Source organism: Streptomyces sp. NPDC058195 (assembly GCF_042883525.1).
In the GTDB taxonomy this organism is placed as follows: domain Bacteria; phylum Actinomycetota; class Actinomycetes; order Streptomycetales; family Streptomycetaceae; genus Streptomyces.
On sequence record NZ_JBHVVM010000002.1, the window covers coordinates 1 to 115,343 of the forward strand.

Genomic DNA, 115,343 nt, shown 5'->3' on the forward strand with positions numbered 1-115,343 from the left:
CCCGCCCTCGCGCGCCCCCCCCCCCGCCCGGGGGGGGGGCCGGCGGGGCCGGACCCCCCCCCCGGGGGGGGGGGGGGGGCGGCCCCCCCCCCCCACCGCCGCCCCTCACCTCCGTACCCGCCGTACTCGCCGAAAGACGCCGCCCTCCCCTCGCCGTACAACCGAAAGGCACGTTCCCATGGCCGCCCCGCAGTCGACCGGCTCCTCCCCCACCCGGACCGCACCCCGATCCCCGCTGGCCCGAGCCTTGCTGTGGCCCGCACTGGCAGCCGGGCTCGGCATGGTCCTGATCTACAACTCCTTCGGCACTCCGGTGAGCAGCAGCCGGTCGGCCCCGCCCGTGGCCCTCTCGTCCCCCTCCCCCGAGATCCTCGGCCACCACGCCGCCCCCGCTCCCGCCATGACGCCGAAGGAGCCCGTGGGCCCGTCGATGGCACGTTCGGAGCCGACGCGGCTGGAGATCGACGCCCTCGGCATCGATGCCCCGTTCACCGATCTGTCGCTCGGCGCCAACGGCCAGCTGGACGCGCCGCCGCCCGACGACAAGAACCTGGTCGGCTGGTACAAGGACGGCACCAGCCCCGGTGAGCGCGGCACCGCGATCGTGGCGGGCCACGTCGACACGAAGACCGGCCCGGCCGTGTTCCTGCCGCTCCAGACCATCCAGCCCGGTGCCGAGGTAGACATCACCCGCGCCGACGGTTCGGTGGCGGTCTTCAAGGTCGACGGTGTCCGGCAGTACAGCAAGGCGGACTTCCCGAACGAACTGGTCTACTCCGACAGCGACTTCTCCGACCTGCGGCTGATCACCTGCGGCGGCACGTACAACAAGACCGTCAAGGACTACGAGGACAACGTGGTCGTCTTCGCCCACCTCGACAGCTACACGAAGGGCTGAGCCGGCAGCCGTCACCGCACAACCATCCACCGGGCCGCGAGGTCGAACGGGGCAGTACGGAACCCGCTTCCGTACTGCCCCGACTCACGTACCGAGTACCGGAGTTGATCGACATGTCCGCTCTGCTCCTCCGCCACGGGCTGGCGACGGCGACCGGCATCGCCCTGCTCGCCGGGGCCCTGGCCGCCCCCGCGGGCCACGCCGCCGACTCCCCCGCGAGGTCCGCGGCACCCGCCGCCGCGAAGGCGCCGGGCACCAAGCGGCTGCCCGACGACTTCAACGGCGACGGCTATCCGGACGTGGCCGTGGGCGCCCCCATGGCCGCCGTCGGCGGCTCGGAGGGCGCGGGCGCGGTCAGTGTCCTGTTCGGCGGCCCCGGCGGCCTCACCGCCACCCGCAAGCAGGTGCTGACCTGGCCGGACCGCCCGGGGATCACCAACCCCGGCGACGCCCGCTACGGCACCGGACTGCGCAGCGCCGATCTGGACGGGGACGGCTACGCGGATCTCGTGGGCCGCCTCTGGGCGTACCTCGCCGATGGCGACCAGGGCACCGTGCTGGCCGTCAACTGGGGCGGAGCGTCGGGCCTTTCGGCGAACGCCACCCTGGTGAAGGCCGTCCCCGGCGATCAGGTCGACGGTACCGGTGACCTGGACGTCGGTGATGTGGACGGCGACGGGCGGCCCGACATCGCGGTGGGTGACGTACGGCGCGGCGGCCACGTGCTGCACGGCCCGTTCAGCCGTACGGGGGCGTGGAGCCGGGTGAGCGCCTTCTCGGCCGACGGCACCGCCGTGATCGACACCTCCACGATCGCGCTCGGCGACATGACCGGCGACGGTCGGGACGATCTGGTGCTCCTCGGCTTCGGCCCGGATGACCCGTGGCAGCAGCACACGTACCTGCTGAGGAGCGGCCGCGATGGGTTCGCCGCCCCGGCCGAGGTCCTGGATGCGGACCGGGCCCCGGTCGGCGGCGACTCCGCGGGCGTCGCCGACCTGGACCGGGACGGCCACGGGGATCTCGTGATCGGGCGTGCCGACGAGTGGGCCGAGCGGGACGCCCCCGGGAAGAAGGGCGGCGCGCTCTTCGTCGCGTACGGCGGCCCGGAGGGGCCCGGCGCGTCCCGGGCGCCCGTCTGGATCAGCCAGGACAGCGAGGGCGTCTCCGGCACCGCCGAGTACCACGACCGGATGGGCTACAGCCTGGCGCTGGGCGACACCGACGGCGACGGCTACCCCGACATCGCCACCGGTCTGCCCGGTGAGCGGATCAACGGCATCGCCGACGCCGGCCGGGTCCTGGTGTTCAAGGGCGGGCCGCAGGGTGTGAGCGGTGCGGGGTCCAAGGAGTTCGGCCAGTACACGGCCGGGGTGCCGGGGGCCGCCGAGGCGGGCGACCAGTTCGGTGAGGCGCTGGCGCTGAGCGACTACGACGGTGCCGGCCGGGCGGAGCTGGTGGCCGGCGACCCGGCGGAGAACGCGGCACGCGGCGCGCTGTGGACCTTCCGTACGGATGCCACCGGGATCGTCGCGCAGGGCTCCGCCTCGTTCGGCGCGGCCACCCTCGGAGCCCCGGCCGGCCCGTCGATGTTCGGCCAGTACCTGACGCACTGACGCACTGACGGACGGGCGGACGGGCGGACAGACGGACGGGCGGACCGGGGAGCCGGGCGGACCGGGGAGCCGGTCTTCTACAGCCAGCCCTTCTCGCGGGCGATGCGGACGGCCTCCGCGCGGTTGCGGGCCGCGAGCTTCTGGATGGCCATGGAGAGGTAGTTGCGGACCGTGCCCTGCGAGAGGTGGAGGGCGGCGGCGATCTCGGCGTTGGTGGAGCCGTCCGCCGCCACGCGCAGGACGTCGCGTTCGCGCTCGGTGAGCGGGCTCGCCCCGTCGGCGAGGGCCGCCGCGGCGAGGGTGGGGTCGATGACCCGTTCCCCGGCGAGGACCTTCCGCACCGCCGCGGCCAGTTGGGCGGCCGGGGCGTCCTTCACCAGGAAGGCGTCGGCGCCCGACTCCATGGCCCGGCGCAGATAGCCGGGACGGCCGAAGGTGGTGACGACGACGAGCTTCACGGCCGGGAGTTCGCGCCGCAGGAGCGCCGCCGCGTCGATGCCCGTCATGCCCGGCATCTCGATGTCCAGGAGCGCCACGTCGATGTCGTGCGCCCGCGCGGCGTCCAGCACCTCGTCGCCCCGGGCGACCTGGGCGACCACCTCGATGTCGGGCTCCAGGCCGAGCAGCGCCGCGAGGGCCTCGCGCACCATGGACTGGTCCTCGGCAAGAAGAAGTCTGATCATGCTCATTCCGTGGATCCTAGGCCGGAACCGAGCGGGACGCTCAGGGTCAGGGTGAAGCCCTTGCCCGCACCGGAGCCCGGCCCCGGGCCGCCCGCCGACGTGGCCAGGGTGCCGTCGACCGCCGCGAGGCGTTCGCCGATGCCGGTGAGGCCGTTGCCCGGTTTCGTGCTTGAGGGGCCCACCCCGTCGTCCGCGACGGTGAGTTCGAGGACCTGTCCGTCCAGGGTCTGGCGCGGGGTGAGGGCGACCGTGCAGCGCCGGGCCCCGCTGTGGCGTACGACGTTGGTGACGGCCTCCCGCAGCGCCCAGGCGAGCACCTCCTCCGGCTTCTGAGGCAGGTCGTCGGGTGCCTCGGCCGGGACGTCGGCCGTGATCCCGGCGGCGGCCAGTGCCGTGCGGGCGCCCGCGAGTTCGCCGGGGAGGGTGGGGCGGCGGTAGCCGGTGACCGCGCTGCGCACATCGATCAGGGCCTGGCGGCTGACCTGTTCGATGTCCGCGACCTGGGCGGCCGCCTGCTCCGGGTGGCCGGGCAGCATCCGCCCCGCCAGCTCGCTCTTGAGCGTGATCAGGGAGAGGGAGTGGCCGAGCAGATCGTGCAGATCGCGGGCGAGCCTGAGCCGCTCCTCGTTGGCGGCGAGCTGGGCGACGGTGGCACGGGCCTCGCGCAGCTCGATCGTCGTCCGGATCAGCTGCCGTACGCCGGTCATCGAGAAGCCGCCCAGCAGGGCCGGGAAGACCAGCGCGGTGATGACCTCGCGCGGGTGGTCGGCCGCCAGGCCCAGTCCGACCAGGACCGCCGTGACGGCGGGGATCAGCCAGGCGGCCGTCCGCAGCGGGAGGGTGGCGCCCGCCGAGACCGCCACGTAGACGAAGAGGACCAGCCAGGAGGTGCCGAGCGTCAGGGTGAGCAGGACGGCGAGGGCGCCGAGGAAGGCGATCGCGAGGTGGACGCCACGGTCGTCCCCGTCCCTGGGCGTGCGGCGCAGCACCAGGAGCAGATAGGCGCCGACGAAGGTGAGCAGGCCGACGGCGCCGAGCACCGTCGCCCAGGGGGTGTGGTGGCCGCCGGTCAGGTCCTTGACGGGCGCGCTCATGAACGCGAGCCAGACACCGACCCAGAGCAGCTTGATCCCCATCTGCTTGCGGTCGGTGGGCGGGCGCCCGGTGCCGGCGGACGTCTCGTCGTCGTTCACGCCTTCAGGGTGTCCTTCCGGTAGAGCCAGGCCGCACCGCCCGCGAAGACCACGAAGTAGGCGCAGAGGATCACGACGTCCTTGGCCTGCGGCGAACCGCCCATCTCGATCGCCTGGCCGAGAGAAGCGTACGCGTGTGTGGGCAGCCACTCGGCGATGTTCTGGAGCCACCGCGGGAAGGTCGCGCTGGGCATCCAGAGGCCGCCGAGGATGGAGAGCCCGAAGTAGATGATCATCGTGAGCGGGCGGACCGCGTCCCCGCTGGCCAGGTAGCCGAGGGCGACCCCGAGCGCGGCGAAGACCAGCGAACCGGCCCAGATGACACCGCCCAGCGCGAACCACTGCCAGACCTCCACCCGTACGTGCTGGACAACGGCGGCCACCAGGAAGACCACCACGATGCAGGGCAGGGTGACCACGGCCGCGCTGGCGATCTTCGCGAGGACGTAGCCCCGGCCGGGCAGCGCGGTGAGCCGCAGCTGACGGACCCAGCCCTTCTCCCGCTCCTTGGCGATGCGTTCGCTGTTGCCCATGAGGACGGCGGTCAGCGCGCCGAAGGAGGCCATCGAGACCATGAAGAAGGCCTGGAAGGTGAGGTCGGTGTGCGGGATGCGGTCGGAGGTGTTCTGGGTGCCGGAGATCAGCAGGTAGATCACCGAGGGGTAGACGACCGAGAAGAACATGAACTTCTTGTTCCGCAGAGTGCGGGTCACTTCGAGCCTGATCAGGGCCCACGAAAGGAAATTCAGCACGCGGTTCTGGCCTCCTCGGCCTCGGTGAGGGCGACGAAGGCCTGTTCCAGGCCCAGTCCGGCGACTTCGAGGGCGCGCGGGTAGAGGCCGAGCCCGTAGACGGCGTGGACGGTGGCGTCGGCGTCGTGCGACTGGATGCGGACCCGGCTGCCGTTGACGTCCAGCGCGGAGAGGTGCGGCAGGGAGCGCAGGGCCGCCTCGTCGACCGGGCCCTCGAGCTCGAAGGAGATCCGGCGGGCCCCGGCCCGCGCCTTGATCTCGGCGGCGGTGCCGTCGGCGATCAGCCGGCCCTTGTGGAGGACGAGCACCCGGTCGGCGACCGCGTCGGCCTCTTCGAGGTAGTGGGTGGCGAACAGGACGGTACGGCCCTGTGCGGCCTGCTCGCGCATGGTGGCCCAGAAGGCCTGCCGGGCGGTCACGTCCATGCCGGTGGTCGGCTCGTCGAGGACGATCAGGTCATGGGCGCCCGCGGTGGCCAGCGCGAAGCGGACGCGCTGCTCCTGGCCGCCGGAGAGCTTGTTGACCATCCGGTCGCCGATCCGCGTGATGCCCGCCCGGGAGAGCACCTCCGCCACCGGGAAGGGCCGGGGGTGCAGGGCGCAGGCGAGGCCGACCAGCTCCGCGACCGTGACGTCCTCCATCAGCCCGCCGGTCTGGAGCATCGCGCCGACCCGGCCCGCGGCGATGGCGGCCTGCGGGGCCGTGCCGAAGACCTCGACGCTGCCGGAGTCCGCGGTGCGCAGGCCGAGCAGCAGATCGAGGGTGGAGGACTTGCCCGCACCGTTGGGGCCGAGGAGCGCCACGGTCTCGCCGGGGTGCAGTTCGAGGCTGAGCCCGGCGACGGCGCGCACCTCTCCGTAGGCCTTGGTGACCTGGGCGAAGCGGACCGCGGCGGTCTTCGCCCCGGTGGCCTCGCTGGCTGTCGTTGTCATGGGTCCAGCGTCACGGAGGGCGGGGCTCCCTCGGCAGAGCCGTCCATCGTGGAATCGGGATGACAGATGTCATGCCGTCCATGAGCGGATGTCACGGCGCGCGGCCACCGCCGTGCCGCACCCGGGCCGGGACCGCACCGGGCGTACGGCGCCGCCCCCGGCCGGAGGTCCGGCCGGGGGCGGCGGGGCGTGCGCTGCGGGGGACTCCGGTCAGCCGGTGGTGCCGCCCGCGGCGTCGAGGCTGATGACGGCGGTGCGCTCGGCGGGGGTCTTGCCGAGCAGCGCGGTCTGCATGGCACGGGCCACGTCGTCCGCGGCGAGCTGGCGCTTCTTGCCGTCGTCGCCGGTGATCATGATGCCGTCGAAGACGCCGTCGCAGAGGCTGTCGATGGCCTTCGTGTCGTACCGCGCGACCAGCTTGCCGTTGACCGGGGCCATGGAGAGGATCTGCGGCAGCGACCTGGACGGGCCGAACTGGATCTGCTTGGCACCCGCCTTGATGGTGACCAGGCCCGACATCGCGGGCTGCGCGAACTCCTTCATCGCCCGGTCCAGTTCGGCCTGGCCGATGGTGGGTTCATGGGTGCCGACGGGCAGTTCGACCACCTTCGACCGGCCGGTCTGCACCTGGGCCCGGTACGCGTCGCGCACCGAGTTCATCGACCGGCTGACGTCCAGCGCCTTGCCGGACTTCCCGGGTACGGCGACGGCCTTGTCCGGCTCGAACTTGATGGTGCCGTCGTTGGAGGAGCCGGAGACGCCCGCCAGGTCCGCCAGCGCGACGCCCAGCTTCTCCTCGTCCACCGGGATCACCGGGTCGACGACGCGCTTGGTGCCGAAGAGGGAGCCGATGACGGAGACCGGGTTGTAGTCGCTGCCCGCGGCGGCGCGCACGGTCTCCTGGCTGTCCAGCGCGAGCCCGGCCTTGTCGGGTGCGAGCCGGGTCTCGCGGCCGTCCACGGAGAGCTGGAGCGGGGCCACCGCGCGCTTGCCGAGGGCGGCGTCCAGCTTCGTGACGGCCTCGTCCTTCGTGCCGCCGCCGATGTCGACGCCGAGGACCGTGGTGCCCTTGGGCACGTCGGAGTGGTTCATCAGCAGCCCGGCGCCGTAGGCGACTCCGGCCAGGACGACCACCGCGACGCCGAGGAGGACCAGCTTGGAGCGGCCCTTCTTCTTCGCGGGCGCGGACGCCGGTTCCGGCCGGGGGGCGGGTGCCGGGGCGGCCGGGCCGCCGGGCCCCGCCGGTCCGGTGCCCATCGGGTCGTCGAGGCCGGCCGGCCCCTGGCCGGGACGGGCTCCCTCGGGCGCTCCCGGGAACGGGGACGCCGTCCGGTGCTCCGGCGGTACGACGGGGATGCCGCTGGTGAGGGTGTCACCGGAGACGTTGCCGCCGGGCCCGGCGGGGGCCGGACCGGCGAACTGCGGGGTCAGCACGGCGGTGTCGTCGGACAGCCGCGGCACCGGGCCGCCCGGAGTGCCGACGGCGCCAGGCCCCTTCGGGCCGGAGGTGCCCGGCCCGCCGAGGTCCGGGGTGAGGGCGGACGTCCCGGTGGCCGGGCCCGTGGTGGGTCCGGCGGGGCCGGGCGTGCGCACCCCGAGGTTCGGCGTGGGGCGCTGGCCGCCGGACGGGCCGGGCCCGAAGTCGTCGGACCGGGGCGCGCCCGGGTCGCCCGTGCGCTGCGGACCGTCCGAGAAGTACGGCAGGCCGGAGCGGGGCGGGGCGGACGCCGCGTCGGCGCCCTCACCGCCGCCGACGACGGGCGTACCGGCGGCCGGAGTGCCACCGGGCGGGGTGCCGACCACCGGGGTGCCGCCGGGCGGGGTGCTCGCGAGGGGCTTGCGCGGGGCGAACCAGTCGCTGCCGCTCTTCTCCCGGGCCGGCTTCTCGGCGGACTCCGCGGCAGGGGCGGCCGTCCGGTCCTCGGCGGCCGGGGCCGCGCCGGAGGCGTCCGGCGTGTCCTTCCCGGCGGCCGGGCCGGGGCGCGGGACGCTGCCCGTGCGCTCGGCGTCGGCGCTGTCGGCCTCTCCCACGGGCGTCCGCATGACGACGGGCGGGATGGGACGCGAGCCGGGGATGTTGATCCGGATGCGCGTCGTCAGCGTCGTCTCGGTTCTCGGCTCGTCGGCCCGGGACGCGTCCGCGGCTTCGGGGCTCCCCTCCGGCGCGTCCTGCGAAGGGTGCGACGACGGATACTGGCGTGATCCGTACGGCGGCGTCCCCGAGGGGTACGCGGCGCCTCCGCGCCCCTGGGGCCCGGAGGACGAACTGTCAGTTTCACGACTCAAAGCAGGTTCTCCCGATTGGCTCCGCCGCCCGTACTTCCCCCATGCCGCAGGCCTGGGGACGGCTCGGCGCGCGAACCACCATACTGGCCGCAGCCGACGCACACCCCGCGACCGGGGGAAACGGCTGTACGACCCGGACGGGCACGGGGCATCAGGCCGTGTTCACCGGACACGGCCCAAGGGATCGGACGAGGCACTTTACTTGCCGGGCCGGACGCTTTCGGCGCCCGGCCGGGGCACCCGCGACATGGTGGCACAGATCACAGCGACGACCATCCCGCCCAGCAGGAAGAGGGCGAGGCCCAGTTCGTCGCCAAATACATAGTCGCCTTCCGGCCGTCCGCCCAGCAGGACAACGATCGAAATCAGCCAGCCTCCGGCGGGCGCCAGTGCCCCGAGCTGGGTGCCGAAGACCAGTCGGCCGCCGAGGAAGAGCCCGGCCGCGGCCAGCAGGGCCAGCAGCAGCCCGCCAGGGAACCAGGCGGCCTGGACGAGTGTCCCGGCGGTGCCGACGAGCGCGCCGAGCACGGCGAGGCCCGCGTAGGCGGCGATCCGGGCGGGGTTGAACGGGGCGGCCAGGCCGGTGGCCGCGGGGGCCGGGGCCGCGGGGCGCGGGGCGCGCTCCTTGCCGCCGCTCATCGCTCTCCTCCCGTCAGGCCCGCGAACAGGTCGTCCTCCCGGGTGCCCCGCGGCGCCCCGTACACGCCGCGCACCAACTCGTAGTACTCGGTGGTGAAGAGGGGCTGGCCGAGGTCGTTGGAGAGGGCGAAGAAGGAGCCGTCGACGGCGATCTGCGTGGCGTGGGCGCGCATCGCGGCGCTCTTGGCGGCGGCGTGCGCCGAGCCGTCGATCTCCGCGGCGATCCGGCAGTCGTCGACCACGCCCGGTACGTCGTCGAGGGCGGCGATGCCGGGGAAGGCGTCCGGTGCCGTGGCCCGGAGGCGGGCGAAGCCCTCCTCGGCGACGGTGCGCGGCATCCGGGTCCAGTAGACCTTGGCGATGGTGTGCGGGGCGCCCTCACCGGGGCGGAACGCGGGGTCGGCGGCGAGCTCCGTCGCGCGCGTCGCGACGCGGTGGGCCTGGATGTGGTCGGGGTGTCCGTAGCCGCCGTCGGAGTCGTAGGTGACCAGAACCTGCGGGCGCACCGAGCGGATGACCTCCACCAGGTGTCCGGCGGCCTCGTCCACGTCGGCGGACCAGAAGGCGCCGGGGCGGCCGTTCTGCTCGGCGCCCATCATGCCGGAGTCGCGGTAGCGGCCGGGACCGCCGAGGAGCCGGTGGTCGGTGACCCCCAGCTCCTTCATCGCCGCGTCGAGTTCACCTTGGCGGTAGGGGCCCAGGGTGTCGTCCCGGTCGGCCGCGAGATGGGCGAGCGAGGGCGGGATGACCTCGCCCTCCTCGCCGAGTGTGCAGGTCACCAGGGTGACCTGGGCACCCTCGGCCGCGTACTTGGCCATGGTGGCGCCGTTGTTGATCGACTCGTCGTCGGGGTGCGCGTGTACCAGGAGGAGGCGCCGGGCGGGATGGTCCGTCATGGCACCAGCCTACGAGCCGGACGCACCGGTCTCCGCCCGCACACCTGTCGCCGACGGACCGGGCCTCAGAACTTGAGACTGCCGATCATCCCAGCCACATTCGAGGTCAGGTTCGAAATGCTCGGCGCGATCGACGAGCTGGCGAGATAGAAGCCGAGCAGTGCGCAGACCACCGCATGTCCGCCCTTCAGTCCGGATTTCCGGATCAGCAGGAAGACGACGATCGCCAGCAGCACCACCACGGAAATCGAGAGTGCCACGGCGGTTCACCTCCATCAGTACGGTCGAGACGGGCAGCACACATGGAGCCAGCAGGTTTCCTACCCACCGAGCGCTACGGATCATAACTATCCGTGGAAAGGCACTGATCGGTGCACGGCAGCACGAGGGGCGCACGCTCGGCCGACCGGGCACTCCCCGACCGGTCGGCCGGGGACTAGGTTCGACGTATGACTTCACAGCCGATCTCGTTCCCCCGTCAGCACGCCAGGACCATGCGGTTCACCCTCGGCGCCCCCCGGTCGTTCACCGTCTCGCCCGACGGGGAGCGGGTGATCTTCCTGCGCTCGGGGTCCGGAACGGACCGTTCCAGCCAGCTGTGGGTGCTGGACCTGCCGAAGGACGGGACGCCGCAGGAGCGCGTGGCCGCCGATCCGGCGGCCCTGCTGGGCGGTTCGGCGGAGCGGCTGTCGGCGCAGGAGCGGGCCCGCCGCGAGCGCAGCCGCGAGGGCGCCTCGGGGATCGTCGGCTACGCGGTCGACGCGGCCGCCGAGTTGGCCGCGTTCGCCCTCTCCGGGAAGGTCTACGTCGCCGGGCTGCGGTCGGGTACGGCACGTGCGCTGCCCGTTCCGGGCCCGGCGATCGACCCCCGGCCCTCACCGGACGGACGACAGATCGCCTATGTGTCCAAGGGCGCGCTGCGCGTGGTGGGCGCGGAGGGCGAGGGTGACCGGGCCCTCGCCGAGCCGGAGGCGGACGAGGTGTCGTACGGCCTCGCGGAGTTCGTCGCGGCCGAGGAGATGCAGCGGTCGCGGGGCTACTGGTGGTCGCCGGAGTCGGACCGGCTGCTGGTGGCCCGGGTCGACAACAGCCCGGTGCAGCGGTGGTGGATCGCGGACCCGGCGCACCCCGAGCGGCGGCCCGCCGAAATCGCGTACCCGGCGGCGGGAACGCCCAACGCCGAGGTGCGGCTCTTCGTGCTGGGGCTGGACGGCTCCCGCACCGAGGTGGTCTGGGACCGGGCGGGCCATCCGTACCTGGCCCAGGTGCACTGGTCGTCCGACGGGGCGCCGCTGCTGCTGGTGCAGTCCCGCGACCAGCGAAGCCACCTGTTCCTCGCGGTGGACCCGGAGACCGGGCGGACCCGGACGGTGCACGCCGACGAGGACCCGGTATGGCTGGAAATCTACCCCGGGGTGCCTGCCTGGACGCCGGACGGCCGGCTCGTGCGGATCGCGGACGAGGGCGGCGCGCGGGTGCTCGCTGTCGGCGACCGGCCGCTGACCGGGGCGCGGCTCCAGCTGCGGTCGGTGCTGGACATCGGCGAGTCGGACATCCTGGTGTCGGCCACGGCCGGCGAGGAGGCCGCCGAGCCGGAGATCGGCGAGACCCATGTCTACCGGGTCAACGAACTCGGCGTGGAGCGGGTCTCGGAAGGGGCCGGGGTGCACACGGCGGTCCGCGCGGGCGGGGTGACGGTGCTGGTCTCGCATTCCCTGGAACGGTCCGGGGCCCAGGTCCAGGTGTTCCGGGACGGCAAGCCGGTCACCACCGTGGCGAGCCACGCGGAGCAGCCGGTCCTCTCCGCCCGGGTGCGGCTCACCGAGGGGGGCGCACGGCGGATTCCGTGCGCCGTACTGCTCCCCGAGGGATACAAGGAATCGGATGGTCCGCTTCCGGTCCTGATGGACCCGTACGGCGGGCCGCACGGCCGGCGGGTGGCCGCCGCGCAGAACACGCACCTCACCTCTCAGTGGTTCGCCGACCAGGGCTTCGCGGTCGTGGTCGCGGACGGCCGCGGCACTCCGGGGCGTTCACCCGCCTGGGAGAAGGAGGTCAAGAACAACATCGCCCTCACGGTGGACGACCAGATCGAAGCGCTGCACGCGCTCGCCGACCGCTTCCCGCTGGACCTCGGCAAGGTCGCGATCCGCGGCTGGTCGTTCGGCGGATACCTGGCGGCCCTGGCCATCACGCGGCGGCCCGACGTCTTCCACGCGGCCGTGGTCGGCGCCCCGGTGACCGACCAGCGGCTGTACGACACCCACTACACCGAGCGCTACCTCGGTGACCCCGCCGAGCAGCCCGAGGTGTACGCGCACAACTCGGTCGTCACCGACGAGGGGCTGTCCGGGGCGGCCGAGCAGGTCAGGCCGATGATGATCGTCCACGGCCTCGCGGACGACAACGTGGTGGTCGCGCACACCCTCCGGCTCACCTCGGCCCTGCTCGCGGCCGGGCGCCCGCACGAGGTGCTGCCGCTGAGCGGGGTGACCCACATGACACCGCAGGAGCAGGTGGCCGAGAACCTGCTGCTGCTCCAGGTCGACTTCCTGAAGCGGTCGCTGGGGCTGAAGGGCTGAGAGCCGGTCCGCCCTCCCCGTCACCAGCCCGGCGGCGGCTGGGACGGGGGCGGCGGCCCGAAGGGGCCGGGCCACGGTCCGTACCCCGGCCCGAACCCCTGCGCGGGGGCGGGGGCCGCCCGGCCCGGCAGCGCCGCCGCCAGCAGCGTCACGGCTCCGGCGAACACCTGGAAGAACCCGGTCAGCACGAGCAGTTCGTTCTCGACCGGCAGGTCGGGGAAGTGCCGCAGCAGGTCGTAGTGGACCGTGCGGATCACGCTCAGGACGCCTTCGAGCAGCACCAGCCCGGCGGCGATCAGACCGAACGGCCGCGCGTGCGCGCCGCGGGCGACCGCGCTCACCGCCGCGAACAGGCAGAGCAGTGCCAGGAGGACGGAGAACCAGCCGGGCGGCGGATCCGTCAGCGGCTGGAAGATCCGGTCCCCGCCCAGATACCAGTCGGGGTACACGTCAGGTCCCCGTACCGCCTGGCGGACCTCCCAGCCGATCGTGACCACGGCGGCGGCCCCGAGGCCCAGGAGGACGATCACTCCGGCGCCCGTCCCCGGCCGGGCCGGGGGCCGTTCGGCGTGATCGCGTACCGGGCGGCGGCCCGCCCCGGCGGTGATGACCAGCGCGATGCCCGCGGCGAGCGCGACGAAGGCGCCGATCAGGGCGCGGGTGCGCAGGTCGTCGGAGAACCGGGCGTCCATCCGGGCCTCGCCGATGTTCCAGAGCCCGGGAAGCCGCACGCCGATCGTGACCACGCCGACGGCGACCAGCGCGCCAGCGGCCACCGAGGACCGCAGGGCGGCGACAGCCGCGGCGGCGTACACCACGAGCAGCACCGGGTCGTAGGCCGATGTGGTCGGCGGCATGGTGAACCGGGCGTCGTAGAACCCCGCCCAGCGCTCGCCCAACTGCCCGATTCCGTCAGCGGCGTTGACGTCCCGTACGATCCAGCCCGCGGCCATCAGCGCGAGCACCGCGCACAGAACGGCGCCGGTGACCCGTGCCCCCCGTGTCAGTATCATCCGAGCGATACTCACACCGCGGTCCGCGGCGGACAAGGGGTTCACCGGCGTGGTGCGCGAACGGGCAACCGGCCGGGAGGGCTTGGCGGCTTCCCGGCCGGTACACGCTGCGCCAGGCGTGCACCGCGAGCCCCGTCCGCCCGGCAGCACCTGGCACGCGCGCTAGCCGGCTCCCGGCCCCTCCGGTCCCTCTGGCTCGTCCGGTCCCTCCGGCTCGTCCGGTCCCTCCGGCTCGTCCGGTCCGTCCTCGGCACCCGGCGGGCCCGGTGCCTCCAGCAGCCCCTCCGGCGGGACCACCCGCTTCTCCTCCGCGAAGTGGCAGGCCGAGTCGTGCCCGGCCGGGGAATCGGCCAGCCGGAAGACCGCGGGCACCGCCAGCAGCGGCACCTCCAGCGCGCACCGCTCCTGCGCCTTCCAGCACCGGGTGCGGAAGCGGCAGCCGGAGGGCGGATGGGCGGGCGAGGGGACGTCGCCGTGCAGGATGATCCGCTCCCGGTGCTCCCGGGCTGCGGGGTCCGGCACCGGGACCGCCGACAGCAGCGCCTGGGTGTACGGATGCGTGGGGTGCTCGTAGATCTGCTCGTCGGAACCGATCTCGACGATCCGGCCGAGGTACATCACACCGACCCGGTCGGAGATGTGCCGGACGATCGACAGGTCGTGCGCGATGAAGACGTAGGCGAGGCCGAACTCCGCCTGGAGCCGGTCCAGCAGATTGACGACCTGGGCCTGCACGGAGACGTCGAGCGCGGAGACCGGTTCGTCGGCGACGATGATCTCCGGGTTCAGGGCCAGACCGCGGGCGATGCCGATGCGCTGGCGCTGGCCGCCGGAGAACTGGTGCGGATAGCGGTTGATGTACTCCGGGTTGAGGCCGACCACGTCCAGCAGGTCCTGGACCTTCCGGCGCCGCTCCCCCTTCGGGGCCACCTCGGGGTGGATCTCGTACGGCTCGCCGATGATGTCGCCGACCGTCATCCGCGGGTTCAGCGAGGTGTACGGGTCCTGGAACACCATCTGGATGTTGCGGCGGACCGCCTTCAGCGCCCGGCCGGACAGCTGGGTGATGTCCTCGCCCTTGTACCGGATCGCCCCGGCCGTCGGCTGTTCCAGGTGCACCAGCATCTTGGCCACGGTCGACTTGCCGCAGCCGGACTCCCCCACGATGCCCAGGGTCTCGCCCGCGGCCAGGTCGAAGGAGACCCCGTCGACCGCCTTGACCGCGCCGATGTGCTTCTTGATCAGGATGCCCTGGGTCAGCGGGTAGTGCTTGGCCAGGTCACGGACCTCCAGGATCGGCTCGCCGGTCCGCACGGCCGCCTCGCGGACCGGGCCGGTCGCCGGATCGTCAGCGCGCATCGAGCGTCTCCTTCCAGAAGTAGCAGGCGCTCTCGCGGTGCTCGGCCACCTCGAACAGCGGCGGCACCTCGCCCCGGCAGATCTCCTGAGCCAGCGGGCACCGGGGGTTGAAGGCACAGCCGGGCGGGATGTGCAGCAGGTTCGGCGGGAGGCCCTTGATCGCGTACAGCTCCCGGCCCTTCTGGTCCAGGCGCGGGATCGACCGGAGCAGGCCCTTGGTGTACGGATGGGCGGGGGCCCGGTAGATCTCGTGGACCGGAGCGGACTCGACGATCCGGCCCGCGTACATCACGGCGATCTTGTCGGCGACGTCCGCGACGACGCCGAGGTCGTGGGTGATCAGGATGAGGCCCATGTTCAGCTCGCGCTGGAGCTCGGCGAGCAGGTCCATCACCTGGGCCTGCACGGTCACGTCGAGGGCGGTGGTGGGTTCGTCGGCGATGATCAGCGAAGGCTCCAGCGCCATCGCCATGGCGATCATGATGCGCTGGCGCATACCGCCGGAGAACTGGTGCGGGTAGTTGCCGACGCGTTCCCTCGCCGCCGGGATGCGGACCCGGTCCATCAGCTCGACGGCCTTCGCCTTGGCGTCCTTGCGGGACATCCCCCGGTGCACGACGAACATCTCACCGAGCTGCTCCCCCACGCTGAGCACGGGGTTGAGGGAGGAGAGCGCGTCCTGGAAGATCATGGCCATCTCCTGGCCGCGGATCCTCCGGCGCTCGTCCTTCTTCATGCTCAGCAGGTCGCGGCCCTTGAAGAGGATCTCGCCGCCGCCGATCCTCCCCGGGGGCATGTCGAGGATGCCCATGATGGCCTGGGCGGTGACGGACTTGCCGGATCCGGATTCGCCGAGCACGGCCAGCGTCTCGCCCTCGGCCACCGAGTAGGTGACCCCGTTGACGGCCTTGGCGACCCCGTCGCGGGTGTGGAACTCCACGTGCAGATCGCGCACTTCGAGCAACATGGCAGCGGGCTCCTCAGCGCAGCTTGGGGTCGAGGGCGTCGCGCACCGCGTCGCCGAGCATGATGAAGGCGAGCACGGTGACCGCCAGGGCCCCGGCGGGCCAGAGCAGCATGTGCGGGGCGTTGCGGATGTACTGGGAGGCCGCGGAGATGTCGATGCCCCAGGAGACGGCGGGCGGCTTCAGCCCGACGCCGAGGAACGAGAGCGTCGCCTCCAGCGAGATGTACGTGCCGAGCGCGATGGTCGCGACGACGATGACCGGCGCGATGGCGTTCGGGGCGATGTGGCGCAGCAGCACGCGGGAGTGGGAGGCGCCGAGGGCCCGCGCCGCCTGCACGTAGTCGTTCTGCTTGGCGGTGATCACCGAGCCGCGGGCGATGCGGGCGATCTGCGGCCAGCCCAGCAGCACGATGAAGCCGATCACCGGCCAGACGGTGGCGCTGGTGACCACGGAGAGGAAGACCAGGCCGCCGAGGACCACCGGGATGCCGAAGAAGATGTCGGTGAGCCGGGAGAGCACGGTGTCCCACCAGCTGCCGAAGAAGCCGGCCAGTCCGCCGAGCAGCCCGCCGAGGAGGGTGACGCCGACGGTGGCGCAGACGCCGACGGACACCGAGTTCCGGGCTCCGTAGACGGTGCGGGTGTAGACGTCGCAGCCCTGGCCGTCGAAGCCGAAGGGATGGCCCGGCTGGGAGCCCTCCTGCGCCTTGCCCAGGTCGCAGTCCAGGGGGTCCTGGTCGGCGATGAGCTGGGGCCAGATCGAGATGATCACCAGGAAGAGGATGATCAGCGCGGAGATGAGGAAGACCGGGTTGCGGCGCAGGTCGTGCCAGGCGTCGGACCAGAGGCTGCGCGGCTTCTGGGCGGGGCCGCTGCCCGGGGGGCCGCCGGGGGCCCTTTCGAGGGTGGTGCCCTCTTCGAGGGCGAGGTCCATCGCGCCTCCCGATCCGGCCGACGAGATCGCCTCGTCCGGTGTCTGCTCAGGCATAGCGGATCCTCGGGTCGAGTACGGCGTAGAGCAGGTCGACGATCAGGTTCGCCGCCAGGAAGACCAGGACGAGGATCGTGACGAAGCCGACGACGGTCTGGGAGTTCTGGCGCAGGATGCCCTGGTAGAGCTGGTAGCCGACGCCGTGGATGTTGAAGATCCGCTCGGTCACGATCGCCCCGCCCATCAGGGCGCCCACGTCGGTGCCGATGAAGGTGACGACCGGGATCAGCGAGTTGCGCAGCAGGTGCCGGACGACGACGCGGCGCTGGGGCAGCCCCTTGGCGACGGCGGTGCGTACGTAGTCGGCGCGGGCGTTCTCGGCGATGGAGGTGCGGGTGAGCCGGGTGACGTAGGCCAGTGAGACCGAGGCGAGCACCAGACCGGGGATCAGCAGCTCGTTGAACGGGGCCTCGGGCGCTACGGAGGGTTTGATGACGCCCCACTCGACGCCGAGCAGCAGCTGGAGCAGGAGGCCGGTGACGAACGTCGGGATGGAGATGACGACCAGGGTCAGGATGAGCACGGTGGTGTCGACGGGGCGGCCACGGCGCAGTCCGGTGACGACGCCGAGGGTGATGCCGATGACGACCTCGAAGACGATCGCCACGATGGTGAGCCGGATCGTGATGGGGAAGGCGGTGGCCATCAGCTCGGTGACCTTCTGCCCGTTGAACGCGGTACCGAAGTCCCCGGTGAAGACGTTGCCCATGTAGGTGACGTATTGCTGCCACACGGGCTTGTCGAGGCCGAATTCCGAGCGGAGCTGGGCGGCGGTCGCCGGGTCGCACTGGCGGTCGCCGCAGAGACCCGCGATGGGGTCGCCCATCACGTTCACCATGAGGAAGATCAACAGAGTGGTGCCGAAGAAGACCGGGATCATCTGCAGCAGCCGCCGGATCACATAACGTCCCATGCGGGGGCTCCGGGGGTCGCGGGGGTCGGATGGCCCGGGGCCGGGAGGTCCCGGCCCCGGTGGGTCACTTGACCTTGATCTGCTCGTACACCGGGACGCTGAACTGGTTCAGCGACACGTCGGAGATCCGGTCCGAGTAACCGGCGCTGCCGTTCTGGTACCAGAGCGGGATGACGGGCATCTGGTCGGCCAGGACCTTCTCCGCGTCCTGGAAGGTCGAGACGGCCTTGGCCCGGTCGGTCTCGGCGTTGGCCTTGTCGATCAGGTCGTCGAACTCCTGGTTGCTCCACTTGCCGTCGTTGGAGGAGGCGTCGGTGTAGTAGAGCGGCTGGAGGAAGTTCTGGATGAGCGGGTAGTCCATCTGCCAGCCGGCCCGCCAGGCGCCGGTCAGCTTCTGCTGGGAGACCTGGCTGCGGAAGTCGGCGAAGGTGCCGACGGGCGCGCCGATGCAGGCCTTGTTGTTGCCCAGCGCCCGGTTGATGCTGTTGCAGATGGCGTCCACCCACTCCTTGTGGGAGCCGGTGTCGGCGTTGTACGTGATCTTGAGCTGGCCGCCGGGGATGCCGCCGCCCTCCTGGACCAGCTTCTTGGCGTTCGCCGCGTCGTACTCGCAGGGCGCGCCGCACAGCCCCTCCTTGAAGCCGCCCTTCTCACCGAGGACCGGGGAGGTCCAGTCGGAGGCGGGGGTGCGGGTCTGCTGGAAGATCTGGTCGGTGATCTGACGGCGGTTGATCGCCATCGACAGTCCCTGGCGGACCTTGACCCCGCCGGGGGTGTCCCACTCCTTGCCGTAGAAGGGGAAGGCGAGGGTCTGGATGATGCCGGCCGGGGTGTTGATGTAGCGGTCGCCGAGGTCGGCCTTGACGTTCTTGAGCTGGGAGGCGGGTACGTCGTCGACGAGGTCGAGGTTGCCCGCCGTGAGGTCCGTGTAGGCGGTGTTGCTGTCGGTGTAGACCTTGAGGTCGATGCCGCCGTTGACGGCCTTGTCGTCACCGGGGTACCCGTCCCACGTGCGCAGGTTCATCGAGGAGCCCTTGGTGTACGTGTCGACCTGGTAGGGCCCGTTGCCGATCGGCTTGGAGATCCAGGCCGCGTGGTCGGTGAAGAACGCCGTGGGGAGCGGGGCGAAGGCCGGGTAGCCGAGGGTGTCGGGCCAGAGGGAGAACTTCTGCGACAGCTTCACCGTGAAGGTCCGGTCGTTGACCACCTTGAGTCCGGAGAGGGTGGTCGCGGTGGCGGTGCCGGAGTCGGGGTGCGCCTTGTCGTAGCCGTCGATGTAGCCGAAGAAGTAGGCGTTCTTCTGATTGTTCTTCAGCAGGGCGCCGTAGTTCCAGGCGTCCACGAAGGACTTGGCGGTGATCTTCTCGCCGTTGCTGAAGGTCCAGCCGTCCTTCACGGTGACCGTGAAGTTCTGGTTGTCCTTGGTGTCGATCTTCTCGGCGAGCATGTTGGTGGCCGCGCCGGTCTTCGGGTCGTACCGTTTCAGGCCCCGGAAGATCATGTCGAGGACCTTGCCGCCCTGCACCTCGTTGGTGTTGGCCGGTTCGAGCGGGTTCTGCGGGTCACCCCAGGACGAGCTCACGACGCCGTCCGCTCCACTGCCGCCACTGCTGCTGCCCCCGCCGCCGCATGCCGTCGCCGCCAGGGCGACGACCGCCGCGCATGCGGCCCACTTGGCCTGTGTGGCTCCGCGCATGGAGTTCCTCCTCGTCGTGCTCCGTCTCACTTACGGTCAAATATCACCGCACAAGGGGCATAGCGCACACCTACCCCACCCATTCGGGCGCGTCGGAGCCGATTCGAGTGGCACATCGCGGGCCGCTGCGCTCCGTGCGCACGGGCGGACCCGCTCCGCGCGCACGGACGGACCCCGGCGGAACCGACAGCGGACCGGTAACGGCCACGCATCGAATGCGCATCGACCGCGAGTCAGTCTGATCCGATGTACGCATTCCGAGACAACAGCGCCCGCATATCGGACTCATTGCCGGAGTTCACCCCATTGCGCCGCGTTCGCACCTCCGAAATCGCCAAGCGGAAGCAAAGCCACACCCTTTAATGGGTCATGTGTAAGTAAAATTTCCAAAGAGCGTGCCAAGGGGGTCGGACATTCATTGACCCTGCATGAATTGCGTTGAAAAAGTCCCGGTAGCCCGTAGGTGTTGCCCTGCGGAGTCCTTCGACCCTCCGGGCCAGGAGCACCATGACGATTCCAACGCCACAAGCCGCCACCCCCGTTGAGGTGGAGGACGCGCAGCAGCAGCCGACAGCGGACCCGTCCGCGTCCAAGGGCGGCGCCGGCCGCTCGCCGGGCAGGATGGCCTGGCTGCGTTTCAAGCGTGACCGCACGGGCGTGATTTCGGCCTATGTAGTCATTTTCTTCTTCGTGATCGGCGTGGGCGCGCCGCTGATCGCCAAGCTCTACGGAAAGGACCCGTACACGACGTACGGGCAGAACCAGGAAGGCCTGCTGGACGACTTCGGCTCGCCCATGCTGCCCAACGGCGGCATCAGCGGCGACTTCTGGTTCGGCGTCGAGCCGGGACTGGGCCGCGACGTCTTCACCTTCCTGCTCTACGGCATCCGCAACTCCCTGCTCATCGCCACGGCGACGACGCTGCTGGTGACGCTGATCGGCATCGTCATCGGTCTCACCGCGGGCTATCTGGGCGGCAAGACGGACTACTTCGTCGGCCGGGTCATCGACATCCTGCTGGCCTTCCCCTCCACGCTCTTCTTCATCGCCTTCTGGCCGGTGCTGCTGTCGATCCTGGTCTCCCCGGAGGAGAACACCCCGGTCTGGCTGACCGTCACCAGCCTCATCTCGGTCATGACCGCCTTCGGCTGGGCCGCCATCGCCCGGCTGCTGCGCGGCGAGGTACTCGCCCTGCGCGAGCGCGAGTTCGTCGAGGCCGCCAAGGTCACGGGAGCGTCTCCGGCACGCATCATCTTCAAGGAGCTGCTGCCGAACCTCTGGACGCCGATCCTGATCCAGGCCACGCTCGCGCTCCCGGCGTACGTCACCGCCGAGGCCGGACTCGCCTTCCTCGGTGTCGGCCTGAGCGACCCGACACCCGACTGGGGCGTGATGATCCAGCGCGGATCGGACGTCTACCAGAGCGACATCACGTTCATGCTCTTCCCCGGCCTCGCGATGGTGATCTTCGTCATCGCCTTCAACCTGCTGGGCGACTCGGTGCGTGACGCACTGGACCCGAAGACCAAGCGCTGAACCGCACGTCTCCGACCGGGCGACGGGGCCCGCCGGAATGATCGTTTCTCTCCATCGACCAGAGCAGGAAGCCATGTCCCTTTCCCGCAGAAACTTCGTCATCGCCACGTCGGTCGCGGCCGGCGGTTCGATGCTCCTTTCCGCGTGCAGCAGCGGCAGCACGGCCAAGAAGGGCGGCGGTGCCGGACACGGCGGTGCCGACAAGTACACCGGCTCGGTCGTCGTCGGCACGAAGGCCGACTCCACGGGCCCGGCCGCCGAGATCCCGGGCGCCAAGAAGGGCGGCACGATCCGCGGCCTCGCCCCGGACGACTTCTCGCACCTGGACCCGCAGCGCGTCTACTTCTCGTGGAACTCCGCGGTCGGTGACCTCTACGTCCGCGGCCTGACCGGTTACAAGATCGCCTCGGACGGCTCGATGAAGCTCGTCGGCGACCTCGCCACCGACGCGGGCACCATGGCCGACGGCGGCAAGACCTGGACCTTCACCCTGAAGGACGGTCTGAAGTGGGAGGACGGCAAGGAGCTCACGGTCGAGGACGTCCGCCACGGCATCGAGCGCGGCTTCGCCAGCTTCACCACCGACGGCGCCGGCTACGTCCAGAGCGCGCTGGTCGGCACGTCCGCCTTCCGCTCGAAGTACAAGGGCCCGTACGGCGGCAAGCACCTCGACTCGGTCATCACCGACGCCAAGGCCAAGACGATCACCCTGAAGCTGGCCGAGGCCCGCCCGGACCTCAACTTCACGCTGGCGATGACCTCCTACGGCGCCGTCCCGGTCAAGGGCGACACCAAGGAGAAGTACGACAAGGACCCGATGAGCTGCGGTCCGTACCGGATCAAGGCGCACTCCGTCGACAAGTCGATGACGCTGGTCCGCAACCCGCACTGGGATCCCAACACGGACTCGATCCGCAACGCGTACCCGGACAGCTTCGTCTACGAGTTCGGCCCCGAGTCCCTCCAGGCCGCCGACCGGCTGATCGCCGACGACGGCGACGACCAGTTCGCGATCATGGCGTACAGCGGTGTCCCGGCCGAGCGCATCCAGAAGGTCCTCACCGACCCCGAGCTGAAGAAGCGGACCTTCAACGGTCTGCTGACCGGCATCTACTACTACGCGATCAACACCAAGCGCATCACCGACGTGAAGGTCCGCCAGGCCCTCATCCACGCCTGGCCGCTGGAGCAGATCCGCAAGATCTACGGTGGCCCGTCGGCCGGTGACTACGCGACCTCCATCCTGAGCCCCGACATCGTCGGCTACGCCAAGGACGACGTCTACGGCAAGCTGAAGAAGCCCCAGGGTGACCCGGAGGCGGCGAAGAAGCTGCTGAAGGAGGCCGGCAAGGAAGGCCAGAAGGTCGTCTACGCCTTCCCGATCGGCAACACGTACAACAAGACCAAGGTCGTCATCGAGAACGCCCTCAAGGCGGCCGGCTTCGACCCGGTCATCAAGCCGCTGGACTCCACCAGCTACTACGACCAGGTCCAGCAGATCGACAACCAGTTCGACGTCATGTGGTTCGGCTGGTCCCCGGACTGGCCGACCGGCTACACGCTGATGCAGCCGCTGTTCGACGGCGAGACGATCGCCGACAAGGCGAACAACGTCTCGCAGCTGAACGTCGGCTGGGTCAACGAGGCCATCAAGAAGAACGTCACCATCGCCGACCCGATCGAGGCCGGCAAGGCCTGGGCCGCGCTGGACAAGCGGATCATGACGGAGGAGGCGCCGATCATCCCCGAGACGTTCCAGCGCCGTTTCTACCTCCACGGCGAGAAGGTCGGCGGCGCGATGTTCCACCCGCTGTGGTCCTCGGCCGTCTTCTACAAGCTGTTCGTGAAGGCCTGACGCCGACACTCCCGGGGCGGGGCGCCCGCATGGCGCCCCCCCCGCTCCCCTCCCCCTCGTCGGCGTCTGCCAGGGAAATCCATCGCCATGTTCCGCTTCCTCATCCGCCGGGCTATCGGCGCACTGGTCATCCTGCTGATCATCAGTGTCATCACCTTCGTCCTCTTCTATGTCGCACCCCGCGATCCGGCCCGGGTGGCCTGCGGCAAGGTGTGCACACCCGAGACACTGGCACTGGTCAGGCAGAACCTCGGCATCGCCGATCCGCTGCCGGTGCAGTACTGGCACTGGCTCCAGGGCGTGTTCGTCGGCCGGGACTACAGCTCCTTCGGACACTGTCCGGCGCCGTGCCTGGGCTACTCCTTCACCAACCGCGAGCCGGTCGTCGGCACCATCCTCGACCGCCTCCCCACGACGCTCTCCCTCTCCGTCGGCAGCGCGTTCGTCTTCGTGATCTTCGGTGTGGGCACCGGCATGCTCGCCGCGGTCAAGCAGGGCAAGTGGCTGGACAAGATCGCGTCCTCGGCGTCGCTGATCGGTTCGTCGATGCAGATCTACTTCGTCGGCGTGATCGCCATGTACTACCTCGCGGACCAGTGGCACATCCTGAGCCGTCCCAAGGAGGTCCCCTTCTCCGAGGACCTGGCCGGATGGTTCACCGGACTGCTGCTGCCCTGGCTGGTGCTGGCGCTGATCTTCACCGCCAACTACACGCGTATGACCCGCTCCCAGCTCGTCGAGACGCTGAGCGAGGACTACGTGCGCACCGCGCGCGCCAAGGGGCTCTCCCGCCGGACGGTGTTCTTCAGATTCGCCTGGCGCGGCGCCATGGGCCCGATCGTCACCATCTTCGGCCTCGACATCGGCCTCCTCCTGGGTGGCGCGATCATCACCGAGAAGACCTTCGGTCTGCACGGGATCGGCGCCCTCTCGATCAAGGCCGTCAACGACAACGACCTCCCGATGATCCTCGGCGTGGTCCTGGTCGCGGCCGCGGCGATCGTCGTCTTCAACATCATCGTCGACGCGGTCTACGCCCTCATCGACCCGCGCGTCCGCCTCGCCTAGGGAGAGATCCAGTGAGCACCCCCTTCCTCTCCGTACGCGATCTGCGCGTGCACTTCTCCACCGAAGACGGCATGGTCAAGGCCGTCGACGGGCTGTCCTTCGACGTCGAGAAGGGCAAGACCCTCGGCATCGTCGGCGAGTCCGGCTCCGGCAAGTCGGTCACCAACCTGACCATCCTCGGGCTGCACCACCCCGACCACACCGAGATCGAGGGCGAGATCCTGCTCGACGGGCAGGATCTGCTGGCCGCCTCCGAGCGGGAGCTGGAGCGGCTGCGCGGCAACAAGATGGCGATGATCTTCCAGGACGCCCTGGCCTCGCTGTCGCCGTACCACACCATCGGCAGGCAGATCGCCGAGACGTACCGCAAGCACACCGGTGCCTCCAAGAAGGAGGCACGGGCGCGGGCCATCGAGATGCTGACCCGGGTGGGCATCCCGCAGCCCGATCTCCGGGTGGACGACTACCCGCACCAGTTCTCCGGCGGCATGCGCCAGCGCGCGATGATCGCCATGGCGCTGGTCTGCGACCCGGCGCTGCTGATCGCGGACGAGCCGACCACCGCGCTGGACGTCACCGTGCAGGCCCAGATCGTGGACCTGCTCAAGGACCTCCAGCAGGAGACCGGCACCTCGATCATCTTCATCACCCACGACCTCGGGGTCATCGCCGACGTCGCCGACGACGTGCTGGTGATGTACGGCGGCCGGTGCGTGGAGCGCGGTACGAAGAAGGAGGTGCTGCGCTCCCCGCAGCACCCGTACACGCTGGGCCTGCTGAGCTCGATGCCGACCCTGGACGGCCCGGTCGACGTGCCGCTCTCGCCGATCCCCGGTGCCCCGCCGAGCCTCCTCAACCCGCCGAGCGGCTGCCGCTTCCACCCCCGGTGCACCTTCACCGAGCAGGTGGGCGGCGGGCGTTGCGCGAGCGAGCAGCCGGCGCTGGAGATCGCCGACGGCCGCGGCTCCGCCTGCCACCTCACCACCGGGCAGCGTGCCGAGTTCTTCGCCGACTTCGCCGCATCCCGGCACAACTGACGTACAAGAGACGGGACTTCCCTACGATGAGCAGCACAGATCCCCTCCTGGACGTCTCCGGACTCACCAAGCACTTCCCGATCAAGGGCGGCTTCCCGATCCGGCGGACGGTCGGGGCGGTCCAGGCGGTCGACGGACTGGACTTCACCGTCGCCGAGGGCGAGAGCCTGGGCCTGGTCGGCGAGTCCGGCTGCGGCAAGTCGACCACGGGCCGGCTGATCACCCGGCTCCTGGAGCCGACGGCCGGCCGGATCTCGTACCGCGGGCAGGACATCACGCACGCCTCGCGCAAGGAGCTGGCCCCGGTCCGCTCCGAGATCCAGATGATCTTCCAGGACCCGTACGCCTCGCTGAACCCGCGGCAGACCGTCGGCAAGATCATCACCGCGCCGATGGAGATCAACGGCATCGAGCCGACGGGCGGCCGCGAGGCGCGCGTACGGGAGCTGCTGGAGACCGTCGGGCTCAACCCGGAGCACTACAACCGCTTCCCGCACGAGTTCTCCGGCGGCCAGCGCCAGCGCATCGGGGTGGCCCGCGCGCTCGCCCTGGAGCCGAAGCTGATCGTGGCGGACGAGCCGGTCTCGGCGCTGGACGTGTCGATCCAGGCCCAGGTGGTGAACCTGCTGCAGAAGCTCCAGAAGGAGCTCGGCATCGCGTTCCTGTTCATCGCCCACGACCTGGCCGTCGTACGGCACTTCTCGCAGCGCGTCGCGGTGATGTACCTGGGGCGGATCGTGGAGATCGCCGACCGCGAGGACCTGTACAGCAACCCGCGCCACCCGTACACCCGGGCGCTGCTCTCGGCCGTTCCGGAGGCGAGCGCCGACGACACGCCGGCCCGTGAGCGCATCCGTCTCGCCGGTGACGTGCCCTCCCCGGTCAACCCGCCCTCGGGCTGCCGCTTCCGCACCCGGTGCTGGAAGGCGACGGACACCTGCGCGAGCGAGGCACCGCCGCTGGTGCGGGTCGAGGGCAGCCGTGAGGGCCATCTGACGGCCTGCCACTACCCCGAGGACACCCGGACCGCCGCGGCCGTCCCGAAGGCCCGTGAGGCCGCCTCGAAGCCCGGCGACGGCAAGAAGGCCTGACACCCGGTGAGCCCCGCGGCCAGGATCCCGACCCGGTCCTGGCCGCGGGGCTCGCCGGACCTGAGGAACCGAGCACGTGAGCCCCTGACCCGAGCCACCTGCGCGCCCGGTTCCGGGGGAAAAGGAAGAAGCGCCCGGAACCATTCGGTTCCGGGCGCTTCCGCGTGGTACGGGCGTGCCTACGAGGCGGCGCCCACGACGTCGCGCTCCTCGGCGAAGTGGCAGGCCGACTCGTGCGCCGCGGGGCTGTCGCTGCCCTTGAAGCGCTCGGGAACCGCCAGCAGCGGCAGTTCCGTGGAGCACTTGTCCTGGGCCTTCCAGCACCGGGTGCGGAAGCGGCAGCCGGACGGCGGGTTCGCCGGCGAGGGGACGTCACCGGTGAGGATGATCCGCTCGCCGCGCTCACGGGCCTGCGGGTCCGGGACCGGGACCGCCGACAGCAGCGCCTGGGTGTAGGGGTGCGTCGGGTGGTCGTAGATCTCGGTGTCCGTGCCGATCTCGGCCATCTTGCCGAGGTACATCACGCCGACCCGGTCGGAGATGTGCCGGACGATCGACAGGTCGTGCGCGATGAAGAGGTAGGACAGGTTGAACTCGTCCTGGAGCTTCTCCATCAGGTTGATGACCTGTGCCTGCACCGATACGTCGAGCGCGGAGACCGGCTCGTCGCAGATGATGATCTCCGGGTTGAGCGCGAGGCCGCGGGCGATGCCGATGCGCTGGCGCTGGCCGCCGGAGAACTGGTGCGGGTAGCGGTTGATGTACTCCGGGTTGAGGCCGACGACGTCCAGGAGCTCCTGGACCTTGGCCCGCCGGTCGCCCTTGGGGGCGACTTCGGGGTGGATGTCGAAGGGCTCGCCGATGATGTCGCCGACCGTCATGCGCGGGTTCAGCGAGGTGTACGGGTCCTGGAACACCATCTGGATGTTGCGGCGGACCGCCTTCAGCGCCCGGCCGGACAGCTTGGTGATGTCCTGGCCCTTGTAGAAGACCTCGCCCGCGGTGGCCGTCTCCAGCGTCATCAGCAGCTTGGCGACGGTGGACTTGCCACAGCCGGACTCGCCGACGATGCCGAGGGTCTCGCCCTGGTAGAGGTCGAAGGAGACCCCGTCCACGGCCTTGACCGCGCCGACCTGGCGCTTGAAGAGGATGCCCTGGCTCAGCGGGAAGTGCTTGACCAGACCGCGCACCTGGAGGATCGGCTCACCGCGCTCGACGGGCGCCTCGATCGCGGCGACCGCCGCCGTGTCGTCGGCGGCGTCGACCGCGATGACCTCGGTGACGTTCGGGGTGGCGTCCATGGACCCGTCCGTCTTGTCGTTCTCAGCCATGGATCGTCTCCTTCCAGAAGTGGCACGCGCTGCCGCGGCCGGACAGCTCGGAGCCGTCCTGCTCGGTCACCGTGACCAGCTTGGGGATCTCCGTGCGGCAGATGTCCTCCGCCTTGGGGCAGCGCGGGTTGAAGGCGCAGCCCGAGGGGATCTTGAGCAGGTTGGGCGGCAGGCCCTTGATCGCGTAGAGCTCCTGGCCCTTCTGGTCGAGCCGCGGGATCGAGTCGAGCAGGCCGCGGGTGTACGGGTGCGCGGGCCGCTTGTACAGCTCGTGCACCGGTGCCGTCTCGACGATCCGGCCCGCGTACATGACCGCGATCTTGTCCGCGACGTCGGCGACGACGCCGAGGTCGTGGGTGATCAGGATCAGGCCCATGTTGAACTCGGTCTGGAGCTCCTTGAGGAGGTCCATGACCTGCGCCTGGACCGTCACGTCGAGCGCGGTGGTCGGCTCGTCCGCGATGATCAGGTCCGGCTCCAGCGCCAGGGCCATGGCGATCATGATGCGCTGGCGCATACCGCCGGAGAACTGGTGCGGGTAGTCGTTGACCCGCTGAGCGGCGGCGGGGATCTTGACCCGGTCCATCAGCTCGATGGCCTTGGCCTTGGCCTCCTTGCGGGAGAGCCCCTGGTGGACCCGGAACATCTCGCCGAGCTGGTAACCGACCGAGAGCACGGGGTTCAGCGAGGAGAGCGCGTCCTGGAAGATCATCGCGATCTTCTGGCCGCGGATCTGCCGCCGCTGCTCGTTGCTCATGGTCAGCATGTCCTGACCGCGGTAGAGGATCTGGCCCTGCGGGATCTTGCCGGGCGGCATGTCGAGGATGCCCATGATCGCCTGGGCGGTCACGGACTTGCCGGAGCCGGACTCACCGAGCACGGCGAGGGTCTCGCCCGAGTCCACGCTGTAGTTCACACCGTTGACGGCCTTGGCGACACCGTCACGGGTGTGGAACTCCACGTGGAGGTCCCGCACCTCAAGGAGCGGGGTGCTGTCCGACGCTCCGGCGCGGGGCGCCGGGCTGTCTGCTGTCTTGTCCATGGTGGTCACGTCGTACGCCCTCCTCAGCGCAGCTTCGGGTCAAGGGCGTCGCGAACCGCGTCGCCGAGCATGATGAACGCGAAGACCGTGAGGCTGAGCATTCCGGCGGGGAACAGCAGCGCGTGCGGGTTGTCGCGGATGGCCTGGCTGCCCTCGGCGATGTCGATGCCCCACGAGATCGTCGGGTCGGCGAGGCCGAGTCCGAGGAACGAGAGCGTCGCTTCGGCCGAGATGTAGCCGCCGAGCGCGATGGTGGCCACGACGATCGTCGGGGCGAGCGCGTTCGGAAGGACGTGGCGGAACAGGATGCGCGGGGTGCCGGCGCCGAGCGCCCGCGCCGCCGTCACGTAGTCCGCCTGCTTGGCCGTGATGACGGAGGACCGCATCACTCGGCAGATCGAGGTCCAGCCCAGGAAGGCCAGGGCCAGGATCACCACGTAGACCTTGCGGTCGGTGAAGGCGTTCAGGACGACCATCGCGCCGAGCAGGAACGGGATGCCGAAGAAGATGTCGGTGACGCGGGAGATGACCGCGTCGAGCCAGCCGCCGAAGTAACCGGCGAGCATCCCGAGCAGACCGCCGACCAGGGTGACCGCGGCGGTGACGCCGACGCCCACCATGATCGAGGCGCGGGTGCCGTAGATGACGCGGGAGTAGATCGAACGGCCCTGGCCGTCGTAGCCGAACCAGTCGGGCTGGAAGAAGTGCCCCAGCTCCGGCTTGGTCAGGAAGTGGTTGGTCAGGTCGCCGTCGCGCGGGTCGGCGCCGGTGAACAGGCCGGGGAACGCGGCGATGACCAGCAGGACGACCAGCAGGATCGAGGAGATCCAGAACATCGGACGGTGACGCAGGTCGAACCAGGCATCACCCCAGAGACTGCGCGGCTTGTCCTGCTTCTTGGCGTCGGCCGCGGGCGCCGCGGCGGCCTCGGCCACCGCTTCGGTCTGGGTCTTGGTCGCGTCAGGCATACCGGATCCTCGGGTCCAGGACCGCGTACAGCAGGTCGACGATCAGGTTGATCACAAGGATGACGAGGACGAAGACCGTGACGACGCCGACGATCGTGGAGCCCTCGCGCTGCTGCAGCGCCTTGAAGAGCAGGTTTCCGACACCCTGGACGTTGAAGATGCCCTCGGTGACGACCGCGCCGCCGATGAAGCCGCCGACGTCCGTACCCAGGAAGGTGACGACGGGGATCAGCGAGTTGCGCAGCAGGTGGACACCGACTATTCGGCGCCGCGGCAGGCCCTTGGCCATGGCGGTGCGCATGTAGTCGGCACGCAGGTTCTCCGCGAAGGTGGTGCGGGTCAGCCGTGCCACGTACGCCATGGAGAGCATGGCGAGGACGAAGCCCGGCAGGAACAACTGCGCGTAGTCCGTCGAGTCCTGGACGTTCGGTGCCACCCAGCCGAGCTGGTCCGCGAGGACGAAGCGGGCGAGGAAGCCGAGCACGAACACCGGGATCGAGATGACGATCAGGGTGAAGATGAGCACGCCGGTGTCGGCGGCCTTGCCGGCCCGCAGGCCCGCCCAGGCGCCCAGCCCGATACCGACGATGATTTCGATGATCATGGCCACGGCGGTCAGCCGCAGGGTCACCGGGAAGGACTCGGACATCTCGTCGATGACCTGGCGACCACCGAAGGTCTTGCCGAAGTCACCCTGGAAGAGATTGCCCATGTAGTCGACGTACTGCTTCCACAGGGGCTGGTCGAGTCCGAACTCATGGCGCAGCGACGCGACCTGTGCGGGGTCTGCCGCCTTGTCTCCCCACATCGCCCGGATTGGGTCACCGGGAAGAATGTGGACCATGAGGAAAATAATCAGAGTGGTCCCGATGAATACCGGGATCATCTGGAGCAGTCGCCTTGCGACGTAACGCCCCATCATGCCTCCATGCCGTGAGGGGTCGGCGATGGCCTACTCAGAGTTGTCTCCGCCGCGGGGTGTGGGGGAGAAGCCCCGGGGCCGACGCCTACGGGCCGGTTCCGCCACCCTCTTCGAAGAGGTGCGGCGAAACCGGCCGTCGGATCCCGATGATTACTTCTTGGCCTTCACCTGGACGTCGGTGAAGATGGGGTCGCCGTCCTGGCCGTAAACGATCTTGCCGAAGACGTTCTCGGACTGGCCGGAGTTGTTCTTGTAGAACCACAGCGGGATGGCCGGCATGTCGTTCTTCAGGAGCTGCTCGGCCTCCTGGTAGAGCTTGACGGTCTCGTCCAGCGTCTTGGCCTTGTCGGCCTGCGAGGCGAGCTTGTCGAACTCCTTGTTGGCGTAGCCCGAGGTGTTACCCGCGGCGGTGGAGCCGTACAGGTCGCGCATGAAGTTCGAGTTGACCGGGTAGTCGAGCACCCAGCCACCGCGGTACATGGACTTGACCTGGTGGTTGTCGCGGGCGTTCAGGTCCGCCTGGAAGTCGGGCTTGGAGTCGCCGACGCACTCGACACCGGTGGCCTTGCGGATGCTGTTGCAGACCGCGTCGACCCACGGCTTGTGGGACTGGTCGGCGTTGAACTGGATCGAGATCTTCTTGCCCGGGACGCCGCCGCCCTCTTCGATGAGCTTCTTGGCCTGGGCCGGGTCGTACTTGGTGACGTCACCGAGTGCGCCGGGCTTGTAGCCGAGCACGCCGCGGGCGACGAAGGAGTCGGCCGGGGTACGGGTGCCGTGCAGCACGGTCTTGGTGATCGTGTCACGGTCGATCGCCATGGACAGACCCTGGATGACCTTGGGGTTGATGTCCTTGAACTGCTTGGTGTAGAACGCCGGCACGATCGACTGGATCGCGGAGTACTCAGCGTCGATGGCGCGGTCGCCGAGGTCCTGCTTGTAGCTGGTCAGCGACGTCGTCGGGATCTGCTCGATCCAGTCGAGGTTGTTCGACCGCAGGTCCGAGTACGCGGCCTCGGCGGTGGTGTAGTTCTTGAAGTCGATACCACCGTTCTTGGCCTTGTTCGGGCCCTGGTAGTCGTCGAACTTGCGAACCTTGATCAGCTTCTTGTGGTCCCACGAGACGAACTTGTAGGGACCGTTGCCGATCGGCTTCTGGCCAGCGGCGGCCGGGTCCTTGAAGAAGGACTCGGGCAGCGGCGCCCAGACGTCGTAACCGAGCTTGTACGCGAAGTACGAGACCGAGCCGGTCAGGGTGATGGTGAAGGAGTTGTCGTCGATGACCTTCAGGCCGGACATCTTGTCCGTCTTCGGCGCACCCTTCTCCGGGTGGACGTCCTCGTAACCCTTGATGTCCTGGAACCAGCTGGAGTTGGTCTGGTTGTTCTTGACGTTGGCCGACCAGTTCCAGGAGTCCACGTAGGACTTGGAGGTCACGGCGGTGCCGTCGTGGAACTTCCAGCCCGGCTTGAGCTTGACGGTCCAGACCGACGAGTCGGCGTTGGGCGTCACGGACTCGGCGTTGACGTACGTGAGCTTGCCGGTGCCGGGCTCGTAGTCGACCAGGCCCGAGAAGATGGTGCGCAGGACACGGCTGCCCTGGCTCTCCTTGGCGTTGGCCGGCTGAAGCGGGTTCTGCGGCTCGCTGAGCTGGGCCGTCAGGATCCCGTTCGGGTCCGACTTGCCCGCGTTCATGCCCTTGTCGGCGTCGTCGTTACCACCGCAGGCAGTCGCGGCCAGGGCGATGATGGCCGCACCCGCGACCCACTTGGCGCTCTTGGCACCACGCATGGGTTTCCTCCTCATGAGTCCACTTTTGACTACAAGAAGGGCACTGGAGTGATTCACCGACACCCCTGACGGTGATCGTTCAGTGCCCCTAGTGTGCTCGTGAGTCGGCACTCCCCACAGTGCGTGACCCATTGACCCGAGCTCAATGGAGCCAACTATTAAGTACGACCGGGCCGTAAACCACACTTAAAGGGTCTCGTTTTAACAACATCGAGAGAGCCCGATTGCCCGAAATCCGGACAAAGTGATCTCAGACAGACACCCTCGAAACGGACCGTTAACGCAGCTTTCGGAGAGCGACGATCGATATGCGGACGGATCGTCAGGGAAAACAACTGGACAGAGCCCTGTTTCGCCTGCTTGACAGCTCGTCGCCAGCACTCATCGATTGCTGCCGCACATCCCGCGCTCCGGACCCCCGCGCACGGCGTACGAAAGGGCCCGGTCCGCCGTCAACCGACGGCGGACCGGGCCCCTGTGTCCGTGCGGACGCCTCCGGCGTCCGCGGCGGGTCAGCGCTTGGCGCGCGACGCGGTGCGGCCGCGCTCCTTCTGGTCGAGGACGACCTTGCGGATACGCACGGCCTCCGGGGTCACCTCGACGCACTCGTCGTCGCGGCAGAACTCCAGGGACTGCTCCAGGGAGAGCTTGCGCGGCGGCACGATCGCCTCGAAGGAGTCGGCGGAGGAGGAGCGCATGTTGGTGAGCTTCTTCTCCTTGGTGATGTTCACGTCCATGTCGTCGGCGCGCGAGTTCTCACCGACGATCATGCCTTCGTAGACCTCGGTGCCCGGGTCGGTGAAGAGCACGCCGCGCTCCTGGAGGTTGGTCATCGCGAAGGCGGTGACCGCACCCGCGCGGTCGGCGACCAGCGAGCCGTTGTTACGGGTCGTCAGCGTGCCGAACCACGGCTCGTGGCCCTCGTGGATGGAGTGGGCGATGCCCGTGCCGCGGGTCTGCGTCAGGAACTCCGTACGGAAGCCGATGAGGCCGCGGGAGGGGACGACGAACTCTATGCGGACCCAGCCGGAGCCGTGGTTCGACATGTTGTCCATCCGGCCCTTGCGGACGCCCATGAGCTGGGTGACGGCGCCCATGTGCTCCTCGGGCACGTCGACGGTCATGCGCTCGACCGGCTCGTACGTCTTGCCCTCGACCTGCTTGGTGACGACCTGCGGCTTGCCGATGGTCAGCTCGAAGCCCTCGCGGCGCATCTGCTCGACCAGGATGGCCAGCGCCAGCTCGCCGCGGCCCTGCACCTCCCAGGCGTCGGGACGCTCGGTCTCCAGGACGCGGAGCGAGACGTTACCGATCAGCTCGCGGTCCAGGCGGTCCTTGACCTGGCGGGCGGTGACCTTGCGGTCCTTGACGGCGGCCTTGGCCTCGGCGCCCTTGCCGGTGCCGCCGCGGCCGACCAGCGGCGAGGTGTTCGTGCCGATGGTCATGGAGATCGCGGGCTCGTCGACCGTGATCAGCGGCAGCGCGACCGGGTTCTCCGGGTCGGCCAGCGTCTCGCCGATCATGATCTCCGGGATACCGGCCACGGCGCAGATGTCACCGGGGCCCGCCACCTCGGCGGGCTTGCGGGTGAGCGCCTCGGTCATCATCAGCTCGGAGATGCGGACGTTGGAGACCGTGCCGTCCCGCTTGATCCACGCGACCGTCTGGCCCTTGCGCAGCTCGCCCTGCTCGACGCGGAGCAGCGCGATGCGGCCGAGGAAGTTGTCGGCGTCGAGGTTGGTGACGTGGGCCTGGAGCGACCCGTTCTCCTCGTACGTCGGGGCCGGGACGTGCTCCAGGATGGTGGAGAAGAACGGCTCCAGGCTGGTGGAGTCGGCCGGGACGGTGCCGTCCTCGGGCTTGGTGAGGGACGCGATGCCGTCACGGCCGCAGGCGTAGACGATCGGGAACTCGATCTGGTCCTCGTCGGCGTCCAGATCGAGGAAGAGGTCGTAGGTCTCGTTGACGACCTCGTCGATCCGGGAGTCCGGGCGGTCCGTCTTGTTGATGCAGAGGATCACCGGCAGCCGCTGCTGAAGCGCCTTGCGCAGCACGAACCGGGTCTGCGGCAGCGGACCCTCGGAAGCGTCCACCAGCAGCACGACCGCGTCGACCATCGACAGACCGCGCTCGACCTCGCCGCCGAAGTCGGCGTGGCCCGGGGTGTCGATGATGTTGATCGTGATGGGCGCCCCGCCGTCCTTGGGGTGGTACTTCACCGCCGTGTTCTTGGCGAGGATCGTGATGCCCTTCTCACGCTCCAGGTCGTTCGAGTCCATGACGCGGTCGTCGACGGACTCCAGCTGGTGGGCGGCGAACGCCCCGGCCTGCTTGAGCATGGCATCGACGATGGTCGTCTTGCCGTGGTCGACGTGGGCAACAATGGCTACGTTACGGATGTCATGGCGCGTGGGCATGGGTGGCTTGCGCTTCTCTCGGATCGTGGGATCAGGCGTCTAAGTCGGTCTCAAGTCCTCGTACGCCCACCGGGCGGACGCGCCACGGCTCGTCCAATGGTACGGGCCCGGCGCCGCAGCGGCTTCCCGGGCAAGGTCCGGGGACTCCCCCGGACCGGGCGCCGACGGCCCTCACCGGCACCGATGTACTGATGAGAATCCGCGTCGGCCACACGTTCGCGCCCCCGTGGCCGGGTCTTCCGGCGGATTTCACCGGGGACGCGGCCACAGGGGCGCGATGGGGGACGCGGGGTCTGTCCTCGGACAGCCCCGGACCTGCACGGCTACGGAGGTGGGGCTCCGGAGCGGATACTCCGGGAGACCGGGGTAGGGGCCCCGGTGCGGGTCTCGGAGGTGGGGGGATCGAGCGGCCGCCCGGGTCAGCGGGCTGGACCCGTGTCCGTACGGAGGGGCCCGCGCCGACCTTGCCCGCGAGGCAAGGCGACGGGCAAGGGATTTGAGCCTTTTCTGAGCTTCCGCACCGGCCCTGACCGACCGGGCGCACCCTGGGGCTGACCTGCTGCTTCTCCCTCCTCGTCCCCCTCCTCCCCTGGTTCCGGCTAGTTCCGGTGCGCGGGAGGACCGGCGGCCTGGGGCTGTTCGAAGCCGATGTCCTGGTAGCGGGGCGCCGCGAAGCCGAAGGCGCCGACGTTCACCAGCCTCCGGTCCACCGCGACCAGCTGCGGGCGCCGGTAGAGCGGGATCGACCCGGCGGCGGCCCAGATCCGGGCGTCCGCCTGCTTCATCAGCTCCTGGGCGGTGGACTCGTCGAGCTCCGCGACCGCCCGGTCGAAGAGCTGGTCGATGTGATCGGTGCCGACACGGGTGTAGTTCTGCTCGACCTGGAGCGAGCCGTCGGTGGAGGGCACCGGCTTGGCGAAGATCGGCCGGTTGTCGGTGGCCGGGTAGGCGGTCGCGGGCCAGGAGTACAGCGCGAGGTCGTAGTCGCCGGAAGCGATGTGGTCCCGGAAATAGCTCTCGTCGGGCACCTTGACGATCTCCGTACGGATGCCGATCTCCTCCAGCATCGCCGAGATCCGGTCACCGACGCCGCGCAGCTGCTCCGCCCCGGGGCCGGACGGCAGGACGAAGCGCAGGTTCAGCGGCTTGCCGTCCTTGCCGAGCGGGCCCGGCCGGGGGCCCGCCACCCGGGCGGGGGCCGCGGTGCCCGGCGGAGCGTACGCGCCGACCGCGCCACCGGGCCGCTGGCGCTGGGCGGCGGGCCGGGCGGGGGTGTCTCCGGCGGGCTCGGTGAGGCGGTCGGCCTGCCGCAGCAGGGCGATGCTGTGGAGCGCGGCGGCGGGGGCCGGGGCCAGGATGTGGACGCCGCCCGCCGGGTCGCCGTCGCCGGGCTTGCCGTCGTCGCCGTCGTCGCCGTTGTCAGCCGTCTCCGTGCCGGGGCCCCGCTCCTCGGCCTCGCTGCCCGCCTTGGTGCCGTTGCGGCGGGCCGCGCCCTCCCGGGTCCAGCCCGCCTCGGCCAGAAGGGCCTGCGCCTGTGCGGTGTCCTGGCCGCCGAGCGCGGCGCTGCTGTCCTTGTAGCCGGGCTGACCGGCGAGGGCCAGGTGGCTGCCGACCGGGCGGGCGGGCAGGCCGAGCGGCCCGAGCACGGTGTCCGCCAGCTCCTGGCGGTCCAGGGCGCGGGCGACCGCCCGGCGCACCCGGTCGTCCGACAGCGGCCCGGATTCGCCGTTCAGCGCGAGCTGGGTGTACGCGGGCTCCAGCGACTTGCGCACCACGTAGCCGCTCAGCTCCTTCTGCTCGGCGGCGTACGCCTCGGCGTCGGCCCGTGCCTTCGCCCTGGCGGCACGGGCGGCGGCGGCCTCCTCGGGGTCCGAGCCGTGGGCCGCGGCCCAGGAGCGCAGGGCGGCTGCCGGGTCCGTCGCGGCGTCGGGCCCCAGCGCGAGGGGCGGTCGGCCTTTCGCCCGGTCGCGGACCGCCCGGGTGATCCGGCCGGCCGCGGCGGCGTCGATGTCGGCCACGTCGACCCGGCCCGAGGCCAGGGCGGCGGCCCGGTCCCGCGGGGCGACGGCCCGGAAGACCAGCGAGTCGAGTTTGGCCGGGGTGCCCCACCAGCGGGGGTTGCGGACGAGGGTGACCTCGCCCGCCTTCTTGTCCAGGCCGCCCAGCCGGAAGGGCCCGGCGGTCGCCTCCAGGGCGGTGCGGGACCTGTCGTTGAAGGCGGCCGGGGAGCCGGTCACCTGTTTCGGGTACAGCGGGGAGAACAGCGAGCGCCAGTCCGCGTACGGCTTGCCGAAGGTGACCCGCACCTCCAGGTCGTCGGCGCCGCGCTCGATCTTCTCGATCCGGTCGTACCCGGCGTTGCGGGCGGTCCAGAACGCTGTGTCCCGGCCGCTCAGCGCCCGCCACTGGGCGAGGAAGTCGGGGGCCCCGATCTCCCGGCCGTCGCTCCACACCGCCTGCTGGTTGAGTCGGTAGAGCACCACCTGCTGGGGTTCGCGCTCGATCACCTTCGCGGACTCCAGGTAATCCGGGTTCCGTCGCGGCCTCCCCCGGTCGTCCAGCGGGAAGAGCGTCGGCAGCAGGGCGCCGGTGATCCGGGTGGTCGTGCCGTCCGCGTCCGCCTGAAAGGCGTTGAGGGTGGTGGGCATCGCGTCGACCGCCCAGTCGACCGTGCCGCCGTCGGCGACCCGGTTCCGCTCGATGGCGGCGACGTCGGGGGCCGTGGTGCCGCCGTCGCCGGAACCGCAGCCCGCCAGCAGGGGGAGGGCCAGCACACCGGTCGTGAGGAGCGCGAGGGAGCGGCGCTTGCGGGCCGTCCCCCGCGGGACGCCGGGGTGGGACATGGCTGGTACCTCCGGGGCCGGCCCGGACCCGGCCCCCTGACAGCGGGTGGGCCGGATGGGGCGCTCTTGGTGGCATTTGCAGTTGATCACACTGATTTCGTCCACCTACTGAAGGCGCCCACGCGCGGGCGGCGGCGCAGACACGGCGCCGCCGCCCCGAAGCTCACCCGTGCGGCCCAGCCGCCGGGCTGCGGAGGGGTCAGGCGAGCAGCCCGATGATCGCCTCCGTGGTGTCCGTCTCCGCCAGGCGCGGGAAGATCTTCTCGACGCTGTTGCGGTGGGTGTCGGCGTCCATGTCGGTGACCGCGTCGGTGGCGATCGTGACGTGGTAGCCGTGCTCGTGCGCCGCACGGGCGGTGGACTCGACGCCGATGCTGGTGGCGATGCCGGTGAGAACGATCTGGGTCACCCCGGCCCGGCGCAGCCGGAGATCGAGGTCAGTGCCGTGGAAGGCGCCCCAGGTGCGCTTGGTGACGACGATGTCTCCCTCGCGCGGGCCCAGCTCGGGCACGATGTCGGCCCAGTCGGCGGGCGGCCGTCCGCCGGAGCCGGCCGGGCTCTCGTTGCGGCCGGGGGCGCCGTCGACGACATGGACGAGGACGACCGGGAGGCCCTTGGCCCGGAAGGCGTCGGCGAGCTCCGCGGAACGGGCGACGACATCGGCGGAGGGGCGGGGGGCGGTCTCCCTGCCGACGATGCCCTTCTGGAGGTCGATGACGACCAGGGCGGTCTTCGGGTCGAGCGTGGTGGCGGTCATGACAGTGCTCCTGTGCGAGGCGGGTGGCGGGGGAAGGCGGTGAGGTGCGGCGGTACGGGGACGGGCCCGGCGTACGGACGGCACGCGGCGGAGAGAGGACGGGGACGGGGCGGGCGACGGACGGCACGCGGCGGAGAGAGGACGGGGACGGGGCGGGCGTACGGGTGACGCGCGGAGAGAGAAGACGGGGACGGGGCGGGCGCACCGGTGACGCGCGGAGAGAGAAGACGGGGACGGGCGCCGCACCGGTGACGCGCGATGTGAGGACAGGGACGGGGACGGAAGGTTCCGTCACGTCCCGGCCAGCCGGTCCAGCAGCTCGACCGCCTCGGCCACGGTGCGGCGCTCGGCGCCGTCGAGTTCGGCCGCGAGGGCCTCGGCGAGCCAGTCGTGCTTCGCGGCCCGGACCCCGGCGAGCGCCGCGGCCCCGGCCGCGGTGAGCGCCATCACCGACTTGCGGCCGTCGGCCGGATCGGGCGAGCGCCCGACGAGCCCCTGGCTCTCCAGCGCCCCGAGGGTCAGCCGCATGGACTGCGGACGCACGTACTCCGCGCGGGCCAGCGCGGCCGTGGTGGCCGGTCCCTCACGGTCCAGCCGGGAGAGCACCGCGCGCTGCGACAGCGTCAGCCTGCCGCCCGAGGAGGTGCCGCGCAGCCGCCGCAGCAGCCGTCCGACCACGGCCGAGAGGTGCACCGCCAGCTCTTCGGCGTCCGCGCCTCCGGCGGGCTCGGCGGAGGCGACAGGGGCGGCGGCCGAGGGGGTACGGGGTTCCTGCATGTCCCGACCGTAGAACGTGCACAGGGCACCTTGCAAGGCTGCCTGTCTTTCCCACCGCCCCTCCGGCCGGTCCTCGGGCCGGTCCTGAACCTGCCCCGGATGGCCTTGCTCGCCGAGCGGCCCGCGCTCTAGGGTGAATGCGCTTTCATAGAAGGGTCGGCTCATGCAGCAACTGGTGCTTCGGTACCGCACGAACAGCGGTCGGTCGGTCGAGTGAGCGCGCCCACGGTGTACGACGTCGCCGAGCGGGCGGGCGTCTCCATCGCCACGGTCTCGCGGGTCTACCGCACCCCGGACTCGGTGCGCGCGCAGACCCGGGAGCGGGTCCTGGAGGCCGCCCGCTCGCTGGGGTACGTGCCCAGCGGCAACGCCCGGGGCCTGGCCAGCCGGACCACCGGCGTGCTCGGTCTCTGCTTCCCGGACTACGCCGACCCCGGCGCCGAGGCCGACGCGGAGGACAGCGACGCCGACGACGCGGTCATGCTCTACTCCGACCAGATCATCCGCGGCATGGAGCGCGCGGCCCGGCGGCACGGCTACGCGCTGCTGATCGCCGCCTCGCTGGAGGGCGGGCCGGAGAACCTCGTCGCGAAGGTCGCCGGGCGGGTCGACGGCTTCGCCGTCATGGCACGGACCGTGCCGACCGAGGATCTGGACGTGATATCGCGCCGCCTCCCCGTCGTCATGCTGGCCGGTCCCCGCGAGATCGACCACCTCGACCACATCGTGGTGGCCAACAACGACGGCGAGCGCGAGCTGACCCGCCACCTGATCGAGGACCACGGGCTGCGCAGGCTCGTCTTCGTCGGGGGCGAGGCCGACTCACCGGACGCCGAGGCGCGGTTCCTGGGCTTTCGGCAGGCGTGCGCCGACGCCGGGCTCCCGGTGCCGGAGGCACCCGATCTGCGGGTCTCGATGATGACGCGGGCCGAGGGGGCGCGGGCCGCGGAGGCGCTGCTCGACCGGCCCGGTGAACACCCGCAGGGGATGCTCTTCGCCAACGACCAGATGGCGGTGGGCGCGCTGCGCGCCCTGGAACGGCGCGGGGTGCGGGTGCCCGAGGACATCGCGGTCACCGGCTTCGACGGGATTCCGCTGAGCCGGATCGTGACGCCGCCGCTGACGACGGTGCGCCAGCCGATCCGCCGTCTCGGCGAACAGGCGGTGGAACTACTGGTGCAGCGGCTGGCCAACGGGGACCGGGAGCCGGTCTCACTGATGCTCCCGGTCTCCCAGGTCCGCCGCGCCAGCTGCGGCTGCGGCTGACGGACGGGAAGGCCGCCCGGCAACGCGACCGCCGAGGAGCGCCGCCCCGTGGTCACGGCGGGCGGGAAGGGCCCGCCCGCAAGAGCCGCGGGGCGGGCCCCCATGCCCGCCTCAGCGGGTGAGCCGCGCCCCGAAGAACTGGCTGCGGGCGGCCTGGAGCCCGGCCACGTCGGCGGCCGTTCCCTCGTACTCGAAGTGGCCCGCGTCCATCACCCGGAGCTCACGCTCCCCGGCCAGCGCGTTGTACACGGCGAACTGCCCCGGCGGCGGCACCGACGGGTCGAAGAGCGCCGCAGCCACCAGCACCGGCAGCTCCAGCCGGGTCGCGGCGGTGGCGGCGTCGAAGTACGGCAGCACCTCGGTGACCTCGGGGTGCTCCTCGCGGTAACCGCGGACCGCCTCACCGCTGCCGATGCAGCGCAGGGTGAGCCGGAGCGGGTGGTTCCCGAAGGTCGGCACCGTGAGCTGGCCGGCCCGGAAGCGGTCGTCCCAGGGCAGCGCCAGCGCGCCGAGGCCACCGCCGAAGCTCTCCCCGTGGTAGCCGAGCCCGGGGCCGCCCTCCTGCGGCGTGAGGCCCGGCACCAGCTCGCTCAGCGCCGAGGCCGCGCACCACAGGTCCGCCACGCAGTCGCCGATGACGTAGGTGTCGCGGGACGCTATGCCGTGCAGCACGTGCGCACTGGACACGTCCGGGATGCCCGGGTGCAGGCCGCGGTCCTTCATGCCCCGTACGCACGGCAGGATCGCCGCGGACCGGGGCAGCGGCAGCGGTACGTCGGGGCCGGGTGCCTCACGGCCGCCGTAGCCGTGCCCGATGACGAAACCGTGCTCCGCGGGGCCCTCGGCGGGCAGTGCCAGCCAGCCGCCGATCCGCACCCCGCCCACCGAGGTGAAGGTCACACCGTGGATGCGCACCCCGTCGCGCTCCTCCTCCAGCGGGCCGATCTCCGGCTCCGTGGCGACCGCGCGGGCGGCGGCGTGACGGGCCCGCCAGAAGGCGTCGAAATCGTCCGGACCCGCGGGAGCGGGGATCTCCATCAGGTCCTGGAGCGTGTGGTCGTACCCCGGGTCGAAGGGGAAGTCATGTGTGAAATCAGCCATGGTCACGACCGTATAGGCCTCTCTGGGACGCGCTGGCCGACGCCCGCCTCCCCCCAGCAAGCGAAATAGGTCACATCTGCCCCAACCACTCAAATGACACACTTGCCGTGTCTCGTCGGATACCTACGAGGCGTCCAGGTGTCCAGCACGTTGCACGAGTGTGACCCAGCACCCTCTTGCGGATTCCCGAGTCCCTGCCGCAGAGTGATGTATGCGCTTACAGGCAGCGCATACATCCGGATTGCTCAAGGAGGAGCCCTCCATGTCCCGCACCGCCAGAAACGCCACGATCGGCATCGCAACCACGGTTGCGCTCTCTCTCGGTCTCACCGCGTGCGGCAGCTCCGGCGGCGACGATGTCGCGGCGGACAAGAAGCAGACGATCACCGTCTGGGCCATGGGGGCCGAGGGCGAGAAGCTCACGGATGTGGCCAAGGAGTACACGAAGGCCAACCCGAACATCACCGTGAAGGTGACCCCGGTCGGCTGGGACGTCGCCCACCAGAAGCTGGTCTCCGCCGCCGCCGCGGGCACCCTGCCGGACGTGGCGCAGATGGGCGGCAGCTACATGGGCGAGTTCGCCGAGCTGGGCGTCCTGGAGCCGGTCGACACCAAGGCCTTCGACGAGAAGGACTACTTCGCCTCCGGCTGGAAGCAGGGCGAGGTGGACGGCCAGGCGTACGGCGTGCCGTGGTACGTCGACACCCGCGTCCTCTACTACCGCACCGACCTGGCCGAGAAGGCCGGGATCACCAAGGCTCCGACCGACTGGAAGGAGATGCAGGACCTCGCCACGGCCTACCAGAAGAAGGCCGGAACCAAGTGGGGCCTGTCCATCCAGCCCAGCGGCCTGGACACGGTGCAGAACTTCTACTCCTTCCTGTACTCGGCGGGCGGCGAGATCGTCAACGACGAGGGCAAGGCCGTCATCGACAGCCCCGAGGCCGTCAAGGCGCTCAAGGAGTACGGCTCGTACTTCGACAAGGGCCTGTCCAACAAGTCCGTGCAGCCCGGCTACGACGTGGTGAAGGACTTCGGCAACGGCCGTGTCCCGATGTTCTTCGGCGGCCCCTGGCACGTCACCCTGCTGAACGAGGGCCAGCCGCAGATCAAGGGCAAGTGGGCGGTGGCCAACGTGCCCGCCGACAAGTCCTCGGTCTCCATGGCCGGCGGTTCCTCCCTGGTGATCTCCAAGGACAGTGAGCACAAGGCCGCCGCCAAGGAGTTCATCACCTACCTGACCAGCACCGAGGGCCAGGCCGACTGGTACAAGCGCACCAAGGACCTCCCGGCCAACACGGCCGCCTGGACCTCCGGTGACCTCGCCGACGACGCCGACCTCCAGGTCTTCAAGAAGCAGATGGACACCGCCAAGTCCTCCCCGTCGCTGTCCAACTGGACGGAGATCACGGACAAGGTCGACCAGGCCATCGCCAAGGTCACCCAGGGCAAGGCGTCCGCCGAGGACGCGCTGAAGACCGCCCAGTCCCAGATCGAAGGCCTCGTGAAGTAGGAGTCATGCGCACCATGACCGCAAAGGCCGCGCAGGCGGCCGAGGCAGAGGCCGGGCCGGGGGCGTCCACGCCCCCGGCCGCCGGGCCCAAGCGCCGCCAGGGCAAGTCGATGGGCGTGCAGAACCTGGCCGGCTGGCTGTTCTCCACCCCCTTCCTCGTGCTCTTCCTCGTCTTCATGGCGTTCCCGATCGTCGCCACGCTGGTGATGAGCTTCACCGACTTCGGGCTGCGCAACGTGACGCACCCGATGGACGCGAACTTCATCGGCCTGGAGAACTACGCGAAGCTGTTCGGCGACGAGAAGTTCCTCAAGTCGCTGTTCAACACGGCGTACTTCGTGGTGGTCGGCGTCCCGCTGACGATCTTCCTCGGGCTGGTCGTCGCCGTACTGCTGAACAACGGCATCGACCGGGCCCGGACCTTCTTCCGCGTCGGCTTCTACGCTCCGGTGGTCACCACCATCGTCGCGGTCGCCGTGGTCTGGCGGTTCGTGCTCGACCCGACCGACGGGCTGGTGGCCGGGCTCTTCTCGGAGGTGGGGCTCACCGCGCCCGACTTCCTGGGCTCCGAGACGCTCGCCATGCCGTCGATGATCGCGATGGCGGTCTGGCGCAACCTCGGCACGGTCATGGTGCTCTTCATCGCGGGTCTCCAGGCCATCCCCACCGAGGTGCGGGAGGCCGCCCGGCTGGACGGGGCGGGTGCCTGGCAGGAGTTCAGAGGGATCACGGTGCCGCTGCTGCGGCCCACCCTGCTCTACGCGACGGTGATCACGACCATCGGCTACCTCAACGTCTTCGAGGAGCCGTTCGTGATGACCCAGGGCGGTCCCTCGGACTCCACGCTCACCGTCTCGCTGAACATGTACCGCGAGGGCTTCAACTTCTTCCACATGGGCTACGCGAGCGCCATGGCGTACGTCCTCTTCGTGGTGATCATGGGCATCACGGTGCTCCAGCTCCGACTGCTGAAGGACAACACGAAATGAGCGCCACCAGTGCACCGGGCGCCGTCCCCACGGCGCCCGCGAAGAAGCCCGGGGGCGGCCGTACGGGGCGGCGCGGCCCGAAGCGCGTCCTGGTCTACGTCCTGCTCTCGCTCGGCCTGCTGGTCATGTCGGCCCCGTTCCTGTGGATGGCGCTGTCCGCGTTCAAGACGCAGGCCGAACTGACCGCCAGCCCGCCCGTGTGGCTTCCGACCGAGTGGACCCTGGAGAACTTCCGGGAGCTGCTCGACAAGCTGGACCTGCCGCTGTACTTCATGAACTCGGTGATCGTGGCGGTGCTGGTCACCGCCTCGAACCTGGTGTTCTGCTCGATGCTCGGCTACGCCCTGGCCAAGCTGAACTTCGCGGGCCGCAACAAGATCTTCGGCCTGGTGCTCGGCGCCCTGATGGTGCCCGGCAACCTGATGCTGCTGCCGCTGTTCGTGCTGATGAGCAAGCTGCACCTGATCGACTCGTACGCCGCTCTGGTGCTGCCGTTCGCCGCCGGGGCCTTCGGGGTCTTCCTGATGCGGCAGTTCATGCAGTCGATCCCGGACGAGCTGCTGGAAGCGGCCCGGATGGACGGCGCCGGTGAGTGGTACATCTTCTGGCGCATCGTGATGCCGCTGGTGAAGCCCGCGCTGGCGACGCTGTCGATCTTCACCTTCCTCGGCTCCTGGAACAACTTCGTCTGGCCGCTCATCGCGACCAACGACCCGGACAAGTACACCCTCCCGGTCGCCCTGGCCACCTTCGCCACCGACCCCAACAAGGCGGGCGGCTCCAACGGCATGCTGATGGCCGGTTCCCTGCTGGTCGTCCTGCCCGTGGTGGTCCTGTTCATCGCGCTCCAGCGGCACTTCACCCAGGGCATCGCCACCGCCGGCATGAAGTAGCCCGCGGCGGGAAACCCGGCGGCCCCACCGAAACGTACGAGGCCACGGCCCGCACCCGTGGTCACACCCCTTCCTCACCAGAAAGACGCTCTGCGATGACGCACACCCAGGTCCCGTTCCCCGAAACCTTCCTGTGGGGCGCCTCCACGGCGGCCCACCAGATCGAGGGCAACAACACCAACTGCGACTGGTGGGTCAAGGAGCACGCCGAGGGCACCCACATCCAGGAGCCCAGCCTGGACGCCGCGGACAGCTACCACCGCTGGGACGAGGACATGGACCTCCTCGCGTCCCTGGGCTTCACCGACTACCGGTTCTCCATCGAGTGGGCCCGCATCGAGCCGGTCGAGGGCACCTTCTCCCGCGCCGAGCTGGCCCACTACCGCCGCATGGTGGACGGTGCGATCGCGCGCGGCCTGCGCCCCATGGTCACGCTGCACCACTTCACCGTGCCGCAGTGGTTCGAGGCGCGCGGCGGCTGGACCGCCGAGGGCGCCGTCGCGCTGTTCGCCCGGTACGTCGCGGCCTGCGCGCCGGTGATCGCCGAGGGCGTCAGCCACGTCTGCACCATCAACGAGCCGAACATGATCGCCGTGATGGCCGGTCAGGCCAAGAGCGGCGACAACAGCTTCCCGCCCGCCGGTCTGCCCACCCCGGACGACGAGACCACCGAGGCCGTCATCGCCGCGCACGTCGCCGCCGTCGCGGCGGTCCGGGCGATCAGCCCGGACATCCAGGTCGGCTGGACCATCGCCAACCAGGTCTACCAGGCCCTGCCCGGCGCCGAGGAGGTCACCGCCGCCTACCGCCACCCCCGCGAGGACGTCTTCATCGAGGCCGCGCGCGGCGACGACTGGATCGGCGTGCAGTCCTACACCCGCACCAAGATCGGCCCCGAGGGCCCGATACCGGCCCCCGCGGACGCCGAGCGCACCCTCACGCAGTGGGAGTACTACCCGGCCGCGGTCGGCCACGCGCTGCGCCACACCGCCGAGGTCCTCGGCAACGACGTCCCGCTGATCGTGACCGAGAACGGCATCGCGACCGACGACGACAGCCGCCGGATCGACTACTACACCGGCGCCCTGAACGAGGTCGCCTCGGCGATCGAGGACGGCCTGAACATCCAGGGCTACCTCGCCTGGAGCGCCCTGGACAACTACGAGTGGGGCACCTACAAGGCCACCTTCGGCCTGATCGGCTGGAACCCGGAGACCTTCGAGCGGCTGCCGAAGCCGTCCGCCTCCTGGCTCGGCGGGATGGGCCGCACGCGCACCCTGCCGCGCACCGCCGCCTGACCCACCCCTGCCCCCTGAGCCGGGCGATCCCGGCTCCCCTCTGACCGGGAGCGACCTGACCGCTCCCGCCGTACGGGAACCGGCTGCACCTGACGGGCACCGGTTCCCGTACCCCCGTGCGGCCGCCGTCCGTGTCCAGCCCTGCTCACGTGCGGCGGCGCACGCGGGTGCCGTACACGGCACCGCGCCCCGGCGCCCGCGACCGACGAACGAAATCCGCCCACCGCCCACAGTCGGTGGCTCTTTTCCGAGGGGTTCTGATGGACCGTCGTACGTTTCTGACCGCAGCGGGAACCGGGGCCGCCGCCCTGTCGCTCGGCGCCGTGGCCGCCGCCCCGGCGGGCGCCGCCCAGCCCGCGCGCGGCCCGCACGCCCCGCTGCTGCTGCGCTGGTTCCGCGATACGTACCGCTCGATCGAGGCCATGACCACCGACTTCGGTCTGGCCGTCGACAAGATCGACGTCAGCGGGCCCGGCGCCCCCGTCCTGTCACGCCAGACCTCCCCCACCAACATCGGCTGCGGCCTCTGGTCGACCGTGGCCGCCGCCGGACTCGGTGTGATCGGCCACGACGCCATGCGGCGCGGCCTGGAGCGGACCGTGCGGGCCGTCGAGAAGCTGGAGCGCCACCACGGCTTCTGGCTCAACTGGTACGACGCGCACGACGGTTCGGTCCTCACCCAGTGGCCCGGCACCGGCGACCCGGTCCGCCCCTTCCTGTCCTCCGTGGACAACGCCTGGCTGATCACCGGCCTGCGCATCGCCGCCGACGCGGCCCCGGACCTGCGCCCCCGGATCTCCCGCATCCTGGCCACCGCCGACTGGTCGTACTACTACACCCCGTACGACCCCGCCGACCCGGTCGCCGGACCCGGCCAGTTGCGCGGCGGCTTCTGGCCGGACACCGAGGAACCCACCGGCCACCACTACGGGGCGCTCAACACCGAGCCCCGCATGGCCAGTTACCTCGGCATCGCGGACGGCTCGCTGCCCGCCGACCACTACTGGCACCTGCTGCGCACCATGCTCCCCGAGCACGAGCAGGAGCAGCGCCCCGGCGGCAGCTACGTCGCGATGGACGGCGTACGCGTCTGGCAGGGCCACTACACCCACCGGGGCCGGAAGCTGGTGCCCTCCTGGGGCGGGTCGATGTTCGAGGCCCTGATGGTGCCGCTGTTCGTACCGGAGGCCGAGTGGTCGCCGCACTCCTGGGGCCTGACGCACCAGCGCTACGTCCGCGGCCAGATCGAGCACGGCCTGCGGGAGGCGGGGTACGGGTACTGGGGCTTCTCCCCCGCCAACATCCCCGAGGGCGGCTACCAGGAGTACGGCGTCGACGCGCTCGGCATGCAGGTCGACGGCTACGCCTCCAACACCGACCGCACCCACACCACCGACGGCGCACCACTGCCGCCCGCCTCGGCGTTCACCAACGGGGTGGTCACCCCGCACGCCTCCTTCCTCGCGCTGCCCTACGCGCCCCAGGAGGCGGTGGCCAATCTGCGCGCCCTCGACCGCGACTTCGGGGCCTACCACCCCGGCTACGGCTTCCGGGACTCGGTCAACGTCTCCACCGGCCGGGTCAGCGACTACCTGCTCGCCCTCGACCAGGGCATGATCGCCGCGGCCCTGGCCCAGGCGCTGCGCCCCGGTCTGCTCCAGCGGCCGTTCCGCACCGGCGGCTTCCGGTCGAAGGTGCGGCCCCTGCTCGCCATGGAGCGCTTCTCCCTCTGACCCGCGGCCCGTGTCCGGCCCGCCCGGTTCCGACTCGCCGGTTCCGGCCCGCCCGGTTCCGACTCGCCGGTTCCGGCCGCCCGGTCCCGGCCCGCCGGTTCCGGTGCTTCAGTTCCAGCCCGCGCGGTACGCCGCCCAGTCGCTCTCCCGGGCGGCGAAGTCGACGTAGAGCGCGACCCCGAACCGTTCGCGGCCCCGGTCCGTGCGCCCCAGCCCCAGCCGGGCGCCGCGGACCGCGGCCGCGACGGTCTCGGCGGAGTCGTGGTGGCCGAGATCGTCCTCGTGGAAGAACGGCAGTCCCATGAGCAGGTCGGTGCTCTTCGGCGTCACGCCCAGGGCCAGCTCCGTCTGCCGGGCGACATAACCGCCGTACAGCCCCTCCAGCGGCATCCAGGTGTCGTACGACATGACGGCGATCTGGTCGACCCGGCGGGCGACCTGGCCGAAGAACTCCTGCGACCACCACTTCTCCCGGCCGGTCAGCGCCCCGTTCACACGGTGTGCCGCAGGGAGGGGGTCGATCTGATGGGCGGCGACCGAGAGCCGCGCCCCGCGCGCGCCGGTGAGGGCGCCGAGGTCGTCGAGGAGCGAGAGGTAGTCGCCATCGCCGGAGTGCAGCGGCTCCAGATCGAAGTGGACGCCGTCGAACCCGGCGTCCAGGACCTGCCGGGCCGAGGCGACCACCGCGCCGCGGGACGCGGACCGCTCCAGGCGCAGCCCCTCGGGCCCCTCGGTGGCGAGCACGTCGCCGAGCCAGGCCTGGACCCGGACGCCGGGCAGGGTGCGGTGCACGGCGTCGGTCAGCCACCCGGCCCTGGGGTAGCGGCGGGCGGGCAGGGTGCCGTCGTGCTCCAGCGGCCCGGCGTGGACGTACAGGTCCTTGATGCCGGTGCTCCTGATCCGGGCGGCGAAGGCGGCGAGGTCGGCGTCGTCCTTGCGCCCGTCGACCCAGGCGTGGCCCAGCCAGATCGCGTCCCGGCCCCGGGTGCGGGTGCCCTCGCCCGGGTCGCCGGTGAAGCCGATCCGCAGGGCGATGCCCGCGGCGAGAACCGGCACCACCAGCACCAGCACCGCCCCGGCCGCGATCCGCCGCGGCCAGGTCCAGCGCAGCCGGCCCGCCCGCTCGCGTATCCCCCTGGCCACGCGCCCGGTCCCCGTGAACACATCCGTCTCCCCCCGTGTGCGGTGTGCCGTCGCAGTATGCACGCCGGGCTCCGGGTCGCGGGGCACGAAAGGGGGACATAGCCTCACAAACGTGACGCCGCCCGTGAGCCGTACCCGAATATCCCTACCGGGCCGGGCCCTGCTCGCCGTGCTGCTGGCGGTGGGCTGGCTGGCCCTTCCCGCCGCGTGTCCGGCCCGCGCCGACGGCCCCGTGGACCTGTCCCGGGACGGGCAGATCACCGACCGGGTCGACGCGCTGGGCCACCGCACGGACGAGGTGCGGGCCGCACTCGACCAGCTCTACGCCGACCGCCGCGTCCAGCTCTTCGTGGTGTACGTACGGGACTTCTCCGGCCAGTCCGCGCAGAGCTGGGCCGATGCCACGGCCGACCGCAACGGGCTCGGCCAGGAGGACGTGCTGCTCGCCGTCGCCACCCATGACCGGCAGTACGCCTACACCGTCGACCAGGGCTCCCGGCTGACCGACGCCCAGCTGCGGGACGTGGCGGTCACCGCGATCGAGCCCGCGCTGCGGGTGCACGACTGGGCGGGCGCGGCGATCGGCGCGGCCCGGGGCTACACGGCGGTACTGGCGGGGCTGCCGGTGCCCGCCCCGGCGCTCACTCCCGGCCCCGTCGACCCCGGCGGCTCCGGCTCCGGATCCGGCGGGACGAACACCGCGGACCTGGTCCTCCCGGTGGTCGTCGTGGGCGGGGCGGCTGCCGCGGCCGGTTACGCGTACACCCGGCGCAGACGGCGCGGGGCGACCCGCACCACGCCCGCCGCGAAGGGCTGGGGACCGGCCGCCGGGACGGGCGCCCCTCCCGTCCCGCTGCCGGAGCTGGACGCGCGGGCGAAGGAGGCGCTGGTGGAGACCGACGACGCGGTCCGCACCAGCGAGGAGGAACTGGGCTTCGCGACCGCCCAGTTCGGCGAGGAGGCGGCGGCCCCGTTCACCGCGGCCGTCGACTTCGCGAAGGGCGAGCTGACCATCGCGTTCCGGGTGCGCCAGCGGCTGGACGACGCCTTCCCCGAGGACGATGCGGACCGGCGCCGGATGCTCGACGAGATCCTCGCCCGCTGCGCGGAGGCGAGTGCCCGTCTCGACGCCGTGTCCGGGGACTTCGACCGGCTGCGCGCCCTGGAGCGCGAGGCCCCGCAGGCGCTGACCGCGGCCGAGACGGCGTTTCGGACCCTGGCCGGCCGGGTCTCGGCCAGCGAGACCACGCTGATCGCGATGCGCGAACGGTACGCGCCCTCCGCCTCGGCGTCCGCCGCCGAGGACCTGGAACAGGCCAGGGACCGGCTGCTGTTCGCCACCTCGAACCTGAACCGGGCCCGGCAGTCGGTGGACGCGGCGGACCGGTCGGCGGCGGCGGTGTACATCCGGGCCGCTGAGGGCGCCGTGGACCAGGCGGCCACCCTGGTCGACGCGGTGGACCGGCGGGCCCGGGAGCTGGCGGAGGCGGCGGACCGGCTGCCCGGTGCGCTGGCCGAGACGGAGACCGATCTGGCCGATGCGGGCGGGCTGCTCGAAGGCACCGGGGCCGGGGTGCCGACCGCGGACCTGCGGGGCCGGATCGCCCGCGCCCGGTCGGTGCTCGACGCGGTGCGCGAGGAGCTGGCGGCCGGTCCGTACGACCCGATCGACGCGCTGCGCCGGGTCGAGGAGGCCGACACGGCGCTGGACGCCGCGCTGGCGGGTGCCCGGGAGCGGGAGGAGGGCGACCGGCGGGCCCTCGCCCTGCTGGACGGGGCGACGCTCACCGCGCGCTCGTCGATCGCCGCCGCGTCGGACCTGATCACCACCAGCCGGGGCGCGGTGGGCAGCCAGGCCCGCACCCGGCTGGCGGAGGCCCAGCGGCGGCTGGCGCGGTCCCAGGAGCTGGCCGGGACGGGCGGCGACCCGCAGGGGGCGCTGGCCGAAGCACAGCAGGCGGACGCGCTGGCCGGGCAGGCCCGTCGGCTGGCGGAGCACGATGTGCGGTCGTACGGCGGTCCGGGAGGGGCGGGCGGTCTCCCGTCGGGCGGTGTCCCGTCGGGCGGCGGGGTCGGCGGCGCGGTGCTCGGCGGGATCATCCTGGGCGGCCTGCTGGGCGGGGGCGGCGGACGCGGGGGGTACGGCGGGGGCTACGGCGGGGGCGGCGGGCCGGGCAGCTTCGGCGGCGGGGGCACCAGGGGCCGACGCGGGGGCGGCGGACGCTTCTGAGCCCGTACGCACCACCACTCACCCACGCCCGTACGCACCACCACTCACCCACACAGGACTCACAAGGAGACGTCGATGTCCAAGCAGACCATTCTCGGCCGGGTCACCCAGCTGGCGAAGGCCAACATCAACGCACTGCTCGACCAGGCCGAGGATCCGCAGAAGATGCTGGACCAGCTGATCCGCGACTACACCACCAACATCGCGGAGGCGGAGCAGGCGGTCGCCGCGACCATCGGAAACCTGCGCCTCATGGAGCAGGACCACCGGGAGGACATGGCGGCGGCGGCGGAGTGGGGCGGCAAGGCCCTGTCCGCGAGCCGGAAGGCCGACGAGCTGCGGGCGGCGGGCTCGGTGGCCGAGGCGGACCGGTTCGACAACCTCGCCAAGGTCGCGCTCGGCCGCCAGCTCCGCTCGGAGCAGGAGGCGAAGGCCGCGGAGCCGACCATCGCCGCGCAGACCGGGGTGGTGGACCGGCTGAAGTCCGGCCTGGACCGGATGAAGGAGAAGCTGTCGGAGCTGAGGGCCAAGCGGGACGAGCTGGTGGCCCGCGCCAAGTCCGCCGAGGCGCAGAACCGCATGATGGACGCGGTCAGAAGCGTCGACGTCCTCGACCCGACCAGCGAGATCGGCCGTTTCGAGGACAAGGTGCGGCGCGAGGAGGCCCGCGCGACGGGCAAGCAGGAGCTGGCCGCCTCGTCCCTGGACGCCCAGTTCGAGCAGCTGGACGCCCTGGGCGACCGTGCCGAGATCGAAGCCCGGCTGGCCGCGTTGAAGACCGCCTCGTGACCCCGGCCGCCCGTTGCCCGCGTACGCCGTTCAGTACATGCTGAGCAGCTGGTCGACCGAGAGCTCGACGGCCGGTTCCCCGTCGGGCAGGGCCAGTTCGAACCAGACGGTCTTGCCGCGCGGGGTCCGCCTGGACCCCCAGGCCACGCTGAGCAGTCCGACCAGCTGGAGCCCGCGCCCGCCCTCGTCGGTGTCGCGGGCCCGCCGCCGCCGGGGCTGGACGAGTCCGGCGTCCCACACCTCGCAGACCAGGGTGCGGTCGCGCAGCAGCCGGAGCCTGATCTCGCCCTCCCCGTACCGCAGGGCGTTGGTGACGAGCTCGCTGACCAGCAGTTCGGTGGTGTCCACCAGGTCGTCCAGGCCCCAGGCGAGCAGCCGGTCACGGGCCAGTTCCCGGGCGCGGCCCACGGAGCGGGGCTCGCGGGGCAGCCGCCAGTCGCCGACCGCCTCGGCGGGCAGTCCCTGGATTCGGGCCATCAGCAGGGCGATGTCGTCCTCGCCGTGCCGGGTGTCGAGCGTGGTCAGTACGTGGTCGCAGAGCTCCTCGACCGGCCGTTCCGGCTCGACCAGCGCGCCGCGCAGGGCGTCGAGGCCCTCGTCGAGCGGGTGGTCGCGGGATTCGACGAGCCCGTCGGTGTAGAGGGCGAGCAGGGAGCCCTCCTTGAGGTCCACCTCGACCTCCTCGAAGGGTTCGCCGCCGACGCCGAGCGGCATCCCGGGCGGGACGTCGAGCAGCCGGGCCCGCCCGCCCGGTTCGACCACGGCGGGCGGCAGGTGCCCCGCGTTGGCGAAGGTGCACCGCCGGGTGACCGGGTCGTAGACCGCGTACACGCAGGTCGCCAGGTAGACCTCGGAGAGGTCGGCCTCGCGGGACTTGTGGGCGGCCCGGGAGGGCCACTGGGAGCCGCCGCCGGACGCGCCCCCGCCGGGGGTGCCGAGCCCGCGGGCCACCTCGTCGAGCGCGGAGAGCACTTCGGCGGGTTCCAGGTCCAGCAGGGCCAGGGTCCGTACGGCGGTGCGCAGTTCGCCCATGGCCACCGCGGCCCTCAGCCCGCGCCCCATCACATCGCCGACGACGAGCGCGGTGCGGTGGCCGGGCAGCTCGATCACGTCGAACCAGTCGCCGCCCACCTCGGTGGCCGTGTTGCCGGGGAGGTAGCGGCAGGCGATGTCGAGGCCCGCGGCGACCGGGTCACCGGGTGGCAGCAGGCTGCGCTGGAGGATCAGCGCCCGTTCGTGCTCGCGCCGGTAGAGGCGGGCGTTGTCGATGCAGACGGCGGCGCGGGCGGCCAGTTCGGTGGCCAGCCCCCGGTCCCGCTCCCCGAAGGGTTCGCTGCCCTTCGTACGGGAGAACTGCACGAGGCCGACGACGGTGTCGTGGGCGACCATCGGCACGGCGAGCGTGGACTGGACGAAGCCCCGGTCGTCGCCGGGCACGTCCTCGACCCGGCCGGTGCGCAGGGCGACGGCGCACGGTGAGCTGAACGCGAAGCGGTGTACGGAGCCCAGGTCGGGCGAGCCGCTCTCCGCGTCGTCCTCGGGCAGCACGTCCGCCACCGCGCTGGCCAGGGCGACCCGGCGCAGTTCGGCGGAGCCGCCGACGGATTCCTGGCGCAGCGAGTCCCAGCTGCCCGGCGGTGCGTCGTCGCCGGTCAGCAGCCCCTGGTAGAGGTCGACGGAGGCGAGGTCGCAGAAGCCGGGCACGGCCACGTCGAGGAGTTCGCGGGCGGTGGTCTCCAGGTCGAGGGAGTTGCCGATGCGGGCGCTGGCCTCGTTGAGCAGGGCGAGGTTGCGGCGGGCGCTGGCGGCCTCACGGGCGGCGATGTGGCGGCGGGTCACGTCGGTGGCGAGTCCGGCGACGCCGACGGGGCGGCCCGAGCCGGAGTGCACCCGGTAGAGGTTCATGGACCAGTGGCGGCTGCCCGGTCCGCCGGGCGCGGTGCCGACGAGCTGGAGGTCGGTGACGGAGGCCCCGGTCTCCAGGACGCGCTGGATGGTGGCGGTGAGCCGGTCGGCCTCGGGGCCGGGGAGGTAGTCCCCGACCCGGCGGCCCCGGTGGTCCTCGGCCCGGCCGCCGAAGACGGTGGCGAACCGCTGGTTGGCGCGGACGACCGCCAGGTCCGTACCGAACAGCACGAACCCGAAGGGCGATTGGCCGAAGATGGCCTGCGAGGCCGCCAGGTCCGTCTCGATGTGGCGCAGCGCCCGGACGTCCACGACGATGCAGAGTGCGGCCCGCTCCCCGCTCGCCGTCTCGCTCGGCATCACATAGATCTCGGCGAGCCCGTGCACGGAGGTCTCGCCCGGCATCCGGAAGGGGACCAGGCCCGTCCACTCCTTGCCGTCGAGGATCTCGGCGATCCGGCGCCGCCCGTCGGTGCGCAGCGCGGCGGGCATGAAGACGTCGACCGGATCCATTCCGACCGCCTTGTCGGCGCCCATGCCGAACAGGCCGGCTGCCCGGCGGCTCCACTGCTCGATCCGGCCGTCGGGGCCGATCGAGAAGGAGGCGACCCTGATGTAGTCGTAGATCGAGCCAGGCGGGCTGCTCTGCCACACGATGTCGCCCGCTGTCCCAGGTATTTCGCTCACGCGACCGTCCCCTCCAGCTCACACACCGGACCGGTCCTGCCCGCAGTATTCAGCACTCCGGCCCCAACCGACACGGCGTTCACGATCACAGCACGGTCTCAGTCCCTTTCAGCCCACTTCCGGCCGAGCCGTGATCGCAGTCCGTCCCACCCCACTCCTAACCAGGCAGAGCCAGCTCGAACCACACGGTCTTGCCGCTCTTTCCCCGCCTGGTCCCCCAGCGCCGGGCGGAACACGCCACCAGCTGGAGCCCCCTGCCCCCTTCGTCCTCCGGTCCCGCCATACGTTCGGTGGGCGGATCCGGAAGCGGATCGGAGACCTCCACCAGCAGGCCGGGGTGGGCGGCGGCGGTTTCTCCGTCGGGCTGGGGACGCACCAACCGTACGCCAATGGGTCCGGATGTATACCGCATCGAGTTGGTGACCAGCTCGCTGACCAGCAGAACCGTCATGTCCCCGATGGCCCTGTCGAGCCCCCAGTCGCTCAGCGCGCCGTGGACGGCATGCCGGGCGGATCGCGCGGTGCCCGGCTCAGCCGGGAAGATCCACTCGGCGACGTCGCCTTCGGTGTCGATCACGCCGACCACTTCCCAAGACCAGCAGCGGGTACGTTCCGTGTGCGAGGACTATTCAGCACATACCCGATAATCAGGATGAATTACCGCTAGGAACGACACGTGGGGCGTACGGGTGTATGGCCGCGCACACGAACAGGTGAGCAGGGCGGGGAGGGCGCACGGGGCCCCGGCACGCGCCGCCGCCATGGCGTCGGCCCCGCCCCGACCGCCCGTCCCGACCGCCCGTCCCGACTGTCGTCCCGACCACCTGTCCGGCCTCCGTCCGGCCCCCGTCCGGCCTTCAGCCGGGCGTCGGCGCCGGGTCCGGCACAGCGCGCCCGAGGCCACCGGCGGGTCAGCGCAGCACGCCCGAGGCCCTCAGGTCGTCGAACAGGAGCTGGTCGACCGGCGGGACGAGCGGCCGGTCGGCGTAGGAGAACCAGGCCATCTCCTCGATCTCGCTGCTGACCGTCAGCGTTCCCCGGTAATCGGCGGCGTAACAGCTCATGCGCACGACCACACCGTCGGGATGGCCGTGCGCCTGTGCCTCGTACGTGCCCATCGGGGACACCGTGGCGGGGAGGATGGCCACGCTCAGCTCTTCCTCGACCTCGCGCGACAGGGTCTGGAGGTCGGTCTCCCGCCCCTCGCGCTTGCCGCCGGGGATGTAGAACACGTCCTTCCCCCGTGATCGGGCGCAGAGGATCCTGCCGTCCTCCACCCGCACCCACGCCACCGTGTCGATCAGGCCCGACATCACTCCGCCTTCGTTCGTTCCGCCCGGTCGCAAGGACCCTAACGAGGCGGCGGACCTCCGGCGGACGCCGGGGGCTCCCGGCGGAGAGCGAAAAGCGGAAAACGAAGAACGGAGGACAGAGGACAGACGACGGAGGACGGAGGACGGAAGTGCGGGGATTACGCGCGGGGGCCGCGCTCGACGCGCTCGACCCAGTAGAGCTGCTTGTGCCCGCGGCCGTCGAGCTTGTCGGCGATCGCCTGGGCCTCGCCCTGCGTGGCGAAGTGGCCGACGCGGTAGCGATTGCCGTTGTCGTCCTGCCGTATGAGCAGCCAGGAGAGAGTCGCGCCGCTGTCGCTCATCGCGCCCCTCCCCCGGATCGCGCCCCTCCCACGAACATCGTGCACCTCACTAAGGATCCCCAGGAAACCGCAGTACGCATATGCGCGAGCGTACGCCTGACCTTCACTCAACGGATACGTAATTACACAAAGAGGCACCGATCAGGCCGAGAAGGTCAGGAAGAAGGCCGAGAAGGAGACCGGGAAGGAGACCGGGCAGGAAGGCGCGAAGGGGATGGACGGCGAACGGGAGACGGACCGCGGGAGGGCGCAAGAAGGGGCGCATCCAGCTGGATGCGCCCCTTCTTGCGAGCCTTGCGTCCGGGCCATGACAAGCAATGGCCCGTCACGGCGAACGGCGGCTCACCGGACCGGGAGGTGGTACGCGACCCGGAAGCGGTCGGCGGGCACCACCACGTCCGCCGTCTCGACCGCGCGCCCCGAGGCGTAGTACGTCCGCTCGATCACCATGACCACGTGGCCCGGCACACCGCCGAGCACCAGGAGCTCCTCCGCCAGCCCCGGGCGTGCGCCGACCTGCTCGGCCACGTTGTCCACGACGATGTCGATCGCGGCCATCCGGTCGACCACCCCGCAGCCGCCCAGCGGACCCTCCTCCGGCAGCATCACCGGCGTACGCCCGGTCACGGCGAGCGGCTCCCAGGAGGTGGAGAGCATCATCGGCTCCCCGGCCTCACGGAAGGTGTACGCCGTCCGCATCACCCGGTCGCCGGGCTCGACGCCCAGGCGCCCGGCGATCTCGGCATTCGCCGCCTCCTGCTCACTGCGGGACTCCCACGTCCCGTGCACCCCCTCCGCCGTCTGCTCCTGGCGGAACGGGCTGGCCCCGGCCGCCGAGCGGTAGCCGGAGCGGGCGATCCGCCGGGGGACGGGGCGGTCGCGCACATACGTCCCGGAGCCGGAACGGCCCTCGACCAGCCCCTCGGCCATCAGCACCTTCCGCGCCTCCAGCGCGACGGTGTCCGAGACGCCGTACTCCTCGCGGATACGGGCCTGCGAAGGCAGACGCGTATGCGGCGGCAGCGAACCGTTGACGATCTTCTCCCGCAGATCGCCGGCGACGCGCAGATAGGCGGGCTGCTCACCGAAAGCCACAGGCCACTCCCAACAGGTTGACGGACTGCAACAGATTGACAACCGTCGGTTGTGGACCGCAAGCATAGGCCAGAGATTCACCCGAAGTGATGATTCACTCCCCGTCCGCGCATGTCCGCACGCACCCCGTCCAGGCCCCGCCCCGGGCCCGCGGGTCCGGCCACCGGTCAGCGGGTGCCACCACCGGGCACCGGCCACCGGAGAGTTCCCGCCCTCTGCACGGGCGGCACCCGTCCGCGGTTCAGCACGGCCGCCCCCGGTCCGGCGCGGGCCGCCGCGCGGGGCCGCCCGCACGGCAGTGGGACGGCCGCCTCAGCAGCCGCCCCACCTGTTCTGCGCATCATGAACGCGTCACGAGGGACGCGTCGTCACCGGTACCCGTACGGTCAGAACTGAAGACCCCAGGAGTTGAGCCGCCCGGTGTCGCCGCCCGCGTTGTCGCTGACCCGGAGCTTCCAGGTGCCGTTGGCGACCTCCGAGGACGCGTTGACCGAGTAGGTGGTCTTCACGTCGTCGGCGCTGCCGCCGGTCCCGGACGCCTTCAGGCTGTAGACCGAACCGTCGGGCGCGACCAGGTCGATCTTCAGGTCGCCGCTGTAGGTGTGGGTGATGTCCACCGGCACGCTCAGCGCGGACGGAGCGTTCCCGGTGACCCCGCTGACGGCGATCGGCGACTCGACGGTGGTGTAGTCACCGATGCTGTAGCTCGTGGTGCTCTCGAACTTCTTGCCGGTCGGCGGGGTGGTGGAGCCGCTGCCGACGTTCAGCAGGCGGTTCGGGGAGCCCGTGCCCGGACTGGTGACCACTCCGGTGCTGGCGGCGGCGACCAGTCCGGCGGAGACCTGCGCCGGGCTCTCGCCCGGGTGGTCGGCCAGGTAGAGCGCGGCGGCACCGGCCACGTGCGGGCTCGCCATCGACGTACCGGAGATGGTGTTGGTGGCGCTGTCGCTGGTGTTCCAGGACGACGTGATCGACGAGCCGGGGGCGAAGATGTCCAGGATGGTTCCGTAGTTGGAGAAACTGGACCGGGCGTCGGTGCTGGTGGTCGAGCCGACCGTGATGGCCTCGGCGACGCGCGCCGGGGACTTGGTGGAGGCGTCGGTGGACTCGTTGCCCGCCGCGACGGCGTAGGTCACCCCGGACGCGATGGACTTGCGCACCGCGGCGTCGAGCACCGGGTCCGCCCCGCCGCCCAGGCTCATGTTGGCCACCGCGGGCTTGACCGCGTTCGCGGTCACCCAGTCGATGCCCGCGACGACCTGCGCGGTCGTGCCCGAGCCGCTGTTGTCGAGGACCCGGACGGCGACGATCTTCGCCTTCTTGGCCACGCCGTACGACGTACCGGCGACGGTGCCCGCCACGTGCGTGCCGTGGCCGTTGCCGTCCTGCGCGACGTTGTCGTTGTCGATGGCGTCGTAGCCGTTGGAGGCCCGGCCGCCGAAGTCGCTGTGGCTGATCCGCACCCCGGTGTCGATGATGTACGCGGTGACGCCCGCGCCACCGTGGTCCGGGTAGGTGTAGCTCTGGTTCAGCGGAAGGGGCTTCTGGTCGATCCGGTCGAGTCCCCAGGAGGGCGGCGAGGTCTGGGTGCCGGTGGCGTGGAAGGTCCGGTTCTGCACCACGGACTCGACGGCCGGGTCGGCGGCGAACTTCTTCGCCTGGGCCTCGGAGAGCTCCACCGCGTAGCCGTTGAGCGCGGTGCGGTAGGTCTTCTTGATCGTGGCGCCGTACTCCTCGGCGAGCGCCCGCCCCTTCGCGGAGCCCGCGCGGGCCTCCGACTCGTCGAGCGTGACGATGTAGCTGCCGCTGATGGCGCCCGGGGCACCGGCGTTCAGGATCTGGCCCTCGGTGGCGGGTCCGGACGCCGTGGCGGGGAAGACCGCCGCGCCGGACAGCGCCAGGGCGGCACCCGCCACCACACTCGCCGCGGCGAGTCTTCGGCGGGCGAAGGGGGTGTGACGCGTCACTGACATGTGGGGGCCTCCTCGATTGCGGTGCTCAGGTGGGGGATCACGTGCGTCGAGACGGAGCGCTGCCAGACAAAGATAGACATGGGCATGACAAACCACTGATGCGGCCGCCGCGCTGCCCAAGTCCCCGTCGACAGCGAAAGATTGACCGATTCTTGGGAATCGCACAAGGGTGCGCCGGGCTCCGCAATACCTTCGCCACGGCTCGGTCACACGCCTGACATGCTGATCGCATGCCCTCCTACACCTGCCCGCGGGACGGCACCCGGGCCGAGACCACCGCTCTCACCTGGTGCTGCCCCGCCTGCCGAGGTCCCTGGGACCTCGCGTACGAGCCCACCGGCACGCTCTCGCTCAACTCGCTTACCGGGCGCGTCAATTCACTGTGGCGTTACGAGGAGGTGCTGCCGCTCTCCGCGCCCGCGACGAGCCTCGGAGAGGGACGCACCCCGCTCGTCGCGCTCACCGGGACGGTCTCGGCCAAGCTCGACTTCCTGATGCCGACGCTCTCCTTCAAGGACCGGGGCGCGGTGATGCTGGTGGAGCTGGCCCGCCGCCTCGCGCCGGAGCGCGTCGTCGCGGACAGCAGCGGCAACGCCGGTACGGCCGTCGCCGCGTACTGCGCCCGCGCCTCGCTGCCCTGCACGGTGTACGTCCCCGAGGGCACCTCCCCGAAGAAGACCGAGCAGATCCGGGCCCACGGCGCCCGTACGGAGATCGTCCCGGGCGGCCGCGAGGCGACCGCGGCCGCCGCCCGCGCCGCCGCCGACGTCCCCGGCACCTTCTACGCCTCGCACGTCTTCAACCCGTACTTCCTGCACGGCACGAAGACCTATGTGTACGAGCTGTGGGAGGACCTCGGCGGGCAGCTGCCCGACGCCATCGCCGTACCGGTCGGCAACGGCACCCTGCTCCTGGGCGCGGCCCTGGCCACCGCCGAGCTGCACGCCCGGGGGCTGATCGACCAGCGGCCCGCGCTGATCGCCGTCCAGGCCGAGGCGGTCTCCCCGCTGGCCGCCGCCTTCCGGGCGGGCGCCGACGGGCTGCCCGACGCCCCGGCGGGCCCGGCCGCCGCCACCCTCGCCGAGGGCATCGCGATCCCCCGCCCGCCGCGCGCCGGGGCCGTCCTGGCCGCGGTCCGGGAGTCGGGCGGCACCTTCCTCACGGTGACCGAGGACCAGATCCGTGCCGCCCAGCTGGATCTGGCCGCGCGCGGCTTCTACGTCGAGACGACGGGCGTCGCCTGCTGGGCGGCGGTCGGCGGCTGGACGGACCGGAGCGTCGTGGTCCCGCTGTGCGGCGCGGGTCTGAAGACCGGCCTCGCCGCCTGACCGGCCGGAGCGGCCCGGGGCGGCCGGGCCCGCGGCCCGGACTCACGGCCTGACGACCGGCCCACAGCCCGGCACGAACCCACCGCCCGGCAACCAGCCCACAGCCCAGCACGAACCCACCGCCCGACGAGGGCCTGTCGCCCGTTCACCCCGCGCGCCGCGCACCGCCGGGCGGGGGCCGCTTTCTACGGTCGTACGGTGAGCCTCCCGCGTATCCGTCTCCGTCTCCGCACCGCCCTCGCCTGCCTCACACCGCTGCTCGCGGGCGCCCTGCTCGCCGCCTCCCCGGCCCCCGTCACCCGGGCGGCGCCACCGCCCGCCCCGGCGGCGGTCCCCGCCTGCGGCCAGGACACCGACCCCGCCTGGGCGCTGGCATCCACCCGGTACGGCGCGGCGGCCGGTCACGACCCGTACACGGGCAACGGGTACCTGGGCCACCGGGTGCCCGCCGCCGGAGCCGGGTACGCCGCCCCGGGAGGGACGACCGGCTGGCCGCTGTACACCCCGCGCTACGACGGCGCCTTCGTCTCCGGGCTGTTCGGCCGCGAACCGGCTCTCGCCGCGGGCCGCGAGGTGGTCGCCGCGCTGCCGTCCTGGACCGATCTGGACCTGCGCGTCGGCAAGGAGACCTACGGCCCGGCCACACCGGCCGGGCGGATCTCGCACTACCGCCAGACCCTCTTCCTGCGCTGCGGGCTGGTGCGTACCGCGCTGCGCTGGACCACGGCCGACGGGCACGCCACCGACCTGGTGTACGAGGTGCTCACCGACCGGTCCGCGGCGCACACCGGTGCCGTACGGCTGCGCCTGACTCCGCGCTGGAGCGGCACCGCGACCGTCACCGCCCGTCTCGACCCCCGCGGCGCGCGCCGGATCGACCTCGCCGCCGACGGCACCTTCCGTACCCGGGGCACCGGGGTCCGGGGCGCGATCGCCCAGGAGGTGCGCTCCGGCGGCTCCGGGGTAGCGCTCACGCCCCGGAGCACGCACCGGGTGCGCGCCGGGCGCACGTACACCGTCGAGAAGTACGTCGGCGTCGACACCGCGCTCACCTCCGCCGACCCGCGCAGCACGGCACGCGACGCCGCCCGGCAGGCCGCCCGGCGGGGCTGGTCGGGGGTCCTCGGGCAGAACGCGGCGGCCTGGCGGCGGGCCTGGTCGGCCGACGTCACCGTCCCCGACGGCCCCGGACTCCAGAAGTGGCTGCGGGCGGCCCAGTACGGGCTGCTGGCGTCCACCCGGGCCGGGGCCCGCGACAGTGTCGCCCCGGCCGGTCTGACCAGCGACGCCTACGCGGGCATGGTGTTCTGGGACGCCGAGACCTGGATGTACCCGGGGCTGCTGGTCACCCGGCCCGAGCTGGCCCGATCCGTCGTCGAATACCGCCACCGCACCCGGGGCGCCGCCCGCGAGAACGCCCGGAAGCTGGGGTTCCAGGGCCTGTTCCACCCCTGGACCGGGGCGAGCCGGGGCGATCTGTGGTCCGAGTGCCAGAGCTGGAACCCGCCGCACTGCGTGACCCAGATCCACCTCCAGGGCGATGTCGCGCTGGCCGTCTGGCAGTACTACCTGGCGACCGGGGACCGCGACTGGCTGGAGGGGCGCGGCTGGCCGCTGCTGGCGGGGGCCGCCGACTTCTGGGTCTCGCGGGCCACCGCCGACGAGGACGGCGGCTACTCGCTGAAGGAGGTCGCGGGCCCCGACGAATACAGCAACGGCGTCACCGACGGCGTCTTCACCAACGCGGTCGCGGCCACCTCGCTGCGTGCGGCCACCCGCGCGGCCCGGCTGCTCGGCCATCCCGCACCCGCCGCGTGGCAGCGGGTCGCGGACGGTCTGCGCATCCCGTACGACCCGGCGCGCAAGCTGTTCCTCCAGTACGCGGGCTACGACGGTTCCACGATCAAACAGGCCGACACGGTGCTGCTGATCTATCCGCTGGAGTGGCCGATGGAGCCGGGCGCCGCCGCGGCCACCCTCGACTACTACGCGGCGCGCACCGACCCGGACGGCCCGGCGATGACCGACTCGGTGCACGCGATCGACGCGGCCGCGATCGGGGAGCCGGGCTGTGCGACGTACACCTATCTCCAGCGCGCGGTACGTCCGTTCGTCCGTGGCCCGTTCGCGCTGTTCAGCGAGGCGCGGGGCGCCAAGGCGGGCGCCCAGGACCCCCTGTCGGGCTCGCCCGCCGAGGACTTCCTGACCGGCAAGGGCGGTTTCCTCCAGGTCTTCACGCACGGGCTGACCGGGCTGCGGCTGCGGGAGGACGGGGTACGGCTCGATCCGCTGCTGCCGCCACAGCTGGGGCGCGGCGTCACACTGACCGGCCTGCGCTATCAGGGGCGTACGTACGACGTGGCGATCGGCCCGCGCACGACGACGGTCCGGCTGACCTCCGGCACCCCCTTCACCGTCCACTCCCCCGCCGGTCCCCGCCTGCTGAGCGGCACGCTGACGCTGCCGACCCGCCGCCCGGACCTCGCGGCGACGAATGACGCGGCCCGCTGCCGCCCCGTGACGGCGGACTCCCAGGCCCCGGGGCTGTACGCGGCGGCGGCGGTGGACGGCAGCCCGGCCACCGTCTGGTCCCCGGACGGCCGGACCGGCGCGTTGACGGTGGACCTGGGGCGGACGGGCGCACTGGCCTCGGCCGTACCGGAGTGGGCACAGCCGCATCCGGCCACGTCCCGCCTGGAGGTCTCGGCCGACCGGCGGCACTGGCGGCCGTACCGGGCGGGAGCGGTGGCCCGCTGGGTCCGGCTGACGGTCGTCTCGGCCGACGCGCACCGGCCCACGGGCGTACGGGAGTTGCGGGTCACCTGGCGCTGACCGGCAAGCGGGCCGAGGGGGTCGCGGGGGCAAGGGCCGCGGGGGCAAGGGCCGCGGCGGCCCTGGTCTGGAGCGAGGCGGCGAGCCTGCGGATCGCGGGGAGCCGGGCGAAGAGCGCCTCGCCGGGGCAGTTGGTGGCGAAGCCGTCGCGGTGGCCGGATATCGCGTCGAACGAGGCCGACGTCCCCTTGGGGTAGCGGCTGTTGTCGTTGGTGGAGGTGAGCCGCGCCTTGCCCAGCGGGTCGACGCCGCTCAGGCCGAGCTTCCAGGCGGCGAGCGCCGCGATCGCACGTTCCATGGCGGCCGGGACGGGGCTCCCCGGGCCGAAGGTGCCGATGGCGGCGATTCCGGCGGTGCCCCGGTTGAAGCCGAGGGTGTGGGAGCCGATCACGGCCCGGTCGACCCCGCCCGCGCGGCCTTCGTAGACGGTGCCGCACCGGTCGACCAGGAAGTTGTATCCCATGTCGCCCCAGTGCATGTCACGGGTCTGGCCGGTGTACAGGTTGCGCAGGGTGCCGGGGACGTCCGCGCAGGCGTAGTCGTTGGGGGTGTCGGTGTGGTGGACGAAGACCGCGCCGACGCCGCCGGCGTACCGGGCGGACGGGTCGCGCAGGGTCTCGTCGGCCTTCCATCCGGCCCGGGGCACGATGGCGGGCCGGGGGGCTGTGCGGCGCGGGATCATCGGCATCGCGCCGAGCGTGGGGAACGACCGTTCGGCGCGGGTCAGGCGGGCGGCCGTTTCGAGCCTTCCCGCCGCCAGCGGCAGCTGGGGGGCGCGGTCACGGGCGGGGCGGGCCGCCGTCACTCCGGCGGGCACGGCGAGCAGGGGGAGCGTCATGGGCACGACGGCCCAGAGCGCTATTCGGTACAGGCGCACAGGAAGAACCTTCTTCGTCGTTCGCCGGGTCGCCGGCGGGAGCACATGTGCCCACAGCCTCACGGCGGCCCGCGTCCGGCGCGCGCGGAGTTAGTGCAGACAGGCGAGCACGACGACGCGTCCGGAAGCGGGCCTTCGTCCAGGTGGCCGCATCTCACCCCAACTGGCCGGCGCCAGCCGGTCGCGCGGCTCGGGGCCCGCTCCCGGCCGCATCGCACCCCGACTGGCCGGCGCCGGCCGGTCGCGCGGCTCGGGGCCCGCTCCCCGGCTGGGGGCCACTCAGCGGAACGGGGACCGTCGCACGGACAGGATCGCCACGTCGTCGTGCTGGTCCCCCTCCGCCGCGAACGCGCGCGCGTCCTCATGGAGCGCACGCGGCAGACCGGTGGCGGGGAGCGATACGTGCCGGGCGAGACTCTCGGTGACAGGGAAGAACGCGCCGTCGGCGGCACGGGTCTCGGTGAGTCCGTCCGTGGTGAGCAGCAGTGTCGAGCCGGGCGGAAAGGCGAACCAGTCGACGGTCGCGGGCTCGGCGGACAGCTCGGCAAGCCCGAGGGGTACACCGGAGGTGAGGTCCGGCGTGGTGACCGTGGCATCGTGCAGCACGTGCGGCAGCACATGTCCGCAGTTGATGGCCTGCACCTGTTCGTGTGCGTCGACGTTGACGATCAGGGCCGTGACGAACCGCTCGTCCTCGCCGGTCTGCGCCGCGTACGAGTTGTGCAGGACGACGGAGGCGTCCAGGGCGTCCACGAGCGCGGTCAGGGTGGGTTCCCGGTGCGCGGTCGCGCGGAAGGCGCCGATGACGGCGAAGGCCGCGCCCACCGCGGGCAGGCCCTTGCCCTGGACATCACCGATCAGCACCCGCGTCCCCCAGGGGGAGGCCACGACGTCGTAGATGTCGCCGCCGACGAGCCGGTCCTCCTGCACCGGCTCGTACAGGCCGTCGACCAGGATGTCGTCCGTGAGCATGGGCAACGGGCGCAGGATGTGACGCTGCATCGCGGCGGCCGTGGAACGCAGCCGCAGTGTCTCCCGTTCGCGGCTGATCCGGCGGTGGCACGCGTAGACGGAGGCCGCGCCCAGGACGAGGGTGAGCAGCATCATGAGGATTCTGTCGAGCCACGGCCGTCCGTCGCCGTGCCGGAGGAACATGGTGCCGATGACGACGAGTACGGTCCAGGCGAACACGAGCCCCGTCTGACGCACGGTGCACAGCGCCGACGCAGCCCCCGGCAGGAACACGAGCAGGCCGAGCAGCCACACCGGGGACTCGGACAGGAATCCCAGGACCCCCACCAGAGCCGTCACGGCCGCCACGGCGATCACCACGTGGGCCGTGGGCGGTGGCTCGGTCGTCCCGACCGGTCGAGCGGACTTCTTCCGTTGTGTGCGGGGCACGGGACCTCCGGGGCAAATGGAGCATTTCCCATACCGTAGACATGCTCGGCCGCGGGTCGCCCACGCCCCGCCGCAGACGGTCCGGGAGTCCGTGCGGAACCGTCGGCGCGACGGGCCGTGACGACGGCACCGCCCCGTTCTCCAGCCACGGCCCCGCGCCCGCCCTCCGCGCTTGCCTTCCGCGCCCGTCCTCCGCGCCCGTCCCCCCGCGCCCTCAAGCCCGCGATCGCCGCGCCCGGCGCTAACAGGTAATCCCGGGCCCGCCCCAGATCCGCGCGCTGGAACACCGCGCGTACGCATGGGCCCGCCCCGCACCGGCCCCATGGAGCACCTCGGCCACGTCCTCCGCGTGACTCCTGGCAGCGCGGAGCCCGGTCCTCAGCCGCGTCATGCCCGGCCCCTGACAACCCGCGGAACGCCCCCTGTCAGTAGCGGGTGCTTCCATGAGCCCATGAGCACCGCGCACGAGATCGCCGCACGCCTCCCCGACCCCGCCGGGCTCCGCGCCCACCTGCGCGCGCTGGCCCTCCTGGACGCCACGATCGGCGACGATCCTCAATTCCGCTGCTACACCTTCGACCCCGACTGGGGCCCCGGCGAAGAGGCGGCCCTGATGGCGAACGGCTCGGGGGACGATTTCTCCGTCCTCTTCACCCCGGCCGGGGTGCTGATACGCGGCTTCGACCACGAATCGGTGATGAGCCCGTACGCGAGGGACGACGAGCGGGTCTGGCCGGGCGTCCTCGACGACGTACCCGCCTCGCTGCGCCCGCTCCTGGACGAACCGGCCTTCCGCGACGAGGGCATCGACGTCCCCCGCGTCACCGCCTGCATATGGCGGGAGACCACCGACACCTCCTGGCGCACCGGCCCGGCCATCACCTTCCCCCCGGACAGAGAGGACCCGGACGGCTCCGGCTATCTCTTCCACCTCCTGGCCGACCGTTCCCCCGAAGCCCTCCAGTCCTACTTCGAGGACTACTACGAGTGCCCCGTCCCCCTCGACACCGTCCGCCACGCCCTCACCGCCACGGCCCCCACCTCCTGATCCGGCACGACACGGCGAAGGGGCCCCGGCCGGCAGGACGCTGGCACGCGGTGAGTGCGTACCGAACCGTCTTCCGCCCTGAGGCACAGGCCCGACTCCGGAAGATCCCTCGCGCCACGACCCTGCGCGTCCCGGCCAAATTGACCGCGCTGGAGAGCACCCCCCTCGGCTCTCACACCGCCGCGCTCGTGTCACAGCCAGAACGCCGCCGCCTGCGAGTCGGCGACTACCGGGCCGCCTGCACGATCGGCACCGGAGAGCTCGTGGTGCGGCTCGCCCACGTCGGGCATCGCTCCACCGCGTACGCCACCTGATCCCAACTGATCCAGCGCTTGACCATCCAGCACGGAATGGACGAAGGGGCCGACCTCGGAGGAGTAGACCCCTTCTGCACTGCATGTTCGCCACATCAGCGACGTGGTGTTATTTCATCCGCTCACACGTTGAAGCGGAATCTGCGGTACAGGGCTCCCACCTGCGTAAACGCAGTGCTGGAAGTGGCTATCCAGCACGGTGACAAGTCACCCAGCACAGCACAACCCGCTCCACCCGGAGCAGATTGTGTACACATGGCACACTCGGTACGCTTGGGCGCATGACGCAGCCACTGCCCATAGAGTCCATCCGCGACGTACGTGCGCACCTGGCCGAGGTCGTGGAGCGCGCCGATCGAGATGACATGCCCACCGTAATCACCCGACGGGGCAAACAGGTTGCCGCCGTCGTCTCCATCGAGGTGCTGCGCAAGTACCAGGAATGGGAAGAGCGCGAGATCAACCGGATCATCGACGAACGCATGGCCAACCCGGCACCCGGCATCCCGATCGAGGACATCATGAGGGAGACACTGGCGCGCGGTGAGTGAATACCGAACCGTCTTCCGGCCAGAGGCACAGGCCGAGCTCCGGAAGATCCCTCGCGACATGGCCCTACGCATCCTGACCAAACTGACCGAGCTGGAGAGCGACCCCCTCGGCTCTCACACCACCGCGCTCGTGTCACAGCCAGAACGCCGTCGGCTGCGGGTCGGCGATTACCGGGTCGTCTACACGATCGACAAGGGCGAGCTCGTGGTGTGGGTCGTCCACGTCGGGCATCGCTCCACCGTCTACGACATCTGATCCCGACTGATCCAGCGTCTGAACGTCCAGCACAGGTTCAGCAGAGGCAGGCCCTAACCAGCACGGTATGGACGAAGGGGTCGGGCTCTCAAGAGCCCGACCCCTTCTGATCTGCTTGTTCGCCACGTCAGCGACGTGGTGTTATTCATCCGCTCACACGTTGAAGCGGAACTCCACCACGTCGCCGTCCTGCATCACGTAGTCCTTGCCCTCCATGCGGGCCTTGCCCTTGGCTCGGGCTTCGGCCACGGAGCCGGTTTCGACCAGGTCCTCGAAGGAGATGATCTCCGCCTTGATGAAGCCCTTCTGGAAGTCGGTGTGGATCACACCGGCGGCCTCGGGGGCGGTGGCGCCCTTCTTGATCGTCCAGGCGCGGGCTTCCTTCGGGCCTGCCGTGAGGTAGGTCTGGAGGCCCAGGGTGTCGAAGCCGACGCGGCCGAGGGTGGCGAGGCCGGGCTCTTCCTGGCCCATGGACTGGAGGAGTTCGAGGGCCTCGTCGTCGTCGAGTTCGATCAGCTCGGACTCGATCTTGGCGTTGAGGAAGATCGCCTCGGCGGGGGCGACCAGGGCGCGCTGCTCGTTCTTGAAGTCCTCGTCGACCAGCTCGTCCTCGTCGACGTTGAAGACGTAGAGGAACGGCTTGGTGGTCAGGAGGTGCAGCTCGTGGAGGAGCTTGCCCTTCTCGGTGCCCGCGCTGATGCCCGCGGCGAAGAGGGTCTGGCCGGACTCCAGGATCTTCTGGGCCTCCTCGACCGCGGCGAGGACCGCGACCTTCTCCTTCTGGAGGCGGGACTCCTTGGTGAGGCGCGGGACGGCCTTCTCCACGGACTGGAGGTCGGCGAGGATCAGCTCGGTGTTGATCGTCTCGATGTCGTCCTTGGGCGAGACCTTGCCGTCGACGTGGACGACGTTCTCGTCCTTGAAGGCGCGGATGACCTGGCAGATCGCGTCGGACTCGCGGATGTTCGCGAGGAACTTGTTGCCCAGGCCCTCGCCCTCGGAGGCGCCGCGGACGATGCCCGCGATGTCGACGAAGTCGACCGTGGCGGGGAGCAGCCGCTGGGAGCCGAAGATCTCGGCGAGCGTGTTCAGGCGCGGGTCGGGGACGCCGACGACACCGACGTTCGGCTCGATGGTGGCGAACGGGTAGTTGGCCGCCAGCACGTCGTTCTTGGTCAGGGCGTTGAACAGGGTCGACTTGCCGACATTCGGCAGACCGACGATTCCGATCGTGAGCGACACGGTGGCGACTTCCTGAGGGGTGAGGCGGTGGGCGGTACGCGGGGCCCCGGGTGGGCCGATTCTCCAGTTTACGGGCGGGGGCAAGCGGGTACCCACGGGTCCGTCCGGGCGCGGGTGCGGACGCCGGTCCGGTTCCCGTTCGGCCGTGTGGCATCGAACTCATCCCCTAGCTCGCCCAAACCGCGTGTCCCGCACCCGCTTCGCCCGGCCCGGCGCCCTACGTTGTCCCGGTGGAGCAGCACAGGACACGTCCCCCGCAGCGCAGGCAAGCCCCTCCGGCCCCGCTGTCCCCGCAGGGCACCCTTGAGGAGACCGCGACCGTCTACCGGGCGGTGCGCCCGCCGGAGGGGCGGTCGCGGCCGGTCCCGCCCGTGGTGCTGGCGCTGCGCAGGCTGCCCAATCCCCGGCTGACCGCGATCGGGGCCGGGCTGTTCGCCGCGGCCGCCATGTTCGTACTGGCCTGTCTGGATCTGCTGGTCCTGGACGGTTCACCGGTGGTGTTCGGGGTGCTGTTCCTGCCGGTCTGCGCGCTGACCGCGCTGTGGGTGCGGCCCGCGGACCTGGTGACGGCGCCGATCATCGTGCCGATCGCGTTCGCTGTCGGGGTGGTACCGATCGCCGGGGGCACGGGCGGTTTCGGCGGCCGGATCATGGCGGTGGTCACGGCGCTCGCCGTGCACGCCGGGTGGCTGTACGGCGGCACGCTCATCGCCGGTGTGATCACGACCGTACGGAAGGTCCGGCAGATGCGTCAGCGGCAGCGCCGGACGCCGGTGGCCGCGCAGTCCCCGCGCGCCCCGCAGGGGGCACGCGGGCCCCGGCGGCGGCAGGACACTCCCTAGAGGACGGCAGCGGCCGGGCGGCGGCCGTCCCGCTAGCGGTCGGCGGCGGCCATCGCCGCGCCCACGATTCCGGCGTTGTTCTGGAGCTCCGCGGGCACCATCTCGGCCCGTACGTGCTCGATCAGGGGCAGGAACTTGGCGGCCTTGCGGCTGACCCCGCCGCCGATGATGAAGAGCTCGGGCGAGAACAGCATCTCCACATGGGCCAGGTACTTCTGCAGCCGGTGTGCCCAGTGGTGCCAGCTGAGGTCCTCGTCCTCCTTGGCCTTGGTGGAGGCGTGCGTCTCCGCGTCGTGGCCGTTCAGCTCCAGGTGGCCGAGCTCGGTGTTGGGGACGAGGCGGCCGTCGACGAAGAGGGCGCTGCCGATGCCCGTGCCGAGCGTCAGCATGATCACGGTGCCCTGGCGTCCTCGGCCCGCGCCGAAGGTCATCTCCGCGACACCGGCCGCGTCGGCGTCGTTCAGCACGGTGACCGGGAGGCCGAGCCGGTCACCGATCAGGCCACGGGCGTCCGTGTCGATCCAGCTCTTGTCGACGTTGGCGGCGGTACGGGTGACGCCGCCGGTGACGACGCCCGGGAACGTGACGCCCACCGGGCCCGACCAGTCGAAGTGGCCGACGACCTCGGCCACGCACTCGACCACGTCCTTGGGGGTGGCCGGCTGCGGTGTCAGTACCTTGTGGCGCTCCTGCGCCAGGTCTCCGCGGTCCAGGTCCACGGGTGCGCCCTTGATCCCGGATCCGCCGATGTCCACGCCGAAGATCTGCATACGGTCCACGGTACGGGCAGGCGGCCCCGCCCACTTCCCGGAACGGGACAGTCGCGGGACACCGCCTGCCGGCGGACCGTTCGCGGGCTACTTCCCCGAGAGGGCCGCGGCCTCGGCACGCAGGTCGCGGCGGAGCTCCTTGGGAAGCGAGAAGGTGATGGACTCCTCAGCCGCCTTCACGATCTCCACGTCCTCGAAACCGCGCACGGCCAGCCAGGCCAGAACGCCGTCGACCAGCACCTCGGGGACGGAGGCTCCGGAGGTGACGCCGACCGTGGAGACCCCCTCCAGCCAGGCTTCGTCGATCTCCTCGGCGAAGTCGACCAGATGGGCGTCGTTCGCCCCGGCGCCGAGGGCGACCTCGACCAGGCGGACGGAGTTGGAGGAGTTCTTGGAGCCGACGACGATCACCAGATCGGCGTCCTCACCCATCTGCTTCACCGCGATCTGGCGGTTCTGCGTGGCGTAGCAGATGTCGTCGCTGGGCGGCGAGACCAGGAGCGGGAACTTCTCCTTGAGCGCGCCGACCGTCTCCATCGTCTCGTCGACGGAGAGCGTGGTCTGGGAGAGCCAGACGACCCTGGACGGGTCGCGGACCTCAACGCCGGCGACGTCCTCGGGGCCGTCGACCAGCGTGATGTGGTCGGGGGCCTCGCCGGAGGTGCCGATGACCTCCTCGTGGCCCTCGTGGCCGATCAGCAGGATGTCGAAGTCCTCCTGCGCGAAGCGGACCGCTTCCTTGTGGACCTTGGTGACGAGCGGGCAGGTGGCGTCGATGGTGGCGAGCTTCCGCTCGGCCGCCTCCTGGTGCACGGTCGGCGCGACGCCGTGCGCGGAGAACATCACGATCGAGCCCTCGGGGACCTCCGCCGTGTCCTCGACGAAGATCGCGCCCTTCTTCTCCAGGGTCTGTACGACGTACTTGTTGTGGACGATCTCGTGGCGTACGTACACCGGAGCGCCGTACTGCTCCAGGGCTTTCTCCACGGCGATCACGGCACGGTCCACGCCCGCGCAGTAGCCACGGGGAGCGGCGAGCAGGACGCGGCGAGGTGTCGTAGCAGTCATGCCGACCATCGTAAGGCCGCGCCGGACGCGCGGAGGATCGGCCGGGTGGCGAGACTGGTCCTCGGTCTGCCCGCTGATCCTCATGTGATCCAGGAGGTCCCATGCCCGACAACGCCGCCGGGGTCGACGACGGGGGTCCGGGGGCGCACCAGGAGAGCGGGCGGCTGCGGCGGACTCTCGGATTCCGGGACCTGGTGGTCTACGGACTGCTGTTCATCGCGCCGATGGCGCCGGTCGGCGTGTTCGGCACGCTCGACGCGAAGTCCGACGGCGCGGTCGCGCTGGTCTATGCCGCGGCGACGGTGGTGATGGCGTTCACGGCGTTCAGCTACGCCCAGATGGTGCGGGTGGCCCCGCTGGCGGGCTCGGTCTTCGCGTACGCGCGCAAGGGGCTCGGCGAGGGGCCGGGCTTCGTCGCCGGCTGGATGGCGATGCTCGACTACCTGCTGATCCCGGCGGTCGCGTACCTCTTCTCGGGGATCGCCCTGAACGCGCTGGTGCCGTCGGTGTCGCGGTGGGTGTGGACGGCGCTGGCCGTCATCGTCACCACGCTGCTCAATCTGTGGGGAGTGCGGGCCGCCGCCCGGGTCGGCTTCGCGGTGCTCACGCTGGAAATCGTGGTGCTGGTGGTGTTCCTGGTGTCGGCGGTGGTGGCACTCGTGCAGGACGGGGCGCAGCGGGGCTGGCTGTCGCCGTTCACCGGTGACTCCGGGTTCTCCGCGTCGGCGGTGCTGGGGGCGGTGTCGGTGGCGGTGCTGTCGTATCTGGGTTTCGACGCGATCGCGTCGTTCGCGGAGGAGGTGTCCGGGGGGTCGGCGAAGGTGGCGCGGGCCCTGCTGTTCTGCCTGGTGCTGGCGGGTGTGCTCTTCGTGGCGCAGGCGTATCTGGCGGCGCTGCTCGAACCGATGACCTCGGCGGAGCTGGCCGCCGACCCGGCCGCGCAGGGTTCGGCGTTCTACGACACGGTGGACGCGGCGGTCGGCGGCTGGCTGCACGATCTGGTGGCGGTGAGCAAGGCGGTCGGGGCGGCGTTCGCGGCGCTGGCCGGGCAGGCGGCGGCGGGGCGGCTGCTGTTCGCGATGGCCAGGGAGCGGCGGCTGCCCGCGGTGCTGGCGAAGGTGGACGCGGGGTCCGGGGTGCCGCGGCTGGCGATCCTGCTGGCGGCGACGGTGACGCTGGCCGCCGCGGTGTGGGCGGCGCGGCGGGACGACGGGCTGGACCATCTGGTGTCGGTCGTCGACATCGGTGCGCTGACGGCGTTCGTGCTGCTGCACGCGTCGGTGGTCGGCTGGTTCGCCGTACGCCGGATGGCGGGACCGCCCAGCTGGTGGCGGCATGTGCTGGTGCCGGTGGTGGGGGCGGGGGTGCTGATCGCGGTGATCGTGGAGGCGACCGGGAGTGCCCAGGTCGTGGGGGCGTGCTGGTTGGCGGTGGGGCTGGTGGTGCTGGCGGCACAGCGGGGACTGCGGCGTACGCACCCCTGAGGGGGCGGGGACTGCGGCGGACGCACCCCTGAAGGGGGCGAAGGCCGCGGCGCGCGTACGGACCCCCGCTGGAGGGGGCGGGGGGCTGCGGTCGGCGGACGGGCTCTGAGGGGGGTGGGGCGGGAAGAAGCGCACGGCGGGCGGTGGTGGGGGCGGCCGGTTGTCGGTGGGGGCGGATACGCTCGCCCGCATGGCTCTCCACACGTCGGCGGAAGCTCCGCTGCCCGTAGGTGATGTGTCGCGGCTCATCGGCGGCTGGATCGACCGGCTCGGCGCGGTCTGGGTCGAGGGGCAGATCACCCAGCTGTCCCGGCGGCCGGGCGCCGGGGTGGTCTTCCTGACGCTGCGCGACCCCTCGCAGGACATCTCGGTGAGCGTGACGTGCTTCCGCCAGGTCTTCGACCGGATCGCGGACGTGGTGTCGGAGGGGGCGCGGGTCGTCGTCCTGGCCAAGCCGGAGTGGTACGCGCCCCGCGGCCAGCTCTCCCTGCGGGCCACGGAGATACGGCCGGTCGGCATCGGTGAACTGCTGGTCCGCCTGGAGCGGCTGCGGAAGTCACTGGCCGCGGAGGGTCTCTTCGCGGCCGGGCGGAAGAAGCCGCTGCCGTTCCTGCCGCAGCTGATCGGCCTGGTCTGCGGGCGGGCGTCGGCGGCCGAGCGGGACGTGCTGGAGAACGCCCGGCGGCGCTGGCCCGCGGTCCGTTTCGAGGTCCGCAACACCGCGGTGCAGGGGGTTCACGCGGTGAACCAGGTGGTCCGGGCGGTGCGGGAGCTGGACGGGCTGCCCGAGGTCGATGTGATCGTGGTGGCGCGCGGGGGCGGCAGTGTGGAGGATCTGCTGCCGTTCTCGGACGAGGAGCTGGTCCGGGCGGTGGCCGAGTGCCGTACGCCGGTGGTGTCGGCGATCGGCCACGAGCCCGACTCCCCGCTGCTCGACCTGGTCGCGGACGTGCGCGCCTCCACCCCGACGGACGCGGCCAAGAAGATCGTGCCGGACGTGGGCGAGGAGCTGGACCGGGTGCGGCAGCTGCGTGAGCGGGCGCTGCGCTCGGTGCGCGGGCTGCTGGATCGCGAGGAGCGGGGGCTGGCCCATGCCCTGGCCCGGCCGTCGATGGAACGCCCCCAGCGGATGGTGGACGAGCGCGCGGCGGAGATCGACGCGCTGACCGGGCGCGGCCGCCGGGTGCTGGGTCATCTGCTGGACCGGGCGGATTCGGAGCTGGCCCACACCCGGGCGCGGGTGGTCGCGCTGTCTCCTGCGGCGACGCTGGAGCGCGGTTACGCGGTGCTCCAGCGGGCCGACGGCCATGTGGTGCGGGATCCCGGGGAGGCCGGGGCGCCCGGCGAGGTGCTCCGGGCGCGGGTCTCGGGCGGCGAGTTCGCCGTACGGGTGAGCGAGTAGCGGGGCGCGAGTGACGACGGACGGGGGTCACCGGTTCCCGCTGGACCGGGACAGCCGAGCTGACCGGGACAGCCGAACCAGCCGAACCGGCCGAAGCAGCCGAAGCAAGCGCAGCTTGCGAAACAGCCAGAACAGCCGAAACACAGGGTGGAACGTATGACGGACGACGCGACGACGACGGCGGCCGGTGCCACGGGCACGCTCGGCTACGAGCAGGCCCGTGACGAGCTGATCGAGGTGGTGCGCCGCCTGGAGGCGGGCGGCACGACACTGGAGGAGTCGCTGGCGCTCTGGGAGCGCGGCGAGGAGCTGGCGCAGGTGTGCAGACACTGGCTGGAGGGCGCCCGCGCCCGGCTGGACGCGGCCCTCGCGGGTCCGGCGGCCGAAGGCCGGGGGGACGAAGAGGACGAGGAAGGCAACGGCGGCTGAATCCGCGCCACCCCTGTGGAGCGGATCACTCCGCTCCTACTTTAGTTGAAAGTTAACCTACTTCTCGTTACAGTCGGACGCGTCGCTCGATCCCCGTGTACGTCCGGAAGGTAATACGCACGATGTCCCTCGCTCTTGACCCCACCGCCCAGAACCTCCTCTTCCGCGAGGCCCGCACCGCCAACACCTTCTCCGACGAGCCGGTGACGGACGAGCAGGTCCAGGCGATCTACGACCTGGTCAAGTTCGGGCCCACCGCGTTCAACCAGTCGCCGCTGCGCGTCGTCCTGGTCCGCTCCGAGGACGCCCGCGCCCGCCTGGTGAACCACATGGCCGAGGGCAACCAGAGCAAGACCTCGACCGCCCCGCTGGTCGCGATCCTGGCCACCGACAACGAGTTCCACGAGGAGCTCCCGGCGCTGCTGCCGCACTTCCCGCAGGCCAAGGACGCGTTCTTCTCCGAGCGCCCGGTCCGCGAGTCGGCCGCCGCGCTGAACGGCGCCCTGCAGGCCGCGTACTTCATCATCGGCGTCCGCGCCGCCGGTCTGGCCGCGGGCCCGATGACCGGCCTCGACGCCGCGGGCATCGAGAAGGAGTTCCTGGACGGCGACCACAGCCTGCTGATGGTCGTCAACATCGGCAAGCCGGGCGAGGACGCCTGGTTCCCGCGCCTGCCGCGCCTCTCCTACGACGAGGTCGTCACGACCGTCTGATCAGCACCGCGCACGATCAGAGGCCCTGGAGCATCCGCTGCTCCAGGGCCTCTCGCGTACGTGTGCCCACGGCCCGCACTCCGCGGCGGGCGGGACGTCAGGAGGGCGAGGGCGCCGAGGACGTGAGCGCGGCGGCCATCTCCGCCAGCCGCTCCGCCGACGCCGAGCCCGTGACCACCGTGGTCGAGCCCTTGTCGTAGCGCACGAGGGCGTCGTACTTGTCGCCCTTCCAGTGCCGCCAGGCCTCACCCGCGACCTGCCGCGTACGGCCGGTGTCCGTGGCCTTCTGGCTGACCTCGGTGACGTACTGCTTCGCCGGGGAGGTGGACTGCTCCACCGCGACGTACTTGCCGTCCGGGTCGAGGAAACCCAGGTGCCAGCTGTTGCCCGCCTTGCGGTCGTAGCTGACCGAGGTGGCCTTCCAGTCGCCGGTCAGCCCGTCCGGGGCGGCCACCGGGTACGGCGCGGCGCGCCGGGCCGTCAGGAGCTCGACCCGGTAGTCGACGGCCGGGACCGGGTTGGCGTTCTTGTCCTGCGGAATGAAGATGTAAACACTCCCCGCGACAGCGGTGATGACCGCCATCGACAGGAACATGTCCCGCACCGTCTGCTTGCCTCGCTTGCTAGCCACGGGTCCATGGTCGCATTGCGCCCCCCGGGCCCGGCCCGGGGGCGGCCATCGACCCAAGCCGCTCAAAAGTGACCCGGTCTGCTCATTTTGTCGACCTGACGATAGAGTCACAGCACCCTCTTCCGGTCGTCGCCGTACAGAAAGGTGCGCTCCGATGTCCGAGCATCATCTGCCGTCCCAGCTGGAGGTCTCCCCCGAGGCCCCCGACCGCAACCTTGCCCTTGAGCTGGTCCGGGTCACCGAGGCCGCGGCCATGGCGGCCGGACGCTGGGTGGGCCGCGGCGACAAGATCGGCGCGGACGGCGCCGCCGTGAAGGCCATGCGAACCCTCGTCTCCACCGTCTCGATGAACGGCGTCGTCGTCATCGGCGAGGGGGAGAAGGACGAAGCCCCCATGCTGTTCAACGGCGAGCGAGTCGGGGACGGCACCGGCCCCGAGGTCGACATCGCCGTGGACCCGATCGACGGCACCACCCTGAACGCCAAGGGCATGCCGAACGCGATCGCCGTGCTGGCCGCCGCCGACCGCGGCGCCATGTTCGACCCTTCGGCCGTCTTCTACATGGACAAGCTCGTCACCGGCCCCGAGGCCGCCGAGTTCGTCGACATCAACGCCCCCGTCTCGGTGAACATCCGCCGGGTCGCACGGGCGAAGAACTCCGCCCCCGAGGACGTCACGGTCGTCGTGCTCGACCGCCCGCGCCACGAGGGCATCGTCAAGGAGATCCGCGAGACCGGCGCCCGGATCAAGTTCATCTCCGACGGCGACGTCGCGGGCTCGATCATGGCGGCCCGCGAGGGCACCGGCATCGACCTGCTGATGGGCATCGGCGGCACGCCCGAGGGCATCATCTCCGCCTGCGCCATAAAGTGCCTCGGCGGCGTCATCCAGGGGAAGCTCTGGCCGAAGGACGCGGCCGAGCGCCAGCGCGCCCTGGACGCCGGTCACGACCTGGACCGGGTGCTGTCCACCAACGACCTGGTCAGCGGTGACAACGTGTTCTTCGCCGCGACCGGCATCACGGACGGCGAGCTGATGCGCGGGGTGCGCTACCGCGCGGAGACGGCCACCACCGAGTCCATCGTGATGCGCTCCAAGTCCGGCACGATCCGGACGATCGCCTCCACGCACCGGCTCTCGAAGCTGCGTGCCTACAGCGCCGTCGGTTTCGACCGCGCGCAGTAGGCCCGCCCCTGGAGCTCCCGGGCCGGTCCGGGGTCGGCCGGCCCGGTCCGGGAGCTCTGGGCCACCACGCGAAGAGGCGCCCCCGTGTGCGGTGGGGGCGCCTCTTCGCGTGGTGGCCGCGCCGCGGGGCCGCCGTCGGGCCGCTGCGGGCGGAGGCCGGGCCGCGGGGCGATGCGCACCCGGACCCGGTCGGGACGGTCAGCCGGCCGCCGCGATACGGCCCGTGGCCCCGGCCGACGCCGACGAGGCCTTGAGCTCCATCTCGCGCCGTCTGCGCCGGGCGAGCACCACACGGCGCTCGGCGGCGGTGAGCCCGCCCCACACCCCGTACGGCTCGGGCTGTATGAGCGCGTGCTCCTGGCATTCGATCATCACGGGGCAGCGCGCGCAGACCCGCTTGGCGGACTCCTCACGCGCGAGTCTGGCCGCCGTCGGCTCCTTCGACGGGGCGAAGAACAGCCCGGCCTCGTCCCGGCGGCACACCGCCTCCGAGTGCCAGGGGCCTGCCTGATCCTCCCGCGCGGGGGCGCGCTGGGCAGGCACGGCGGCTACCTGCAGGGGCTGATGCGGCATGTGCAGCACGGTCCACTCCTGACGACGGCTTCGCGAGCGAGAGACGATGCAGCATTCCCTACCCGCTGTGCGCAGGCCCATGCACTGAGTGGCGCCCCGCACCCGGAGCGGAATTGCGGTGGTGCGGGAATTGGCTTGTTCTCGAAGTTTCACGAAGGGCCGCGCGGGTTCACGAGGGATCACGCGGGTTCACGGCGGTCCGGGAAGGTTTACGGAGAGCCCCGGAGCTTCCCGAATGCATTCGCGGGAGTTCCCCACGGCTTTACGGAGCCGCCGCGAGGCCAGTGGAGTACGCCCGCGGGCCCGCCGGGCCAGACCGGCCCCGGGCACTCGCGCGGCCGGTCAGCCAGGGTGCTCACGCGCCCGGTCAGCCCAGGCGCTTGCGCAGCCGGTCCTGGAGATCCGCGATGAACTTCCCGCGCTTGGGCTTCGCGTCGACACTGCCGAACACGGAATAGCCGTTGACGACGACGACCGGCGCCTCGGGGTCGCCGGATTCCAGTGTGGCGACCTCGAAATTACCGAAGACCCCCACACCGCCGCCGCGCAGTGAGATGTTCTCGGGAACCTTGATGTCGACGCTCCCGAAGACGGAAGTCGCGTTGATGACCGTCAGTCTCTGACCGAAAAGCGCCTCGGTCAGATCGATCTCGACGCTGCCGAAGAGGGCGAAGGCGTTCGTCCGGGCCCCGATCCGCCAGCGGCCCTTGCGGGTCGAGCCGCTGAAGATCGCCACCAGGTTGTCGGCCGGGCCCGCGGGGCCCCCCGCCTCCTGGATGCCCGGCGCGGCGGCAGCGGCGGGGCGGACCGCCCCGACGGCGGCCGGCAGATCCTGGACCAGCGGCTCCAGTTCACCGACGGTCTTGGCCCGGTAGACGGCGTCGATCCGCTCGGCGTGCTCGTCGGCGGTGAGCCGGCCCTCGGCCATGGCTTCGCGCAGGATGTCCGCGATCCGGTCCCGGTCCGCGTCGGAGGCACGGATACCGGCCTGGGCCACTGGCTGCTGCGGCTGCTGGGGCTGCTGGGGCTGCTTCTCGAGGTCCACCGGACCAGCGTACCCAAACGCGATAGATCGCGACTAGGGGACGTGGCACCCGGCGTGCCGGACCCGCCCCGTCCGCCAGGCCCGTCCCTGTGCGTCCCGGCACGCACGAAGGCGTCCGTCCGCCGGAACCGCGGGGCGCGCCCCGCTCCTTTCCGCCCCGTCCGGCACACCCGCCCCTTCGCGCCCGGCGCACCCGCCGACTGAGCCTTACCTCACAGCTTCGCCGCCCCGGCGGCGCTCTACCCTGGTGGGTGCGCTGCCCAAGGCTGGGCAGCCGCTGTCTGCCGAGTGAGGAATGGCCGTCATGCCAGAGTTTGCGTACTCCGATCTGCTCCCGCTGGGAGAGGACACCACGCCGTACCGCCTGGTGACCTCCGAGGGTGTCTCCACCTTCGAGGCCGACGGACGTACGTTCCTCAAGGTCTCCCCGGAGGCGCTGCGCACCCTGGCCGCCGAGGCCATGCACGACATCTCGCACTATCTGCGCCCCGCCCACCTGGCGCAGCTGCGACGGATCGTGGACGACCCCGAGGCGTCGTCCAACGACAAGTTCGTCGCGCTCGACCTGCTGAAGAACGCGAACATCGCCGCGGCCGGTGTGCTGCCGATGTGCCAGGACACCGGCACGGCGATCGTGATGGGCAAGCGCGGACAGAACGTGCTCACCGAGGGCGGTGACGAGGAGGCCCTGTCGCACGGCATCTTCGACGCGTACACCAAGCTCAACCTCCGCTACTCGCAGATGGCCCCGCTCACCATGTGGGAGGAGAAGAACACCGGCTCCAACCTCCCCGCGCAGATCGAGCTCTACGCGACCGACGGCGGCGCGTACAAGTTCCTCTTCATGGCGAAGGGCGGCGGCTCGGCCAACAAGTCGTTCCTCTTCCAGGAGACGAAGGCCGTGCTGAACGAGACCTCCATGATGAAGTTCCTGGAGGAGAAGATCCGCTCGCTGGGTACGGCCGCCTGCCCGCCGTACCACCTGGCGATCGTCGTCGGCGGCACGTCGGCCGAGTTCGCGCTGAAGACGGCGAAGTACGCCTCCGCGCACTACCTGGACGAGCTGCCCGCCGAGGGCTCCCCCACCGGGCACGGTTTCCGGGACAAGGAGCTGGAGGAGAAGGTCTTCGAGCTGACGCAGAAGATCGGCATCGGCGCCCAGTTCGGCGGCAAGTACTTCTGCCACGACGTGCGCGTGGTCCGCCTCCCCCGGCACGGCGCCTCGCTGCCGGTCGCGATCGCGGTGTCCTGTTCGGCGGACCGCCAGGCCGTCGCGAAGATCACCGCCGAGGGCGTCTTCCTGGAACAGCTGGAGAAGGACCCGGCGCGCTTCCTGCCGGAGACCACCGACGAGCACCTGGACGAGTCGGGCGACGTCGTCAGGATCGACCTCAACCGGCCGATGGACGAGGTGCTGGCCGAGCTGACCAAGTACCCGGTCAAGACCCGGCTCTCGCTGACCGGTCCGCTGGTCGTGGCCCGCGACATCGCGCACGCCAAGATCAAGGAGCGGCTGGACGCGGGCGAGGAGATGCCGCAGTACCTGAAGGACCACCCGGTCTACTACGCGGGCCCGGCGAAGACGCCCGAGGGGTACGCCTCCGGCTCGTTCGGCCCGACGACGGCGGGCCGGATGGACAGCTACGTCGCGCAGTTCCAGGCGGCGGGCGGCTCCCGGGTGATGCTGGCGAAGGGCAACCGCTCCCGGCAGGTCACCGACGCGTGCGACGCGCACGGCGGCTTCTACCTGGGCTCGATCGGCGGCCCGGCCGCGCGGCTGGCGCAGGACTGCATCAAGAAGGTCGAGGTCGTCGAGTACGAGGAGCTCGGTATGGAGGCGGTCTGGAGGATCGAGGTCGAGGACTTCCCGGCGTTCATCGTCGTCGACGACAAGGGCAACGACTTCTTCACCGAGCCCGCCCCGGCCCCGACGTTCACCAGCATCCCGGTCCGCGGACCCGGCCTCGCCTGATCCCCCCCCGTTATGTTTTTCGCGGTCCTGCAATGGGGCTGCTGGCCTCCGGGCCCGGTATGACTGTGTCCCCTCTGTCGAAGGCATGACCTGGGGGGTGGTGTCGCCGGGTCCGTGGGGTGCCGTCGGAGACGCTGATGAGAGACCCGGCCACCGCCCGGCCCGGCGCAACGCCGGGCACAGACATGGGCGGCAGGTCTGCATAACGTGGATGCGCGAGCACGGTGCCACCGCCATGGCCAGCATGGTCAACAACCTGGAAAGGGTGCGATGTTCGACATCGAAGGCGTGGGCGTCTTCCTCGGGATGGACGTCGGCAAGACCGCTCACCACGGCCATGGGCTCACCCCGGCCGGGAAAAAGGTCTTCGACAAGCCGATGCCCAACAGCGAACCCAGGCTGCGGGCCGTCTTCGACAAACTCAAGGCCAAGTTCGGCACCGTCCTGGTGATCGTGGACCAGCCCGCCTCGATCGGAGCTCTGCCTCTGACCGTCGCCCGCGACGCCGGCTGCGAGGTCGCCTACCTGCCCGGACTCGCGATGCGGCGGATCGCCGACCTCTATCCGGGTGAGGCGAAAACCGACGCGAAGGACGCGGCAGTGATCGCCGACGCGGCCCGGACGATGCCTCACACGCTGCGTTCGCTGGAGCTGACCGACGAGATCACCGCCGAGCTCACGGTGCTGACCGGCTTTGATCAGGACCTCGCGGCCGAGGCGACCCGCACCAGCAACCGGATACGCGGCCTGCTCACGCAGTTCCACCCCAGTCTTGAACGCGTGCTCGGACCACGGCTCGACCACCCGGCCGTCACCTGGCTCCTCGAACGCTACGGATCCCCGGCAGCTCTGCGGAAAGCCGGCCGCCGCAGACTCGTCGAACTCATCCGGCCCAAGGCCCCACGCATGGCCGCACGGCTGATCAACGACGTCTTCAACGCCCTCGACGAGCAGACCGTCGTGGTCCCAGGAACCGGAACCCTCGACATCGTGATCCCGTCCCTGGCCGCCTCACTCGCCGCGGTCCACGACCAGCGCCGGGCACTGGAAACCCAGATCAGCAGCCTGCTGGAGGCCCACCCTCTTCACCCGGTCCTGACCTCGATGCCGGGCATCGGAGTCAGGACCGCCGCCGTCCTACTGGTCACCGTCGGCGACGGGGGTGCCTTTCCCAGTGCCGCCCACCTCGCCTCTTACGCCGGGCTCGCCCCGACGACGAAGTCGTCGGGGACATCTATCCACGGCGAACACGCGCCCAGAGGCGGAAACCGGCAGCTCAAACGCGCAATGTTCCTCTCCGCCTTCGCCTGCATGAACGCCGACCCGGCCTCCCGCACCTACTACGACCGGCAAAGAGCACGCGGGAAGACCCACACTCAGGCCCTGCTCCGACTCGCCCGCCAACGCATCAGCGTCCTGTTCGCCATGCTCCGCGACGGCACCTTCTACGAGCCCAGAACACCCGCCATCACCCTCGCCGCATGACCCTCCCAAACACCCCCACACCAGGCACCACGTCCTTGACGAAGGACATAGAGACACCCCCCCGCACGCACGCACCTGAGCCGTACGCGTACGAGGGGGCCTTCTCATGTCTCCAGCAGGCCCGACGTCGCGACCAGGTAGCCGAGTTGGGCCCGGCTGGTGCTGCCGAGCCGCTCGGAGACGCGGCGTACGTGCTCGACGACGCTGCGGCGGCTCATGCCGAGCCGCCGGGCGATCGACTCGTCCGTCTCGCCGCCGACGACCGCCCGCAGGATGGTCCGCTGGAGGTCGGTGGTGACGACCGGGGTGCGCAGCGGCACCCGTTCCGGGCGGACCGGGACCGAGCGGGCCCACGCCTCGTCGAAGTGCCGGGCCAGGAAGCGGACCAGGGCCGGGTGCTCGATGCGCAGCGCGCTGTGCGGTTCGTCGGAGAAGGGGACGAACGCGAGGTCCTGGTCGAAGACCATGATCCGGTCGGAGACCTCGGCGAGCGTGCGGACCTCGGCGCCCTCGGTCGTCACCCGCTCGATGTAGGCGAGCGTCGCCCGGTCGGAACGGACCGTGTGCTGGTAGATCGTCCGCTGCCGGATGCCCCGGCGCAGGTTGCGCAGGTCCCGGGGGAGCGATTCCGCGAGCACCAGGGCGGGCCGGCCGCCGCCGGGGTGGGCGGTACGGACCTCCTCCCGGCAGCCGGCGACGGCCGCTTCGAGCGCCTTGCCGATGACGGCTGCGCCGGAGAGCCGGGTGAGCGCCGACGGTTCGAGCCGGCGCGCGTCGGCGTACAGGTCCTCGAAGAGGGTCAGGGCGGCGCGGGCCGAGCGCAGTGTGCGCTGTTCGCGGGCGATGGCCGCCTCGATGGGGCCGAGCGCATCGGCCGCGGCCGTCCCGGGCGGGACGGGGACGAGCCGCCCGGGTGTCCCCCGGTCCGCCACCAGCAGATGCAGGGCGCTCAGGCAGCGGGGCACCTCGCCTGGCGGAAGGCTTCCGTCCGCGAGGGCGCGCCGGTAGGCCGCGAGGGCCGCGTCGCAGACGCCGCCCGGTGAGGATTCGCGGCAATCGCACGCCCGTGGGCCAGAATGATCGTCCTTCACAAGCACGCAGATTACATTCGGGCAATCGCATGGCCCTGGGCGATCGCGCACACTCGGTGAGTATGGCCCGGTGACGCACGACATCGAGCGGCCGGATGATCCGGCGGGCCGGAGCCCGGCCATTGGTCCGGCGCGTGGGGCGCGCGCCCGGGTCGCCGTGCCCGCTCCGCGCGCGCCGGGGCCGACCAGGGGCGGGGGCGGGGCCATGGCCATGCCGTGCAACGCTATTCGGCCAATCTCGCGGGGGTCGTCGGCGCATCGGGGGGCCGCCGTGACCGGTCGGAGGCTCCCGGTGGGCCCCCGCGCGTCCCGGAGCCCGGCGGGGCGCCGCGCCGGACCGGCACCGCCGCTTTCCCGCACCGGCGCGCGCGGTGGACTTGCGCCGCACCGGGCCGCTTTGGTGGGTTGTCCGGCGTCCCCGAAGCGCTCCCACCGCCCCCGGACACCCCCCGCGCCGCACCGCTTCCGGCGGCCCTGCGCGGCACCCCCTCCCCTCTCACCGTCGAACACCGGAAAGGCGGACGCATGACGCCGCTTCCCCACCGCAGCCACAGCGACGACCTGCTGGACTTCATCAGTGCCAGCCCGTCCCCGTACCACGCGGTGGCCAGTGCCGCCCGGCGTCTGGAGAAGGCCGGATTCCGCGAACTGCGGGGCACGGACGACTGGACGGGCACGACCGGTGGCGCCTTCCACGTCCGCGACGGCGCGCTGATCGCCTGGTACGTCCCCGAGGGCGTCCCGGCGCACACTCCGTTCCGGATCGTCGGCGCGCACACCGACTCCCCGAACCTGCGGGTCAAGCCCACCCCGGACACCGGCGGCGCGGGCTGGCGTCAGGTGGGCGTGGAGATCTACGGCGGTGTCCCGCTGAACACCTGGCTCGACCGGGATCTCGGCATCTCCGGGCGGCTCGCGCTGCGCGGGCCGGGCGGTACGGTCGAGACCCGGCTCGTCCGGATCGACGAGCCGCTGTTCCGGGTGCCGCAGCTGGCCATCCATCTGGACCACTCGGTCAACGACGGGCTGGCGCTGGACCCGCAGCGCCATCTGGCCCCGGTGTGGTCGCTCGGTGGGGCGGAGAGGGGCGCGCTGATGCGCCGGGTGGCGGCGGCGGCCGAGGCGGAGCCCGGCCGGGTGCTCGGCTGGGACCTGATGCTGCACGACGTCCAGCCGCCCGGATACCTGGGCGCGGAGCGGGAGTTCGTGGTGTCGTCGCGGCTGGACAACCTGGTCTCCGTGCACGCGGGGGTGACGGCCCTGGCGGCGGCGGTGGCCGCGGCCGAGGCGCCCGTGTGCGTCCCCGTGCTGGCCGCCTTCGACCACGAGGAGGTCGGCAGCGGTTCGGCGACCGGGGCGCACGGGCCGCTCCTGGAGCGGGTGCTGAGCCGTTCGGTGACCGCCCGGGGCGGCAGCCCGGAGGACTGGTCGCGGGCCCTGTCCGGCTCCTTCTGCGTCTCCGCCGACATGTCCCACGCGGTGCACCCGAACTACGCGGAGCGGCACGACCCGGAGCACCGCCCGCTGCCCAACGGCGGCCCCTCGCTGAAGGTCAACGTCAACCAGCGGTACGCCACCGACGGCACCGGCATGGCGGTGTTCGCCGCGGCCTGCGAGCGGGCGGGCGTGCCGTGGCAGCCGTTCGTCTCCAACAACGCGATGCCGTGCGGTACGTCGATCGGCCCGATCACCGCGGCCCGGCTGGGTGTGCCGACGGTCGACGTGGGGGTGCCGGGGCTCTCCATGCACTCGGCCCGCGAGCTGTGCGGGGCCGCGGACCCGGGCCATCTGGCCGCCGCGCTGGGCGCGTTCGTCACGGCCGGCTGAGCCCGGGGCCCGGACGAACCGGGGGCGGGGCGGCCTGGGCCGCCCCGCCCCCTTCTCGGTTCCGTGGCAGTGGTGCCCGTTACACGAACCGCTGCTGTGCGCCCCCGTCGCAGCTCTGGAGCCTCAGCGGCTCCCTGGCTCCCGCCAGTGTCAGGCAGAGCCCCGTCGAGGCCGCCGGGCGCAGGGTGGACCCGTTCCTGACGAACTGCTGGTTGGCCGCGCCGGAGCAGTTGTAGAGGATGAGCGTGGCGCCCGCCCTGTAGTCGGCGCCCGGCACGTCCAGGCACCGGTCGTGGCTCAGTTCGGTGCGCAGGTTCTTGGTGCCGGAGTCGTACCACCAGCCCTGGTTACGGCCGCCGTGGCAGTCCCAGCCGCCGACCTTGGTGTCGTTGCGGGTGACCGAGGCGGGGGCGTCCAGACAGGTGCCGGTGGCCTCGTTCCTGACGGGCTTGAACAGGTCGTCCCAGGCTCCGGCCTGCAAGACCGGCTTTCCGGTGCTCGCCGGGTCGGCGCAGCTGGCCTCCCGCAGGCCGGAGTTGTAGACCTGGGTGAGGCAGGACGCGAAGGCGCCGTGACCGCGCTCGTTGGGGTGGTAGGACTGCCGCAGCGAGTTGGAGTCCGGCGGGAAGTGCCCGAGGTCGATGTAGAGACCGCGGGCGAAGGTGTTCTCGCTGCAGACCTCGTGCCCGTGGAAGAGCCGGGAGTTGTCGAGGTAGACGGCTCCGGTGTCGGCGGCGGCCTTGCGCATGCCGCGTTCGAAGGCGGGCACGGCGACGTTGCGGCCCCAGGCGGCGTCGGAGTCGTATCCGGCGCAGCCGCCGGGAAGCTTGCCGGGGAAGGCCGGATTGTCGTAGAAGTCCGGGCCGATGGGGCTCGGGTAGCCCATGACCACGAGCTTGTAGTCACCCGCGGTGTACCCCGCGTCGGACATGACGGTCTTCAGGTCGCGTACGGTCTTCTCGACCTTGGGGACGAGTCCGTCGACGCGCCCCTGCCAGCCGCCCTCGTACTTCGGCTGGCAGGTGCCCTGGGAGAGCACCCAGCGGGTGACGCAGTCGGTCATGACCGGGCCGAACTGGAGGTCGTCGTTGGCTCCCGCGACCAGCACGATCATCTTGATGCGGGTGTTGCGCGCCTTGATGGCGAGGTTGTCGCTCTGCACCAGTTCGTCGGCGTACTGCTTGGACCCGCCGATCACGATGTTGCCGGTGTACGCGCCGGAGCAGGAGACGTTGTACGTGACGTCGGCCGGGATGCCGGTGCGGTGGATGGCGGAGTCGGGCGAGCGGTGGCACCAGTTGTCGGGGCCGTTGGTGCCCGCCTCGTACGCGCCGACGCCCTCGCCGGAGATCTCGCTGTCGCCGAGCGAGATCAGCCCGGTCTTGCGCTGGGCGAGCGGGCGCTCGGCCGGGTCGCCGTACAGCTGGGTGGCCTCCGCGGCGCGGATCGCCTCCAGTTCGGGCGACAGCGGGGTGGACGCGGCCGTACGGGGGCCGGTGCCCTCCGCCGCGTCCGCCGCGGGCCCGGTGGCGAACGCCGTGCCGCCGAGTGCCGCCGCGATGGCCGCGGCGGCCGCGACCGTACAGCGGAGTCTGTGCCTGGTGCGCCTCATGGTGCCTCCCCGGGTTGTGGTTACCCCCGGTATTTACTGGTCGGTAGCCGTCTTGGGAATAGAAAGAACAAGACAAGTGCTCAACTTTTTCAGGAGGTTGTAACGAGATGGACGATGCACAGAACGGCGCCGCGCCCCCCGCGGGCGGTACGGATTTCCGCGTCGAGCACGACTCGATGGGCGAGGTCCGGGTGCCCGCGTCCGCCAAGTGGCGGGCCCAGACGCAGCGCGCGGTGGAGAACTTCCCGATCTCCGGGCAGCGCCTGGAGCGGGCCCACATCGAGGCCCTGGCCCGGATCAAGGCCGCCGCCGCGAAGGTGAACGCGGAGCTGGGGGTGGTGGACCCGGAGATCGCCGCGGCCATCGCGTCGGCCGCCGCCGAGGTCGCCGAGGGGCGCTGGGACGAGCACTTCCCGGTCGACGTCTTCCAGACCGGCTCGGGCACCTCGTCCAACATGAACACCAACGAGGTGCTGGCCACCCTGGCCACCGAGCGGCTGGGCCGCGAGGTCCATCCGAACGACCACGTCAACGCCTCGCAGTCGTCCAACGACGTCTTCCCCTCCTCCATCCACATCGCCGCGACGGCGGCCGTCACCCGGGAACTGATCCCGGCGCTGGACCATCTGGCGTCCTCCCTCGAACGGAAGTCCGTCGAGTTCGCCTCGGTGGTGAAGGCGGGGCGAACGCATCTGATGGACGCCACGCCCGTCACCCTCGGCCAGGAGTTCGGCGGCTACGCGGCGCAGATCCGGTACGGGGTCGAGCGGCTGCGCGCCTCGCTCCCCCGCCTCGCCGAGCTGCCGCTGGGCGGCACGGCCGTCGGCACCGGCATCAACACGCCGCCCGGCTTCTCCGCCGCCGTCATCGCCGAGGTGGCCCGCGCCACCGGACTGCCGCTGACCGAGGCCCGGAACCACTTCGAGGCGCAGGGGGCGCGGGACGGTCTGGTGGAGACCTCGGGCCAGCTCCGCACGGTCGCCGGGTCGCTCACCAAGATCGCCAACGATCTGCGCTGGATGTCGTCCGGTCCGCGGACCGGACTGGCCGAGATCACCCTGCCCGACCTCCAGCCGGGCTCGTCGATCATGCCGGGCAAGGTCAATCCGGTCGTCCCGGAGGCGGTGCTGATGGTGGCCGCGCAGGTGACGGGGAACGACGCGACGGTCGCCGCGGCCGGGGCGGCGGGCAACTTCGAGCTGAACGTGATGCTGCCGGTCATCGCCAAGAACCTGCTGGAGTCGGTCCGGCTGCTGGCCAGCGCCTCCCGGCTGCTGGCCGACCGCACGGTCGACGGCATCACCGCGGACGCCGAACGGGCCCGGGAGTACGCCGAGTCCTCCCCGTCCGTCGTCACCCCGCTGAACAAGTACATCGGCTACGAGGAGGCCGCGAAGGTCGCCAAGAAGTCCCTCGCCCAGCGCCGCACCATCCGCGAGGTGGTCCTGGAGTCCGGGTACGTCGACCGGGGCGACCTCACCCTGGAACAGCTCGACGAGGCGCTCGACGTCCTGCGCATGACCCGTCCGTGACCCGCACCGCTGCTCCGGTACGCCGGACAGCCCTAAAATCCGGCCATGGTAGGTACCGGAGAGACTGAGCGCTGGGCACCGGGTGAGCAGATCCTGTGGCGCTACCGCCGCAACGGCGGGCCGGCGGGGGGCGGCGCGCCGGAGCGCCGCGGCAGCCCCATCCACATCTGCCGCCCGGTCACCGTGGTCCAGGACACCGACGAGCTGCTGGCGGTCTGGGTGGCCCCGGGCACTCAGTGCGTGAAGCCGGTGCTGGCGGACGGCCGGGACGTGCACGCCGAACCGCTCGCCACCCGCTACACCGCCCCGCGCACCACGGCCCGTTCTCCCTGGCTGGGCAACGGGGTGCTGAAGCTGGCCCGGCCGGGAGAGCCCTGGTCGGTCTGGCTGTTCTGGGAGCCGTTCTGGCGGTTCCGCAGCTGGTACGTGAATCTGGAGGAGCCACGGGCCCGCTGGCGGGGCGGCGTCGACTCCGAGGATCACTTTCTCGACATCTCCGTCTACCCGGACCGCAGCTGGGTCTGGCGCGACGAGGACGAGTTCGCGATGGCGCAGCGGGCCGGTCTGATGGCCCCGGGGACGGCGCGCCGGGTGCGCGAGGCGGGCCGGGCGGCCGTCGCGCTGATCGAGGGCTGGGGCACCCCGTTCCGGGACGGCTGGGAGCACTGGCGGCCCGATCCACAATGGCGGGTTCCCGTACTCCCGGATGACTGGGACCGCACCCCCTCCGCCATGCCGTCGTGAGACCCTTGGTGCATCCCAGGGGGGCAACCGTAGGATCGCCCTCCGGGGAGCCGCTCCGCTCCGACCGGGAGTCGCGGCACCGCACCTGACCACAAGTCACCGCACGAGCACCACGCACTGCATGAGCTGTATGAGCCGCATCAGGCGTATGAATCGTATGAACCACTACGAGGGGGTGGAGACGTGCTCGCCGTTGGCCACCCCGTCGCCGGAAACGTTGTCACCGGACCGTTCCGCAGGCATCAGGTTTCAGCCCCTCGTTCCGGGGCATCCGGTGACAGCCGTTGTTATCGCCGCTCCTGCGGGGGCACAGTAGCGCCCCAGCAGGCGATTGCCTCATACAACCGGCCCGGACGGACGGAACCCCACGCGTGACGGAGCATCCCACCTCCCACGAAGGCCGGCAGCCTCTGGCCGCCCGGCCGCAGGAACGCACCCGGCCGCGGCAGCAGGACGCCGCGTCGGCCGCTTCGCCTGCCGCCGCGTCGATCCCCGGCCCCGCCCCGGCGCCCGGCCCCGGAGCGGCCCCGGCCGCCCCCGCGGGGCTCGACCCGCAGGCCGCGGTCCGCCGTGAGGGCGACCGGCTGCGGTTCGTCGGTGCCGCCACCCGGCGGATCGCCCGCGGCATAGACCTGGACGAGATCGTGCTGGGGCTGTGCCGGGCGAGCGTGCCGACGTTCTCCGACGCCATACTCGTCTACCTCCGCGACCCGCTCCCGGTCGGCGACGAGCGGCCGGTCGCCCCGTTCGTGCTGCGGCTGCGCCGGTCCGACCGGCTGCGGTTGAGCGAGGAGGAGACGGAGGGCCCGCCGGAGACCGAGCGGCTGCGGCTTCCGGTGATCGATCCGCACGGCGACCTGACGCCCGCGGCCGAGCTGTGCGAGGTCCGCTCCGGCGGCGCGCTGGCCGAGGTGCTGCGCGGGGTGCGGCCGGTCTTCGGGGACTCCGCGGCGGCCCGTGCCGCCCTGCCCGAGCTGCTGGGCGCCGGCCGGACGGTGCCGACCGGGCACCGCGCGATCCTCGCCCCGCTGCGCGGCCGCCGGCGGGTGATCGGCGCCGCCGTCTTCCTGCGCGGTACGGAGCGGCCCTCCTTCGAGGCCAACGACCTGCTGGTAGCGGCCCAGCTGGCGACGCACACCGCGCTCGGCATCGACAAGGCCGTGCTGTACGGGCGCGAGGCGTACATCGCCGACGAGCTCCAGCGCACGATGCTGCCCGACTCGCTGCCGCAGCCGACCGGGGTCCGGCTCGCCTCCCGCTACCTCCCGGCCGCCGAGACGGCCCGGGTCGGCGGCGACTGGTACGACGCGATCCCGCTTCCCGGGAGCAGGGTCGCCCTGGTGGTGGGCGACGTCATGGGCCACTCCATGACCTCCGCGGCGATCATGGGCCAGCTGCGCACCACCGCGCAGACCCTCGCCGGGCTCGACCTGCCGCCCCAGGAGGTGCTGCACCACCTCGACGAGCAGGCGCAGCGGCTCGGCAGCGACCGGATGGCGACCTGCCTGTACGCGGTGTACGACCCGGTCACGCACCGGATCACCGTCGCGAACGCGGGCCATCCGCCGCCCGTCCTGCTCCATCTGGGCGGCCGTGCGGAGGTGTTGCGCGTACCGGCCGGTGCCCCGATCGGGGTCGGCGGGGTGGACTTCGAGGCGGTCGAGCTGGACGCGCCCGCCGGGGCCACGCTGCTGCTGTACACGGACGGTCTGGTGGAGTCCCGGCTGCGGGACGTGTGGACGGGGATCGAGCTGCTGCGCGAGCGGCTCGCCGCCACGGCCCGGCTGACCGGCCCGGACCACTCGCCGCCGCTGGAGGCGCTCTGCGACGACGTGCTGGACATGCTCGGCCCGGGTGACCGGGACGACGACATCGCGCTGCTCGCCGCCCGGTTCGACGGGATCGCGCCGAGCGATGTCGCGTACTGGCACCTGGAGCCGGAGGAGACGGCCCCGGGCAAGGCCCGCAGGCTGGCCCGCCGGGCGCTGAGCCGGTGGGGGCTGGATGATATGTCCGACGCGGTGGAGCTGCTCGTCAGTGAGGTGGTCACCAACGCGGTCCGTTACGCGGAGCGACCGGTGACGCTGCGGCTGCTGCGTACCGACATCCTGCGCTGCGAGGTCGGCGACGACTCCCCGCAGCTGCCCCGGCAGCGCCGGGCGCGGGACATGGACGAGGGCGGCCGGGGCCTGTTCCTGGTGAACCGGCTGGCGAGGCGGTGGGGGGCGACGCGGCTCTCGACCGGCAAGGTGGTGTGGTTCGAGATGCCGCCGCGAGGCCAGTAGCCGCGCCGGTCTCCGTGCGGGTGCGCCGCGAAGCCCCGTACGGACGGTGACGAAATGTTGCCGACCTCCTGTCGGCGGGTTTCACTCGGTCGTGAACGAGACGACCTGGCCGAAACCCCACCGACGGGAGGACGCTCGTGTCCGAGGAACCCACCACCTCCACGACCCCGAACACCGCGTACACCACCAACAACGCCGGAATCCCGGTGGAGAGCGACGAGCATTCGCTCACCGTCGGATCCGACGGACCGATCCTGCTCCAGGACCACTACCTCATCGAGAAGATGGCCCAGTTCAACCGTGAACGGGTTCCCGAGAGGGTGGTCCACGCCAAGGGATCGGGGGCGTACGGCACCTTCAGGGTGACCAACGACATCAGCCAGTTCACCAAGGCCGACCTGTTCCAGCCGGGCAAGGAGACCGCCATGCTGGCGCGCTTCTCCACGGTCGCCGGTGAGCAGGGCTCCCCCGACACCTGGCGCGACCCCCGCGGTTTCGCGCTGAAGTTCTACACCGAGCAGGGCAACTACGACATGGTCGGCAACAACACGCCGGTCTTCTTCGTACGGGATCCGATGAAGTTCCAGGACTTCATCCGCTCGCAGAAGCGCCGCCCGGACAGCGCGGTGCGCGACCACGACATGCAGTGGGACTTCTGGACGCTGTCCCCGGAGTCCGCGCACATGGTGACGTGGCTGATGGGCGACCGGGGCATCCCGAAGACCTACCGCCACATGAACGGCTACAGCTCGCACACCTACATGTGGGTGAACGCGGGCGGCGAGCGGTTCTGGGTCAAGTACCGCTTCAAGACCGACCAGGGCATCGACTACTACCCGCAGGGTGAGGCCGACCGGATGGCCGGGGTGGACGGCGACGTCCACCGCCGTGACCTGTACGAGTCGATCGAACGCGGCGACCACCCGAGCTGGACGCTGTACGTCCAGGTCATGCCGTTCGCCGACGCGCCGGACTACCGGTTCAATCCGTTCGACCTCACGAAGGTGTGGCCGCACGCGGACTATCCGGAGATCGAGGTCGGCCGGATGACCCTCGACACGAACCCGGAGGACTTCTTCGTCCACATCGAGCAGGCGTCCTTCGAGCCGTCGAACCTGGTGCCCGGCATCGGTCCGTCGCCCGACAAGATGCTGCTCGGCCGACTCTTCTCGTACCCGGACACCCACCGGTACCGGATCGGCCCGAACTACGCGCAGCTGCCCCCGAACCGCCCGCGGTTCGGCCGCAACTCGTACGCGAAGGACGGCCCGATGCGGTACGAGCCGAGCCGTACGGCGGCGGTCTACGCGCCGAACTCGTACGGCGGCCCGGCCGCGGACACCGAGCGCTTCGGCGACCCGGCGGGCTGGGCGACGGCGGGCGAGATGGTGCACGAGGCGTACAAGCTGCACCGTGAGGACGACGACTGGGGCCAGGCGGGCACGCTGGTGCGCAAGGTGATGGACGACCCGCAGCGCGAGCGGCTGGTGGGGAACATTTCCGGCCATCTGCTGGACGGGGTGAGCGCCCCGGTCCTGGAGCGGGCGCTGCAGTACTGGCGCAACGTCGACAAGGACCTCGGCGACCGGATCGCCAAGAAGGTCAACGGCGGCTGACCGCGGCCGGAGGAGACGGGTGAGGGGCGGTGCCGGAGACCGGCACCGCCCCTCACCCCGCGTTCACTGACCGGCCGGTACGTTGTTCCCGCCCGGCTGGCCAGGGCGTCCGTCGTTCGGCCCGCCGCCCGGCTGTTCCGGGGACTGGGTCGGCGGCGGTACCTCCGGCGACTGGCTGGGCGGCACCTCGGGCGACTGGCTGGGCGGCACCTCGGGCGACTGGCTCGTGGACTGCGAGGGGGTGTCCGGCGACTTGCTCGGGGTCGTGTCGCTGCTCGCGGACTGCGAGGGGGACGTCGACGGCGAGGACGGGACGGTGGCCTGGCCCCGCTCGACGTCCTCCAGGTCGAACCGGGTGGTGGAGCCGCCGCCCAGCGCGTCGAGCGTGTAGTCCGCCCAGATCTCCGCCGGGAAGCCGCCGCCGTTGGCCCGGCCGGAGTTGGCGGTGCCGGTCAGGCTGACCTGGACACCGCCCTTGGGGGATTCGCCGAAGAGCGCGACGACGGTGGTCAGCTCGGGGGTGTAGGCGGCGAACCAGGCCGACTTGTTGTTCTCCGAGGTACCCGTCTTGCCCGCCGCGTCGTAGGCGCCGGTGTTGGCGGCCTGGCCGGAACCGGCGTCCACGACACCGGTCAGCACGGAGGTGACGGTGTCGGCGGACTTGCGGCTGATCACCTGCTCGCCGACGCCCTCGACCGGGTCGATGGTCCGGTCGCGGTGCTTGGCGGACTTCACGATGAAGGGGGTGACCTTCTTGCCGTGGTTGTCGAGCGTGGCGTACGCACCCGCCATGTCCCAGGTCGAGGCGTTCATGGTGCCGAGCGTGATGGCGGGGCGCTCGGGGAAGTTCTTGTCCGGTACGCCGAGGGCCAGCGCGGTCTTCTTCACCTTGGCCGGGCTGACATCGACGACCATCTGCGCGAAGGCCGAGTTGATCGACGCGTTCATCGCCTTCTGCACGGTGACGGAGCCGTAGCTCCGGTCGTCCTCGTTCTCCGGGGCGAACGGGGTGTCGCTGCCGACGACGGGCCGCTTGCTGGTGCCGTCGTAGCGGGTGTTGACGCCGATCAGATCGCCGCTCTGGGTCCTGGACTCGTTCTCCAGCGCGGAGGCGAACACCAGCGGCTTGAAGGTGGAGGCGGGCTGGTAGTCCCGGCGGGTGGCGTTGGAGTAGTAGTGCTTGATGTAGTCCACCCCGCCGTACATCGCGACGACGGCGCCGGTCTTCGGGTTCACGGACGTGGCGCCCGCCTGGACGGTGGCGTCGACCTTGTTGCCCTCGCGGTCCAGCTTGGACTCCAGCTGGCGGTCGACGGACTGCTCCAGCTTCTTCTGCTTCTTCTTGTCGATGCTGAGCGTGAAGGTCCAGCCGCCGGCCTGCCGCATCTCGTCGGTGACGCCCTGCTTCTTCAGCTCCTCGTTGGCGGCCTCGACGAGATACCCGGTCTGGCCCTCCATGCCCTTGGCGGGCTTGGCCTTCTGCGGGACCGGGAACTTCAGCTTGTCGCGCTCGGCCTGGTCGAGCCAGCGCATCTCGACCATGTTGTCGAGGGTGTAGCCCCAGCGGTCCTTGACCAGCTTCCTGCCGGTGTCGCTCGCGGTCTGCCAGTCGTACTGGCTGGGCGCCTGGAGCACGGAGGCCAGGTAGGCGCCCTGGGAGACGGTGAGGTCCTTGGCGTCGACGCCGTAGTACGCCTGCGCGGCGGCCTGGATGCCGCTGGCGCCGCGGCCGTAGTAGGCGGTGTTGATGTACCCGGCGAGGATGTAGTCCTTGCTCTTCTTGCTGTCGACCTTGAGCGAGATCACCAGTTCCTTGAGCTTCCGGCTGATCGTCGGGTCCTGCGTCAGGTAGTAGTTCTTCACGTACTGCTGGGTGATGGTCGAACCACCCTGCTTGCCCTTGCCGCTGAGGGTGTTGAGCAGACCGCGCGTGGTGCCCTTCAGATCGATGCCCTCGTCGTCGTAGAACGTCTTGTTCTCCGCGGCGACGAACGTGTGCTGCACCGCCTTGGGCACCTCGGACAGGTCGACGATCTGGCGGTTGACGCCGTCGCCGGTCCTGGTCAGCAGCGTTCCGTCGCTGTACTGGTAGACGTTGCTCTGCCGCTCGGCCAGGGCGTTGGCCTTCGGGATGTCCACGTACAGGTAGAGCGCCACGAAGGCGCCCATGCCCAGCAGGCAGAACCCGAAGAAGGCGCCCAGCATTTTCCGCCAGGTGAAGAGCCTGCGTATGCCGCCGCTCTTCGAAGCCCTTCTCTGGGCTCGCCGCGCATCCGCTCGACCCATCGCTGTTTTGCTCCTGTTTCTCTGCTCGACCCGCTCAGCTCAGCCCCGCCAGCTAACACCGTCGGCAAGGACGAAAAGCAAGAGATGCGGTCTTTTGCGGACGTGACAATCAGCACCTGTTCCCTAGGGAACCGACTCCCGGGAGGCGCCCAAGGTTGCCATCCGATGTAATGTGTAATCACATTGCTAGCACCGAACACGCCTTCGAAACGGGGAACCTCATGACCGGCCACGACCTCGGGCACGGCGCCGCCGCCCAGGACACCGACCTCACGCCCGACACCCCGCAGATGCCCGAACCGCAGGTGAGGGAGGTGACGGCGCACAGCATCCCCGGCGGCCTCGGCCTGCTGCTGACGGTGCTCGGGGTGGTCGCCGGTATCGCCCTCGCGATCGTCGGCGGCGTCGTCGGCTCGAACGGCAACAACGCCGTGGGCGTCCCGGTCTGCGTCTTCGGGGTGCTGCTCGCCATCGCCTCGTTCTTCTGCATGACGGGTGTGAAGATGGTCGCACCGGGCGAGGCCCGGGTGATCCAGCTCTTCGGCCGGTACGTCGGCACGATCCGCGCCGACGGGCTGCGCTGGATCAACCCGCTCACCAGCAGCCGCAAGATCTCCACCCGGGTCCGCAACCACGAGACCGCCGTCCTCAAGGTCAACGACGCCTACGGCAACCCGATCGAGCTCGCCGCGATCGTCGTCTGGAAGGTCGAGGACACCGCTCAGGCGCTCTTCGAGGTGGACGACTTCCTGGAGTTCGTCGCCACCCAGACCGAGGCGGCGGTCCGGCACATCGCGATCGAGTACCCCTACGACGCCCACGACGAGGGCGGGCTGTCGCTGCGGGGCAACGCCGAGGAGATCACCGAGAAGCTCGCCGTGGAGCTCACCGCCCGGGTGCAGGCCGCCGGGGTGCGGATCATCGAGTCGCGCTTCAGCCACCTCGCGTACGCCCCGGAGATCGCCTCCGCGATGCTCCAGCGCCAGCAGGCCGGTGCGGTGGTCGCGGCCCGGCAGCAGATCGTCGAGGGCGCGGTCGGCATGGTCGAGATGGCGCTGACCCGGATCGCCGAACAGGACATCGTCGAGCTCGACGCGGAGCGCAAGGCGTCGATGGTCAGCAACCTGATGGTGGTGCTGTGCGGTGACCGCGCCGCCCAGCCGGTCCTGAACACGGGCAGCCTCTACCAGTGACCGAACAGCCCCCGGCCCGCCGGACCCCGCCGCAGCGCAAGCAGATGCTGCTGCGGCTGGATCCGGCGGTGCACGACGCGCTGGCCCGCTGGGCCTCCGACGAACTGCGCAGCGCGAACGCCCAGATCGAGTTCCTGCTGCGCAGGGCGCTGGCGGAGGCGGGCCGGCTGCCGGGCGCGGCACGGCCGATCCCCCGCCGGGGCCGCCCCCCGAAGAACCCGGAGGCGTCGGGAACGCAGGAATCCCCGGAGCCGCGGCAGCCGCCGGAAGCCTGAGTTCCGGGGCGGCGCGGGGCAGTGGGCAGGGGTATTCACCAGGGGTATACATCGCGGGTATACACACCGTGTACAGTGCTCCGCATGTCTATCGGCCACACCCTGCTCGGACTCCTGGAGTCCGGCCCCCGCCATGGCTACGACCTCAAACGCGAGTTCGACGAGAAGTTCGGCCATGACCGCCCCCTGCACTACGGGCAGGTCTACTCGACCATGTCCCGGCTGCTCAAGAACGGCCTCGTCGAGGTCGACGGCATCGAGAGCGGGGGTGGCCCCGAGCGCAAGCGGTACGCGATCACCGAGGCCGGGGTCACCGATGTCGGCGCCTGGCTCGCGCAGCCGGAGAAGCCCGAGCCGTATCTCCAGTCGACGCTCTACACCAAGGTCGTCCTGGCGCTGCTCACCGGGCGCAGCGCGGAGTCCCTGCTGGACACCCAGCGCGCCGAACACCTGCGCCTGATGCGCATGCTCACCGAACGCAAGCGCAAGGGCGATCTCGCCGACCAGCTGATCTGCGACCACGCGCTCTTCCACCTCGAAGCCGATCTGCGCTGGCTGGAACTGACCGCCGCCCGGCTCGACCGACTCGCCATGGAGGTGGGCGCGTGATCCCCGCCGGTTCCCTGCTCAGCGCCGACAGCCTGCACAAGACGTACGGCCAGACGCCCGCGCTCGACGGCGCGTCCTTCTCCATCCACCCCGGCGAGGTCGTCGCCGTGCTGGGCCCCTCGGGCTCCGGCAAGTCGACCCTGCTGCACTGCCTGGCCGGCATCGTCACCCCGGACCGGGGCACGATCACCTACGCGGGCCGGGAGCTCTCCGCCATGTCCGACGCCGAGCGCAGCGCCCTGCGCCGTACCGAGTTCGGCTTCGTCTTCCAGTTCGGCCAGCTCGTCCCGGAGCTGACCTGCGTGGAGAACGTCGCGCTGCCGCTCCGGCTGGCCGGGGCCAAGCGCAAGGAGGCCGAGCGCACGGCCCTCCACTGGCTGGAGCGGCTGGAGGTCGACGGCGTGGCCGCCAAGCGGCCGGGCGAGGTCTCCGGTGGCCAGGGCCAGCGCGTCGCCGTGGCCCGCGCGCTGTCCGCCTCCCCGAAGGTGATCTTCGCGGACGAGCCGACCGGTGCGCTGGACTCGCTGAACGGCGAGCGCGTGATGCAGCTGCTCACCGAGGCCGCCCGGTCCACCAACGTCGCCGTGGTCCTGGTGACCCACGAGGCGCGGGTCGCCGCGTACTCCGACCGTGACGTCACCGTGCGCGACGGGCGGACCCGCGACCTGGAGCACGCCGGATGACCCTGCTCGACGAGAAGAACGCGGCGGCCCCGCCGGCCGTCCCGCGCCCCACCGCGCCCACCGGCCTCGCGGCCTGGCTCCGCGATCTCGGCCTCGGCATGCGCTTCGGCGCCGGGGGCGGCCGTGAGGGCTGGATCCGCACCGCGCTGACCGCCGTCGGCGTCGGCCTCGGCGTGGCCCTGCTGCTGACCGCCGCCTCCGTACCGCACATGCTCCAGCAGCGCACCGACCGCAGCGCGGCCCGCGCCGCGAGCATCGTCGACGAGTCGCCGGGCAAGCCCGCCTCGAAGTCCGACACCTCCGTGCTGCGGTCCGACGTCGAGACGGAGTTCCGCGGTCGCGTCATCGAGGGCCAGCTGATGCGCGCGGACGGTGCGCACCCGGTGCGCCCGCCAGGGGTCGACCGCTTCCCCGCCCCGGGCGAGATGGTGGTCTCCCCCGCGCTGAAGGAGCTGCTGGGCTCCCCCGACGGCAGGCTCCTCAAGGAGCGGCTGTCGTACCGGACCATCGGTACGATCGCCGACCCCGGCCTGGTCTCGCCGGGTGACCTCATCTACTACGCGGGCGACGACACCCTGACTCCCGCCCGCAGCGGCCAGCGGATCGACGGGTACGGCGACCGGAACATGGGCGAGGAGATGCCGTCCATCCTGATCGTGCTGATCATCCTGATCAGCGTGGTGCTGCTGATGCCGGTCGCGATCTTCATCGTGACGGCGGTGCGGTTCGGCGGTGACCGCCGCGACCGGCGGCTCGCCGCGCTGCGCCTGGTCGGCACGGACATCCGGATGACCCGGCGGATCGCGGCGGGCGAGGCCCTGTTCGGGGCACTGCTCGGCGTGCTGACGGGTGTGGCGTTCTTCTTCGTGGCCCGCGAGTTCGTCGGCGGCATCGAGGTGTGGAACGTCAGCGTCTTCCCGGCCGACCTGGTGCCCGATCCGCTGCTGGTGGCGCTGGTGATCGTCGCGGTGCCGCTGACGGCGGTGGTGGTGACGCTGGCCGCGATGCGCGCGGTGGTGATCGAGCCGCTCGGTGTCATCCGCAACGGCCGCAGGCGCGGACGGCGGCTCTGGTGGCGGCTGCCGGTGCCGGTCGCCGGTCTGGCGGTCCTCACCCTGACCGGCAAGGTCGAGGCGTACGGCCCGGTCAACCCGTATCCGATCGCGGGCGGGGCGGTGCTGGTCCTGGTCGGACTCGCGCTGCTGCTGCCCTGGCTGGTCGAGGCGCTGGTGAACCGGCTGCACGGCGGCCCGGTTCCCTGGCAGCTCGCCGTCCGCCGGCTCCAGCTGAGCAGCGGGGCGGCCTCCCGGGCGGTCAGCGGCATCACGGTGGCGGTCGCGGGCGCGGTGGCGCTGCAGATGATGTTCGCCGCGGTCGGCGACGAGTTCAACAAGCTGACCGGGCAGGACACCTCACGGGCCCAGTTCTACACGTTCTCCGAGAAGGTCACCCCGGGGGGAGCCACCGAGGTGGCCCAGGCGTTCAGGAACACCAGGGGCGTGACGTCGGTGACGGGCAAGGTCGACGTGTACGTCACCCACCCCGGCGACGCCGAGGGCTCCGAGGAGGTCCAGCGGACCACCAGTCTGACCATCGCCGACTGCGCGAGCCTGCGCGAGATGGCCCGGATCGGCGCCTGCAAGGACGGCGACACCTTCGTCTCGCACCCCAGGAACGACAAGTCGATGACCCGGTGGATCGACAAGACGGCCCGCAAGGGCAAGGAGGTCATGGCCTCGGCGGGGGATGCGTCGGTGCGATGGACGCTGCCCGCCGACGCCCGTACGGTCACGGCCGTCGACAGCCCGCTGGGCGAAGAGGCCACCGGCATCCTGGCCACCCTCGGCGCGGTGGACCCGAGCACCCTGCCGGGCGCGGCGCTCCAGACCCAGATCCGGGTCGACGAGAGCGTGCCGGACGTCGCGGAGTTCGTACGGAACACGGCTGCCAGGATCGACCCCACGATGCGGGTGTCGACCGTCACGTCGGTGGCCCGTGACAAGAAGTACGCCAGCGTGCAGCGCGGCCTCCAGGTCGGCGGGACCGCGACGCTGCTGCTGATCGCGGCCTCGATGCTGGTCTCGCAGCTGGAGCAGCTGCGCGAGCGCAAGCGCCTGCTGTCGGTCCTGGTCGCCTTCGGCACCCGGCGCTCCACGCTGGGCTGGTCGGTGCTCTGGCAGACGGCGGTGCCGGTGGTGACCGGGCTGGTGGTGGCCATCGCGGGCGGGCTCGGCCTGGGGGCGGCGCTGATCTCCATGCTCGACAAGGAGATCACCAACTGGTGGCTGTTCCTGCCGATGACCGGTGCGGGCGCGGCGCTGATCGCGCTGGTGACCCTGGTGTCACTGCCTCCGCTGTGGCGCATGATGCGCCCGGACGGGCTGCGTACGGAGTGACCGAGCGGTAGAGAACGACGGGGCGCGGCCTTGCGGGGCCGCGCCCCTTCACGCTTCCCCTCAGCGGTCGGCCCCGTCCCGTACGCCGTCCGTCACCCGGACCGGCAGCGCCGCCATCGCCCGGCGCAGTGCCGCCGCGAGCTCCTCGAACTCCTCCTGCCGGGCCGCCCCGGTCCGCATCCCCAGCGCCACCCGCCGCGACGGGGCCGGTTCGGCGAAGTAGCCGGTGGCCAGCGCGTCGTTGCGGTCGGTCTCGACGGTCAGCGCGGTCCGCGGCAGCAGCGTCACCCCGAGTCCGCCCGCGACCAGTTGCACCAGTGTGGAGAGCCCGGCCGCGGTCGTGGTGACGGGGGCGCCCGTGGTGCGCCCCGCCTCGCGGCAGATGTCCAGGGCCTGATCGCGCAGGCAGTGGCCCTCGTCGAGCAGCAGCAGCGGCAGCTCGCGCAGTGCCTCGCGCGGGATGTCGGCGCGCCCGCCCAGCCAGTGTCCCTTCTCCATGACCAGGACGAAGTCCTCGTCGAAAAGCGGGAGTTCGCTCACCCCGGGCACCCCGAGCGGCACCGCGAGCAGCAGCAGGTCCAGCCGTCCGGCGGCGAGCCCGTCCAGCAGCGAGGAGGTCTGCTCCTCGTGGACCTGGAGGTCGAGCTCCGGGTAGCGCTCGTGGACCAGCCGCAGCACGGTCGGCAGCAGATACGGGGCGACGGTCGGGATCACGCCCAGCCTGAGCACTCCGGTGAACGGTGCCCGGACCGCCTCGGCCTCCTCCATCAGCTCACCGACGGCCTCCAGCACCGCCCGCGCCCGTACCGCGAGCCGCTCCCCCGCCGACGAGAGCAGCACCTTGCGCGTCGTACGCTCGATGAGCCGGACGCCCAGTGCCTCCTCCAGCGCCGACACCGCCCCGGAGAGCGCGGGCTGGCTCATCCCGATCGATGCCGCCGCGTCCCGGAAGTGCAGGCACTCCGCGACGGCGACGAAGGCGCGCAGCTGCGAAAGACTGGGCTGTTTGGGGCGAGTGCCCTGATTGCTCTGCACCACTGATAGGCACCTCCGATCATCACAACCAACTATAGCTATTTCCGTGATCAATGGACTCTGTGCCAAGGTGGATCTCGTCCAACCCTCAGGAAAGCCCCACAAGGGATTTCCAACGCTTCAAGGAGAGCGCGTGCTCACTGTCGGTGACAAGTTCCCCGAGTTCGACCTGACTGCCTGTGTCTCGCTGGAGAGCGGCAAGGAATTCGAGCAGATCAACCACAAGACCTACGAGGGCAAGTGGAAGATCGTCTTCGCGTGGCCGAAGGACTTCACCTTCGTGTGCCCCACCGAGATCGCCGCCTTCGGCAAGCTGAACGACGAGTTCGCCGACCGTGACGCGCAGATCCTCGGCTTCTCCGGCGACTCCGAGTTCGTGCACCACGCCTGGCGCAAGGACCACCCGGACCTGACCGACCTGCCCTTCCCGATGATGGCCGACTCGAAGCACGAGCTCATGCGTGACCTCGGCATCGAGGGCGAGGACGGCTTCGCGCAGCGCGCCGTCTTCATCGTCGACCAGAACAACGAGATCCAGTTCACGATGGTGACCGCCGGTTCCGTGGGCCGTAACCCCAAGGAGGTCCTGCGGGTCCTGGACGCCCTGCAGACCGACGAGCTGTGCCCGTGCAACTGGACCAAGGGCGAGAACACCCTCGACCCGGTCGCGCTCCTCTCGGGCGAGTGAGCTGACGGCGACATGGCACTCGACGAACTGAAGGCCGCCGTTCCGGACTTCGCCAAGGACCTGAAGCTGAACCTCGGTTCGGTGATCGGGAACAGCGAGCTCCCGCAGCAGCAGCTGTGGGGCACCGTTCTCGCCTGCGCGATCGCCTCGCGCTCGCCGAAGGTGCTGCGCGAGCTGGAGCCGGAGGCGAAGGCCAACCTCTCCGCGGAGGCGTACACCGCCGCGAAGTCGGCCGCCGCCATCATGGCGATGAACAACGTCTTCTACCGGACCCGGCACCTGCTGTCGGACCCCGAGTACGGGACGCTCCGCGCGGGCCTGCGGATGAACGTCATCGGCAAGCCCGGTGTGGAGAAGGTCGACTTCGAGCTGTGGTCGCTCGCGGTCTCCGCGATCAACGGCTGCGGGCAGTGCCTGGACTCGCACGAGCAGGTGCTCCGCAAGGCCGGCGTGGACCGGGAGACCATCCAGGAAGCCGTCAAGATCGCCTCGGTGATCCAGGCGGTCGGCGTGACCCTCGAAGCCGAGGCCGTGCTCGCCGAGTAGGACCGTACCTGCCTCTCCGGTACACACGAGGGCCCCGTGGACGACCGACCGTCCACGGGGCCCTCGTGCATGTCCTGCGCGGCTACGCGTCCTTCGTGCCGCCGCCACCGGGCCCGGCGGTTTCGGGCGGTGCGCCGGGAGCGGGGGTCGGAGCGACGTCGAGCGCGGTCGCCCCGTGCGGCGACGGGGCGTGCCGCAACGCCTCCTCCTGCCCGTACGTCCGCAGATAGCCGACCACCGTGTTGGTGACCGCGACCAGCGGGACCGCGACGACCGCGCCGCCGATGCCGGCCATCAGACCGCCCGCCGCGACCGAGAGCACCACAGCCAGCGGATGCACCCGCACCGCGCGCCCCAGGATGAACGGCTGGAGCACATGGCCCTCGATCTGCTGCACCGCGAGCACCACCGCCAGCACCATCAGCGCGGCGAACACCCCCTGGGTGACCAGCGCGACGACCACCGCCAGCGCCCCGGAGATCACCGCGCCGACCAGCGGGATGAAGGCGAACAGGAAGATGAAGACGGCCAGCGGCACCGCCATCGGCACATCGAGGAAGAAGATCCCGAGCCCGATGAAGATCGCGTCGATCAGTGCCACTATGACGGTGCCCCGCACATAGGCGGTCAGCGTCCGCCAGGCGCGCGGCCCGGCCCCCGCAACACCCGGCCGGGCCTGGGCGGGCACCAGCTTCAGCACCCAGCGCCAGATCCGGCGCCCGTCGTAGAGCAGGAAGAGCGTCGAGAACATCGCCAGCAGCATGCCGGTGAGGACCTCCACCATCACGGTGACGCCCTGGAGTCCGGCCGTGGTGATCTGCTCGGTGTTGGTGCCGATGGTGTCGCTGAGGTTCTTCGCGACATCGTTGATCTGCTGCTCGGTGACGTGGAACGGGCTGTCGAGCAGCCAGTGCTTGAGCTCCTCGATACCGTCCCGCACCTTCTCGGAGAGGGTGTCGATGTTGTCCATCACCTGCCAAACCACGAACCAGCCGACCAGGCCCATGATGACGAAACCGAGCACCGCCGTGACGGCGGTGGCCAGTCCGCGCGGAAGCCCGTGGCGCCGCAGCCGCGCGACGGTCGGCTGGAGCAGGGCGGTGACGAGCAGCGCGGCGACGAAGGCGAGCACCACCAGCTGTACGGCGCTGATGACCCGTATCAGCACCCAGAGGGTGCCCGCGAGGACCAGCACCCGCCAGCCGGCCTCGGCCGCGACACGCATCCCCCAGGGGATCGCCGCGACCGGATCGGGCCGGGCGGCGACGGACGGCGCGTACGAGGGCGGCGGCGGCACATGACCGGCCGCGGCGGCGGGCGGGGCTTCCTTCTCCGCCCCCCGGCCCTCGGGGGCAGGGGCCTTTGGCGCCGGTCCGGGCGGCGGCGGTGACGCGACCGGTGTCGGGGGTTCCTCGTGCTCGGTCCTGGCCCGGCGCTGTTCCAGCCGGTCACCCAGATCGGTCAGTTCGGTGCCCAGCCGGGAGAGCCACCCCGGTAGTTTCGACATGATCGTTCCTCTTCCCCCGTCTTTTCTCCCGCCGCCCCCCGACCGGGCCGCGGGAACCGACCGTACACGCGCGAAGCCCCCCACCGTAGAACGGTGAGGGGCTCTGCGTAGCCGGAATCAGAACCTCGGAGGTTCTAATACCACTTGTGCTGCTGCCAGAAGGACCAGGCACCACACGGGCTGCCGTACTTCCCGTTCATGTAGTTGAGGCCCCACTTGATCTGGGTGGCCGGATTGGTCTGCCAGTCGGCTCCGGCGGTGGCCATCTTCGAGGCCGGCAGCGCCTGCACGAGGCCGTAGGCACCGGAGGACGGGTTGGTGGCCCGGTAGTTCCAGGTGGACTCGTGGTTCACGATGTTGCTGAAGCACTGGAACTGGCCGGCGGGGATCATCTGCCGCGCGATCGCCTGGACCTCGGCCGCGGTGTACGAGCCCTGCGCGGCGAAGCTGGAGGCGCTGCGGATCTCGGAACGGTTGGCCCGCTCCTCCTTCTCCTTGCGCTCCTGCTCGGCCCGCTGCTCGGCCGCGGCCTTCTTGGACTTGGCGTCCTTGGCGGCCTGGATGCGGGCCGATTCCTCCACGGACTTCTTCGCCGCGGCATCGGCGGCGGACGCCTGGGCGTCGGCCTGCTGCGTCAGCGAAGCGGTCTGCACCTGGGCCTGCTGGCCCGCGGGAATGTCTGCGAGCAGCGTGGTGTCGGCTGCGGCCGCCTCGAAGTTGTTGTCATCGACAGCAGGAGTACTGCCCGACGCAACGCCCACGACGGCGCCAACGGTGGTTACGGCGGTGGCGGATGCCACGGCGAACCCCCGGACCGAGATCCGGCTCACACGGTGTCCTTCCAGCATCGCCCGCTTAGGTGACCTCGCGGACGCAATCGTGCCCCTGGCGCTGGCCTCCCTACTGCTTGGGTCACGGGGAGGCACGGGCCCGGTGGGCGACTCCCTGAGGAGCGCCGCGTGGTACTCGCGGGCGGCATACGGACGGCGTCTGTTGAGTTGTGCGGTGCATGGCACCTCGAAAGGTGCGGGTGTGCCGTATGCGGGGCCTGACGGAAGCAAGACTCTGCCGGAACGGCACGCCGGGAAGCAATTCTCTGTTGCGTGTGAAAGCTCACACCTCGTTTGGAGCAGACGATTCCCGGAAACAGCGTCGCGACACGGCGACGCCCGGCTAAGCTGTTCCGCTCGCCGGGCGCACCGAGGGTCACATCCCTGTCAGATCTGGCCTTCCTCCAGCATTTCGGTCACCAGAGCGGCGATCTGCGAACGCTCGGACCGGGTGAGGGTGACGTGCGCGAAGAGCGGATGCCCCTTCAGTTTCTCGACCACGGCGACGACTCCGTCGTACCGGCCGACCCGGAGATTGTCCCGCTGTGCCACGTCATGGGTGAGGACCACCCGGGAATTCGCCCCGATCCTGGACAACACGGTCAGCAGGACGTTCCGTTCGAGCGACTGCGCCTCGTCCACGATCACGAAGGCGTCGTGCAGCGAGCGGCCCCGGATGTGGGTGAGCGGCAGGACCTCCAGCATCCCGCGTCCCAGCACCTCCTCGATGACCTCGCGCCCGGCGACCGCCGAAAGGGTGTCGAAGACGGCCTGTGCCCAGGGGCTCATCTTCTCGGCCTCGGTGCCGGGGAGATAGCCCAGCTCCTGCCCGCCGACCGCGTACAGCGGGCGGAAGACCATCACCTTGCGGTGCTGCCTGCGCTCCAGGACGGCTTCGAGCCCGGCGCAGAGCGCCAGCGCCGACTTGCCGGTGCCCGCCCGGCCGCCGAGCGACACGATGCCGACGTCCTGGTCGAGGAGGAGGTCGAGCGCGATGCGCTGCTCGGCGCTGCGGCCGTGGATGCCGAAGGCCTCCCGGTCACCCCGGACCAGGCGCACATTGCCCTCGGCGGTGACCCGGCCGAGCGCCTTGCCGCGCTCGGACTGGAGCACCAGTCCGGTGTGCACGGGAAGTTCGGCGGCCTCCGGGACGTACAGCGTCTCCTCTCCGTAGAGCAGGTCCACCTGCTCGCCGGAGAGGGAGAGCTCCGCCATGCCCGTCCACCCGGAGTCGGTGATGGCGAGTTCGGCACGGTACTCCTCGGCGAGGAGGCCGACCGAGGACGCCTTGATACGCAGGGGCAGGTCCTTGGAGACGACCGTGACGTCGTACCCCTCGGCCTGGAGGTTGCGCGCGACCGCGAGGATCCGTGAGTCGTTGTCCCCCAACCGGTAGCCGGCGGGCAGTACGCCGGGGTCGGAGTGGTTCAGTTCGACGCGCAGCGTGCCGCCCAGGTCCCCGAGCGGGATCGGGGCGTCCAGCCTGCCGTACCGGACGCGGCAGTCGTCCAGCAGGCGCAGGGCCTGCCGGGCGAAGTATCCGAGCTCCGGATGGTGGCGTTTGGCCTCCAGTTCCGTGACCACGACGATCGGGAGCACGACTTCGTGTTCGTCGAAACGCGTCATGGCGTTCGGATCGGCCAGCAGGACGCTGGTGTCGAGAACATAGGTGCGCCTGTCGGGAATGCGGCGCTTTGTGCTGGTCACCACGGAAGGACGTACCCCCTCGGACGAGGTTGGGGTGCGACGGCGTCGCGGAGCATCCCAATGGAGAGGAAAGGCCGGGCAGGGACCACGATGCACGGGCCGGATACCGGCCCTCCGCGTCGTTCGTACGGTCCTTCGTGTGCAAAGGGCCTCCCGGGCGAGCGGACTCGATGCCGCTCACTTGGACACGACGTCCGCCTGGTTCCTGACCGGACGTCGACCTGTCAGGGGTATTCCCTCGAACAACCGAAGCCATGCCGCCCGGGACGGGCGGGCCGTGCGGGACGTCCAGGAGACCGGCTAGCCGCCGAAGCGGCGGCCGCGGGCGGCGTAGTCGCGCAGCGCGCGCAGGAAGTCGACCTTGCGGAAGGCCGGCCAGAAGACCTCGCAGAAGTAGTACTCGGAGTGCGCGGTCTGCCAGAGCATGAAACCGGACAGCCGCTGCTCGCCGCTGGTACGGATGACCAGGTCGGGATCGGGCTGGCCCCGGGTGTAGAGGTGCTCGGAGATCATGTCGGTGGAGACGATCTCGGCCAGGTCCTCGAAGGAGGTGCCCTTGGCGGAGTGATCCAGCAGCAGTGAGCGGACCGCGTCGGCGATCTCCTGGCGACCGCCGTAGCCGACGGCGACGTTGACCAGTATCCCGTCGACGTCGAAGGTGGCCTGCTCGGCCTCCTTGAGCACGGTCTGGGTGCCAGCGGGCAGCAGGTCGAGCGTGCCGACGTGGTGGACCCGCCAGCGGCCGTCCGCGGCGAGGTCGCGCACGGTGTTCTCGATGATCCCCAGGAGCGGCTTCAGCTCGGAGTCGGGGCGGTCGAAGTTGTCCGTGGAGAGCAGCCAGAGCGTGACGACCTCGACGTCCGTCTCGCTGCACCAGCCGAGCAGCTCCTTGATCTTGTCCGCGCCCGCCTGGTGCCCCTGCGCGGCCGTGCCGCCGGACGCCTTCGCCCAGCGCCGGTTGCCGTCGAGGATGACGCCGATGTGCTTGGGCACCTGGGTGAGGTCGAGGCGGCCCTCCACCCGGCGTGCGTAGAGCCCGTACACCAGGTCGCGCAAGTTCACTGAGTTTCACCCTCTCGGTTCCGTGCGGGCCCGGCCGCCCCCCGCTGCCCGGGGTCCGGGGCCGTCCCCCCGGGGGTCACCGCACTCGTCCGCGGGGCGTTTCGCCCCGCCGTGCCGTGGCAGTCCCCGAAGCCGCCACATTACTGCGCGGGCGGCGCACCGGCCCAACCCGGTCTGTCACAAGTCCGTGATAAGGAGAGAAACGTGACTGATTCTCCTCTTCTTTACCGTGCAGACGATGCCCGTTACGACTCCATGGAGTACCGCCGCACCGGCCGCAGCGGTCTCAGGCTTCCCGCCGTCTCCCTCGGTCTCTGGCACAACTTCGGCGACGACCGCACGCTGGGCTCCCAGCGGGCGATCCTGCGCCGCGCCTTCGACCTCGGGGTGACCCACTTCGACCTGGCCAACAACTACGGCCCGCCGCCCGGCTCCGCCGAGCTGAACTTCGGCAAGCTCTTCCACCAGGACTTCGCGCCGTACCGGGACGAGCTCATCGTCTCCACCAAGGCGGGGTACGAGATGCACCCCGGCCCGTACGGCGAATGGGGCTCCCGCAAGTACCTGCTGTCGTCGCTGGACGCCTCACTGAAGCGGATGGGGCTGGACTACGTCGACGTCTTCTACTCCCACCGCTTCGACCCCGCGACTCCGCTGGAGGAGACGATGGGGGCCCTGGCCTCCGCCGTCCAGCAGGGCAAGGCGCTGTACGTGGGTGTCTCCTCGTACACCGCGGAGCAGACCGCCGAGGCCGCCCGGCTGCTCCGGGAGATGGGCGTACCCGCGCTGATCCACCAGCCGTCCTACTCGATGATCAACCGCTGGATCGAGGACGACGGGCTGCTCGACACGCTGGAGACGGCCGGCATGGGCTGCATCTCCTTCGTGCCGCTCGCCCAGGGCCTGCTCACCGGGAAGTACCTGAAGGGCATCCCGGAGGGTTCGCGCGCCACCCAGGGCAAGTCCCTGGACCCCGCGCTGCTCTCGGACGAGGTGGTGCGCCGCCTGAACGGGCTGAACGCGATCGCCGAGCGGCGCGGCCAGTCGCTCGCCCAGCTGGCGCTGTGCTGGGTGCTGCGCGACAGCCGCATGACGTCCGCGCTGATCGGCGCGTCGAGCGTGGCGCAGCTGGAGGAGAACGTGGCGGCGCTCGCCGGACCGCAGCTGACCGCGCAGGAGCTGAAGGAGATCGACACCTTCGCCGTGGACACCGCGGGCACCAACATCTGGGCCGGGCGGGGCTGACGCGCGGGGCCGCGGGGCCGGGGAGCCCGGCGCCGCGGGCCCACAGAAAACGGGCCGGTCCGTGGGGGGGGATACGGACCGGCCCGAGGGGGGGTTTCCACCATAACCCTTCGTAAGTGCCGACGCGCGCCACGCCACTCAACAATCACTCTCCGGATACACCACGCATGCGGACAGCTTCTGACCTGTTGGGTGGATAGCTTCCCGGCATGACGACCCGAACCGCAGCCGTGACCTGGTCCGCCGCGAACGCCCGCCGGATGGAACGCCAAGGACTCACCGCCCCCACCGCCCTGTCCCCCGCCGGGGTGGTCGGCACGCTCCTGGGGGCGCACGCCCAGGTGCTCTCCGCCGCCGAGCTCTCCGTCGGGCTGCGGACCGAGGGGGTGACCCGGGCCGGAGTGCGCGACGCGCTGTGGCGCGAGCGCACCCTGGTCAAGACGTTCGGGCCGCGCGGCACCGTGCATCTGCTGCCGGCGGACGAGCTGCCGATGTGGACGGGGGCCCTGTCGGCGCTGTCCTTCGGACGCGGCTCCTTCGCCAAGGACGCCCGGATGACGCCGGAACAGACCGAGACGGTGCTCACGGCGATCGGGGACGCGCTGACCGGGGCCGAACTGACCGTGGACGAGCTCTCCGAGGCGGTGGTGGAGCGGGCCGGGGCGTGGGCGGGGGATCCGGTGATGCCCGCCTTCCAGGGGATGTGGCCGCGCTGGCGGCAGGTGATGCATCTGGCGGGCCACCGCGGGGTGCTGTGCTTCGCGCCGAACCGGGGCCGCAAGGTCACCTACACCCGCCCCGATGTCGTACCGCTCGACGGTCCGGCGGCGCTCACCGCGCTCGTACGCCGCTATCTGCACGCGTACGGGCCCGCCACGCCCGCGCACTTCGCGAAGTGGCTGGCACTGCCGCCGAGCCCGGCGGCACACCTGTTCGAAGGGCTCGCCGCGCGCGGGGAGATCGAGCCGGTGACGTACGAGGGCGGACCGGCGTGGGTGGGGGCGGGCGACACCGGCTTCCCCGCCGAACCGGCCCGAGGGGTGCGGCTGCTTCCCTACTTCGACGCCTTCCTCATCGCGTCCCAGCCGCGCGAGCGGCTCTTCCCCGGCGCGGCGTACACCCGGGCGCTGGCGGGCGGTCAGGCGGGGAACTACCCGGTGCTGCTGGTCGACGGCACGGCGGCCGGGGTGTGGCACCAGCGGCGCTCGGGCCGCCGGATCGCGGTCACCGTGGAGCCGCTGGAGCCGCTGCCGGGGCGGCTGCTGCGGGAGCTGGAGGCGGAGGTGGCGCGGGTCGGCGAGGTGCTGGAGGGGAACGCGGAGCTGACGGTGGGTGAGGTGACGGTGGGACCGCACGCGTAGGGGGCGCTCGGCCGACCGGGTGAGAAGCCCGGCCGGCGCGTTCGTGCGGCCGGCCCGTTCCTGCGGCTGGCTCGGCTGGCGGGCCGGAACGCGTGCGCGTCCGCCGACGGGCCCCGCACCGCCCGCGCGCTCACCGCGCGGGCCACCGCCGGTCCGAGAAACCCGACGGGCTGACGGGCTGACGGGCTGACGGACAATGCCGTTGCCCCGGTCAGGGGCCCTGACCGGGATCGCCGCCGGTACGCCCGTCCGTGCGGACGGGGCGGTGGAGGATGTCCTCCGGTGCCGTCAGGACCCGGATGCCTGGGTCTGCTCCGGATACCAGGTGGCGGTGACCGTCAGATGCGCCTGTCCGCTGCCACTGACAATGCCGATCTTGAGATCGTGCCCGAGCTGAACGCCGAAGCTGACGGACACTTCGGCGGGCGGGGTCGCCCCGGTGGTGACCGCGTCGTGCACGTCCTGGACCAGTGCGCCGAGGGGTTGCAGCGTCGTCCGCAGCGCGTCGGCGGCAACGGCGGCCGCCCGGCGGCGCCGGGAGACCGGAACGAGCGGGCCTATGCCGTCCGGTGCCTGCTCCGCGTCGGAGACGGAACGCTCCGCGGGCTGGATCAGGAAGTGGACCGTGGTTCCGTCCGAGAGAGCGAAATCCTGTGAATCGTTCATGCGGATCATTCTGTGGGAGGCAGCGCGGCCAGATGGTGGAGTTGCCCGTCTCCGCCGCGGGATCCTCTGGTGCCTCCAGGTCAGGTGCAGGGGGGCTGTGCCGGGGTTCCGTCCGGCAGCAGTTCGCGCTCGGCGGAGGTGTAGTCGCGGTCGGCGACCTTGCACAGGGCCCGGAACTGGGCTTCGGGACGCAGGTCGAAGGTCCTGCGCCGCAGGGTGAAGGACTGCTTCACCCCGCCGAGGAGCACCGTCAGGCGGCTGCTCCGCACGGAGGCCGCCGCCCCGTCGGGGACGTTCAGGGTGGTGGAGTTGCCCGCGTCGGCCAGTTCATGGACCGTCACCCGGCCCTTGCTGTAGGTGAGGACCCGGTCCCCGTCGCCGATGCCGACCAGGTACCCGTCCACGGAGCTGGACGCGCTGCCGGGCAGCTGCCTGTGCCGGTCGACATCCCACACCCGGATCTTCCTGCTGCTGGTCTGGACGGCCAGACGGGAACCGCGCTCGTCGAAGGCGAGAGGACCGGTCGACGGCTCGTCGCTGGTGAAGAACGGCGCCGCGACCGGGAGCCCCGTCAGGGTCCTGATGTGCCGGGGCGTGCGAAGGTCCCACAGCAGGATGTCGCCGAACGCGGCACCACGCCGGGTCACCGCCACGACCTGACCGGGGTGGTGCGGACGGGGGACCAGCCGTCCCCGGGTGAAGATGTCGTCGATGGTGCCGATGCCGGACCGGTCCGGATCGGGGTGGGCGGCGACCGGCCGTGTCAGGAGGGCCCCGTTGGCGGCGTCGATCCGGGCGAGGCGCCCGTCGACCGTCAGCAGGGCGATCTCGCTGCCGCCCAGGGCGGCGACATCCTCCACCTCGCCTCCCTGGCTCCCCTGCGCCTTCGCCGCCGCCTTCGCCCCGGGCAGCGCACCGTCAAGGGGCACCTTGTCCTTCAGGCTCCCCGCCGGGTACGCGGCGAGCAGGTTGCCCTCCCTGCTCCACACCACGACCCGTCGTGAATCCGCGGTCCAGGCCAGCGTCCAGGACGGCGCGTCACCGAGGAACGGAAGCGGCACGGACTGCCGTGGGGCGCCGGACGAGTCGAAGACGCGCAGGCTGCTCCTGTCGGCGGTGGCCATGAAGCGCCCGTCCGGCGACACGCTGGAGGCCGTGTCGCCGTCCGTGGCGGGGAACCGCCCGCGGTCGTACCGCTCGGCGCGCACGATCAGGAGCGCGGTGCCCAGTGGCGCCAGGACCACCGCCTCGCCGTCGTCGCGGGGTACCACCGCGAGGCCCGCGCTGGAGAGGTCCGTGTCGCGGGCGCTGGGGATGCGGGCGATGCGGGTCTGCCCGGTGGCGAGGTCGGTCAGGATCTTCTCGTCGTAGAGTCCTGCGTCGGTGCCGCTCGACGAATCGTCCGGCGACGGGTGGAAACGCTGGGTGCTGTCCATGCCCCAGCCGACGGCGAGCAGTCCGGAGCGACGGCCGGGAGCGGTCCCGAGGGGCTGTGAGTACGCGTCGTCACCGGCCCGGCGGATGAGGAGCTCACCACCGGCCGCCAGCCTGGCGCCTGAGACCAGGTTGTCCTTGAGGAGGGCGGTGTGCCGCAGCCGGGCGGTGCGCAGGTCCCTGATCTCGATCCGCTGGTTCTCCGCGCCCGGGGTGTGGCTGATGGTCACGACGGAATCCGCGTCGGAGGTGAACGCCGCCTCCTGCGCCCCTCTCTCGGGGACGAGCCCGTCGGGTACGCGGATGCGAGCACCCGATCCGGTCTCCCATGCCTCGGCGAACGCGGGTGGGCACTTGGGGAGGGGGGAGCAGCGGGACGAGGGCTTCACGGTCAGCAGGAGCCGCTTGCTGTCGCTGCTGAAGTCCAGAGTGCCGTTCACCGTTCCGGCCGACGGATGGACCACGGACAGCGGCTCGGGGCGGAGGGAACCGTCCAGCCGCCACAGGAGCACGACGTCCCGGGAGCCCATCGCGGCGAAGAAGCGGCCGTCGGGGCTCAGGGCCCGCACCTGGACCAGTCCCTTGGGCACGCCGCTCAGCTCCCGGGTGCGCGGCGTGCCGCTCAGGGCGTCGGTGACCACGGTGAACCGGGGGTTGTCGCTGCTGCGCGTCGAGGTGACCACCAGCACGCGGCCGTCCGGGGTGGCCGCCATGTCCGTGGCGCGCCCCTCCCAGACCGACGGGTGGCTGGCCAGCAGGTGCTGTCCGCGGACGTACTGGGTCAGCAGGACCTGGCGGGTCGTGGCGGTCGGCCGGGCGTTGTAGGCGGCCAGCGCGAGTTGCAGGGCCGTGGCGGGATCGTCCGGCGGACGCGCCTCGGATGCCTGGGCGAGGAGGCCCGCGGCCTGGGAGCGGAGCTGCTGTTCGGCACTCCGCAGGCCACGCCAGGTGGAGACCGCCAGGACGATGGAGAGCGCCGTGAGTACGGCGAGCACCCCCGCGGCGCCCCTGCGTACGAGGATCCTGCGCCGGGAGTGGCGGTGGCTCAGCTCGATGAAGGCGCGCTCCTGCGCGGAGACGTCCTGGCTGTGCCCGTCGAGCCTGAGGTCCGCCTCGGCCAGGTCCGAGCCGCTGAGCAGACGCGCGGGATCGCTCTTCTGCGCCTGCCACCGGCCCACATCGGCGCGCAGCTGTTCCTGCCAGGCACGGAAGTCCCGGGACTCCACCAGCCAGGTGCGAAGGAGCGGCCAGAGTCCGATCAGTGCCTCGTGCGCCAGGTCGACGATCTCCTCCTGCCCGGATTCCCCCGGGGCGTGCGAGAGGACGAGGAGTCTGCGCGAGGACCCGGCCAGCTCACGGACGAGTTCGAGGAGTTCCGGAGCGAGACCGGCGGTGCGGGCGGGCCTGCGGACGAAGGTGTCGCCGTCACCCGGCCGGGCCAGCTGTGCGAACAGCCGGGGCGCGAGCTCCTGCTGTGTGCGCGTCAGCTTGCGGTGGACACCGTCCGCGTGTCCGGCCAGGGCCCCCGCGATGCCCCCGAACGCGTCGTACGCGGCATGGGTGAGCATCGAGCCGCTGCGCTGGTGCCACAGCTCGGTCAGGGCGAACTGGACCAGTGGCATCCGCCCCGGCTCGCCGCCCGCGTCCTCGACGATCCTCCCGGGCAGTCCCGGCTCGAACCACAGCCCCGGCACGGCGTCGACGGGCGCGGTCACCGCGCGCTTCAGGTCGTCGTCGCTCAGCGGTGCGAGGAACCGCACGGCATCACTGACGGCGTCGGACGTGCCGGACGTCACCAGGGCGTCCAGGGAGTCAGGGCGCGCGGTGGCGACGACCCGCAGGGCTGCCGCGCCTCGCCGGCCGGCGAGGACGGACAGCATGCGGAACAGCTCGCACGCCTCGGCGGGCACGGCGCGCGCGTACTCCTCTAGCTGGTCCACGAAGAGCACGTGCCCGGCGCTCGGACCACGGGCCAGGATCCGCTCCCGCAGCGCCGCGAGGACATCCGGGCCGTCGGCGAGGAGCCAGGCCAGCTCCTCGGTCCTGACGAGGTGTTCGATCTCGCCGAGCCCCGGTTCCAGGACATCGGTCAGTACGTGGGCGAGAACGGAGGCCGCCCGGGTGCCCGGGACCGGACGCGCTTCGCACACGCCGACCCCCTGCTCCCGCAGCCGGGGCAGCACCCCGGCCCCCACCAGGGAGGACTTCCCGCATCCTGACGGGCCCACCACCAGGACCACCGGCCTCTGGTCGAGGGCCTCCATCACCCGGTCGGTGTCCGCGTCACGGCCGTGGAAGAACCGGGCCTGTTCCTCGGTGAAGGGCTCCAGCCCCTGGAACGGGCAACGCGCCGCGACGGTGCGCTCGTCGATCAGACCGGCCGACGGCAGCAGATAGGCGGTGCTCTCCCCCCGGTGCGCGGCCACGGTCATGCCGACGACCCCGCCCTGGGTGTCGTCCCACACCGGAGAACCGCTGAACCCTTCCGTGACACGAGGGCCGGGCAGGTGCGCCTCCATCTGCAGGAGGCCCGCCCCGGAGCGG

Annotated in this window: 93 protein-coding genes (1 of these 93 running past the window's edge); 44 read left to right on the forward strand and 49 right to left on the reverse strand. The window is 71.3% G+C overall.

Annotated features, from left to right (window positions below; genetic code table 11):
• The first annotated feature begins 178 nt into the window (after positions 1-178).
• Together ACFVWY_RS02200 and ACFVWY_RS02205 are read left to right on the forward strand one after the other, a co-directional pair.
• The gene (locus ACFVWY_RS02200) at positions 179-898 is read left to right on the forward strand and encodes a class F sortase (protein ID WP_389866350.1); all 720 of its coding nucleotides are present in this window, start codon (positions 179-181) and stop codon (positions 896-898) included.
• Positions 899-1,011: 113 nt separating this feature from the next.
• Complete coding sequence (locus tag ACFVWY_RS02205; protein ID WP_389866352.1) at positions 1,012-2,514, forward strand: FG-GAP-like repeat-containing protein; 1,503 nt, start codon at positions 1,012-1,014, stop codon at positions 2,512-2,514.
• 77 nt (positions 2,515-2,591) lie between these two features.
• Here the strand turns inward: ACFVWY_RS02205 and ACFVWY_RS02210 are convergent, their stop codons facing one another.
• From ACFVWY_RS02210 to ACFVWY_RS02245, 8 genes are all read right to left on the reverse strand, one after another.
• Positions 2,592-3,203, reverse strand: a complete 612-nt coding sequence (locus tag ACFVWY_RS02210) for a response regulator (RefSeq protein ID WP_389866355.1) — start codon at positions 3,201-3,203, stop codon at positions 2,592-2,594.
• Positions 3,200-4,390: a sensor histidine kinase gene (locus tag ACFVWY_RS02215; protein WP_389866358.1), complete on the reverse strand. Its 1,191-nt coding sequence runs from the start codon at positions 4,388-4,390 to the stop codon at positions 3,200-3,202. Before ACFVWY_RS02215 ends, ACFVWY_RS02210 begins: the two co-directional genes overlap by 4 nt.
• The gene (locus ACFVWY_RS02220; RefSeq protein WP_389867077.1) at positions 4,387-5,073 is read right to left on the reverse strand and encodes an ABC transporter permease; all 687 of its coding nucleotides are present in this window, start codon (positions 5,071-5,073) and stop codon (positions 4,387-4,389) included. The genes ACFVWY_RS02215 and ACFVWY_RS02220 overlap by 4 nt, the downstream gene beginning before the upstream one ends.
• A 62-nt stretch (positions 5,074-5,135) precedes the next feature.
• Positions 5,136-6,074 (reverse strand): ABC transporter ATP-binding protein, encoded by a 939-nt coding sequence (locus tag ACFVWY_RS02225; protein ID WP_389866361.1) that lies wholly within the window; start codon positions 6,072-6,074, stop codon positions 5,136-5,138.
• 210 nt (positions 6,075-6,284) lie between these two features.
• On the reverse strand, positions 6,285-8,117 hold the full coding sequence (locus ACFVWY_RS02230; protein WP_389866364.1) for a hypothetical protein: 1,833 nt from the start codon (positions 8,115-8,117) through the stop codon (positions 6,285-6,287).
• A gap of 441 nt (positions 8,118-8,558) precedes the next feature.
• Positions 8,559-8,999, reverse strand: a complete 441-nt coding sequence (locus ACFVWY_RS02235; RefSeq protein ID WP_389866367.1) for a DUF6113 family protein — start codon at positions 8,997-8,999, stop codon at positions 8,559-8,561.
• Positions 8,996-9,895 (reverse strand): N-acetyl-1-D-myo-inositol-2-amino-2-deoxy-alpha-D-glucopyranoside deacetylase, encoded by a 900-nt coding sequence (gene mshB / locus ACFVWY_RS02240; protein ID WP_389866370.1) that lies wholly within the window; start codon positions 9,893-9,895, stop codon positions 8,996-8,998. The genes ACFVWY_RS02235 and mshB overlap by 4 nt, the downstream gene beginning before the upstream one ends.
• Positions 9,896-9,960: 65 nt before the next feature.
• Complete coding sequence (locus tag ACFVWY_RS02245; RefSeq protein ID WP_352273294.1) at positions 9,961-10,155, reverse strand: hypothetical protein; 195 nt, start codon at positions 10,153-10,155, stop codon at positions 9,961-9,963.
• A 189-nt stretch (positions 10,156-10,344) separates the two neighbouring features.
• On the opposite strand from ACFVWY_RS02245, the gene ACFVWY_RS02250 reads away from it, so the two are divergent.
• Complete coding sequence (locus tag ACFVWY_RS02250; RefSeq protein WP_389866374.1) at positions 10,345-12,477, forward strand: prolyl oligopeptidase family serine peptidase; 2,133 nt, start codon at positions 10,345-10,347, stop codon at positions 12,475-12,477.
• A 20-nt stretch (positions 12,478-12,497) separates the two neighbouring features.
• Here ACFVWY_RS02250 and ACFVWY_RS02255 read toward each other — a convergent pair whose 3' ends face one another.
• The 6 genes from ACFVWY_RS02255 to ACFVWY_RS02280 form a co-directional block, all read right to left on the reverse strand.
• On the reverse strand, positions 12,498-13,490 hold the full coding sequence (locus ACFVWY_RS02255) for a hypothetical protein (protein WP_389866377.1): 993 nt from the start codon (positions 13,488-13,490) through the stop codon (positions 12,498-12,500).
• 162 nt (positions 13,491-13,652) lie between these two features.
• Positions 13,653-14,849: a dipeptide ABC transporter ATP-binding protein gene (locus ACFVWY_RS02260; RefSeq protein WP_389866380.1), complete on the reverse strand. Its 1,197-nt coding sequence runs from the start codon at positions 14,847-14,849 to the stop codon at positions 13,653-13,655.
• The gene (locus ACFVWY_RS02265) at positions 14,839-15,816 is read right to left on the reverse strand and encodes an ABC transporter ATP-binding protein (RefSeq protein WP_389866383.1); all 978 of its coding nucleotides are present in this window, start codon (positions 15,814-15,816) and stop codon (positions 14,839-14,841) included. Before ACFVWY_RS02265 ends, ACFVWY_RS02260 begins: the two co-directional genes overlap by 11 nt.
• 13 nt (positions 15,817-15,829) lie before the next feature.
• Positions 15,830-16,804 carry an ABC transporter permease gene (locus tag ACFVWY_RS02270; protein WP_389866386.1) on the reverse strand — a complete coding sequence of 325 codons (975 nt, stop codon included), beginning with the start codon at positions 16,802-16,804 and terminating at the stop codon, positions 15,830-15,832.
• Positions 16,797-17,720 carry an ABC transporter permease gene (locus ACFVWY_RS02275; protein WP_389866389.1) on the reverse strand — a complete coding sequence of 308 codons (924 nt, stop codon included), beginning with the start codon at positions 17,718-17,720 and terminating at the stop codon, positions 16,797-16,799. Before ACFVWY_RS02275 ends, ACFVWY_RS02270 begins: the two co-directional genes overlap by 8 nt.
• Before the next feature lie 64 nt (positions 17,721-17,784).
• Complete coding sequence (locus ACFVWY_RS02280; protein WP_389866391.1) at positions 17,785-19,416, reverse strand: ABC transporter substrate-binding protein; 1,632 nt, start codon at positions 19,414-19,416, stop codon at positions 17,785-17,787.
• Positions 19,417-19,923: 507 nt separating this feature from the next.
• Here ACFVWY_RS02280 and ACFVWY_RS02285 point away from each other — a divergent pair.
• The 5 genes from ACFVWY_RS02285 to ACFVWY_RS02305 all read left to right on the forward strand — a co-directional run bounded on the left by ACFVWY_RS02285 (position 19,924) and on the right by ACFVWY_RS02305 (position 26,003).
• Positions 19,924-20,952 (forward strand): ABC transporter permease, encoded by a 1,029-nt coding sequence (locus ACFVWY_RS02285; protein ID WP_389866394.1) that lies wholly within the window; start codon positions 19,924-19,926, stop codon positions 20,950-20,952.
• 73 nt (positions 20,953-21,025) lie between these two features.
• On the forward strand, positions 21,026-22,807 hold the full coding sequence (locus ACFVWY_RS02290; protein ID WP_389866396.1) for an ABC transporter substrate-binding protein: 1,782 nt from the start codon (positions 21,026-21,028) through the stop codon (positions 22,805-22,807).
• An 87-nt stretch (positions 22,808-22,894) separates the two neighbouring features.
• Positions 22,895-23,875 (forward strand): ABC transporter permease, encoded by a 981-nt coding sequence (locus tag ACFVWY_RS02295; RefSeq protein WP_389866399.1) that lies wholly within the window; start codon positions 22,895-22,897, stop codon positions 23,873-23,875.
• An 11-nt stretch (positions 23,876-23,886) separates the two neighbouring features.
• Positions 23,887-24,912, forward strand: coding sequence for an ABC transporter ATP-binding protein (locus tag ACFVWY_RS02300; RefSeq protein ID WP_389866402.1), 1,026 nt, complete (start codon positions 23,887-23,889; stop codon positions 24,910-24,912).
• A gap of 26 nt (positions 24,913-24,938) precedes the next feature.
• Positions 24,939-26,003, forward strand: coding sequence for an ABC transporter ATP-binding protein (locus tag ACFVWY_RS02305; protein ID WP_389866406.1), 1,065 nt, complete (start codon positions 24,939-24,941; stop codon positions 26,001-26,003).
• A gap of 179 nt (positions 26,004-26,182) precedes the next feature.
• On the opposite strand, the gene ACFVWY_RS02310 is transcribed toward ACFVWY_RS02305, so the two are convergent.
• From ACFVWY_RS02310 to ACFVWY_RS02350, 9 genes are all read right to left on the reverse strand, one after another.
• On the reverse strand, positions 26,183-27,334 hold the full coding sequence (locus ACFVWY_RS02310) for an ABC transporter ATP-binding protein (RefSeq protein WP_389866409.1): 1,152 nt from the start codon (positions 27,332-27,334) through the stop codon (positions 26,183-26,185).
• Positions 27,327-28,385, reverse strand: coding sequence for an ABC transporter ATP-binding protein (locus tag ACFVWY_RS02315; protein WP_389866412.1), 1,059 nt, complete (start codon positions 28,383-28,385; stop codon positions 27,327-27,329). Before ACFVWY_RS02315 ends, ACFVWY_RS02310 begins: the two co-directional genes overlap by 8 nt.
• 14 nt (positions 28,386-28,399) lie before the next feature.
• Complete coding sequence (locus tag ACFVWY_RS02320) at positions 28,400-29,344, reverse strand: ABC transporter permease (RefSeq protein WP_389866415.1); 945 nt, start codon at positions 29,342-29,344, stop codon at positions 28,400-28,402.
• Positions 29,337-30,263 carry an ABC transporter permease gene (locus tag ACFVWY_RS02325; protein ID WP_389867079.1) on the reverse strand — a complete coding sequence of 309 codons (927 nt, stop codon included), beginning with the start codon at positions 30,261-30,263 and terminating at the stop codon, positions 29,337-29,339. The genes ACFVWY_RS02320 and ACFVWY_RS02325 overlap by 8 nt, the downstream gene beginning before the upstream one ends.
• A 153-nt stretch (positions 30,264-30,416) precedes the next feature.
• The gene (locus ACFVWY_RS02330; RefSeq protein WP_389866418.1) at positions 30,417-32,057 is read right to left on the reverse strand and encodes an ABC transporter substrate-binding protein; all 1,641 of its coding nucleotides are present in this window, start codon (positions 32,055-32,057) and stop codon (positions 30,417-30,419) included.
• Positions 32,058-32,569: 512 nt separating this feature from the next.
• Positions 32,570-34,474: a translational GTPase TypA gene (typA, locus tag ACFVWY_RS02335; protein WP_389866421.1), complete on the reverse strand. Its 1,905-nt coding sequence runs from the start codon at positions 34,472-34,474 to the stop codon at positions 32,570-32,572.
• Positions 34,475-35,073: 599 nt separating this feature from the next.
• Positions 35,074-37,317 carry an ABC transporter family substrate-binding protein gene (locus tag ACFVWY_RS02340; RefSeq protein ID WP_389866424.1) on the reverse strand — a complete coding sequence of 748 codons (2,244 nt, stop codon included), beginning with the start codon at positions 37,315-37,317 and terminating at the stop codon, positions 35,074-35,076.
• Positions 37,318-37,516: 199 nt separating this feature from the next.
• Positions 37,517-38,074 carry an isochorismatase family protein gene (locus ACFVWY_RS02345; RefSeq protein WP_389866427.1) on the reverse strand — a complete coding sequence of 186 codons (558 nt, stop codon included), beginning with the start codon at positions 38,072-38,074 and terminating at the stop codon, positions 37,517-37,519.
• A gap of 291 nt (positions 38,075-38,365) precedes the next feature.
• On the reverse strand, positions 38,366-38,851 hold the full coding sequence (locus ACFVWY_RS02350; protein WP_389866430.1) for a MarR family winged helix-turn-helix transcriptional regulator: 486 nt from the start codon (positions 38,849-38,851) through the stop codon (positions 38,366-38,368).
• A gap of 213 nt (positions 38,852-39,064) precedes the next feature.
• Here ACFVWY_RS02350 and ACFVWY_RS02355 point away from each other — a divergent pair, with 213 nt between their 5' ends.
• The gene (locus tag ACFVWY_RS02355) at positions 39,065-40,117 is read left to right on the forward strand and encodes a LacI family DNA-binding transcriptional regulator (RefSeq protein WP_389866433.1); all 1,053 of its coding nucleotides are present in this window, start codon (positions 39,065-39,067) and stop codon (positions 40,115-40,117) included.
• Positions 40,118-40,228: 111 nt separating this feature from the next.
• Here the strand turns inward: ACFVWY_RS02355 and ACFVWY_RS02360 are convergent, their stop codons facing one another.
• Positions 40,229-41,218 carry an acetylxylan esterase gene (locus ACFVWY_RS02360; RefSeq protein ID WP_389866436.1) on the reverse strand — a complete coding sequence of 330 codons (990 nt, stop codon included), beginning with the start codon at positions 41,216-41,218 and terminating at the stop codon, positions 40,229-40,231.
• 262 nt (positions 41,219-41,480) lie between these two features.
• Here ACFVWY_RS02360 and ACFVWY_RS02365 point away from each other — a divergent pair, with 262 nt between their 5' ends.
• From ACFVWY_RS02365 to ACFVWY_RS02385, 5 genes are all read left to right on the forward strand, one after another.
• Positions 41,481-42,731: a sugar ABC transporter substrate-binding protein gene (locus ACFVWY_RS02365; protein ID WP_389866438.1), complete on the forward strand. Its 1,251-nt coding sequence runs from the start codon at positions 41,481-41,483 to the stop codon at positions 42,729-42,731.
• A 5-nt stretch (positions 42,732-42,736) separates the two neighbouring features.
• A complete protein-coding gene (locus ACFVWY_RS02370; RefSeq protein WP_389866441.1) occupies positions 42,737-43,720 on the forward strand; it encodes a carbohydrate ABC transporter permease in 984 nt (327 codons plus the stop codon).
• Positions 43,717-44,613, forward strand: a complete 897-nt coding sequence (locus ACFVWY_RS02375; protein WP_389866444.1) for a carbohydrate ABC transporter permease — start codon at positions 43,717-43,719, stop codon at positions 44,611-44,613. Before ACFVWY_RS02370 ends, ACFVWY_RS02375 begins: the two co-directional genes overlap by 4 nt.
• Before the next feature lie 95 nt (positions 44,614-44,708).
• Entirely contained in the window at positions 44,709-45,911 is a 1,203-nt protein-coding gene (locus tag ACFVWY_RS02380; RefSeq protein ID WP_389866447.1) for a glycoside hydrolase family 1 protein, read from the forward strand.
• 260 nt (positions 45,912-46,171) lie between these two features.
• Positions 46,172-47,644, forward strand: coding sequence for a glucoamylase family protein (locus ACFVWY_RS02385; protein WP_389866450.1), 1,473 nt, complete (start codon positions 46,172-46,174; stop codon positions 47,642-47,644).
• Positions 47,645-47,752: 108 nt separating this feature from the next.
• Here the strand turns inward: ACFVWY_RS02385 and ACFVWY_RS02390 are convergent, their stop codons facing one another.
• Positions 47,753-48,787 carry a hypothetical protein gene (locus tag ACFVWY_RS02390; protein WP_389866451.1) on the reverse strand — a complete coding sequence of 345 codons (1,035 nt, stop codon included), beginning with the start codon at positions 48,785-48,787 and terminating at the stop codon, positions 47,753-47,755.
• A gap of 124 nt (positions 48,788-48,911) precedes the next feature.
• On the opposite strand from ACFVWY_RS02390, the gene ACFVWY_RS02395 reads away from it, so the two are divergent.
• Both ACFVWY_RS02395 and ACFVWY_RS02400 read left to right on the forward strand, forming a co-directional pair.
• Positions 48,912-51,017, forward strand: a complete 2,106-nt coding sequence (locus ACFVWY_RS02395) for a TPM domain-containing protein (RefSeq protein WP_389867081.1) — start codon at positions 48,912-48,914, stop codon at positions 51,015-51,017.
• Between the two features lie 75 nt (positions 51,018-51,092).
• The gene (locus ACFVWY_RS02400) at positions 51,093-51,806 is read left to right on the forward strand and encodes a PspA/IM30 family protein (protein ID WP_389866453.1); all 714 of its coding nucleotides are present in this window, start codon (positions 51,093-51,095) and stop codon (positions 51,804-51,806) included.
• Between the two features lie 30 nt (positions 51,807-51,836).
• Here the strand turns inward: ACFVWY_RS02400 and ACFVWY_RS02405 are convergent, their stop codons facing one another.
• The 6 genes from ACFVWY_RS02405 to ACFVWY_RS02430 form a co-directional block, all read right to left on the reverse strand.
• Entirely contained in the window at positions 51,837-54,365 is a 2,529-nt protein-coding gene (locus tag ACFVWY_RS02405; RefSeq protein ID WP_389867083.1) for a SpoIIE family protein phosphatase, read from the reverse strand.
• 190 nt (positions 54,366-54,555) lie between these two features.
• A complete protein-coding gene (locus tag ACFVWY_RS02410; protein WP_389866456.1) occupies positions 54,556-54,984 on the reverse strand; it encodes an ATP-binding protein in 429 nt (142 codons plus the stop codon).
• 325 nt (positions 54,985-55,309) lie between these two features.
• Positions 55,310-55,711: an NUDIX domain-containing protein gene (locus ACFVWY_RS02415; protein ID WP_389866457.1), complete on the reverse strand. Its 402-nt coding sequence runs from the start codon at positions 55,709-55,711 to the stop codon at positions 55,310-55,312.
• Positions 55,712-55,869: 158 nt separating this feature from the next.
• Complete coding sequence (locus ACFVWY_RS02420) at positions 55,870-56,052, reverse strand: SPOR domain-containing protein (RefSeq protein ID WP_389866459.1); 183 nt, start codon at positions 56,050-56,052, stop codon at positions 55,870-55,872.
• 342 nt (positions 56,053-56,394) lie between these two features.
• The gene (locus ACFVWY_RS02425) at positions 56,395-57,147 is read right to left on the reverse strand and encodes a GntR family transcriptional regulator (RefSeq protein ID WP_389866460.1); all 753 of its coding nucleotides are present in this window, start codon (positions 57,145-57,147) and stop codon (positions 56,395-56,397) included.
• A 386-nt stretch (positions 57,148-57,533) separates the two neighbouring features.
• Positions 57,534-59,120 carry a S8 family serine peptidase gene (locus tag ACFVWY_RS02430; RefSeq protein WP_389866462.1) on the reverse strand — a complete coding sequence of 529 codons (1,587 nt, stop codon included), beginning with the start codon at positions 59,118-59,120 and terminating at the stop codon, positions 57,534-57,536.
• Between the two features lie 230 nt (positions 59,121-59,350).
• On the opposite strand from ACFVWY_RS02430, the gene ACFVWY_RS02435 reads away from it, so the two are divergent.
• Positions 59,351-60,448, forward strand: coding sequence for a threonine synthase (locus ACFVWY_RS02435; protein ID WP_389866464.1), 1,098 nt, complete (start codon positions 59,351-59,353; stop codon positions 60,446-60,448).
• A gap of 198 nt (positions 60,449-60,646) precedes the next feature.
• The gene (locus ACFVWY_RS02440; RefSeq protein ID WP_389866467.1) at positions 60,647-63,280 is read left to right on the forward strand and encodes a glycosyl hydrolase family 65 protein; all 2,634 of its coding nucleotides are present in this window, start codon (positions 60,647-60,649) and stop codon (positions 63,278-63,280) included.
• Here the strand turns inward: ACFVWY_RS02440 and ACFVWY_RS02445 are convergent.
• Positions 63,267-64,157, reverse strand: a complete 891-nt coding sequence (locus ACFVWY_RS02445; RefSeq protein ID WP_389866469.1) for a peptidoglycan recognition protein — start codon at positions 64,155-64,157, stop codon at positions 63,267-63,269. The genes ACFVWY_RS02440 and ACFVWY_RS02445 overlap by 14 nt on opposite strands.
• A gap of 279 nt (positions 64,158-64,436) precedes the next feature.
• The gene (locus ACFVWY_RS02450) at positions 64,437-65,558 is read right to left on the reverse strand and encodes a PP2C family protein-serine/threonine phosphatase (RefSeq protein WP_389866470.1); all 1,122 of its coding nucleotides are present in this window, start codon (positions 65,556-65,558) and stop codon (positions 64,437-64,439) included.
• A gap of 451 nt (positions 65,559-66,009) precedes the next feature.
• Here ACFVWY_RS02450 and ACFVWY_RS02455 point away from each other — a divergent pair, with 451 nt between their 5' ends.
• The 4 genes from ACFVWY_RS02455 (at position 66,010) to ACFVWY_RS02470 (ending at position 67,727) form a co-directional block, all read left to right on the forward strand.
• On the forward strand, positions 66,010-66,606 hold the full coding sequence (locus ACFVWY_RS02455; RefSeq protein ID WP_389866473.1) for a hypothetical protein: 597 nt from the start codon (positions 66,010-66,012) through the stop codon (positions 66,604-66,606).
• Positions 66,607-66,656: 50 nt separating this feature from the next.
• Entirely contained in the window at positions 66,657-66,920 is a 264-nt protein-coding gene (locus ACFVWY_RS02460; RefSeq protein WP_389866476.1) for a type II toxin-antitoxin system RelE/ParE family toxin, read from the forward strand.
• Positions 66,921-67,201: 281 nt separating this feature from the next.
• Positions 67,202-67,471 (forward strand): type II toxin-antitoxin system Phd/YefM family antitoxin, encoded by a 270-nt coding sequence (locus tag ACFVWY_RS02465; protein ID WP_318312476.1) that lies wholly within the window; start codon positions 67,202-67,204, stop codon positions 67,469-67,471.
• Positions 67,464-67,727, forward strand: a complete 264-nt coding sequence (locus tag ACFVWY_RS02470; protein ID WP_389866479.1) for a type II toxin-antitoxin system RelE/ParE family toxin — start codon at positions 67,464-67,466, stop codon at positions 67,725-67,727. The genes ACFVWY_RS02465 and ACFVWY_RS02470 overlap by 8 nt, the downstream gene beginning before the upstream one ends.
• Positions 67,728-67,880: 153 nt before the next feature.
• Here the strand turns inward: ACFVWY_RS02470 and ychF are convergent, their stop codons facing one another.
• The gene (gene ychF / locus ACFVWY_RS02475) at positions 67,881-68,969 is read right to left on the reverse strand and encodes a redox-regulated ATPase YchF (protein ID WP_389866481.1); all 1,089 of its coding nucleotides are present in this window, start codon (positions 68,967-68,969) and stop codon (positions 67,881-67,883) included.
• A 230-nt stretch (positions 68,970-69,199) separates the two neighbouring features.
• On the opposite strand from ychF, the gene ACFVWY_RS02480 reads away from it, so the two are divergent.
• Complete coding sequence (locus ACFVWY_RS02480; RefSeq protein ID WP_389866483.1) at positions 69,200-69,811, forward strand: DUF6542 domain-containing protein; 612 nt, start codon at positions 69,200-69,202, stop codon at positions 69,809-69,811.
• A gap of 32 nt (positions 69,812-69,843) precedes the next feature.
• Here the strand turns inward: ACFVWY_RS02480 and ppgK are convergent, their stop codons facing one another.
• Both ppgK and ACFVWY_RS02490 read right to left on the reverse strand, forming a co-directional pair.
• The gene (gene ppgK, locus ACFVWY_RS02485) at positions 69,844-70,581 is read right to left on the reverse strand and encodes a polyphosphate--glucose phosphotransferase (protein ID WP_389866485.1); all 738 of its coding nucleotides are present in this window, start codon (positions 70,579-70,581) and stop codon (positions 69,844-69,846) included.
• Positions 70,582-70,668: 87 nt separating this feature from the next.
• Complete coding sequence (locus ACFVWY_RS02490) at positions 70,669-71,649, reverse strand: 4-hydroxy-3-methylbut-2-enyl diphosphate reductase (RefSeq protein WP_389866488.1); 981 nt, start codon at positions 71,647-71,649, stop codon at positions 70,669-70,671.
• A gap of 101 nt (positions 71,650-71,750) precedes the next feature.
• On the opposite strand from ACFVWY_RS02490, the gene ACFVWY_RS02495 reads away from it, so the two are divergent.
• From ACFVWY_RS02495 to ACFVWY_RS02510, 4 genes are all read left to right on the forward strand, one after another.
• Positions 71,751-73,133: an APC family permease gene (locus ACFVWY_RS02495; protein ID WP_389866490.1), complete on the forward strand. Its 1,383-nt coding sequence runs from the start codon at positions 71,751-71,753 to the stop codon at positions 73,131-73,133.
• A gap of 190 nt (positions 73,134-73,323) precedes the next feature.
• A complete protein-coding gene (xseA, locus tag ACFVWY_RS02500; protein ID WP_389866493.1) occupies positions 73,324-74,535 on the forward strand; it encodes an exodeoxyribonuclease VII large subunit in 1,212 nt (403 codons plus the stop codon).
• A 156-nt stretch (positions 74,536-74,691) separates the two neighbouring features.
• Complete coding sequence (locus ACFVWY_RS02505) at positions 74,692-74,964, forward strand: exodeoxyribonuclease VII small subunit (RefSeq protein WP_389866496.1); 273 nt, start codon at positions 74,692-74,694, stop codon at positions 74,962-74,964.
• A 122-nt stretch (positions 74,965-75,086) separates the two neighbouring features.
• Positions 75,087-75,677: a malonic semialdehyde reductase gene (locus tag ACFVWY_RS02510; RefSeq protein WP_389866498.1), complete on the forward strand. Its 591-nt coding sequence runs from the start codon at positions 75,087-75,089 to the stop codon at positions 75,675-75,677.
• A gap of 97 nt (positions 75,678-75,774) precedes the next feature.
• Here the strand turns inward: ACFVWY_RS02510 and ACFVWY_RS02515 are convergent, their stop codons facing one another.
• Positions 75,775-76,308: a DUF4245 domain-containing protein gene (locus ACFVWY_RS02515; protein ID WP_389866499.1), complete on the reverse strand. Its 534-nt coding sequence runs from the start codon at positions 76,306-76,308 to the stop codon at positions 75,775-75,777.
• Between the two features lie 154 nt (positions 76,309-76,462).
• Between ACFVWY_RS02515 and glpX the strand changes: the two genes are divergently transcribed.
• Positions 76,463-77,494: a class II fructose-bisphosphatase gene (gene glpX, locus ACFVWY_RS02520; RefSeq protein ID WP_389866502.1), complete on the forward strand. Its 1,032-nt coding sequence runs from the start codon at positions 76,463-76,465 to the stop codon at positions 77,492-77,494.
• 198 nt (positions 77,495-77,692) lie between these two features.
• On the opposite strand, the gene ACFVWY_RS02525 is transcribed toward glpX, so the two are convergent.
• Positions 77,693-78,076: a WhiB family transcriptional regulator gene (locus ACFVWY_RS02525; RefSeq protein WP_389866504.1), complete on the reverse strand. Its 384-nt coding sequence runs from the start codon at positions 78,074-78,076 to the stop codon at positions 77,693-77,695.
• 358 nt (positions 78,077-78,434) lie between these two features.
• Positions 78,435-79,112, reverse strand: a complete 678-nt coding sequence (locus tag ACFVWY_RS02530) for a DUF1707 domain-containing protein (protein WP_389866506.1) — start codon at positions 79,110-79,112, stop codon at positions 78,435-78,437.
• 304 nt (positions 79,113-79,416) lie between these two features.
• Between ACFVWY_RS02530 and ACFVWY_RS02535 the strand changes: the two genes are divergently transcribed.
• Together ACFVWY_RS02535 and ACFVWY_RS02540 are read left to right on the forward strand one after the other, a co-directional pair.
• A complete protein-coding gene (locus tag ACFVWY_RS02535; RefSeq protein ID WP_389866509.1) occupies positions 79,417-81,084 on the forward strand; it encodes a fumarate hydratase in 1,668 nt (555 codons plus the stop codon).
• A 270-nt stretch (positions 81,085-81,354) separates the two neighbouring features.
• Positions 81,355-82,569 carry an IS110 family transposase gene (locus tag ACFVWY_RS02540; RefSeq protein WP_389866512.1) on the forward strand — a complete coding sequence of 405 codons (1,215 nt, stop codon included), beginning with the start codon at positions 81,355-81,357 and terminating at the stop codon, positions 82,567-82,569.
• 104 nt (positions 82,570-82,673) lie between these two features.
• On the opposite strand, the gene ACFVWY_RS02545 is transcribed toward ACFVWY_RS02540, so the two are convergent.
• The gene (locus tag ACFVWY_RS02545; protein WP_389866514.1) at positions 82,674-83,660 is read right to left on the reverse strand and encodes a LuxR C-terminal-related transcriptional regulator; all 987 of its coding nucleotides are present in this window, start codon (positions 83,658-83,660) and stop codon (positions 82,674-82,676) included.
• Positions 83,661-84,185: 525 nt separating this feature from the next.
• On the opposite strand from ACFVWY_RS02545, the gene ACFVWY_RS02550 reads away from it, so the two are divergent.
• Entirely contained in the window at positions 84,186-85,487 is a 1,302-nt protein-coding gene (locus ACFVWY_RS02550; RefSeq protein WP_389866517.1) for a M18 family aminopeptidase, read from the forward strand.
• A gap of 79 nt (positions 85,488-85,566) precedes the next feature.
• Here the strand turns inward: ACFVWY_RS02550 and ACFVWY_RS02555 are convergent, their stop codons facing one another.
• Positions 85,567-87,099: a ricin-type beta-trefoil lectin domain protein gene (locus ACFVWY_RS02555; RefSeq protein ID WP_389866520.1), complete on the reverse strand. Its 1,533-nt coding sequence runs from the start codon at positions 87,097-87,099 to the stop codon at positions 85,567-85,569.
• Positions 87,100-87,206: 107 nt separating this feature from the next.
• On the opposite strand from ACFVWY_RS02555, the gene ACFVWY_RS02560 reads away from it, so the two are divergent.
• From ACFVWY_RS02560 to ACFVWY_RS02575, 4 genes are all read left to right on the forward strand, one after another.
• Positions 87,207-88,631 (forward strand): class II fumarate hydratase, encoded by a 1,425-nt coding sequence (locus ACFVWY_RS02560; protein WP_389866522.1) that lies wholly within the window; start codon positions 87,207-87,209, stop codon positions 88,629-88,631.
• Positions 88,632-88,676: 45 nt separating this feature from the next.
• The gene (locus tag ACFVWY_RS02565) at positions 88,677-89,375 is read left to right on the forward strand and encodes a DUF402 domain-containing protein (RefSeq protein ID WP_389866524.1); all 699 of its coding nucleotides are present in this window, start codon (positions 88,677-88,679) and stop codon (positions 89,373-89,375) included.
• Positions 89,376-89,746: 371 nt separating this feature from the next.
• Positions 89,747-91,660, forward strand: coding sequence for a SpoIIE family protein phosphatase (locus ACFVWY_RS02570; RefSeq protein ID WP_389866526.1), 1,914 nt, complete (start codon positions 89,747-89,749; stop codon positions 91,658-91,660).
• A 137-nt stretch (positions 91,661-91,797) separates the two neighbouring features.
• On the forward strand, positions 91,798-93,276 hold the full coding sequence (locus tag ACFVWY_RS02575; protein ID WP_389866528.1) for a catalase: 1,479 nt from the start codon (positions 91,798-91,800) through the stop codon (positions 93,274-93,276).
• A 63-nt stretch (positions 93,277-93,339) separates the two neighbouring features.
• Here ACFVWY_RS02575 and ACFVWY_RS02580 read toward each other — a convergent pair whose 3' ends face one another.
• Positions 93,340-95,562, reverse strand: coding sequence for a transglycosylase domain-containing protein (locus ACFVWY_RS02580; RefSeq protein ID WP_389866530.1), 2,223 nt, complete (start codon positions 95,560-95,562; stop codon positions 93,340-93,342).
• A gap of 221 nt (positions 95,563-95,783) precedes the next feature.
• On the opposite strand from ACFVWY_RS02580, the gene ACFVWY_RS02585 reads away from it, so the two are divergent.
• The 5 genes from ACFVWY_RS02585 (at position 95,784) to ACFVWY_RS02605 (ending at position 100,718) form a co-directional block, all read left to right on the forward strand.
• Positions 95,784-96,755, forward strand: a complete 972-nt coding sequence (locus tag ACFVWY_RS02585) for an SPFH domain-containing protein (protein WP_389866533.1) — start codon at positions 95,784-95,786, stop codon at positions 96,753-96,755.
• The gene (locus ACFVWY_RS02590) at positions 96,752-97,030 is read left to right on the forward strand and encodes a hypothetical protein (RefSeq protein WP_389866536.1); all 279 of its coding nucleotides are present in this window, start codon (positions 96,752-96,754) and stop codon (positions 97,028-97,030) included. The genes ACFVWY_RS02585 and ACFVWY_RS02590 overlap by 4 nt, the downstream gene beginning before the upstream one ends.
• An 84-nt stretch (positions 97,031-97,114) precedes the next feature.
• The gene (locus ACFVWY_RS02595; RefSeq protein WP_389866539.1) at positions 97,115-97,639 is read left to right on the forward strand and encodes a PadR family transcriptional regulator; all 525 of its coding nucleotides are present in this window, start codon (positions 97,115-97,117) and stop codon (positions 97,637-97,639) included.
• The gene (locus ACFVWY_RS02600; RefSeq protein WP_389866540.1) at positions 97,636-98,322 is read left to right on the forward strand and encodes an ABC transporter ATP-binding protein; all 687 of its coding nucleotides are present in this window, start codon (positions 97,636-97,638) and stop codon (positions 98,320-98,322) included. Before ACFVWY_RS02595 ends, ACFVWY_RS02600 begins: the two co-directional genes overlap by 4 nt.
• Positions 98,319-100,718: an ABC transporter permease gene (locus tag ACFVWY_RS02605; protein WP_389866543.1), complete on the forward strand. Its 2,400-nt coding sequence runs from the start codon at positions 98,319-98,321 to the stop codon at positions 100,716-100,718. The genes ACFVWY_RS02600 and ACFVWY_RS02605 overlap by 4 nt, the downstream gene beginning before the upstream one ends.
• Positions 100,719-100,778: 60 nt before the next feature.
• Here the strand turns inward: ACFVWY_RS02605 and ACFVWY_RS02610 are convergent, their stop codons facing one another.
• Positions 100,779-101,756: a hydrogen peroxide-inducible genes activator gene (locus ACFVWY_RS02610; RefSeq protein ID WP_389866545.1), complete on the reverse strand. Its 978-nt coding sequence runs from the start codon at positions 101,754-101,756 to the stop codon at positions 100,779-100,781.
• A gap of 130 nt (positions 101,757-101,886) precedes the next feature.
• Between ACFVWY_RS02610 and ACFVWY_RS02615 the strand changes: the two genes are divergently transcribed.
• The gene (locus ACFVWY_RS02615) at positions 101,887-102,441 is read left to right on the forward strand and encodes a peroxiredoxin (protein WP_031083404.1); all 555 of its coding nucleotides are present in this window, start codon (positions 101,887-101,889) and stop codon (positions 102,439-102,441) included.
• A gap of 12 nt (positions 102,442-102,453) precedes the next feature.
• A complete protein-coding gene (locus ACFVWY_RS02620) occupies positions 102,454-102,987 on the forward strand; it encodes an alkyl hydroperoxide reductase (RefSeq protein ID WP_123461342.1) in 534 nt (177 codons plus the stop codon).
• An 82-nt stretch (positions 102,988-103,069) separates the two neighbouring features.
• Here the strand turns inward: ACFVWY_RS02620 and ACFVWY_RS02625 are convergent, their stop codons facing one another.
• From ACFVWY_RS02625 to ACFVWY_RS02640, 4 genes are all read right to left on the reverse strand, one after another.
• Positions 103,070-104,494: an AI-2E family transporter gene (locus tag ACFVWY_RS02625; protein ID WP_389866550.1), complete on the reverse strand. Its 1,425-nt coding sequence runs from the start codon at positions 104,492-104,494 to the stop codon at positions 103,070-103,072.
• A gap of 134 nt (positions 104,495-104,628) precedes the next feature.
• Complete coding sequence (locus ACFVWY_RS02630; RefSeq protein ID WP_389866553.1) at positions 104,629-105,324, reverse strand: lytic transglycosylase domain-containing protein; 696 nt, start codon at positions 105,322-105,324, stop codon at positions 104,629-104,631.
• A 387-nt stretch (positions 105,325-105,711) separates the two neighbouring features.
• Complete coding sequence (locus ACFVWY_RS02635; RefSeq protein ID WP_389866555.1) at positions 105,712-107,034, reverse strand: PhoH family protein; 1,323 nt, start codon at positions 107,032-107,034, stop codon at positions 105,712-105,714.
• A gap of 297 nt (positions 107,035-107,331) precedes the next feature.
• A complete protein-coding gene (locus ACFVWY_RS02640; protein WP_389866558.1) occupies positions 107,332-108,093 on the reverse strand; it encodes an isoprenyl transferase in 762 nt (253 codons plus the stop codon).
• Between the two features lie 204 nt (positions 108,094-108,297).
• Here ACFVWY_RS02640 and mgrA point away from each other — a divergent pair, with 204 nt between their 5' ends.
• Positions 108,298-109,338, forward strand: a complete 1,041-nt coding sequence (gene mgrA, locus ACFVWY_RS02645; RefSeq protein ID WP_389866561.1) for an L-glyceraldehyde 3-phosphate reductase — start codon at positions 108,298-108,300, stop codon at positions 109,336-109,338.
• Between the two features lie 209 nt (positions 109,339-109,547).
• On the forward strand, positions 109,548-110,699 hold the full coding sequence (locus tag ACFVWY_RS02650; RefSeq protein ID WP_389866563.1) for a winged helix DNA-binding domain-containing protein: 1,152 nt from the start codon (positions 109,548-109,550) through the stop codon (positions 110,697-110,699).
• Between the two features lie 288 nt (positions 110,700-110,987).
• Here ACFVWY_RS02650 and ACFVWY_RS02655 read toward each other — a convergent pair whose 3' ends face one another.
• Positions 110,988-111,365: a CU044_2847 family protein gene (locus ACFVWY_RS02655; RefSeq protein ID WP_389866566.1), complete on the reverse strand. Its 378-nt coding sequence runs from the start codon at positions 111,363-111,365 to the stop codon at positions 110,988-110,990.
• 80 nt (positions 111,366-111,445) lie between these two features.
• Positions 111,446-115,343: the 3' portion of a trypsin-like peptidase domain-containing protein gene (locus ACFVWY_RS02660; protein WP_389866568.1), read on the reverse strand. 410 nt of this gene lie beyond the right edge of the window; 3,898 of the gene's 4,308 nt are visible here — the last part of the coding sequence; its start codon lies off the right edge, out of view — the gene reads right to left on this strand; its stop codon occupies positions 111,446-111,448.

Excerpts from the sequence above, each read along its gene's own strand:
- ACFVWY_RS02345 (WP_389866427.1), bottom strand. The coding sequence starts at position 38,074 with ATGACCGCCACCACGCTCGACCCGAAGACCGCCCTGGTCGTCATCGAC.
- ACFVWY_RS02220 (WP_389867077.1), bottom strand. The coding sequence starts at position 5,073 with ATGTTCTTCTCGGTCGTCTACCCCTCGGTGATCTACCTGCTGATCTCC.
- ACFVWY_RS02370 (WP_389866441.1), top strand. The coding sequence starts at position 42,737 with ATGCGCACCATGACCGCAAAGGCCGCGCAGGCGGCCGAGGCAGAGGCC.
- ACFVWY_RS02620 (WP_123461342.1), top strand. The coding sequence starts at position 102,454 with ATGGCACTCGACGAACTGAAGGCCGCCGTTCCGGACTTCGCCAAGGAC.
- ACFVWY_RS02205 (WP_389866352.1), top strand. The coding sequence starts at position 1,012 with ATGTCCGCTCTGCTCCTCCGCCACGGGCTGGCGACGGCGACCGGCATC.
- ACFVWY_RS02250 (WP_389866374.1), top strand. The coding sequence starts at position 10,345 with ATGACTTCACAGCCGATCTCGTTCCCCCGTCAGCACGCCAGGACCATG.
- ACFVWY_RS02585 (WP_389866533.1), top strand. The coding sequence starts at position 95,784 with ATGACCGGCCACGACCTCGGGCACGGCGCCGCCGCCCAGGACACCGAC.
- ACFVWY_RS02235 (WP_389866367.1), bottom strand. The coding sequence starts at position 8,999 with ATGAGCGGCGGCAAGGAGCGCGCCCCGCGCCCCGCGGCCCCGGCCCCC.
- ACFVWY_RS02490 (WP_389866488.1), bottom strand. The coding sequence starts at position 71,649 with ATGACTGCTACGACACCTCGCCGCGTCCTGCTCGCCGCTCCCCGTGGC.
- ACFVWY_RS02555 (WP_389866520.1), bottom strand. The coding sequence starts at position 87,099 with ATGAGGCGCACCAGGCACAGACTCCGCTGTACGGTCGCGGCCGCCGCG.
- ACFVWY_RS02655 (WP_389866566.1), bottom strand. The coding sequence starts at position 111,365 with ATGAACGATTCACAGGATTTCGCTCTCTCGGACGGAACCACGGTCCAC.
- mshB (WP_389866370.1), bottom strand. The coding sequence starts at position 9,895 with ATGACGGACCATCCCGCCCGGCGCCTCCTCCTGGTACACGCGCACCCC.
- ACFVWY_RS02495 (WP_389866490.1), top strand. The coding sequence starts at position 71,751 with ATGCCCGACAACGCCGCCGGGGTCGACGACGGGGGTCCGGGGGCGCAC.
- ACFVWY_RS02435 (WP_389866464.1), top strand. The coding sequence starts at position 59,351 with ATGCCCTCCTACACCTGCCCGCGGGACGGCACCCGGGCCGAGACCACC.
- ACFVWY_RS02280 (WP_389866391.1), bottom strand. The coding sequence starts at position 19,416 with ATGCGCGGAGCCACACAGGCCAAGTGGGCCGCATGCGCGGCGGTCGTC.
- ACFVWY_RS02365 (WP_389866438.1), top strand. The coding sequence starts at position 41,481 with ATGTCCCGCACCGCCAGAAACGCCACGATCGGCATCGCAACCACGGTT.
- ppgK (WP_389866485.1), bottom strand. The coding sequence starts at position 70,581 with ATGCAGATCTTCGGCGTGGACATCGGCGGATCCGGGATCAAGGGCGCA.
- ACFVWY_RS02455 (WP_389866473.1), top strand. The coding sequence starts at position 66,010 with ATGAGCACCGCGCACGAGATCGCCGCACGCCTCCCCGACCCCGCCGGG.
- ACFVWY_RS02430 (WP_389866462.1), bottom strand. The coding sequence starts at position 59,120 with ATGTCAGTGACGCGTCACACCCCCTTCGCCCGCCGAAGACTCGCCGCG.
- ACFVWY_RS02385 (WP_389866450.1), top strand. The coding sequence starts at position 46,172 with ATGGACCGTCGTACGTTTCTGACCGCAGCGGGAACCGGGGCCGCCGCC.
- ACFVWY_RS02330 (WP_389866418.1), bottom strand. The coding sequence starts at position 32,057 with ATGCGTGGTGCCAAGAGCGCCAAGTGGGTCGCGGGTGCGGCCATCATC.
- ACFVWY_RS02550 (WP_389866517.1), top strand. The coding sequence starts at position 84,186 with ATGACGCCGCTTCCCCACCGCAGCCACAGCGACGACCTGCTGGACTTC.
- ACFVWY_RS02375 (WP_389866444.1), top strand. The coding sequence starts at position 43,717 with ATGAGCGCCACCAGTGCACCGGGCGCCGTCCCCACGGCGCCCGCGAAG.
- ACFVWY_RS02225 (WP_389866361.1), bottom strand. The coding sequence starts at position 6,074 with ATGACAACGACAGCCAGCGAGGCCACCGGGGCGAAGACCGCCGCGGTC.
- ACFVWY_RS02265 (WP_389866383.1), bottom strand. The coding sequence starts at position 15,816 with ATGTTGCTCGAAGTGCGCGATCTGCACGTGGAGTTCCACACCCGCGAC.
- ACFVWY_RS02420 (WP_389866459.1), bottom strand. The coding sequence starts at position 56,052 with ATGAGCGACAGCGGCGCGACTCTCTCCTGGCTGCTCATACGGCAGGAC.
- typA (WP_389866421.1), bottom strand. The coding sequence starts at position 34,474 with ATGCCCACGCGCCATGACATCCGTAACGTAGCCATTGTTGCCCACGTC.
- ACFVWY_RS02285 (WP_389866394.1), top strand. The coding sequence starts at position 19,924 with ATGACGATTCCAACGCCACAAGCCGCCACCCCCGTTGAGGTGGAGGAC.
- ACFVWY_RS02505 (WP_389866496.1), top strand. The coding sequence starts at position 74,692 with ATGACGGACGACGCGACGACGACGGCGGCCGGTGCCACGGGCACGCTC.
- ACFVWY_RS02605 (WP_389866543.1), top strand. The coding sequence starts at position 98,319 with ATGACCCTGCTCGACGAGAAGAACGCGGCGGCCCCGCCGGCCGTCCCG.
- ACFVWY_RS02275 (WP_389866389.1), bottom strand. The coding sequence starts at position 17,720 with ATGGGACGTTATGTGATCCGGCGGCTGCTGCAGATGATCCCGGTCTTC.
- ACFVWY_RS02510 (WP_389866498.1), top strand. The coding sequence starts at position 75,087 with ATGTCCCTCGCTCTTGACCCCACCGCCCAGAACCTCCTCTTCCGCGAG.
- ACFVWY_RS02305 (WP_389866406.1), top strand. The coding sequence starts at position 24,939 with ATGAGCAGCACAGATCCCCTCCTGGACGTCTCCGGACTCACCAAGCAC.
- ACFVWY_RS02400 (WP_389866453.1), top strand. The coding sequence starts at position 51,093 with ATGTCCAAGCAGACCATTCTCGGCCGGGTCACCCAGCTGGCGAAGGCC.
- ACFVWY_RS02540 (WP_389866512.1), top strand. The coding sequence starts at position 81,355 with ATGTTCGACATCGAAGGCGTGGGCGTCTTCCTCGGGATGGACGTCGGC.
- ACFVWY_RS02560 (WP_389866522.1), top strand. The coding sequence starts at position 87,207 with ATGGACGATGCACAGAACGGCGCCGCGCCCCCCGCGGGCGGTACGGAT.
- ACFVWY_RS02415 (WP_389866457.1), bottom strand. The coding sequence starts at position 55,711 with ATGTCGGGCCTGATCGACACGGTGGCGTGGGTGCGGGTGGAGGACGGC.
- ACFVWY_RS02535 (WP_389866509.1), top strand. The coding sequence starts at position 79,417 with ATGCCAGAGTTTGCGTACTCCGATCTGCTCCCGCTGGGAGAGGACACC.
- ACFVWY_RS02270 (WP_389866386.1), bottom strand. The coding sequence starts at position 16,804 with ATGCCTGAGCAGACACCGGACGAGGCGATCTCGTCGGCCGGATCGGGA.
- ACFVWY_RS02325 (WP_389867079.1), bottom strand. The coding sequence starts at position 30,263 with ATGGGGCGTTACGTCGCAAGGCGACTGCTCCAGATGATCCCGGTATTC.
- glpX (WP_389866502.1), top strand. The coding sequence starts at position 76,463 with ATGTCCGAGCATCATCTGCCGTCCCAGCTGGAGGTCTCCCCCGAGGCC.
- ACFVWY_RS02580 (WP_389866530.1), bottom strand. The coding sequence starts at position 95,562 with ATGGGTCGAGCGGATGCGCGGCGAGCCCAGAGAAGGGCTTCGAAGAGC.
- ACFVWY_RS02340 (WP_389866424.1), bottom strand. The coding sequence starts at position 37,317 with ATGTCCCACCCCGGCGTCCCGCGGGGGACGGCCCGCAAGCGCCGCTCC.
- ACFVWY_RS02295 (WP_389866399.1), top strand. The coding sequence starts at position 22,895 with ATGTTCCGCTTCCTCATCCGCCGGGCTATCGGCGCACTGGTCATCCTG.
- ACFVWY_RS02625 (WP_389866550.1), bottom strand. The coding sequence starts at position 104,494 with ATGTCGAAACTACCGGGGTGGCTCTCCCGGCTGGGCACCGAACTGACC.
- ACFVWY_RS02320 (WP_389866415.1), bottom strand. The coding sequence starts at position 29,344 with ATGCCTGACGCGACCAAGACCCAGACCGAAGCGGTGGCCGAGGCCGCC.
- ACFVWY_RS02255 (WP_389866377.1), bottom strand. The coding sequence starts at position 13,490 with ATGATACTGACACGGGGGGCACGGGTCACCGGCGCCGTTCTGTGCGCG.
- ACFVWY_RS02210 (WP_389866355.1), bottom strand. The coding sequence starts at position 3,203 with ATGAGCATGATCAGACTTCTTCTTGCCGAGGACCAGTCCATGGTGCGC.
- ACFVWY_RS02310 (WP_389866409.1), bottom strand. The coding sequence starts at position 27,334 with ATGGCTGAGAACGACAAGACGGACGGGTCCATGGACGCCACCCCGAAC.
- ACFVWY_RS02290 (WP_389866396.1), top strand. The coding sequence starts at position 21,026 with ATGTCCCTTTCCCGCAGAAACTTCGTCATCGCCACGTCGGTCGCGGCC.
- ACFVWY_RS02200 (WP_389866350.1), top strand. The coding sequence starts at position 179 with ATGGCCGCCCCGCAGTCGACCGGCTCCTCCCCCACCCGGACCGCACCC.
- ACFVWY_RS02650 (WP_389866563.1), top strand. The coding sequence starts at position 109,548 with ATGACGACCCGAACCGCAGCCGTGACCTGGTCCGCCGCGAACGCCCGC.
- ACFVWY_RS02565 (WP_389866524.1), top strand. The coding sequence starts at position 88,677 with ATGGTAGGTACCGGAGAGACTGAGCGCTGGGCACCGGGTGAGCAGATC.
- ACFVWY_RS02360 (WP_389866436.1), bottom strand. The coding sequence starts at position 41,218 with ATGGCTGATTTCACACATGACTTCCCCTTCGACCCGGGGTACGACCAC.
- ACFVWY_RS02380 (WP_389866447.1), top strand. The coding sequence starts at position 44,709 with ATGACGCACACCCAGGTCCCGTTCCCCGAAACCTTCCTGTGGGGCGCC.
- xseA (WP_389866493.1), top strand. The coding sequence starts at position 73,324 with ATGGCTCTCCACACGTCGGCGGAAGCTCCGCTGCCCGTAGGTGATGTG.
- ACFVWY_RS02595 (WP_389866539.1), top strand. The coding sequence starts at position 97,115 with ATGTCTATCGGCCACACCCTGCTCGGACTCCTGGAGTCCGGCCCCCGC.
- ACFVWY_RS02465 (WP_318312476.1), top strand. The coding sequence starts at position 67,202 with ATGACGCAGCCACTGCCCATAGAGTCCATCCGCGACGTACGTGCGCAC.
- ACFVWY_RS02350 (WP_389866430.1), bottom strand. The coding sequence starts at position 38,851 with ATGCAGGAACCCCGTACCCCCTCGGCCGCCGCCCCTGTCGCCTCCGCC.
- ACFVWY_RS02230 (WP_389866364.1), bottom strand. The coding sequence starts at position 8,117 with ATGCGGACGCCCGTGGGAGAGGCCGACAGCGCCGACGCCGAGCGCACG.
- ACFVWY_RS02260 (WP_389866380.1), bottom strand. The coding sequence starts at position 14,849 with ATGCGCGCTGACGATCCGGCGACCGGCCCGGTCCGCGAGGCGGCCGTG.